The 115,343-nt window shown below is 71.6% G+C and carries 83 protein-coding genes and 2 pseudogenes (1 of these 85 running past the window's edge); 58 read left to right on the top strand and 27 right to left on the bottom strand.

Translation table 11 applies throughout. The features are described 5' to 3' along the window. A protein-coding gene (locus AB0D53_RS29425) for a nucleobase:cation symporter-2 family protein (protein WP_362452019.1) crosses the window boundary here: on the top strand, positions 1-207 show its 3' portion. 1,236 nt of this gene lie to the left of the window's left edge; 207 of the gene's 1,443 nt are visible here — the last part of the coding sequence; the start codon falls outside the window, past its left edge; it ends in the stop codon at positions 205-207. A 103-nt stretch (positions 208-310) separates the two neighbouring features. Here AB0D53_RS29425 and AB0D53_RS29420 read toward each other — a convergent pair whose 3' ends face one another. Continuing rightward, entirely contained in the window at positions 311-1,189 is an 879-nt protein-coding gene (locus tag AB0D53_RS29420; protein ID WP_362452018.1) for a chitosanase, read from the bottom strand. Between the two features lie 210 nt (positions 1,190-1,399). Further along, positions 1,400-1,708, bottom strand: a complete 309-nt coding sequence (locus tag AB0D53_RS29415) for an SH3 domain-containing protein (RefSeq protein WP_362452016.1) — start codon at positions 1,706-1,708, stop codon at positions 1,400-1,402. 259 nt (positions 1,709-1,967) lie between these two features. On the opposite strand from AB0D53_RS29415, the gene AB0D53_RS29410 reads away from it, so the two are divergent. Beyond that, entirely contained in the window at positions 1,968-2,651 is a 684-nt protein-coding gene (locus AB0D53_RS29410; RefSeq protein WP_362452014.1) for an alpha/beta hydrolase, read from the top strand. Positions 2,652-2,736: 85 nt separating this feature from the next. Then, complete coding sequence (locus tag AB0D53_RS29405; protein WP_362452012.1) at positions 2,737-3,270, top strand: hypothetical protein; 534 nt, start codon at positions 2,737-2,739, stop codon at positions 3,268-3,270. 258 nt (positions 3,271-3,528) lie between these two features. Here AB0D53_RS29405 and AB0D53_RS29400 read toward each other — a convergent pair whose 3' ends face one another. Both AB0D53_RS29400 and AB0D53_RS29395 read right to left on the bottom strand, forming a co-directional pair. Further along, complete coding sequence (locus AB0D53_RS29400; protein ID WP_362452010.1) at positions 3,529-4,134, bottom strand: TIGR03086 family metal-binding protein; 606 nt, start codon at positions 4,132-4,134, stop codon at positions 3,529-3,531. Positions 4,135-4,235: 101 nt separating this feature from the next. Further along, positions 4,236-5,297 carry an amidohydrolase family protein gene (locus AB0D53_RS29395; RefSeq protein ID WP_362452007.1) on the bottom strand — a complete coding sequence of 354 codons (1,062 nt, stop codon included), beginning with the start codon at positions 5,295-5,297 and terminating at the stop codon, positions 4,236-4,238. A 135-nt stretch (positions 5,298-5,432) separates the two neighbouring features. Here AB0D53_RS29395 and AB0D53_RS29390 point away from each other — a divergent pair, with 135 nt between their 5' ends. Further along, a complete protein-coding gene (locus AB0D53_RS29390) occupies positions 5,433-6,425 on the top strand; it encodes a fibronectin type III domain-containing protein (protein WP_362452005.1) in 993 nt (330 codons plus the stop codon). A 191-nt stretch (positions 6,426-6,616) separates the two neighbouring features. Next, positions 6,617-8,905, top strand: coding sequence for a glycosyl hydrolase family 18 protein (locus tag AB0D53_RS29385; protein ID WP_362452003.1), 2,289 nt, complete (start codon positions 6,617-6,619; stop codon positions 8,903-8,905). Positions 8,906-8,966: 61 nt separating this feature from the next. Here AB0D53_RS29385 and AB0D53_RS29380 read toward each other — a convergent pair whose 3' ends face one another. After that, complete coding sequence (locus AB0D53_RS29380; RefSeq protein ID WP_362452001.1) at positions 8,967-9,596, bottom strand: TetR family transcriptional regulator; 630 nt, start codon at positions 9,594-9,596, stop codon at positions 8,967-8,969. Between the two features lie 109 nt (positions 9,597-9,705). Between AB0D53_RS29380 and AB0D53_RS29375 the strand changes: the two genes are divergently transcribed. Then, the gene (locus AB0D53_RS29375) at positions 9,706-10,974 is read left to right on the top strand and encodes an extracellular solute-binding protein (protein ID WP_362451999.1); all 1,269 of its coding nucleotides are present in this window, start codon (positions 9,706-9,708) and stop codon (positions 10,972-10,974) included. Positions 10,975-11,047: 73 nt separating this feature from the next. On the opposite strand, the gene aceB is transcribed toward AB0D53_RS29375, so the two are convergent. Beyond that, complete coding sequence (aceB, locus tag AB0D53_RS29370) at positions 11,048-12,667, bottom strand: malate synthase A (RefSeq protein WP_362451997.1); 1,620 nt, start codon at positions 12,665-12,667, stop codon at positions 11,048-11,050. Positions 12,668-12,902: 235 nt separating this feature from the next. Next, positions 12,903-13,508: a nucleotidyltransferase family protein gene (locus AB0D53_RS29365; protein ID WP_362451995.1), complete on the bottom strand. Its 606-nt coding sequence runs from the start codon at positions 13,506-13,508 to the stop codon at positions 12,903-12,905. Positions 13,509-13,763: 255 nt separating this feature from the next. On the opposite strand from AB0D53_RS29365, the gene AB0D53_RS29360 reads away from it, so the two are divergent. Beyond that, positions 13,764-14,066 carry a DUF5955 family protein gene (locus tag AB0D53_RS29360; RefSeq protein ID WP_362451993.1) on the top strand — a complete coding sequence of 101 codons (303 nt, stop codon included), beginning with the start codon at positions 13,764-13,766 and terminating at the stop codon, positions 14,064-14,066. A 21-nt stretch (positions 14,067-14,087) separates the two neighbouring features. Here AB0D53_RS29360 and AB0D53_RS29355 read toward each other — a convergent pair whose 3' ends face one another. After that, entirely contained in the window at positions 14,088-14,732 is a 645-nt protein-coding gene (locus AB0D53_RS29355; RefSeq protein ID WP_362451991.1) for a response regulator transcription factor, read from the bottom strand. Then, complete coding sequence (locus tag AB0D53_RS29350) at positions 14,729-15,937, bottom strand: sensor histidine kinase (protein ID WP_362451989.1); 1,209 nt, start codon at positions 15,935-15,937, stop codon at positions 14,729-14,731. The genes AB0D53_RS29355 and AB0D53_RS29350 overlap by 4 nt, the downstream gene beginning before the upstream one ends. A gap of 110 nt (positions 15,938-16,047) precedes the next feature. Here AB0D53_RS29350 and AB0D53_RS29345 point away from each other — a divergent pair, with 110 nt between their 5' ends. Both AB0D53_RS29345 and AB0D53_RS29340 read left to right on the top strand, forming a co-directional pair. Then, on the top strand, positions 16,048-17,142 hold the full coding sequence (locus AB0D53_RS29345; RefSeq protein WP_362451987.1) for an ABC transporter permease: 1,095 nt from the start codon (positions 16,048-16,050) through the stop codon (positions 17,140-17,142). After that, a complete protein-coding gene (locus AB0D53_RS29340; protein WP_362451985.1) occupies positions 17,139-17,819 on the top strand; it encodes an ABC transporter ATP-binding protein in 681 nt (226 codons plus the stop codon). The genes AB0D53_RS29345 and AB0D53_RS29340 overlap by 4 nt, the downstream gene beginning before the upstream one ends. Before the next feature lie 67 nt (positions 17,820-17,886). On the opposite strand, the gene AB0D53_RS29335 is transcribed toward AB0D53_RS29340, so the two are convergent. After that, a complete protein-coding gene (locus AB0D53_RS29335) occupies positions 17,887-18,687 on the bottom strand; it encodes an IclR family transcriptional regulator (protein WP_329819834.1) in 801 nt (266 codons plus the stop codon). A 362-nt stretch (positions 18,688-19,049) separates the two neighbouring features. On the opposite strand from AB0D53_RS29335, the gene allB reads away from it, so the two are divergent. The 3 genes from allB (at position 19,050) to AB0D53_RS29320 (ending at position 21,950) form a co-directional block, all read left to right on the top strand. After that, the gene (gene allB / locus AB0D53_RS29330; RefSeq protein WP_362451982.1) at positions 19,050-20,393 is read left to right on the top strand and encodes an allantoinase AllB; all 1,344 of its coding nucleotides are present in this window, start codon (positions 19,050-19,052) and stop codon (positions 20,391-20,393) included. Between the two features lie 2 nt (positions 20,394-20,395). Continuing rightward, a complete protein-coding gene (gene alc / locus AB0D53_RS29325) occupies positions 20,396-21,511 on the top strand; it encodes an allantoicase (protein WP_362451980.1) in 1,116 nt (371 codons plus the stop codon). 109 nt (positions 21,512-21,620) lie between these two features. After that, positions 21,621-21,950, top strand: coding sequence for a putative quinol monooxygenase (locus tag AB0D53_RS29320; protein WP_329819837.1), 330 nt, complete (start codon positions 21,621-21,623; stop codon positions 21,948-21,950). Positions 21,951-21,983: 33 nt separating this feature from the next. Here AB0D53_RS29320 and AB0D53_RS29315 read toward each other — a convergent pair whose 3' ends face one another. After that, on the bottom strand, positions 21,984-22,733 hold the full coding sequence (locus AB0D53_RS29315) for an SDR family oxidoreductase (RefSeq protein ID WP_362451978.1): 750 nt from the start codon (positions 22,731-22,733) through the stop codon (positions 21,984-21,986). A gap of 475 nt (positions 22,734-23,208) precedes the next feature. On the opposite strand from AB0D53_RS29315, the gene AB0D53_RS29310 reads away from it, so the two are divergent. From AB0D53_RS29310 to AB0D53_RS29295, 4 genes are all read left to right on the top strand, one after another. After that, entirely contained in the window at positions 23,209-24,132 is a 924-nt protein-coding gene (locus AB0D53_RS29310) for a DMT family transporter (protein ID WP_362452098.1), read from the top strand. 113 nt (positions 24,133-24,245) lie between these two features. Then, on the top strand, positions 24,246-25,463 hold the full coding sequence (locus tag AB0D53_RS29305) for a histidine kinase (RefSeq protein ID WP_362451976.1): 1,218 nt from the start codon (positions 24,246-24,248) through the stop codon (positions 25,461-25,463). Between the two features lie 69 nt (positions 25,464-25,532). Further along, positions 25,533-26,258 (top strand): response regulator transcription factor, encoded by a 726-nt coding sequence (locus AB0D53_RS29300; protein WP_362451975.1) that lies wholly within the window; start codon positions 25,533-25,535, stop codon positions 26,256-26,258. A gap of 63 nt (positions 26,259-26,321) precedes the next feature. Continuing rightward, positions 26,322-27,518 carry a cytochrome P450 gene (locus AB0D53_RS29295; protein ID WP_362451974.1) on the top strand — a complete coding sequence of 399 codons (1,197 nt, stop codon included), beginning with the start codon at positions 26,322-26,324 and terminating at the stop codon, positions 27,516-27,518. A 93-nt stretch (positions 27,519-27,611) separates the two neighbouring features. On the opposite strand, the gene AB0D53_RS29290 is transcribed toward AB0D53_RS29295, so the two are convergent. Next, on the bottom strand, positions 27,612-28,634 hold the full coding sequence (locus AB0D53_RS29290) for a Gfo/Idh/MocA family oxidoreductase (RefSeq protein ID WP_362451973.1): 1,023 nt from the start codon (positions 28,632-28,634) through the stop codon (positions 27,612-27,614). A 138-nt stretch (positions 28,635-28,772) separates the two neighbouring features. Between AB0D53_RS29290 and AB0D53_RS29285 the strand changes: the two genes are divergently transcribed. The 6 genes from AB0D53_RS29285 (at position 28,773) to AB0D53_RS29260 (ending at position 34,518) form a co-directional block, all read left to right on the top strand. Next, positions 28,773-29,531 carry a GntR family transcriptional regulator gene (locus tag AB0D53_RS29285; RefSeq protein WP_362451972.1) on the top strand — a complete coding sequence of 253 codons (759 nt, stop codon included), beginning with the start codon at positions 28,773-28,775 and terminating at the stop codon, positions 29,529-29,531. 196 nt (positions 29,532-29,727) lie between these two features. Further along, complete coding sequence (locus AB0D53_RS29280; RefSeq protein WP_362451971.1) at positions 29,728-30,711, top strand: sugar ABC transporter substrate-binding protein; 984 nt, start codon at positions 29,728-29,730, stop codon at positions 30,709-30,711. Next, positions 30,708-31,760 (top strand): ABC transporter permease, encoded by a 1,053-nt coding sequence (locus AB0D53_RS29275; protein ID WP_362451970.1) that lies wholly within the window; start codon positions 30,708-30,710, stop codon positions 31,758-31,760. The genes AB0D53_RS29280 and AB0D53_RS29275 overlap by 4 nt, the downstream gene beginning before the upstream one ends. Beyond that, on the top strand, positions 31,757-32,617 hold the full coding sequence (locus AB0D53_RS29270) for an ATP-binding cassette domain-containing protein (protein ID WP_362451969.1): 861 nt from the start codon (positions 31,757-31,759) through the stop codon (positions 32,615-32,617). Before AB0D53_RS29275 ends, AB0D53_RS29270 begins: the two co-directional genes overlap by 4 nt. A gap of 133 nt (positions 32,618-32,750) precedes the next feature. Continuing rightward, a complete protein-coding gene (locus AB0D53_RS29265; protein ID WP_093898348.1) occupies positions 32,751-33,914 on the top strand; it encodes an ROK family glucokinase in 1,164 nt (387 codons plus the stop codon). A 13-nt stretch (positions 33,915-33,927) separates the two neighbouring features. Beyond that, entirely contained in the window at positions 33,928-34,518 is a 591-nt protein-coding gene (locus tag AB0D53_RS29260) for a hypothetical protein (RefSeq protein ID WP_362451967.1), read from the top strand. 57 nt (positions 34,519-34,575) lie between these two features. Here the strand turns inward: AB0D53_RS29260 and AB0D53_RS29255 are convergent, their stop codons facing one another. Continuing rightward, positions 34,576-35,523, bottom strand: a complete 948-nt coding sequence (locus AB0D53_RS29255; RefSeq protein WP_362451966.1) for a methionyl-tRNA formyltransferase — start codon at positions 35,521-35,523, stop codon at positions 34,576-34,578. A 245-nt stretch (positions 35,524-35,768) separates the two neighbouring features. On the opposite strand from AB0D53_RS29255, the gene AB0D53_RS29250 reads away from it, so the two are divergent. The 8 genes from AB0D53_RS29250 (at position 35,769) to AB0D53_RS29215 (ending at position 55,804) form a co-directional block, all read left to right on the top strand. Then, positions 35,769-37,121 (top strand): lysine N(6)-hydroxylase/L-ornithine N(5)-oxygenase family protein, encoded by a 1,353-nt coding sequence (locus tag AB0D53_RS29250; RefSeq protein ID WP_362451964.1) that lies wholly within the window; start codon positions 35,769-35,771, stop codon positions 37,119-37,121. Positions 37,122-37,132: 11 nt separating this feature from the next. After that, positions 37,133-38,191 (top strand): iron ABC transporter permease, encoded by a 1,059-nt coding sequence (locus AB0D53_RS29245; RefSeq protein ID WP_362451963.1) that lies wholly within the window; start codon positions 37,133-37,135, stop codon positions 38,189-38,191. Then, positions 38,188-39,249: an iron ABC transporter permease gene (locus AB0D53_RS29240; protein WP_362451962.1), complete on the top strand. Its 1,062-nt coding sequence runs from the start codon at positions 38,188-38,190 to the stop codon at positions 39,247-39,249. The genes AB0D53_RS29245 and AB0D53_RS29240 overlap by 4 nt, the downstream gene beginning before the upstream one ends. Before the next feature lie 39 nt (positions 39,250-39,288). After that, on the top strand, positions 39,289-40,137 hold the full coding sequence (locus AB0D53_RS29235) for an ABC transporter ATP-binding protein (RefSeq protein ID WP_362451961.1): 849 nt from the start codon (positions 39,289-39,291) through the stop codon (positions 40,135-40,137). 153 nt (positions 40,138-40,290) lie between these two features. Continuing rightward, positions 40,291-41,340 (top strand): iron-siderophore ABC transporter substrate-binding protein, encoded by a 1,050-nt coding sequence (locus AB0D53_RS29230; RefSeq protein WP_362451960.1) that lies wholly within the window; start codon positions 40,291-40,293, stop codon positions 41,338-41,340. Between the two features lie 46 nt (positions 41,341-41,386). Next, positions 41,387-43,174, top strand: a complete 1,788-nt coding sequence (locus tag AB0D53_RS29225) for an ABC transporter ATP-binding protein (RefSeq protein ID WP_362451959.1) — start codon at positions 41,387-41,389, stop codon at positions 43,172-43,174. A 56-nt stretch (positions 43,175-43,230) separates the two neighbouring features. Beyond that, positions 43,231-54,117 (top strand): amino acid adenylation domain-containing protein, encoded by a 10,887-nt coding sequence (locus AB0D53_RS29220; protein WP_362451957.1) that lies wholly within the window; start codon positions 43,231-43,233, stop codon positions 54,115-54,117. Continuing rightward, positions 54,104-55,804 (top strand): ABC transporter ATP-binding protein, encoded by a 1,701-nt coding sequence (locus AB0D53_RS29215; protein ID WP_362451956.1) that lies wholly within the window; start codon positions 54,104-54,106, stop codon positions 55,802-55,804. Before AB0D53_RS29220 ends, AB0D53_RS29215 begins: the two co-directional genes overlap by 14 nt. A gap of 48 nt (positions 55,805-55,852) precedes the next feature. Here AB0D53_RS29215 and AB0D53_RS29210 read toward each other — a convergent pair whose 3' ends face one another. Beyond that, positions 55,853-56,965 carry an alpha/beta hydrolase-fold protein gene (locus AB0D53_RS29210; protein WP_362451954.1) on the bottom strand — a complete coding sequence of 371 codons (1,113 nt, stop codon included), beginning with the start codon at positions 56,963-56,965 and terminating at the stop codon, positions 55,853-55,855. A 263-nt stretch (positions 56,966-57,228) separates the two neighbouring features. Between AB0D53_RS29210 and AB0D53_RS29205 the strand changes: the two genes are divergently transcribed. Together AB0D53_RS29205 and AB0D53_RS29200 are read left to right on the top strand one after the other, a co-directional pair. Next, on the top strand, positions 57,229-57,438 hold the full coding sequence (locus AB0D53_RS29205; protein ID WP_362451952.1) for an MbtH family protein: 210 nt from the start codon (positions 57,229-57,231) through the stop codon (positions 57,436-57,438). Positions 57,439-57,455: 17 nt separating this feature from the next. Then, positions 57,456-57,977 carry a GNAT family N-acetyltransferase gene (locus tag AB0D53_RS29200; protein ID WP_362451951.1) on the top strand — a complete coding sequence of 174 codons (522 nt, stop codon included), beginning with the start codon at positions 57,456-57,458 and terminating at the stop codon, positions 57,975-57,977. Between the two features lie 34 nt (positions 57,978-58,011). Here the strand turns inward: AB0D53_RS29200 and argB are convergent, their stop codons facing one another. Beyond that, the gene (argB, locus tag AB0D53_RS29195; RefSeq protein ID WP_362451950.1) at positions 58,012-58,878 is read right to left on the bottom strand and encodes an acetylglutamate kinase; all 867 of its coding nucleotides are present in this window, start codon (positions 58,876-58,878) and stop codon (positions 58,012-58,014) included. 183 nt (positions 58,879-59,061) lie between these two features. Between argB and AB0D53_RS29190 the strand changes: the two genes are divergently transcribed. Together AB0D53_RS29190 and AB0D53_RS29185 are read left to right on the top strand one after the other, a co-directional pair. Next, positions 59,062-59,541: a hypothetical protein gene (locus AB0D53_RS29190; protein ID WP_362452097.1), complete on the top strand. Its 480-nt coding sequence runs from the start codon at positions 59,062-59,064 to the stop codon at positions 59,539-59,541. Then, a complete protein-coding gene (locus tag AB0D53_RS29185) occupies positions 59,538-60,218 on the top strand; it encodes a vitamin K epoxide reductase family protein (RefSeq protein ID WP_362451948.1) in 681 nt (226 codons plus the stop codon). The genes AB0D53_RS29190 and AB0D53_RS29185 overlap by 4 nt, the downstream gene beginning before the upstream one ends. Here AB0D53_RS29185 and AB0D53_RS29180 read toward each other — a convergent pair. After that, the gene (locus tag AB0D53_RS29180; RefSeq protein ID WP_362451947.1) at positions 60,169-61,500 is read right to left on the bottom strand and encodes a globin domain-containing protein; all 1,332 of its coding nucleotides are present in this window, start codon (positions 61,498-61,500) and stop codon (positions 60,169-60,171) included. The genes AB0D53_RS29185 and AB0D53_RS29180 overlap by 50 nt on opposite strands. Before the next feature lie 241 nt (positions 61,501-61,741). On the opposite strand from AB0D53_RS29180, the gene AB0D53_RS29175 reads away from it, so the two are divergent. Further along, positions 61,742-62,503: a response regulator transcription factor gene (locus tag AB0D53_RS29175; RefSeq protein WP_362451946.1), complete on the top strand. Its 762-nt coding sequence runs from the start codon at positions 61,742-61,744 to the stop codon at positions 62,501-62,503. 27 nt (positions 62,504-62,530) lie between these two features. Here the strand turns inward: AB0D53_RS29175 and AB0D53_RS29170 are convergent, their stop codons facing one another. Then, a complete protein-coding gene (locus tag AB0D53_RS29170) occupies positions 62,531-64,210 on the bottom strand; it encodes a GAF domain-containing protein (protein WP_362452096.1) in 1,680 nt (559 codons plus the stop codon). 443 nt (positions 64,211-64,653) lie between these two features. Between AB0D53_RS29170 and ctaD the strand changes: the two genes are divergently transcribed. From ctaD to AB0D53_RS29145, 5 genes are all read left to right on the top strand, one after another. Next, complete coding sequence (gene ctaD, locus AB0D53_RS29165) at positions 64,654-66,384, top strand: cytochrome c oxidase subunit I (protein ID WP_362451944.1); 1,731 nt, start codon at positions 64,654-64,656, stop codon at positions 66,382-66,384. A 57-nt stretch (positions 66,385-66,441) separates the two neighbouring features. After that, positions 66,442-66,801, top strand: a complete 360-nt coding sequence (locus tag AB0D53_RS29160) for a hypothetical protein (protein ID WP_362451943.1) — start codon at positions 66,442-66,444, stop codon at positions 66,799-66,801. Positions 66,802-66,954: 153 nt separating this feature from the next. After that, the gene (pcaC, locus tag AB0D53_RS29155; RefSeq protein ID WP_362451942.1) at positions 66,955-68,232 is read left to right on the top strand and encodes a 4-carboxymuconolactone decarboxylase; all 1,278 of its coding nucleotides are present in this window, start codon (positions 66,955-66,957) and stop codon (positions 68,230-68,232) included. Between the two features lie 13 nt (positions 68,233-68,245). After that, on the top strand, positions 68,246-68,902 hold the full coding sequence (locus AB0D53_RS29150) for an MBL fold metallo-hydrolase (RefSeq protein ID WP_362451941.1): 657 nt from the start codon (positions 68,246-68,248) through the stop codon (positions 68,900-68,902). A gap of 48 nt (positions 68,903-68,950) precedes the next feature. Next, the gene (locus AB0D53_RS29145; RefSeq protein WP_362451940.1) at positions 68,951-69,730 is read left to right on the top strand and encodes an exodeoxyribonuclease III; all 780 of its coding nucleotides are present in this window, start codon (positions 68,951-68,953) and stop codon (positions 69,728-69,730) included. 123 nt (positions 69,731-69,853) lie between these two features. On the opposite strand, the gene AB0D53_RS29140 is transcribed toward AB0D53_RS29145, so the two are convergent. After that, positions 69,854-71,032 (bottom strand): Cmx/CmrA family chloramphenicol efflux MFS transporter, encoded by a 1,179-nt coding sequence (locus tag AB0D53_RS29140; protein WP_362451939.1) that lies wholly within the window; start codon positions 71,030-71,032, stop codon positions 69,854-69,856. Between the two features lie 788 nt (positions 71,033-71,820). Between AB0D53_RS29140 and AB0D53_RS29135 the strand changes: the two genes are divergently transcribed. The 6 genes from AB0D53_RS29135 to AB0D53_RS29110 all read left to right on the top strand — a co-directional run bounded on the left by AB0D53_RS29135 (position 71,821) and on the right by AB0D53_RS29110 (position 76,553). Further along, positions 71,821-72,423, top strand: a complete 603-nt coding sequence (locus tag AB0D53_RS29135; protein WP_362451938.1) for a fasciclin domain-containing protein — start codon at positions 71,821-71,823, stop codon at positions 72,421-72,423. 365 nt (positions 72,424-72,788) lie between these two features. After that, a complete protein-coding gene (locus AB0D53_RS29130) occupies positions 72,789-73,229 on the top strand; it encodes a DUF6278 family protein (protein ID WP_329819888.1) in 441 nt (146 codons plus the stop codon). A gap of 123 nt (positions 73,230-73,352) precedes the next feature. Next, the gene (locus AB0D53_RS29125; RefSeq protein ID WP_329819889.1) at positions 73,353-74,096 is read left to right on the top strand and encodes an amino acid ABC transporter ATP-binding protein; all 744 of its coding nucleotides are present in this window, start codon (positions 73,353-73,355) and stop codon (positions 74,094-74,096) included. 14 nt (positions 74,097-74,110) lie between these two features. Continuing rightward, positions 74,111-75,022 carry a glutamate ABC transporter substrate-binding protein gene (locus AB0D53_RS29120; RefSeq protein ID WP_362452094.1) on the top strand — a complete coding sequence of 304 codons (912 nt, stop codon included), beginning with the start codon at positions 74,111-74,113 and terminating at the stop codon, positions 75,020-75,022. A gap of 17 nt (positions 75,023-75,039) precedes the next feature. Continuing rightward, positions 75,040-75,684, top strand: a complete 645-nt coding sequence (locus tag AB0D53_RS29115; RefSeq protein ID WP_329819890.1) for an amino acid ABC transporter permease — start codon at positions 75,040-75,042, stop codon at positions 75,682-75,684. Continuing rightward, a complete protein-coding gene (locus tag AB0D53_RS29110) occupies positions 75,681-76,553 on the top strand; it encodes an amino acid ABC transporter permease (protein ID WP_362451937.1) in 873 nt (290 codons plus the stop codon). Before AB0D53_RS29115 ends, AB0D53_RS29110 begins: the two co-directional genes overlap by 4 nt. A gap of 59 nt (positions 76,554-76,612) precedes the next feature. Here AB0D53_RS29110 and AB0D53_RS29105 read toward each other — a convergent pair. Together AB0D53_RS29105 and AB0D53_RS29100 are read right to left on the bottom strand one after the other, a co-directional pair. After that, positions 76,613-76,959 (bottom strand): annotated as a pseudogene (locus AB0D53_RS29105) (CocE/NonD family hydrolase C-terminal non-catalytic domain-containing protein); the annotation flags it as partial. A gap of 62 nt (positions 76,960-77,021) precedes the next feature. Continuing rightward, complete coding sequence (locus AB0D53_RS29100; protein ID WP_362451936.1) at positions 77,022-78,227, bottom strand: Ig-like domain-containing protein; 1,206 nt, start codon at positions 78,225-78,227, stop codon at positions 77,022-77,024. Positions 78,228-78,572: 345 nt separating this feature from the next. Here AB0D53_RS29100 and murJ point away from each other — a divergent pair, with 345 nt between their 5' ends. After that, the gene (gene murJ / locus AB0D53_RS29095) at positions 78,573-80,234 is read left to right on the top strand and encodes a murein biosynthesis integral membrane protein MurJ (protein WP_362451935.1); all 1,662 of its coding nucleotides are present in this window, start codon (positions 78,573-78,575) and stop codon (positions 80,232-80,234) included. A 204-nt stretch (positions 80,235-80,438) separates the two neighbouring features. Here the strand turns inward: murJ and AB0D53_RS29090 are convergent, their stop codons facing one another. Continuing rightward, the gene (locus tag AB0D53_RS29090) at positions 80,439-81,515 is read right to left on the bottom strand and encodes a LuxR C-terminal-related transcriptional regulator (protein ID WP_362451934.1); all 1,077 of its coding nucleotides are present in this window, start codon (positions 81,513-81,515) and stop codon (positions 80,439-80,441) included. 563 nt (positions 81,516-82,078) lie between these two features. Then, entirely contained in the window at positions 82,079-84,766 is a 2,688-nt protein-coding gene (locus tag AB0D53_RS29085) for an AAA family ATPase (RefSeq protein ID WP_362451933.1), read from the bottom strand. A gap of 364 nt (positions 84,767-85,130) precedes the next feature. On the opposite strand from AB0D53_RS29085, the gene AB0D53_RS29080 reads away from it, so the two are divergent. Then, the gene (locus AB0D53_RS29080; RefSeq protein WP_362451932.1) at positions 85,131-85,745 is read left to right on the top strand and encodes a TetR/AcrR family transcriptional regulator; all 615 of its coding nucleotides are present in this window, start codon (positions 85,131-85,133) and stop codon (positions 85,743-85,745) included. 17 nt (positions 85,746-85,762) lie between these two features. Here AB0D53_RS29080 and AB0D53_RS29075 read toward each other — a convergent pair whose 3' ends face one another. The 5 genes and pseudogenes from AB0D53_RS29075 to AB0D53_RS29055 all read right to left on the bottom strand — a co-directional run. Continuing rightward, complete coding sequence (locus AB0D53_RS29075) at positions 85,763-86,032, bottom strand: PqqD family protein (RefSeq protein ID WP_362451930.1); 270 nt, start codon at positions 86,030-86,032, stop codon at positions 85,763-85,765. 389 nt (positions 86,033-86,421) lie between these two features. Continuing rightward, positions 86,422-87,189 (bottom strand): alpha/beta fold hydrolase, encoded by a 768-nt coding sequence (locus AB0D53_RS29070; RefSeq protein ID WP_362451929.1) that lies wholly within the window; start codon positions 87,187-87,189, stop codon positions 86,422-86,424. An 82-nt stretch (positions 87,190-87,271) separates the two neighbouring features. After that, positions 87,272-87,487, bottom strand: coding sequence for an acyl-CoA carboxylase epsilon subunit (locus tag AB0D53_RS29065; protein ID WP_329819932.1), 216 nt, complete (start codon positions 87,485-87,487; stop codon positions 87,272-87,274). 113 nt (positions 87,488-87,600) lie between these two features. Further along, a complete protein-coding gene (locus AB0D53_RS29060; protein WP_362451928.1) occupies positions 87,601-89,211 on the bottom strand; it encodes an acyl-CoA carboxylase subunit beta in 1,611 nt (536 codons plus the stop codon). A 239-nt stretch (positions 89,212-89,450) separates the two neighbouring features. After that, positions 89,451-89,555, bottom strand: a pseudogene (locus tag AB0D53_RS29055) (IS5/IS1182 family transposase); the annotation flags it as partial. A gap of 891 nt (positions 89,556-90,446) precedes the next feature. On the opposite strand from AB0D53_RS29055, the gene AB0D53_RS29050 reads away from it, so the two are divergent. From AB0D53_RS29050 to AB0D53_RS29005, 10 genes are all read left to right on the top strand, one after another. Further along, complete coding sequence (locus AB0D53_RS29050; protein WP_362452093.1) at positions 90,447-91,313, top strand: ACP S-malonyltransferase; 867 nt, start codon at positions 90,447-90,449, stop codon at positions 91,311-91,313. 118 nt (positions 91,314-91,431) lie between these two features. Beyond that, positions 91,432-92,295, top strand: coding sequence for a TIM barrel protein (locus AB0D53_RS29045; RefSeq protein WP_362451927.1), 864 nt, complete (start codon positions 91,432-91,434; stop codon positions 92,293-92,295). 57 nt (positions 92,296-92,352) lie between these two features. Further along, positions 92,353-93,582 carry a cytochrome P450 gene (locus AB0D53_RS29040; protein ID WP_362451926.1) on the top strand — a complete coding sequence of 410 codons (1,230 nt, stop codon included), beginning with the start codon at positions 92,353-92,355 and terminating at the stop codon, positions 93,580-93,582. Between the two features lie 11 nt (positions 93,583-93,593). After that, positions 93,594-93,788 (top strand): ferredoxin, encoded by a 195-nt coding sequence (locus tag AB0D53_RS29035; protein ID WP_266354939.1) that lies wholly within the window; start codon positions 93,594-93,596, stop codon positions 93,786-93,788. Positions 93,789-93,983: 195 nt separating this feature from the next. Then, a complete protein-coding gene (locus tag AB0D53_RS29030) occupies positions 93,984-95,519 on the top strand; it encodes an AMP-binding protein (RefSeq protein WP_362451925.1) in 1,536 nt (511 codons plus the stop codon). Beyond that, the gene (locus tag AB0D53_RS29025) at positions 95,516-96,778 is read left to right on the top strand and encodes a type III PLP-dependent enzyme (RefSeq protein WP_362451923.1); all 1,263 of its coding nucleotides are present in this window, start codon (positions 95,516-95,518) and stop codon (positions 96,776-96,778) included. The genes AB0D53_RS29030 and AB0D53_RS29025 overlap by 4 nt, the downstream gene beginning before the upstream one ends. Then, positions 96,775-97,278 carry a cobalamin-dependent protein gene (locus tag AB0D53_RS29020; protein ID WP_362451922.1) on the top strand — a complete coding sequence of 168 codons (504 nt, stop codon included), beginning with the start codon at positions 96,775-96,777 and terminating at the stop codon, positions 97,276-97,278. Before AB0D53_RS29025 ends, AB0D53_RS29020 begins: the two co-directional genes overlap by 4 nt. Beyond that, positions 97,275-98,663, top strand: coding sequence for a methylaspartate mutase (locus tag AB0D53_RS29015; protein WP_362451921.1), 1,389 nt, complete (start codon positions 97,275-97,277; stop codon positions 98,661-98,663). Before AB0D53_RS29020 ends, AB0D53_RS29015 begins: the two co-directional genes overlap by 4 nt. Positions 98,664-98,774: 111 nt before the next feature. Next, on the top strand, positions 98,775-115,139 hold the full coding sequence (locus AB0D53_RS29010; protein ID WP_362451920.1) for a type I polyketide synthase: 16,365 nt from the start codon (positions 98,775-98,777) through the stop codon (positions 115,137-115,139). Positions 115,140-115,146: 7 nt separating this feature from the next. Continuing rightward, on the top strand, positions 115,147-115,343 hold a 197-nt coding region (locus AB0D53_RS29005; protein ID WP_362451919.1), incomplete at its 3' end, for a polyketide synthase docking domain-containing protein.

Genomic DNA, 115,343 nt, shown 5'->3' with positions numbered 1-115,343 from the left:
GTCGGCCTGATCCCGATCGCCGCGCCGGAGTTCTACCACGCGTTCCCGAAGGACCTGCTGGTGGTGCTCGACTCCGGTATCTCGACCGGCTGCGTGGTGGCGATCGTGCTCAACCTGGCCTTCAACCACCTGGGGAGGAAGCCGGATCCGGAACCGTCGGAGCGGGAGCAGAGCCCGGCGGTCGCGGACCCGGTGGCCGCGCACTGACCCGATCCGGTCCGGAGCGGCACAGGGCCGCAACGGAGCTGTGGCGCGTACGGCGACCCTCGCGGGTGCTGCCGTACGCGCCACGGCCGTGCCATCGGGTGCGTCAGCCGATGTGGTAGCTGTCGCCGTACACCTTCCAGTCGAGCGGCGGGTCCAGGTTCAGGTTGCCCTTCTTCAGGAAGACCCGCTGGGCGGTGTCCACCCGGCTGGTGTCCTCGTGGGCCTCCTCCTGCTTCATCGCCCAGACGCGGGCGTCCAGGAAGGCGTTGAGGTACGTGACCTCGTTGCCGCCCTGGGACGGCGGCTTCGCCTTGCTCAGGGCCCGCTTGCGGATGGCGCTGAAGCCGGTGCTGTCGCCGCCGTCGCCGTGCATGACGATGGCGTCGTAGTACGCGAACTGGCCCAGCGTGCCGATGCCGTCGGCCTTGCCCTGCTTGACGGCCGGGTTGAAGTACACCCGGTCCCGCTCGTCGTTCTGCGCCTGCTGGAACGCCGAGTCGGACGCGGCCTTCACCCAGTCCTTGGTGAAGTTCGGGTCGAGACCGCTGTGCGAAGGGGTGCCGTTGACCTTCCGCAGCGCGGGGAGGTACTTCGCGAGGACGTTGCCGGGCTTGCGCTCGGTGTACAGCTCGACGAGGTCGAGCATGTCGCCGGTGCCGGAACAGAACCCGATGATGCCCGCGGTGTAGCCGCGGTCGTCGTCGATGTCCTCGATGTACTTGTACTGGGACTTCCAGTCGAGGGAGGAGTTCTCGGCGCTGGAGACCAGTTTCATGGCGATCTCCTTCTTCGCCGGATCGTCCAGCCCGGTCGCGGCGACGGCCTTCGGGGCCGCTGCCGCCGGCTGCTGCGCCGGCTGGTGCGTGGGGCTACCGGCGTAGGCGGCGACGGGAATCGCCGTGAGGGCCAGTCCGACCGCGATGACCGTGATGCGCACGGGGCGGGTACTGCGACGTGCGGCGCGCTTATGGGGAGCGTGCACCAGTCCTCCAAGGGGAGTTCTTCGTTCCATCGGTCTGTTAGGAAGCTTTCCTATCAGAGTGGGAGGGGGCCGTACACCCCTCCGGCACGGGGGAGTTGAGAAGTTCTCCCGGAACGCGGCGGCCCCGCACCGCGCCGAAAGCGCGATGCGGGGCCGGTACGGGACGGGTGCGGGTCCGCGACGAGAGGCGGGGAACGGGCCGGGCCGGCCTCAGCAGTTGAGGTAGGCCACGTGGATCCAGACGCCGGTGGGGCCGCCCCACAGGTCGCCCATGACCCAGTTGCCCTGCTGGCCGCGGGCGTCGAGGTTCTGACCGCGGTTCACCTGACCCAGGACCGGGTATTCGGTGCCCGGTCCGCCGCGGAAGTTCACCCCGTTGTCGTTGACGGTGCAGACCGCCGCGGGCGCCTTCGCGGCCTGTGCGGCGACGGGGCTCTGCGCGGCCTGGGCGGCGGGGCTCACGGCCAGTCCGAGACCGGCGGTCAGCACCATCGCGGCCAGCATCATCTTCTTCATCATGCGCGTTTCTCCTCCGTGATCCGGCCCACGTCGGCGTGAGCCGTCCGCCAGCCCCAACGGGGTCGCCGACGAGCGGGTCACGGGTCCGGGCCGGTCTTCGAGCAGCAGTGAAGGCGCAGGCCGTATGACGTGTGCACCGGCGTGCGCGGCAGCGGGGCGGACGCTTCCCGCGCCCGCCGGTCACGGGTTTGACCGGCCCGGAAGCGGTTGGCACCGGCGGGTGCGCGCCGGGCGCCCATGCGCCTGTAGCGTCATGGGCATGGAAGATCAGTCAGTAGTGGATGTCGGTGACGTACGGCTGTCGTACCGGACCTGGGGCGACCCCTTCGGCTCGCCCGTGGTCCTGCTGCACGGCCTCGGCGGCTCCGCCGCGAGCTGGGAGGCGGCCGCCGCCCTGCTCGGTGAGGAGTGGCGGGTGTACGCCCTCGACCTGCGCGGTCACGGCGAGAGCGACTGGCCGGACGAGTACTCCTGCGAGCTGATGCGCGACGACGTACTCGGCTTCCTGGACGAGTGCGAGCTCGACCGGGTCGGTCTGGTCGGCCACTCCATGGGCGGCGTCGTCGCCCATCTGCTCGCCCAGGAACACGCGGACCGGGTCGAGCGGCTGGTGCTGGTGGAGACCCCGCCGCCGTTCCCGAGCGAGGTGAAGCCCGCCGCCGCACCGGAGGGGCCGGTGGATTACGACCCCGCCGTCGTCGCGCCGATCCGGGCCGAGATCGCCGACCCCGACCCCGCGTGGGCGGCCGGGCTCGGTGAGATCGTCGCGCCGACGCTGATCATCTCGGGCGGCCCGGAATCCACCATGCCGCAGGGACGGTTGCAGGACATGGCCTCGCTCGTCCCGGACTGCCGGCTGATCACCATCGGGGGCGGCCACCGGGTGCACGAGATCCACCCCGACCAGGTCGCCCACCAGATCACGGAGTTCTTCACCGGCTGAGGGGCGGCCGAAGCCCGTCCGGGGCCGGCCGGAGCACCGGGAGGCGACCGCGGAGATCCTCACCGCCGCGGCCCGCACCGGCCCGGTGGACGGCCGGCTCGCCGTGGCGGTGCGCGAGCTGACCGGGGACACGGGCCCGCTGTCGGCGGCCGTCGCCGACCGGCTCGCCCCCGGCGATGCGGCGGTGCGGGAGGCCGCACGTCCCGCCGGGCAGCTGGGCCCGGAGACGGCCCGCCCGGTGCCCGCGCCGCGGTCCGCGCTCGGCGGTGCCGAGGGAGGGCGCAACTTCCCGCAGCTGGACGCCGACGTGGAGATCGCCGGGGCCCTGTGCCGGATCACCGGTGACCCGGAGGAAGCGGCGCCGGTGCCGGCCGGAGTGCTCGCGGAGGCGGAGCCGACGTGGACGCGCCGGACGCCGGGCCGTGCCGCGCCGACGGCGGCCCGCATCGGCGGGGCGGCCCGGCCGTCGGTTCCCGCGCCGGAGGGGCTGCTCGACGACCGGGTGCACGTTCCGTCGGTGGTGCTGGCCCTCCGCGCGCGATCGCGCCCGAGTGCCTCGACGGCCCCCGCACGGCCGCGCTGCTCCTGGACGCCGCGGAGCGGGACGACGACGCGGTGACCGCGCTGGAGGTCCTCGTCGCACCCGGTCCCGCCGCCCTCGGCCCGGACCGTCACCGCCGCAGGACGCCCTGGCCGAACAGGACCTGCGGGTGCGGGCCTCGGGCCCGGGGACGGGGACGGCCCCGGGCCGACGAACGGCTGCGGGAGCAGGCCCGCGAGGGCGCCCGAGAACTGACCTGACCTGCGCCTGATCCGGCCCGGCCGCCACCACGCGGAGGCGCGCCGCCGCGCCGCCCTCCCGTGCGCGTGGCCCGGCTCAGTCCCCGGGCTTCCAGTCCGGGCGGCGGCCGCTCATCGCAATGGCCCGGTCGACGAGGGGCGCGTCGTCCGGCACCGGAACCGGCGGGCCGAAGACGGTCTCCGCCCGGGGCTTGCCGTCACCGGGGGTCAGCATGTCCAGCGCGATGCGCAGGCCCGCCTCGTCCGCCTCGTACCTCTGACCGGTCGACCGGGCCAGGTCCCAGCCGTGGATCACCAGCTCGTCCAGCACGACCAGCAGCGCCACCTCACCCGGCAGATCCACGCCGCCCGCCCTGGTCATCCCCTGCCGGGCGGCAGGATCGCGCCAGGCCGCCACCAGCTCTTCCAGCAGCGGCGGCAGCGCTTCGCGCCAGTTGCCGGGAAGGACCGGAAGCTTTGCGTCCGGAGCGGTGTCGGTCGTCGGGCCGAAGTTCTTGCGTGCCGCGTCACGGAATGCCGTGCTCAGCCCGACCACGTGGGCGAGCAGTTCGCGTACCGCATAGTCGGGACAGGGCGTCGGACCGTCCAGCTGCTGCTCGTCGATGCCGTCGAGCAGGCCGGCGATCTGCCGCGCCGCGGGTTCGAGATCGATCGTGGGAGTGGTCTCCGTGTGCGTGTTCATGCAGTGCTGACTCCTTCCGCACCCCGAACTCATCGCTCACCGAACTCATCGTTTCATCGCGCGCCTCGGTCATCGCGCGCCTCGGTCATCGCGCGCTTCGGTCACCGCACGACGCGTCCCCGGAGCATGATCCGGCTCGGGTGATTCAGCACGCCCGGGTCCAGGGCCGGGTCGGTGGCGTACGCGACGACATCGGCGGGTGCTCCGTCCACGAGGCCCGGCAGTCCGAGCCAGGCCCGTGCCGTCCAGGACGCGGCACCGAGTGCGGAGTGGACCGGCAGGCCTGCCCGTAGCAGCCATTCCATCTCGCCCGCGACCGTCCCGCAAGGGAAGGAGTCCGTCCCCGCCAGCACTGTCACCCCCGCCTCGTGGGCCGCGCGCACACTGTCGAGCATGGTGTCCCAGCCGGCCAGCCACAGATCACGGCGCGCGCTCGGCTCCCGTGCCCGCATCGCGTCCTCCTTCGCGCCGAACACGCTCAGCGTCGGCACGAACGCCGTGCCCTGCGCGGCCATCCGGTCCAGCAGGGCCGGGTCGAGGTGCATCCCGTGCTCCAGGCTGTCGGCGCCCGCCAGTACGGCATGGCGGGTGCCCTCGGCGGTCTGGCAGTGCACCGCCACCTTCCCGCCCGCCGCGTGCACCGCCTCCACCACCGAGGTCAACAGCGGCAACGGCACGGCCGGTTCGTCGGCGGCCCAGTCACCGATGACCTTGCACCACCCGGACGATGCGGCCGCCTCCTCCACGGCCGCCCGTACCAACTCGGCCTCGCTCACATCGCGTCCGAAGCCGGGGAAGAACCGTCCGGGCGTGGCCAGCCACCGCCCCGCCGACGTCACATGCGGCAGCTCGGGGTCCTTGGCCACCCACGCGGGCATCCGCTGCGAGGTGCCCGGGGTGCGCACCGCGAGCACCCCGGCGTCCCGGTGCTCGCCCAACTGTCTGCGCAGCAGCTCCTCGTCGAACGGCGAGCCCGGCTCCAGGGCGCCCGGATGCGTATGCACATCGACGAGCCCGGGCAGCAGCCAGCCGCCGTCGACGACCGTCTCCACGTCCCGCCCGGCGAGGCCGCCGGGCGGCGGACCCGAGCGGAGCACGCCTCCGTCGATCCAGAACGTGCGTTCCTCGCGCTCGGGCAGCACCACACCTCGTATGCACAACATCAGCCGACCGTACGGCACATCGGGCACCCGCCGGCGAACGGCCGACACACATCGGCACATTGCGGAAGCTTCCGCTCCACCCCCTTGTCGGATGCCCCCGCACCATGCGATACAGGTCTGGACCATTGCTGCCGGATGGAAGGCACGCCCGTGCAACGCCCCCACGCAACAGCCGCGTTGGCCTGTTCCGCCGCCCTGCTCGCCGCCGTGCTCTGTGCCTGTGATTCCGCCCCCGAGGCCGACACCGACAAGCCGACGGTCCCGGGCCATGTGACGGCGCAGGCGAGCAGCGCCACCTCCGTGCACGTCATGTGGGAGCGGGCCACCGACGACAGGGCGGTCACCGGGTACGAGGTCTACCGCGAGGGAAAGCGGGTCCGGTCGGTCCCGGCGGCCAAGGTGATGATCGACGTCGACGGGCTGACCGCGTCGACCGCCTACACCTTCACCGTCCGCGCCCGCGACGCCGCAGGGAACCTCTCCGCGCCGAGCGCCGCGGTGAGCGTGACCACCCCCGCGCCGACCCCCGCCGACCACGAGGCGCCGACCCGCCCCGTGCGGCTGCGCGGCACGGTGGACGGCAGCCGGGCGGTGAACCTCTCCTGGGGCGGCTCGACGGACGACATCGGCGTCACCTCGTACGACATCTACCAGGAGGACTCCCGGATCCACAGCGTGCCCGGCACGCGGACCACGGCGCATCTGACCGGACTGCGCCCCGGCACCGTCTACACCTTCACCGTTCGCGCCCGCGACGCCTCGGACACCTCCTCGCCGGACAGCAACGCCATCGACCTCACCACCGCCTCCGCCCCGGGCGCACCGGCGGGCACCGCCCCCACAGACCTGCGGATCACCAACCGCGTCCAGGGCAAGGAGTACGCCATCGACCTGGACTGGAAGCAGCCGGAGACGGGCGGCGAGATCCCCGCGTACCAGCTCTTCATCGGCGGCCGGCTGACCACCACGATCGTGTGGGGAGCCACCCCGCCCGCGGGCCGGGCGAGCTACCGCCTCACCGTCGACGACCCGCGCGGCACCCGCTACTCGATGAAGATCCGCGCCAAGCTGCCCGACGGGAAATGGGGCGACTTCTCCGCCCAGCGCACGGTCGTCCTCGGCGGCTGACGGGCCGCCCGGCGAGAGGAAGGGCGGGGGTGGGGCGGTCCGGGGTCGCGCGGACAGACTTTACGCAGGATTGGTCTGTACCTATTGACGAGTTGGTCCAGACCTTTTAGTTTCCCCTGTGCTCCATGGCACCAAGGAATCCCGCTCCCCCCAGGACCGCCTCACCGGTCCCTGCCCCAAGGGAGAAATCCATGTTCGAGCACATGACACTCAGACGGAGATCGGCGACCGCCCTCGTCGCCGTTCTCGGGCTGCTCCTCGCGCTGCTCTCCTTGCAGGCCGCACCCGCGCACGCGGCGGGCAAACTGACGGCCACCTTCACCTCGGCCGACAACGGGTCGTGGTGGAAAGGGACTTACATCCTGCACAACGACACCGACACCGCGGTGACCGGCTGGAGCCTCGAATTCGACCTGCCGGCCGGGGTCGCGATCGACACCTCGTACAACGGCACCGTCACCACTCAGGGCAGCCACATCACCGCGGTCAACGCCCACTACAACGGTACGGTCGCCGCGCACAGCACGACCGAGCCGTACAGCTTCTGGTTCGTCGCGACCGGGCCGATCAAGCCGCCGACCGGCTGCCGGATCAACGGCGACAAGTGCGACGGCTCCGCGGACGTGCCCCCGGGCGCGCCCGGGGGGCTGAAGCAGACCGATGTCACCGCCCGCACCGCGTCGCTGTCCTGGACGGCTGCCACGGCCGGCGACTTCCCCGTGGCCTCGTACGACATCCTGGCCGGCGGCAAGGTGGTGGGCTCGGCCACCGCGACGACCTCCGCCACCGTCACCGGCCTCACCCCGGCCACCGCCTACTCCTTCACGGTCCGGGCCAAGGACACCCGGGGCAACACCTCCGCCGAGAGCGCACCGCTGGCCGTCACCACCGTCGACCCGGCCACCGACACCTCCCCGCCCACCGCGCCGGGCTCGCTGCACGCCACCGCGACCGACTCCTCGTCCGTCACCCTGGCCTGGACCGCCGCGACGGACAACCAGCGCGTCGCCGCGTACGACATCTACCGGGACGGGGCGCCGGCCACCACCGTCTCCGGGACCACCACCACCGCCACCGTCGGCGGGCTCTCGCCGTCGACCTCGTACACCTTCACCGTCAAGGCACGTGACGCGGCGGACAACGCCTCCCCGGCCGGCAACGCCCTCACGGTGAAGACCGACGACATCGTCGGCGCGGGCAACTACGCCAAGGTCGGCTACTTCGTCCAGTGGGGCATCTACGGCCGCCAGTACTTCGTCAAGAACCTCCATGACTCGGGCGCCGCCGGCAAGCTCGACATCATCAACTACGCCTTCGCCAACATCGACCCCAACAACCTCACCTGCCTGAACGGGGTCACCAAGGGCACCACCGCCGACCCGCAGGACCCCGAGCAGGGCACCGGGGCCGGTGACGCCGACGCCGACTACGCGCGCCCGTTCAGCGCGGCCCAGTCCGTCGACGGTGTCGCGGACGACGGCTGGGCCAAACTGCGCGGAAACTTCAACCAGTTGAAGAAGCTGAAGAAGCTCCACCCGAACCTGAAGATCGTGGTCTCGCTCGGCGGCTGGACGTACTCCAAGTACTTCTCCGACGTGGCGGCCACCGACGCCTCCCGCAAGAAGTTCGTCTCCTCCTGCATCGACATGTACATCAAGGGCAACCTGCCCGAGTACAACGGCGCGGGCGGCCCCGGCACCGCAGCCGGGATCTTCGACGGCTTCGACGTCGACTGGGAATGGCCGGGTACCGGCACCGGGCACCCCGGCAACCACTACTCGCCCGACGACAAGGGCAACCTGACGCTGCTGCTCGCCGAGTTCCGCAAGCAGATGGACGCCCTCGGCGGCGGTCACCGCCTGCTCACCGCCTTCACCCCCGCCGACCCGCAGAAGATCGGCGACGGCTGGGACCTGGCCAAGGTCTTCGACTCCCTCGACGTGGCGAACGTCCAGGGCTACGACTTCCACGGCTCCGGCAGCGACAACTCCTGGGAGCCGAACCGCACCGGCCACCAGGCCAACCTCTACACGGACGAGCAGGACCCCTACGACTTCCACTTCAGCGCCGACATCGCCGTCAAGGCGTACACCGACGCGGGCGTCGAGCCCCGCAAGCTGACCCTCGGCATTCCGTTCTACGGCCGGGGCTGGCAGAACGTCGCCGACGGCGGGGCCGCCGGTGAATGGCAGAGCGCGGGCGGCGCCGCGCCGGGCCAGTTCGCCGAGGAGGCCGGCACCCGCGGTTACGCCAATCTCATCGGCGCCTATCCGACGATGACCATCCATCACGACGAACAGTCGGTGTCGACGTACGGCTACACCGGCAATCAGTGGTGGTCCTTCGACGACACCTGGTCCATCGGCAAGAAGACCGACTACGTGAAGTCCAAGGGACTGCTGGGCGTGATGGTCTGGGAGATGTCCGGTGACACGTCACAGGGCACCTTGATGAACGCGCTGGACACCGGCCTGAAGTAGCGGGCCCGGGACGGCCGGCCGGTCCGCGGAGCCCCGCGGACCGGCCGTACGGCGTCCGGGATCAGGCGCCCCGCAGCGCGCCCTCCGCCGAGGCCAGGCAGCGGTCCGCCAGCGCCGCCGGTCCCTGAGGTCCCGTCGCCGGGGCATCGCCGGCCGCCCAGGTCTCCACCGCGGCCCGCACCGCCGCCCCGGCGACGCCGGCCGTCAGCCGGATCTCCAGCGAGCCCGCCGTGTCCGGGCGGCCGGCGCGCGCCGCGAGCACCCCTGCCAGGGTGGCGTCCGCGTCGTGGCAGGCGTCGTTCCACACAGACTGGAGCGCCGGGCTGTCCGCCGCCATCCTCAGCAGCGACCGCACCCACTCCAGGGACTCCGAGGCCGCACGGTCACCGGGCGCCGGGGTCAGCGCGCACGCCGCCGCGTGCCGCAGTGCGTCGGCCACCGGCAGGGCGCCCGGGGCGTCCCGTACCGCCTCCACCCACTGTCGGGCGCCGACGGCGAGCAGCGGGGTGATGGCCTCCTCCTTGGTGGCGAAATAGCGGTAGAAGGTGCGCGGGGCGACACCCGCGGCCCGCGCGATGTCCTCGGCGCGCGTGCTCCGCAGGCCGTGCTCCACGAAGAGCGCCGCCGCCGTACGGGCGATATCCAGTCGGGTCGCGGCCTTGCGCCGCTCCGTCAACGAGCCACCTTGCATGCGGATCAGGTTATGCCCTGGAGTCACCGCGTCCGACAGGCAGTTAATGCCCATGTGGCAGAATCTGCCACAAGTGCATGTGTGGGACGAGCAAGAGGTGGCAAGAGCGGTGCGTCGGCGGCAGTTCCTTCTTCAGACGGCCGGCCTCGCCGGCACCACGGCCGCGCTCGGGCTCACCGGCTGCTCGACGGGCAAGGACGTGAAGCTCCACCTGCTCGTGGCCAGTTACGACAAGAGCATCGGCGCTTCGCTCGGCGACCAGTGGGACGATGTCGTCGCCGCTTTCGAGAAGCAGCACGCCGGGATCACGATCGAGCTGGAGCGGGTTTCCTACACCAGGATCGACAAGACGCTCGCGCAGCGGGTCGAGGAGGGCCGGGCGCCCGACATCGCTCAGTCGAACGTCTTCGCGCCGTACGCCGAGGACGGCCGTCTCTACGACATGACCCAGCTGTTCGACATCGCCACCCAGGCCGACTTCATCCGGTCCTTCACCGACGCGGGCACGGTCGACGACGCCACCTACGGCATTCCGTTCCTGGCCAGCACGCCCCGGCTCTTCTACAACAAGGAACTCTTCCGGCGGGCCCGCGTCGGCGGTGCCCCCACGTCGTGGGACGAGTTGCGGGCGGCCGCCCAGGCACTGAAGGCGATCGGCGTGAAGACGCCGTACGGGCTCCAGTTCGGCCCCGAGGCGGCCGAGGACGAGGCCCTGTCCTGGCTGCTCGCGGCCGGTGGCGGCTATACGGGGGAGCTCGCCGAGTACGACTTCGTGAAGCCGGAGAACGCCGAGGCGCTGACCTGGCTGCGGGACGAGCTGGTCGCCGGGGGGCTGGCCGGTACCGACCCCGTGAAGCTCAACCGGACCGACGCGTACGCCCAGTTCCTGCGGGGCGAGATCGGCATGATGATCGCCCACCCCATGCTGATGGGCGCGGCGGACCAGGCCAAACTCCCCTATGCGCATGCCGCGTTCCCCAAGAAGGGCGGCGGGGCCGCCCCTCCGGTGGGGATCAGCGACTGGCTGATGGCGTTCCGGCGCAACGACCACCGCAAGGAGTGCGGCACCTTCCTCTCGTTCCTCTACAGCGGGAAGTCCGCCCTGACCTACGGCGGCAGCCAGTCCGCGCTGCCCGTGACGTACTCGGCCTCCGACGCGGCGACCGGGAAGCCCGCCGAGCAGCCGCTCTCGCCGTTCATCGAGCAGCTGTCCAACGCCCAGTTCGCACCGGTCAACATGCGTTCCTGGCCCTCCGTCCGGGGCACGATCCGCACCGATGTGGGCCAGGCGGTGATGAAGGGCGGCGATCCCCAGTCGGTGCTCACCGCGCTCGACCAGTCGGCCGTCAAGGCGGACGTGGAGGCGGCGACCGGCTGACGACCGCGCGCCCGGGCCCCCGGCGCTGTGCGGTGCCGGGGGCCCGGGCGTTTCGGTCCGGGCGGTGCGGGGGTCAGCCCAGCTGCTCGTACGCGGGCAGCGTCAGGAAGTCCGCGTAGTCCTGGTCCAGGGAGACCTGGAGCAGGAGGTCGTGGGCCTGCTGCCACTTGCCGGCGGTGAACGCCTCTTCGCCGATCTCGGCCCGGATCGCGGCGAGTTCCTCGGCGGCGACCGCGCGGGCCAGCTCGGCCGTGGCGTGCTCGCCGTTCTCGAAGACCACGTCCGCGTTGATCCACTGCCAGATCTGCGAGCGGGAGATCTCCGCGGTGGCCGCGTCCTCCATCAGGTTGAAGATGGCGACCGCGCCCATGCCGCGCAGCCAGGCCTCGATGTAGCGGATGCCGACCGCGACGGCGTTGCGCAGGCCCTCGTAGGTGGGCCTGGCGTCCAGGGTGTCGATGGCGATCAGGTCACCGGCGGCCACCGCGACGTCCTCGCGCAGGCGCTCCTTCTGGTTCGGCTTCTCGCCGAGGACCGCGTCGAAGGAGGCCATGGCGATCGGCACCAGGTCCGGGTGGGCGACCCAGGAGCCGTCGAAGCCGTCGTGGGCCTCGCGGTCCTTGTCGGCCTTGACCTTCTCGAAGGCGACCTTGTTGACCTCGGCGTCGCGGCGGGACGGGATGAAGGCGGCCATCCCGCCGATGGCGTGCGCGCCGCGCTTGTGGCAGGTGCGGACGAGGAGTTCGGTGTACGCCCGCATGAACGGAGCGGTCATCGTCACCGCGTTGCGGTCCGGCAGGACGAACTTGGAGCCGCCGTCACGGAAGTTCTTGACGATGGAGAAGAGGTAGTCCCAGCGTCCCGCGTTCAGCCCGGAGGCGTGGTCGCGGAGCTCGTAGAGGATCTCCTCCATCTCGTACGCGGCGGTGATCGTCTCGATCAGGACGGTCGCGCGGACCGTGCCCCGGGGGATGCCGACGTAGTCCTGGGCGAAGACGAAGATGTCGTTCCAGAGGCGGGCCTCCAGGTGCGACTCCGTCTTCGGGAGGTAGAAGTACGGGCCCTTGCCGAGATCGATGAGGCGCTGGGCGTTGTGGAAGAAGTAGAGGCCGAAGTCGACCAGCGCGCCGGGCACCGGGGTGCCGTCGAGCTGGAGATGACGCTCGTTCAGGTGCCAGCCGCGGGGGCGGGTGACGACCGTGGCGAGTTCCTCGGCGGGCTTCAGGGCGTACGACTTGCCGGACCCGGGGTCGGTGAAGTCGATGCTGCGGGTGTACGCGTCGATCAGGTTGAGCTGGCCGAGGACGACGTTCTCCCACGTGGGGGCGGACGCGTCCTCGAAGTCGGCGAGCCAGACCTTCGCGCCCGAGTTCAGGGCGTTGATGGTCATCTTGCGGTCGGTCGGACCGGTGATCTCCACCCGGCGGTCGTTCAGCGCGGCCGGGGCCGGGGCGACCTTCCAGGAGTCGTCCGCGCGGATCGCCGCCGTCTCGGGCAGGAAGTCCAGCGTGGACGTACGGGCGATCTCGGCGCGGCGCTCGCCGCGGCGGGCGAGCAGCTCGTCACGGCGGGGCGTGAACTGCCGGTGCAGCTCGGCCACGAACGCGAGGGCCGCGTCGGTCAGGACCTCCTCCTGCCGGGGCAGGGGCTCGGCATCGACGATGGCCAGCGGGGACGGCGCTGGTGCGGACATGAGCTGTCACTCCTTCAGCGGGCGGTGCGGGGCGGCGTCCCACGGCCGCCGGGTCGCCTGAAATGGCACGGCGTGCCAGGGCTCCGGGATACGGGTGTGGACGCCGTCTGGGGTGCAGAGGGCTTCTGACCAGTGGATAGTAGTTTCCTCATGGTGGAAGTTCAATGGTTTGTTGATATCGAGATTCTCCGGGTCGACAGAAGTGGCGCGTTGCTGGCGCAGCGTGCCAGTGCGGTTACCCGAGGTGTTTCAGGTCCTCCACGGTGTCGATGTCGTACGCCTGAGCCACATCGGAACACTCGACGAGCGTGATCGCATCGTGGTGCGCCCGCAGATAGGCGCGGGCACCCTGGTCGCCCACCGCCCCCGCCGCGATCTCCGCCCACAGATCCGCCCCGAACAGCACCGGATGGCCGCGTTCCCCGCCGTACGCGGCGGCCGCGACGCCGGTCCGGGAGCGGTACGCCGAACGCACCCGCGCCACCGCCTCCGCGCCGATGCCGGGCTGGTCGACCAGGAGGACGAGCGCCGCGTCCGCCCCCGTGCCGGCCAGCGCCCCGAGCCCGGCCCGCAGCGACGAGCCCATGCCCTCGGTCCAGTCCGGGTTGACGGTCACCGCGCAGCCGCCGAGGTCGGCGCGGGCCCGGACCTCGTCCGCGGCGGCGCCCAGGACCACATGGACGGGGCCGCAGCCGCCGTCCCGCAGGACGCGCAGCGCGTGTTCGACCAGTGGGCGGCCGCGGTGTTCGAGCAGCGCCTTGGGGCGGCCGCCGAGCCGCCGTCCGCCGCCCGCGGCGAGCAGCAGTCCGGCGACCTCGGGGGTGGGTGTTGTCGGAGTCATGCGGCCTGGATACCCCAGCAGCCACCGGAAACGCACCCTTCGCTCAAGCAAGCGGAGGGGGGAGAGGGGCAGCGGCGTCCACCGGGCTACAGGCACATCACCCTTACGGGAGACCCCGAATCCTGTCCGCGGAGTGGCGCTCGGCACCTGTCATGGCGTTAACTTGCGCGCACGCCCGGACACTTGACCACGGTGTGGGGACCGGTCGGAACACTGGCACAAGGATGTGCGAGGGGGAGTGCTTTGTTGCGAAGCGTGGGGCAGACGCGAGTAACCAACAGCGGTGAGGACCCGAGGGTGACCGAGCTGCGCACAGCCGTCTCCCGGCTCCGCCGTGAGCTGGCCGGGCATCCGGGCGAATTCCCGGACCGGGGGATCGCCGAGGACGAACTGGCCGCACTGAACGCGATGGCGGTGGGCGGTGTGCCCGAGATCCCGCGCCTGCGCCGTTCGCTGCTGCTGATCGCGGGGGCGATCGGCTCGGTGAGCGCCCTGGCCGCAGCGCTCAGGGACGTACGGGTCGCCGTCGATCTCTTCGGTGAGCCGCCGCGCGGCTGAACGGCGGGGAGGAGGCCGGGGTCAGCGGCGGATCAGCCTGCGGGCCGTCGCCGCCGCGACCGCCGAGGTGCGGGAGTCCACGCCCAGCTTGGCGTAGATGTGCACCAGGTGGGACTTCACGGTCGCCTGGCTGAGGAAGAGCCGCTTGCTGATCTGGAGGTTCGACAGCCCCTCGCCGACCAGTTGCAGGACCTCCAGCTCGCGCTTGGTCAGGGCTTCCGCGGGAGTGCGCATGCGGTCCATCAGCCGGTGGGCGACGGCCGGTGCGAGCGCCGAGCGGCCGGCCGCGGCCGTGCGTACCGCCGCCGCCAGCTCCTCCGGCGGGGCGTCCTTCAGCAGATAGCCGGCGGCACCCGCCTCGACCGCGGCCAGGATGTCGGCGTCCGAGTCGTACGTGGTGAGGATCAGGACCCGGGGCGCGTCCGGCCGGGCCGTGATGGCGGCGGTGGCCTGCGAGCCGTGCATGCCCGCGCCGAACTGCAGGTCCATCAGGACGACGTCGAAGCCGCCGGCCGCGGCGAGCGCGACGGCCTCCTCGGCGGTGGCCGCCTCGGCGACCACCCGGAAGCCGGGTTCGGAGTCGAGCACGGCCCGCAGCCCCGCCCGCACCACCGGATGGTCGTCGGCGAGCAGCAGCCTGATGGGGGTGTCGGCGGGGGTGGTCATGCGGCGTCCTGTCCTGGCCGGCCGTCGGGGATCGGGAGGGGAAGGGTCAGGGCGACGGCGGCGCCCTGACCCGGGGCCGACTCGACACTCAGGGTGCCGCCCAGCGAACGGGCCCGCGCACGCATCGCGGGCAGTCCGAAGCCCCCGGTCTCCCGGTCCGTGACGACCGGCCCGGGGCCCGGGGCGAACCCCCGGCCGTCGTCGACGACGTCCAGCGACACCGAGGTGCCCATGAAGCTGAGGGTGATCTCCGCGCGCCGGGCCCCGGCGTGCCGCACCGTGTTGGCCAGTGCCGACTGGGCGGTGCGCAACAGCGCCACCTCGTAGGGGGTGGGCAGTTCCACCGGCGTGCCGCTCACCGCGAACTGCACGGTGAGGCCGGGGCCGGTCGTGCGGGACGAGAGGCGCTCCAGGGCTCCCGCGAGGGAGCCGTTCTCCAGGTCCGGCGGTGACAGGGCGCGTACGAAGCGGCGGGCCTCGGCGAGATTGTCCTGGGCGGCCTCGCGGGCCCGGCGGACGTGCGCGGTGGCGGGGGCGTCGGCCTCCAGGGTCCGCTCGGCGGCACGCAGCAGCAGCTGGATGCTGGACAGGCCCTGGGCGAGGGTGTCGTGGATCTCGCGGGCCAGCCGCTCGCGTTCGGCCAGGGTGCCCGCGGTGCGTTCCGCCTCGGCCAGCTCCGCCCGCGTCGACATCAGCTCCTCGATGAGCTCCCGGCGCCGTTCGCTCTCCCGGAACAGCGCCTCGTACCCGAGGACCGTCGCGACCGCGACCGCCGCCCCGAGCAGCGGTCCGATGAAGGTGCCCGGGTTGACGGCCTGGCCGTGCAGCACGAAGCCCGCGATGGCGGCGAGGGCGGTGGCGGCGACGACCGGCAGCGCCCAGCGCGTCGGCAGCAGATGCAGTTGCAGGAAGTAGAGCGGGAAGGCCACCCACAGGCTGTCCGGCGACAGGACGAGCAGCGCCAGCCACACGGCGCCGAGCGCCGCCAGCCACAGGGCGGCGGCGCGGGTGCGCGGCTGTACGACGGGGGCGAGCGCACCCGCCGCGTACAGGGCGGCCATCACACCGCTGACCACGACGACGGCCCTGGGATGCGTGCCGTCGGCGACGGCCCGTACCGCCGCGAGGGCGAGCAGCCCCATCAGCAGCGCGTGCAGACACAGCCGCAGCGCGGCGGTGACCGGGGGGTGGGCGCGGGTATCCATGATTCGTCCAGCGTAGACGCGGGCCGGCGGGGGCCGGTCAATCGAAAGGTTGATGTCGGGCCCCACCGCCGAGCGATGTTTCCGGCGGCCCCGACGGCGAGGCTGGGAGCATGTTCGTCGCATGGAGAGATCTCCGGTTCGCCAAGGGCCGGTTCGCGCTCATGGGCACGGTCGTGGTGCTGATCACGCTGCTCGTGGGCCTGTTGTCCGGACTCACCGCCGGTCTGGCCCGGGAGAACACCTCGGCCGTCACCGGGCTCAACGCCGACCACCTGGCGTTCGCCGCCCCGCCCGACGGCAGGTCGGTGTCCTTCACCGACTCGTCCGTCGAGGAGAGCGCCTGGCGGAGCTGGGCGGAGCGGCCCGGTGTGCGCGGTGCGGAACCGCTCGGCATCCGTACGCTCAACGCCGCCGCCGTACGGGGCGGGCACACCGCCGCGGTGTCCGCGTTCGGGGTCGAGCCCGGCGGGGGCCTGGCGCCCGCCGGCGGTGCGGGGGTCGGACCGGGGAAGGTGGTGCTGTCCGGGCAGGCCGCCGAGGACCTGGCGATCGGGGCAGGTGACCGGCTGCGGCTGGGCTCCACCGAGGTCACCGTCGCGGCCGTCGCGGGGGACGCCTCGTACAGCCACACGCCCGTCGTGTGGACCTCGCTCGACGACTGGCAGCGGTTCGGCGGCGACGGGCAGAGCCGGGCCCGGCACGCCACGGTGGTCGCCCTGACCACCACCGACGGCGCCGATCTCGGCGCGGGCGACAAGGCCGCCGGCACCAGCACGCTCTCCCTCGCCGACTCGCTCACCGCCATCGGCTCCTACCAGGCCGAGAACGGCTCGCTCCAGCTGATGCGCGGCTTCCTGTTCGCCATCTCCGCCCTGGTCATCGGCGCCTTCTTCACCGTCTGGACGATCCAGCGCAGCGGCGACGTCGCCGTGCTCAAGGCGCTCGGCGCCTCCACCCCGTACCTGCTGCGCGACGCACTCGGGCAGGCCGTCGTGATGCTCGCCATCGGTACCGGCGTGGGCACCGCGCTCGCCTCCGGGCTCGGCGCCCTGATCAGCGGCGGGGCCGTGCCGTTCGTCCTCGACGCGGCGACCGTCCTGGTCCCGGCCGCCGTGATGATCGTCCTCGGTGCGCTCGGGGCGGCCCTGTCCATCCGGCGGATCACCGCCGTCGACCCGCTCACCGCACTCGGGAGTGCCCGATGACCCTCACCCTCGCCGACGTCACCCTCACCTACCCGGACGGCGACGGCCGGCTCACCGCCCTCGACCGGATCTCGCTGGACGTGCCCGCGGGGACGCTCACCGCGGTCGTGGGCCCCTCCGGCTCCGGCAAGTCCAGCCTGCTCGCGGTGGCCGCGACCCTGGTCGCCCCGGACGAGGGCCGGGTGGTCGTCGCCGGCCGGGACACCACGGGCCTGGGCCGCGCGCAGCAGGCACAGCTGCGCCGGGAGCAGATCGGCATCGTCTTCCAGCAGCCCAATCTGCTGCCCTCGCTCACGGCGGCCGAACAGCTCCAGGTGATGACGCACCTCTCGGGCGGCGCGGTACGCGGAGCCCGCGGCCGGGCGCTGGAACTGCTGGACGCGGTCGGCCTCGCGGACCACGCCGGACGCAGACCGCACCAGCTGTCGGGAGGACAGCGGCAGCGGATCAACATCGCGCGCGCCCTGATGAACGACCCGGCGGTGCTGCTGGTCGACGAACCGACCAGTGCGCTCGATCACGAACGCGGCGCGGCGGTGCTGGACCTGCTGGTCGCGCTGACCCGGGAGCGGTCCACGGCGACGGTGCTGGTCACCCATGACCTGGCCCATCTGGACCGGGCGGACTGCACGGTCCGGATGGACGACGGCCGGCTGACGGCGCCCGAACCGGTCTGAGCAGGGAAGAGTCCGGGCAGGGGAGAGGGGGTGGGTGGCACCGGCCGCCCACCCCCTCTCCGTGGTCTCAGCCGGTGGAGCCGCTGCTCGCCAGCGCGTCGGAGAGTTCCTTCGCGGCCTGCTGGAGGATCGGCACGATCCGCTCGGTCGCCGCGTCCGTCACCCGGCCCGCCGGACCGGAGATCGAGATCGCCGCAGAGGTGGGGGAGTCCGGGACGGAGACCGCCAGGCAGCGGACGCCGATCTCCTGCTCGTTGTCGTCGACCGCGTAACCGACCCGGCGTACCTGCTCCAGCGCTTCGAGGAAGCCCTCGGGAGTGGTGATCGTCTTCTCGGTGGCGGCCGGCATTCCGGTACGGGCGAGCAGGGCGCGCACCTCCTCCGGGGGCGTGTGCGCCAGCAGTGCCTTGCCGACCCCGGTGGAGTGCGGGAGCACCCGGCGGCCCACCTCGGTGAACATGCGCATCGAGTGCTTGGACGGCACCTGTGCCACGTACACGATCTCGTCGCCGTCGAGCAGCGCCATGTTCGCGGTCTCGCCGGTCTCCTCGACCAGGCGGGCGAGGTAGGGGCGGGCCCAGGTGCCCAGGAGCCGGGACGCGGACTCGCCGAGCCGGATCAGCCGAGGGCCCAGCGCGTAGCGCCGGTTGGGCTGCTGGCGCACATATCCGCAGAGCACCAGGGTGCGCATCAGGCGGTGAATGGTCGGCAGCGGGAGCCCGCTGCTCGCGGAGAGTTCGCTCAGCCCGACCTCACCCCCCGCGTCCGCCATCCGCTCCAGCAGATCGAAGGCACGCTCAAGGGACTGCACACCACCGCTGGACGCGGCGGGCTTGGAGTCGGATGTGCTGGCGTGGGACGGCGGCACGTCAACGGTCCTTTCGAGGCGGAAGAGCTGGTGCCCCGCCCGGCGAGGCACCCAGCAGCCTACCGGGCGGTTCCCGGTCGGCGCACTGCTCCGGGTGCGGCGTCCTGGCCGGTCAGAGCCCGTTTGTCCCGGTGTCGGCAGTCGGCGGGGCAGTTCTGCGGGGCCGCACTGGTCCCATGTTACGTTCCGCTCTCCGAAATAGGTCTTTTACTTTGTGGAAATCTCCAGTTGTGGGTGCGGGGTGGCCCGCAGGCCGTCCGGCGAGGAGAGTGGGGTCTTGACGGGCCCGAATCCCGAGTGAAGACTCCTTCAACAGTTCGTTGAATTCGTCAGCGTTCGAAGGTCCGAAGTGAGGAGCACGGGTGTCCGGTGCGGACGTGGAACTGGTACTGCGCTCGACGCGTGTGGTCACCCCGGACGGGACGCGCCCTGCAGCGGTCGCCGTCGCCGGCGGGAGAATCGACGCCGTCCTGCCCTACGACACCGAGGTGCCGGACGGCGCCCGGCTGGAGGACTTCGGTGACGACGTCCTGCTGCCCGGACTGGTCGACACACATGTCCATGTGAACGACCCGGGCCGCACGGAGTGGGAAGGCTTCTTCACCGCCACCCGGGCGGCGGCGGCGGGTGGCATCACCACCCTGCTCGACATGCCGCTCAACTCCCTCCCGCCGACCACCACCGTCGGCCACCTGCGCACCAAGCAGCAGGTGGCCGCCCCCAAGGCGCACATCGACACCGGCTTCTGGGGCGGTGCGATCCCGTCCAACGTCAAGGACCTGCGGCCGCTGTACGAGGCCGGGGTGTTCGGCTTCAAGTGCTTCCTCTCGCCCTCCGGTGTGGAGGAGTTCCCGGAACTCGACCAGGAGCAGCTGGCCCGCACCATGGCGGAGATCGCCGGATTCGGCGGGCTGCTGATCGTGCACGCCGAGGACCCGCGCCACCTGGCCTCCGCCCCGCAGCGCAGCGGCCCCGCGTACGCCGACTTCCTCGCCTCCCGGCCGCGCGACGCCGAGAACACCGCGATCGAGGGCCTGATCGCGCACGCCAGGCGGCTGAACGCGCGCGTCCACGTCCTGCATCTGTCCTCCAGCGACGCCCTGCCGATGATCGCGGCCGCCAAGCGTGAGGGCGTACGGATCTCGGTGGAGTCCTGCCCGCACTTCCTCACCCTCACCGCCGAGGAGGTCCCGGACGGCGCCACGGAGTTCAAGTGCTGCCCGCCGATCCGCGAGGCCGCCAACCAGGACACGCTGTGGGAGGGGCTGGCCGACGGGACGATCGACTGCATCGTCTCCGACCACTCGCCGTGCACCACCGACCTCAAGACGCCGGACTTCGCCTCCGCCTGGGGCGGGATCTCCTCCCTCCAGCTGGGGCTGCCCGCCATCTGGACCGAGGCCAGGAAGCGCGGGCACTCGCTCGACGACGTCGTCCGCTGGATGTCCGCCGCACCCGCCGAACTGGCCGGGCTGACCCGGAAGGGCGCCATCGAGGCCGGCCGCGACGCGGACTTCGCGGTGCTCGCACCCGACGACACGTTCACCGTCGACCCCGCCGAACTCTTCCACCGCAACCAGGTCACCGCGTACGCCGGAAAGACCCTGTACGGCGTCGTGAAGTCGACCTGGCTGCGCGGCGAACGGATAGCGGCCGACGGCGCGGTCGCCGGACCCACCGGCCGACTCCTCGAAAGGAACCAGTGACCATGACGGCGACCGAGCGCTTCACCGGTGACGCGAGCCCGTACGGCGGCGGCGACCCGTACGCCGACTACCGCACCGCCGACTTCCCCTTCACCGGCCTCGTCGACCTCGCCGACCGGCGGCTCGGCGCGGGGGTGATCGCCGCCAACGACGAGTTCTTCGCCGAGCGCGAGAACCTGCTCAAGCCGGAGCCCGCCGAGTTCGACCCCGAGCGCTTCGGGCACAAGGGCAAGATCATGGACGGCTGGGAGACCCGCCGCCGCCGCGGTGCGAGTGCGGACGTGCCGCACCCGGCGGACGAGGACCACGACTGGGCGCTGGTACGGCTCGGCGCGCCCGGCATCGTCCGCGGCATCGTCGTGGACACCGCCCACTTCCGCGGCAACTACCCGCAGGCGGTCTCCGTCGAGGCGGCCTGCGTGCCCGGCTCGCCGTCGCCCGAGGAGCTCCTCGCCCCCGAGGTCAAGTGGACAACGCTCGTGCCCCGTACGGCCGTCGGCGGACACGCGGCCAACGGCTTCGTGGTCGCGGCCGAGCAGCTCGTCACCCATCTGCGGGTCAATCAGCACCCCGACGGCGGAATAGCCCGCCTCCGGGTGTACGGCGAGGTCGCCCCCGACCCCGCCTGGCTGGCCGCCCTGGGCACCTTCGACCTGGTCGCGCTGGAGAACGGCGGCACGGTGGAGGACGCTTCCGACCGCTTCTACTCCCCGGCCACCAACACCATCCAGCCGGGCAGGTCCCGCAAGATGGACGACGGCTGGGAGACCCGCCGCCGGCGCGACCGGGGCAACGACTGGATCCGCTACCGGCTCGTCGAGCAGGCGGAGATCCGCGCCGTCGGGATCGACACCGCGTATCTGAAGGGCAACGCCGCGGGCTGGGCGAGCCTGTCCGCCCGTGACGGCGAGAGCGGCGACTGGACCGAAGTGCTGCCCCGGACCCGGCTGCAGCCCGATACCGACCACCGCTTCGTCCTGCCGGAGGCGGTCCGGGCCACGCACATCCGGATCGACATCTTCCCGGACGGCGGAATCTCCCGGCTGCGGCTGTTCGGCTCACCGACCGAGGAGGGCGCCGCGCGGCTGACGGCCCGCCACCGCGAGCTGGGAGGCTAGCCTCCCAGCCGCATCGGACCCGGTCCGGACGAGGAGTCCGGGGCCGGGTCCGACACCGTCCGGGTGCGCCCGATGAGTCCGCCTCCAGGGCATATGCAACCCTTGACGCATGATCTTCATCGCCGTCAAGTTCACCGTCCGCAGCGAAGAGCGCGACAACTGGCTCCCGGCCGTCGAGCCCTTCACCCTCGCCACCCGGCAGGAGCCGGGCAACGTCTTCTTCGAGTGGTCGTACAGCGTCGAGAACCCCGACCAGTTCGTCCTCCTCGAAGCCTTCGCCTCCGCCGAGGCCGGTGAGGCCCATGTGAAGTCCGAGCACTTCGCCTCGGCCATGGACCTCATGGCGGACCTCGTCGCCGAGACCCCGGAGATCATCAACGTCGAGGTGCCGGGCGAGGGTTGGTCCCGGATGGCGGAGGTCACCCCGCGCTCGCGGTGACGCCGCACGCCGCCGGGACCGCGAAAGGACCGGTCAGGCCGCGTGGCCGCCGTCCACCGTCACCTCCGTACCGGTGATGTACGCCGCCTCGTCACCGGCCAGGTAGGCGATGAGCGAGGCCACTTCGTCCGTGGTGCCGAACCGGTCCAGGGCGGTCGCCGAGCGCTGGCCGTCGGCGAACGGCCCGTCGGCCGGGTTGAGATCCGTGTCGACCGGGCCGGGCTGCACCAGGTTGACCGTGATGCCGCGCGGGCCGAGCTCACGGGCGAGCGGCTTGGTGAGACCGGCCAGCGCCGACTTGCTCATCGCGTAGAGGGTGGAGCCGGGACCGCCCGCGTGCCGGCTCAGGGCCGTACCGACGGAGACGATGCGGCCGCCGCGTTCCATCAGCCCCGCCGCCGCGCGGCAGGCCAGGAAAACCGCCCGCACGTTGACCGCGAGCACCCGGTCCACGTCGGCGGGGGTGAGGGTGTCGATGGGCCCGAGGACGCCGATGCCCGCGTTGTTGACCAGGATGTCCAGCCGGCCGAGCGCGTCCGCGGCACCGGCCACGGCCGCCGGGACCGCCTCCGGGTCGGCCGAGTCCACCCGCAGGGCGATGCCGCGCCGGCCGTACGAGCGGATCTTCTCGACGACCGCCAGAGCGGCCGCCTCGTCCTGTACGTACGTCAGTGCCACATCGACGCCGTCCCGGGCGAGCCGCAGGGCGGTCGCGGCGCCGATGCCCCGGCTGCCCCCGGTGACGAGTGCGGTCCGGACCGTGCCGGTGATGGTGCTGCTCATGAAGACGTCCTCGCAGGTCGGTGATGTTTCCCCGGGCGCTTCGACACGCGCTGTGCGCCTCGGTACGGACAAGGAAAGTCCTTCCGCCCGGCCGTCACCGGCGGGAATCGGACGCCGAGGAGAGCGCCCGACCCGGGGAGGCCCGCGGCAGCGGCGCGCTCGCCCGGTCCCGGCCGGCGCACGACCTGATCGACGAGTACCACCACCTCGTGCACCCGGTGGTGCAGGACCGGGGCGGCGGCCCCCTCCCGGAGGGCGGGCCGCCGACCGCCTTCGGGCGGACCGGGGCGCGGGGACCCCGAGCAGGGTGTCGATCCACACCTGCCGGCCCGCGGGCCCGGCGCGGTCCGGGGGCTTCCTCCTCGACGAATGAGAGGGCTGTTCCGGACGGGGCGACGCCGGTACGGTGATCATTCACCGTGCGAGCCGTCGAGGTCTCCACATCGTCCTTGTGGAGAACCAGGAGAACCGCCAGGTGTCCTCGATCGCCGCGCCCGCCCTCGCCCCGCCCCGCCGCGCCTGGCTCACCGATCTGCCCGTGCTGCTCGTCGCGGTCGTGTGGGGTTCGAGCTATCTGGCGGCCAAGGGCATCACCACCGCCCAGACCGTCCTCGCCGTCCTCGTGCTGCGGTTCGCCGTCGTGCTGCCCGTGCTGGTGGTGGTCGGCCGGCGCAGGCTGCGGGCGCTCGGTGCGGCGCAGTGGCGGGGCGCCGGACTGCTGGGGCTCGTCCTCGGCGCGATCTTCCTCGTGGAGACCTACGGCGTCGTGCACACCTCGGCGACCAACGCCGGGCTCATCATCAGCCTCACCATGATCTTCACCCCGCTCGCCGAGGCCGCCGTGACCCGCGTCCGGCCGCCCAGGGCCTTCCTCGCCGCCGCTGGGCTCTCCGTCGCCGGTGTGGTGCTGCTGACCCAGGGCGGCGGATTCACCACCCCGTCCGTCGGCGACCTGTTGATGCTGGTGGCCGCCCTCGCCCGTACCGTCCATGTGCTGCTGATGGCCCGCATCGAGTCGGTGCGGGGGGCCGACTCGCTGTCGCTGACCACGGTCCAGCTCGGCGGCTCGGTCGCCGTCTTCGCCGTGCTCGCGGCCCTGCCCGGCACGGGGGAGGCGCCGTGGACCGTGGCCGCGGGATTCGGCGTCCGGGAGTGGGGCGGACTGCTCTTCCTCTCCGTCTTCTGCACGCTCTTCGCCTTCTTCGTGCAGATGTGGTCGGTACGCCGCACCTCGGCGTCCCGGGTCAGCCTGCTGCTCGGCACGGAGCCGCTGTGGGCCGCCGCCGCGGGCATCGCGATCGGCGGCGAACGGCTCGGCGTGCTCGGCGCGGCCGGTGCGGTGCTCGTCCTGGCCGGTACCGCCTGGGGCCGCCGCGCGGTGACTGAGGCCGCCCCCTGAGCCGGCGGCGGGCCCCGGCCCCGCCCGTCCGAAAGTCTCGTGTTCCGAGACTTTGGTCGCCGGACGCGTCCGGGCGGCCTGGGTCATCCGCCCGCCCTGGGTAGTTTTGTGGCATGACGCGTACGGAGTACCGCTGGCTGCTGCCCTCGGCGATGGCCGACCCCGAGCTGCCCGGCGACCGGCGCGGCCGCTCCCGGCGCACCGTGCGGGACTGGGCCGTCGACCTCACCGCCTTCCTCTGCGCGGCCCTGATCGGCATGCTCACGGCGGCCGCGATCGAGGCCGACCCCACCACCCCCGACGGTGTCCTGGTCGCCGATGTCGTGATTGGCGCGGTGGCCTGCTGCGCCCTGTGGGTGCGGCGGCGGTGGCCGGTGGGCGTCGCGGTGAGCCTGGTCCTGGTCGCCGCGGTCGAGCCGGTCTCGGCGGGGGCCATGCTCGTCGCACTGTTCGGCGTGGCGGTGCACCGCCCCTTCCGGCCCGTGGCGGTCATCGGGGCGCTCGCCCTGGTCCTCGCCCCCGTACAGCCGTATCTGCGCCCCGATCCGGACACCTCGTTCACCGGGGCCACGGTCGTCGGAGTGCTGCTGCCCCTGCTGGTGATCAGCTGGGGGATGGTCGTACGGTCCAGGCGCCAGCTCGTCGTCACCCTGCGCGAGCGGGCCCGCCGGGCCGAGACCGAGGCGGAGCTCCGCGCCGAACAGGCGCAGCGGCTCGCCCGCGAGGCCATCGCCCGTGAGATGCACGACGTCCTCGCCCACCGGCTGACCCTGCTCAGCGTCCACGCCGGCGCCCTCGAATTCCGCCCCGACGCACCCACCGCCGAGGTGGCCCGCGCGGCCGGGGTCATCCGGGACAGCGCGCACGAGGCGCTCCAGGACCTCCGCGAGATCATCGGAGTCCTGCGCAGCCCCGGCGAGAGCGACGGCGACCGGCCGCAGCCCACCCTCGCCACCCTGGAGTCGCTGATCTCCGAGTCCCGGACGGCCGGCATGAAGGTCGTCCTCGACAACCGCGTCGTCGTTCCCGCCGCGGTCCCCGCCGCCACCGGCCGCACCGTCTACCGGATCGCCCAGGAGGGCCTGACCAACGCCCGCAAGCACGCACCCGGCGCCGAGGTCACCGTCACGGTCACCGGCGCCCGGGGCGAGGGGCTCACCGTCGAGGTGTGCAATCCGGCGCCCACCGAACCCTTCGAGCAGGTCCCCGGTTCCGGCCAGGGGCTCATCGGCCTCACGGAACGCGCCACCCTGGCCGGGGGCAGCCTCGACCACGGCCCTCGGCCGGACGGCGGCTTCCGCGTCCGGGCCTCGCTGCCGTGGCCGGCCTGACCCCGGCACCGGCCCCCGGAACGACGATCCCGGCGCGTGCGGCGTCCGGGGCTGGCTACGGTTGTCGTCATGACCGCCCCCACCCCGATGGACCCCGCGGCCCGGCCCGTCCGGCTGCTCGTCGTCGATGACGACCCGCTCGTACGGGCCGGCCTGGCCCTGATGCTCGGCGGCGCCGACGACATCGACATCGTGGGGGAGGGGGCGGACGGCACGGAGGTCGCGGGGCTCGTCGACCGGCTGCGCCCCGACGTGGTGCTGATGGACATCCGGATGCCGGGCATGGACGGGCTGACCGCGACCGAGTCCCTGCGCGCCCGCCCCGACGCCCCGGAGGTCGTCGTCCTGACGACGTTCCACGCCGACGAACAGGTGCTGCGGGCCATCCGTGCCGGGGCGGCCGGATTCGTACTGAAGGACACCCCGCCCGCGCAGATCGTCGACTCGGTCCGACGGGTCGCGGCCGGCGATCCGGTGCTCTCGCCGGCGGTGACACGTCAGCTGATGGCCCGCGCGGCCGGGACCGGCCTCCGCGACGACCGGGCGGACCGCGCCGGCCGGGCGCGGCAGCGGATCGCCGCGCTCGCCGAGCGGGAACGCGAGGTCGCGGTCGCCGTCGCGCACGGCCGTTCCAACGCCGAGATCGCCGCGACGCTCTACCTCAGCGTGGCGACCGTGAAGACGCAGGTCTCCCGGATCCTGGCCAAGTTCGGCTTCAACAACCGTGTCCAGATCGCGCTGTTGGTCCACGACGCGGGCCTGCTCGACGACGACGGCGCGGAGCCGGCGACATAGGCTGAACCGGCCGGGTCCGGAGCGACCGGGCCGAGCAGCAGCCAGACCGGGAGGGGCGATCCCATGTCCGACGCCAGTGGCCGTGCCGAGGTCGATGTCGATCTGACCGCGTTCGCGGACTTCACCGCGAACCCGTATCCGTACTACGAGAAGCTGCGCGCCGCGGGCCCGGTGCACACCGTGCGCACCGAGGAGTTCGAGCGGGTCTGGCTGGTGGTGGGATACGACGAGGCCCGCGCGACCCTCGCCGACCCGCGGTTCGCCAAGGACTGGCGTGGCCTGCCGGGCGCACCCGTCGAGAGCGACCCCATCTTCCTCAACATGCTGGAGCTGGACGCACCCCACCACACCCGGCTGCGCAAGCTCGTCGCCCGGGAGTTCACCGCCCGCCGGGTCGAGGCCCTGCGACCGCGCGTCCAGCAGATCACCGACGAGCTCCTGGACGCGATGGTGCCCGCCGGGCGCGCCGATCTCGTCGACGCGCTCGCCTTCCCGCTGCCGATGACCGTCATCTGCGAGCTGATCGGTGTCCCGGACCTGGACCGCGATGCCTTCCGCCGGCTGTCGCACGGCGTCATCACCCCCGCCTCGCCGGAGCAGGAGTTCGAGGCGGTGCGCGCCATGAGCGAGTACCTCCGCGAACTCATCGAGGACAAGCGCCGCTCGCCCGGCGACGACCTGATGGGCGCTCTGGTCCGGACGCGCGACGAGGAGGGCGACGGTCTCTCGCCCGACGAACTGGTGGGCATGGCCTTCCTGCTGCTGGTCGCCGGACACGAGACCACGGTCAACCTGATCGCCAACGGGGTACGGGCGCTGCTCGACCACCCCGGCCAGCTGGCGGCCCTGCGGGACGACCCGGAACTGATCGGCGGCGCGGTCGAGGAGATGCTGCGCTACGACGGCCCGGTGGAGAACGCCACGTTCCGCTATCCCCGGGAGCAGGTCGAGATCGGGCAGCGGGTCATTCCGGCGGGTGCCCCGGTCCTGGTGTCCCTGGCCGGCGCCGACCGGGACCGCGGCCGCTACCCGGAACCGGACACCTTCGACATCCGCCGCGACGCCCAGGGGCACCTGGCCTTCGGCCACGGCGTCCACTTCTGCGTGGGCGCGCCGCTGGCCCGCATGGAGGGACGGATCGCGATCCGTACCCTGCTGGAGCGGTGCCCCTCCCTCACGCCGGACGCGGCGGCCGGGGAGCTGGACTGGATTCCCGGGATGCTGATGCGGGGGGTGCGCGGGCTGCCCGTCCGCTGGTGAGCCGACGGGCTCCGCCACGACCGGACGCGACCTGCGGACGGCGCCGTCCTCCCGAACCGGACGCCCTGAACCGGACGCCCGGCCCGTCGCCGGTCAGGCGGCGGGCTGCGCCGCGCCCTCGGCGATCTCCGCGACCGCGACGGGGCGGCGCTCCCGGCGGGAGACCTCGCACGCCTCCGCGACCAGCAGCGCGAACCACGCCTCCCGGCCGTCGCACGGATTGGGCAGCTCGCCCCGCACCACCCGTACGAACGCGTCCAGTTCGGCCTCGTACGCCGGGGCGAACCGCTCCAGGAAGCCGGGCCAGGGGCTGGCAGGGGCCGGCGGGCCCTGGGGCTCGGCCGAGGTGACCGGTGTGCGGCCGTCCAGGCCGACCGTGATCTGGTCCAGCTCGCCCGCGAGCTCCATCCGTACGTCGTAACCGGCACCGTTGCAGCGGGTGGCCGCCGCGGTGGCCAGGGTGCCGTCGTCGAGGGTCAGCAGGACCGCCGCCGTGTCGACGTCGCCCGCCGCCCGGAACATCCCGGGCCCGGCGTCCGACCCGGCGGCGTACACCTCCGTCACCTCGCGGCCCGTCACCCATCGCAGCATGTCGAAGTCATGGACCAGGCAGTCCCGGTACAGCCCCCCGGAGAGCGGGAGGTACGCGGCGGGCGGCGGGGCGGGGTCCATCGTCACCGCCCGCACGGTGTGCAGCCTGCCCAGCGCACCCGCCCGCACGGCGGCACGGGCCGCCCGGTAGCCCGCGTCGAACCGGCGCATGAAGCCCAGCTGGAGCACGCTCCCGGCCCGGTCGACCTCGCGCAGCGCGCCCAGGGTCCCCGGCAGGTCCAGGGCGATCGGCTTCTCGCAGAACGCCGGGACACCCGCCCGCGCCGCCCGGGCGATCAGCTCCGCGTGCGCCGAGGTGGCCGAGGCGATCACCACCGCGTCAACCCCCGCGCCGAACACCTCGGCGATGCCCGGCACGGCCGTCGCGCCGGTGCGGTGGGCCACCTCGGCGGCCCGCGCCGCGTCGGTGTCCGTCACCACCAGGGTGTCCACCTCGGGATGGCGGGCCAGCACGCCCGCGTGGAAGGAACCGATCCGGCCGGTGCCGATGAGTCCGATACGCATGGACCCCAACGTGCCGCCCGGCGCCTGCGCTGTCAACCATATGTCCGGACAATGTGTGGCTTGTTCATTGGTCCTGCTGTCCGGACAACAGGACGACCGGACTACCGGAGGTTCTGACGCGAGGGTTACCCTCCACGCGTGTCCAAACCCACCACCGACCCCGCCGCACTTGAACTCGGCGTGGACCGCACCAGCCCGATCCCGCTGTACTTCCAGCTGGCCCAGCAGCTGGAAGCGGCTGTCGAGGAGGGCCGGCTCGCCCCCGGCAGCCTCCTCGGCAACGAGATCGAGCTCGCGGCCCGGCTCGGACTGTCCCGGCCCACGGTCCGCCAGGCCATCCAGTCGCTGGTCGACAAGGGGCTGATGGTCCGCCGCCGCGGCGTCGGCACCCAGGTCGTGCACAGCACGGTCCGGCGCCCGCTCGAACTGAGCAGCCTCTACGACGACCTGGAGGCCGCGGGCGGGCACCCCACGACCCGCGTCCTGCGCAACACCGTCGAGCCCGCCGGCCCGGAGGTGGCCGAAGCCCTGGCGGTCGCCGAAGGCACCGGCGTACATCTCGTCGAGCGGCTGCGGTACGCCCACGGCGAGCCGCTGGCCCTGCTGCGCAACCACCTGCCGCCCGGGATCCTCGATCTGGACACCGCACGGCTGGAGGCCACCGGCCTGTACCGGCTGCTGCGCGGCGCCGGGATCACCCTGCACAGCGCCCGCCAGACCGTCGGGGCCCGGCTCGCCACCGCCGACGAGGCGGCCGGGCTCGCCGAGACGGAGGGTGCCGCCCTGCTGACGATGGAGCGCACCACCTTCGACGACACCGGACGGGCCGTCGAGTTCGGCTCCCACGTCTACCGGGCCTCGCGCTACAGCTTCGACTTCCAGCTGCTCGTACGGTGACGACGCCCGCACGGCCCCGTCGGCGTCCTGTACGCCGGTACGCGGACACACGCGTCCCGCCCCTGCCGGGCGGCGCCGCCGACGACTCGGGGATACTTGGCCAGCCGGGCCGGGTGTGCACCGTCGCCGGCCACTCCAAGCAGCAGCACAAGAAGGGCACGGCGTCGTGGCAAGGGTTCGGACAGGGGTACGTGCGATGGGCGCCGTGCTTGCGGCGGTGCTCGGGGTCTCCCTCGTGGGATGCAGCAGCACCGGTGGCAAGCGGGCGGAGGAACGCGCGGCCCGGGCCGCGGCCGAGGGCCGGGCCGCGGTGGACACGCCCCGCTGGACCTTCGCCATGGTCACCCACTCGGGCGACGGGGACACCTTCTGGGACATCGTCCAGCGAGGTGCCGAGCAGGCTGCCGTCAAGGACAACATCAAGTTCCTGTACTCGCACAACGACGAGGCGCAGCAGCAGGCCCAGCTCGTGCAGGCCGCCATCGACCAGAAGGTCGACGGGCTGATCGTCACCCTCGCCAAGCCCGACGCCATGAAGGACGTCGTGACCAAGGCCGTCAAGGCCGGAATCCCGGTGATCACGGTGAACTCGGGCTCCGCGGAGTCCAAGCGGTTCGGCGCGCTGACCCACATCGGCCAGGACGAGTCCATCGCGGGCGAGGCGGTCGGCGAGGAGCTCAACGCGCGGGGCCGCAAGAAGGCGCTCTGCATCCTGCACGAACAGGGCAATGTCGGCCACGAGCAGCGCTGCGCCGGAGCGAAGAAGACCTTCCACGGACAGCTGCAGAACCTGTACGTCGAGGGCACCAACATGCCCGACGTCCAGGCGTCCATCGAGGCCAAGCTCCAGGCCGACAGGAACATCGACGCGGTCGTCACCCTCGGCGCCCCGTTCGCGGACGCCGCCGTCAAGGCGAAGAAGACCGCGGGCAGCGAGGCCGAGATCGACACCTTCGACCTGAACGCCAAGGTCGCCACGGCCCTGACGGACAAGACCCTCGGCTTCGCGGTCGACCAGCAGCCCTACCTCCAGGGGTACGAGGCGGTGGACCTGCTCTGGCTGTACCGCTACAACGGCAATGTGCTCGGTGGCGGCCGCCCGGTCCTCACCGGACCGCAGATCATCACCTCGAAGGACGCCGCCGAACTCGCCCAGTACACGAAGCGGGGGACCCGATGAGCACGGTCGCCGGACCGTCCGCCCCGGCCGGGGCGGACGAGCGGCTGATGCGCACCTCACCGCTGCGCAGGCTGCTCGGCCGCCCCGAACTCGGCTCGGTGGTCGGTGCCGCGGCCGTCTTCATCTTCTTCTCGATCGTCGCCGACAGCTTCCTGCGCGCCTCCAGCCTCGGCACGGTGCTGTACGCGGCCTCGACGATCGGGATCATGGCCGCACCGGTGGCGCTGCTGATGATCGGCGGCGAGTTCGACCTCTCCGCCGGTGTGCTGGTGACCAGCTCCGCGCTGATCTCGTCGATGTTCAGCTATCAGATGACGGCCAACGTCTGGGTCGGCGTCTTCGTGTCACTGCTGGTCACCCTGGCCGTCGGGGCGTTCAACGGCTTCATGCTGACCCGCACCAAACTGCCGAGCTTCATCATCACGCTCGGTACGTTCCTGATGCTGACCGGCCTCAATCTGGGCTTCACCAAGCTGATCAGCGGAACCGTGTCCACCAAGTCCATCGGGGACATGGAGGGCTTCGACTCGGCCCGCAAGGTCTTCGCCTCCCAGTGGACCGTCGGCGGCGTCGAGTTCAAGGTCACCATCCTGTGGTGGGCCGTACTCGTTGCGATCGCCACCTGGATCCTGCTCCGCACCCGCTTCGGCAACTGGATCTTCGCCGTGGGCGGCGAGGCCGACGCGGCCCGCGCGGTCGGCGTCCCCGTGATCCGCACCAAGATCGGGCTCTACCTCGGGGTCGCCTTCGCCGCCTGGGTCTCCGGCCAGCACCTGCTGTTCTCGTTCGACGTGGTGCAGTCCGGCGAGGGCGTCGGCAACGAACTGATCTACATCATCGCGGCCGTCATCGGCGGCTGTCTGATCACCGGCGGCTACGGCTCCGCGATCGGCTCCGCGGTCGGTGCCTTCATCTTCGGCATGACCAGCAAGGGCATCGTGTACGCGGAGTGGAACCCGGACTGGTTCAAGTTCTTCCTCGGAGCCATGCTGCTCCTGGCCACCCTGCTCAACGCATGGGTACGCAAGCGCGCGGAGGCGACGAAATGACGGCCCCCAAGGCACCGGCCGGCCAGGAGGCGCCCCACCGGGCACTCGTCGAGCTGGACCACGTCAGCAAGTACTACGGCAACATCAAGGCCCTGACGGACGTCTCGCTGGAGGTGCACGCGGGCGAGATCTCCTGCGTGCTCGGCGACAACGGCGCCGGCAAGTCCACCCTGATCAAGATCATCGCGGGGCTGCACCGGCACGACGCCGGGACCTTCCTCATCGACGGCGAGGAGACCACCCTCGTCAATCCGCGCGACGCCCTGGACCGCGGCATCGCCACGGTCTACCAGGACCTGGCCGTCGTCCCCCTGATGCCGGTCTGGCGCAACTTCTTCCTCGGCTCCGAGCCGACCACCGGCTCCGGCCCCTTCAAGCGCCTCGACGTACAGCTGATGCGCGAGACCACCCGCTCCGAGCTGCTGCGCATGGGCATCGACCTGCGCGACGTCGACCAGCCGATCGGCACCCTCTCCGGCGGCGAGCGCCAGTGCGTCGCCATCGCCCGGGCCGTCTACTTCGGGGCCAAGGTCCTCGTCCTGGACGAGCCCACCGCCGCGCTCGGCGTCAAGCAGTCCGGGGTCGTGCTGAAGTACGTCGCGGCCGCCCGCGACGCGGGTCTCGGCGTGGTCCTCATCACGCACAACCCGCACCACGCGTATCTGGTCGGTGACCGTTTCGTGCTGCTGAAGCGCGGCGCGATGTCCGGCAGCCACACCAGGGCGAGCGTCACGCTGGACGAGCTGACCCGCCAGATGGCGGGCGGCAGCGAGCTGGAGGAGCTCAGCCACGAGCTGGAACGAGCCCCCGCACCGACCCGTCTCGGCGGCCACCCGGCCCCCGGCAGTCCCGAGTAGCCACCGGCCGGCAGCCACCCCGTACCCACCGGTCCGCCAGCCCCGGTGCCCGGGCAGTGGCAGAATCGAGGCCGACGGGCGCAGTCCGCCGCCGGGAGCACCGCCCCCGGCTCCCCCAGACCCCGCAGGGACGATGAGCACGTACCGCGACTTCACACACCGCGGCTCCGCCCGCGCCACCGTCCTGCGGACCGTGGGCACCCGGGAGCGGCGCTCGCACCTCACGGCGCCGCGGGTACCCACCGTCGGCATCGACATCGGCGGTACGAAGGTGATGGCGGGCGTCGTCGACGCGGACGGCAACATCCTGGAGCAGCTGCGCACCGAGACGCCGGACAAGTCCAAGAGCCCCAAGGTCGTCGAGGACACCATCGTCGAGCTGGTCCTGGACCTCTCCGACCGGCACGATGTGCACGCCGTCGGGATCGGCGCGGCCGGCTGGGTCGACGCGGACCGCTCCAAGGTGCTCTTCGCCCCGCACCTCGCCTGGCGCGACGAACCCCTGCGCGACGCCCTCGCCTCCCGCCTCGTCGTCCCCGTCATGGTCGACAACGACGCCAACACCGCCGCCTGGGCCGAGTGGCGCTTCGGGGCCGGCCGCGGCGAGGACCATCTCGTCATGATCACGCTCGGCACCGGCATCGGCGGCGCGATCCTGGAGGACGGCCAGGTCAAGCGCGGCAAGTACGGCGTCGCCGGTGAGTTCGGCCACATGCAGGTGGTGCCCGGCGGCCACCGCTGCCCGTGCGGGAACCGCGGCTGCTGGGAGCAGTACAGCTCCGGCAACGCGCTCGTCCGGGAGGCCAAGGAGCTGGCCGCCGCGGACTCCCCGGTGGCCCACGGAATCATCGAGCGGGTCAAGGGCAACATCCCCGACATCACCGGGCCGCTCATCACCGAACTGGCCCGCGAGGGCGACGCGATGTGCGTCGAGCTCCTCCAGGACATCGGCCAGTGGCTCGGCGTGGGCATCGCCAACCTGGCCGCCGCGCTCGACCCCTCCTGCTTCGTCATCGGGGGCGGTGTCAGCGCCGCCGACGACCTGCTCATCGGCCCCGCCAGGGACGCCTTCAAACGCCATCTCACCGGCCGCGGCTACCGGCCCGAGGCCCGGATCGCCAAGGCACAGCTCGGCCCGGAGGCGGGTATGGTCGGCGCCGCGGACCTGGCCCGGCTGGTGGCCCGCAGATTCCGCCGTACCAACCGCCGCCGCGTCGAGCGGTACGAGCGGTACGCCCAGATCTACGACCAGGCCGCGAGCACCATCCGTAATACGCGCAGCACCCGCACCTCCTAGGGATCCCAGACACATGACCGCCGCCGAGCACCCCGTCCTGCCGCGTCAGTCCTCGCCGCCCGACGACGGCCGGCCGCCGCAGGACCGGCGCCGGATGATCCGCCGCCGGCTGATCACGGCGACCATCATCGTGCTGCTCATCGGCATCCCGGCCGGCTATCTGCTGATCTCCGCCGGACAGAGCCGCCGCGCCGGTCAGAACAAGGAGGCCGAGGCCTCCGCGCAGGGGCTCCGGGAGGGCTGGCCGTCCCGGATGCAGCGCCGGATCTTCGAGCTGCCGATGCCCGGCAACTCCCTGGACGTGCAGTACTACGAGACCAACAACTGGAAGGCCAGCCGGCTGTACGTGGAGTTCCGCACCACCTCCGCCGGGCTGGACCGCTTCCTCGGCCGGATGGGCAGCGGGCGCTCCGACCTGGAGACCGGCAAGGTGACCATCGGCGACCGCGACCAGAAGATCTCGGGCTGGACCTTCGGCCCCGGGGTCGAATGGGCGGGTGCCCGGCACACCAACAAGAACCCCAGGCCCACCCAGGACATCATGGTGAACATGACCGATCCGATGAACCCCGTCGTCTACGTCGTGTCCGCCGCGACCCCCTGACCCGACCGGTCCCGGCAGGGTCAGGGGGTCGCCCGGGACCACGGGGCCGACGGTGCGTCAGGGGCGGCCGGTCAGATAGCCGCCCATGGAGGTGAAGTACTCCGTCGCGGGCATCTCCCGGCCGTCCTCGGTGCGTACGCGCGTGACGGCCAGGCCGTGGTTGCGGCCGGTGCGGGCGTCGGCTCCGGCGACGATCACCACGCCTTCGCCCTCGCGGTAGAAGATGCGGCCGGGCGTGCCGCCGTAGCGGTTCTGGGACACCACCGCGGCGAGGACCTCCAGGCGCCTGCCCCTGTGGTACGTGAAGGCGCTGGGGTACGGCTCGGACTGGGCGCGGACCAGACGTTCGAGGTCCTGGGCCGGCCAGTTCCAGTCGATGCGGATGTCCTCGGCGGACCGCTTGTGGAAGAAGCTCGCCAGGGAGCGGTCCTGCTCGGTGAACTCCGTCTGCCCGCCGGCGATCAGGTCGAGTGCGCCGATGGTGACCGGGGCGATGAGGCCGACGGTCTTGTGGAAGAGGTCGGTGGCGGTGTCCGCCGGACCGACCGGGACCGCCTCCTGACGGACGATGTCGCCGGCGTCGAGCTCGTCGTCCATCATGTGCGCGGTGACGCCCACTTCGGACTCGCCGTTGATCAGGGCCCAGATGAGCGGGGAGAAGCCGGCGTACTTCGGCAGCAGTGAATCGTGCACGTTCAGTGTGCCGTGGCGCGGGAGGCCGAAGATCCGCGGCGGGATCCACGTCCGCCAGTTGTTGGCCACGATGATGTCCGGGTCGGCCGCCTTGAGGCGCTCGAACAGCTCTTCGTCGTCGGGGCGGTTGCGGATCAGCACCGGGACGCCGTGCTCCTCGGCGAGATCGGCGACGGAGTCGCTCCAGATCTTCTCGTACGCGTGCTCGCTCTTGGGGTGCGTCACGACCAGAACCACCTGGTGCTCGGAGTCCAGGAGGGCTTGCAGGGTGCGGTGGCCCCAGGTCTGGTAACCGAACATGACGACCCGCATGGGGTTCCTCCTCAGGGCAGGGATAGACCGGCAGCAAGTAAAGCAAGGCTTACCTTAGTTTGCAACAGGGGGATTTCGGGCCTCGATTGACGGTCCGTCAGTGCTTCGGTGCCGGATTGCCCTATCGACAACCCCGCATGATTAGCTTAGGCTCACCTAAGTTTGGTGGGCGGCTCCGTCGGCGTGCCCGCCTCTCGTACCTTCCCTACGCCTGACAGGCGACTTTCCCGCACGATGGGAGTGACATGTCACAGGTTCTTCCTGGCGACGCACCACTGGTCCACGACCTGATCGGGATCGGCTTCGGCCCCTCCAATGTGGCCATGGCGATCGCGCTGAGCGAGCACAACTCAGGCGTCGGCAGGCAGGAGCCGGTCACCGCTCACTTCTTCGAGCAGCAGCCCGGATTCGGCTGGCACCGCGGCATGCTGATCGACGACGCGACCATGCAGGTCTCCTTCCTCAAGGACCTGGTGACGCTCCGGAACCCGGCCAGCGAGTTCAGCTTCCTCTGCTATCTGCAGAGCAGGGGCCGGCTGATCGACTTCATCAACCACAAGAACCTCTTCCCGCTGCGGGTGGAGTTCCACGACTACTTCGAGTGGGCCGCGGCCAAGGTCGACGACATGGTCTCCTACGGCCACGAGGTCGTCTCCGTCACGCCCTTCGTCCACGACGGTGTTGTGGAGTACCTGGACGTGACCGTCCGCTCGGAGGAGGGGCTGGAGGTCCACCGGGCCCGCAACCTCGTCATCGGCACCGGGCTGCGCCCCCTCATGCCCGCGGGCGTCGAGCGCGGTGACCGCGTCTGGCACAACTCCGATCTGCTGCACAAGGTCGACGGGATCGAGGGCGCCTCGCCCCAGCGGTTCGTGGTCGTGGGCGCCGGACAGAGCGCCGCGGAGAACGTCGCGTACCTGCACCGCCGCTTCCCCGGGGCCGAGGTCTGCGCGGTCTTCTCCCGCTACGGCTACAGCCCCGCCGACGACAGCAGCTTCGCCAACCGGATCTTCGACCCCGGGGCGGTCGACGACTACTTCAGCGCGCCCGACAGCGTCAAGAGCCGGCTGATGGCCTACCACGGCAACACCAACTACTCCGTGGTGGACATCGACCTGATCGACGACCTGTACCGGCAGATGTACCAGGAGAAGGTCCTGGGCACCGAACGGCTGCGCTTCCTCAACGTGTCCCGGCTCAGTGGTGTGGCGGAGACGCCCGACGGCGTACGCGCCACCGTGAAGTCCCTGGTGACGGGTGAGGAGGCACAACTGGACGCCGATGTCGTGGTGTTCGCCACCGGTTACAGCCCCGCCGATCCCCTCGGCCTGCTCGGCGAGGTCGCCGACCGCTGCCTGCGCGACGACGAGGGCCGCGTCCGCGTCGAGCGCGACTACCGCGTGTCGACCGACCCCTCGCTGCGCTGCGGCATCTATCTCCAGGGCGGCACGGAGCACACGCACGGCATCACGACCTCCCTGCTGTCCAACACCGCGATACGGGTCGGCGAGATCCTGGACTCGCTGCTCGACCGGGGCGTCAAGTCCGCCTCCGACGCGGCCCGGCCGGTCGCCGACGGTACCGGGACAAAGGGATAACGACCGCCGCCATGCGCACGACTGCAGTTGAGCGTCCCGCCCCCGGGGGGACGACAGGGGCCCGCCGGAGGCGGCTTGTGGGTCTGCTCGCCCTCGTCGCGGTCCTCGTGGTCGCCGCCGCGGTGTCCCTGGCCGTCGGCGCCCGCGCGCTGAGTCCCGCCGAGGTCTGGCACGCACTGTTCGCGGCCCCCGAGTCCGACCGGCGGCTCACCGAGATCCGGCTCATCGTGCAGACCGTGCGGGTGCCCCGGACGGTGCTCGCGATCGTCGCGGGCATCGCCCTGGGGGTCGCCGGTTCACTGATCCAGGGCTACACCCGCAACCCGATAGCCGACGCGGGCCTGTTGGGGGTGAACGCCGGCGCCTCGTTCGCCGTGGTGTCGGTGATCGCCGTGTTCGGCCTCACCGACCCGTTCCAGTACGTCTGGTTCGCCTTCGTGGGAGCGGCGATCGCCGGCGTCGTCGTCTTCGGCCTCGCGAGCATCGGCCGGGGAGCGGGCAATCCACTGACGCTCGCTCTGGCCGGGCAGGGGATCACGGTGTTCCTCGCGGCGATGACCACGGCGGTCGCGCTCTCCGACCAGAAGTCGCTGAACGCGCTGCGGTTCTGGAACGCGGGTTCCGTGGCCGGTGCCGGATTCGACGTCATCGGGCCGGTGACCGTGTTCGTCGCGGCCGGTCTGCTGCTGGCGCTGATCACCCTGCCGGCCCTCAATCTGCTCAACCTGGGCGAGGACGTGGCGCGGGGGCTGGGCGTGAACATCGCGCTGAGCCGGACGATCGGCATCTGCGCCATCACCCTGCTGGCGGGCGCGGCCACGGCCGCCTGCGGCCCCATCGCCTTCCTCGGGCTGATGGTGGCCCACGTGGCCCGGTATCTGACCGGCCCGGACTACCGCTGGCTGGTGCCGTACGCGGGTCTGCTCGGCGCCGTCGTCCTGCTGGTCTGCGACATCGCGGGACGTCTGGTGGTGCGGCCGGGCGAGTTGGACGCGGGAGTCGTGGTCGCCCTTCTCGGCGCCCCGTTCTTCGCGATTCTGGTGTGGCGCGGAAAGTTCAGGAACGCATGAACGGGACAGATGTGAAGCCGTCGGTGGCGCCGGGCGCACGGTTCGGCCCCGTGTCGTTCGTATGGCGGCCCTGGCCCGTCCTGGTCACGCTGCTGCTGGCGGCGGCGGCCTTCCTGGTGTTCTGCCTCTCCATCGGTGTCGGGGACTTCCCCATCGGCCTGTCCCGGGTGATCGCCACGATCCTCGGCCGGGGCGAACAGGTCGACGAGTTCGTGGTCATGGACCTGCGGATGCCGCGCGCCCTGGCCGGCCTCGTCGTGGGGGCCGCGCTGGGGATGTCCGGGGCGATCACACAGTCCGTGGCCCGCAATCCGCTCGCCAGCCCGGACATCCTGGGCATCACCGGGGGAGCCAGTGCGGTCGCGGTCTCCCTGGTGACGGTGTCGGGCGGGACCGCCGCGGCGGTCGTCGGCTCGGTGGGTCTGCCCGCGGCGGCGCTCGCGGGCGGCCTCGGCACGGGGCTGCTGGTGTACTTCCTGGCCTGGCGGCGCGGGATCGACGGCTTCCGGCTCATCCTCATCGGCATCTCGGTGAGCGCCGTGATGGAGGCGATCACGACCTGGCTGCTGGTCCAGGCAGACATCAGGGACGTGGCCAGGGCCCAGGCGTGGCTGGTCGGTTCGCTGGCCGACCGGTCGTGGGACCAGGTCGAGGTGGCGTTCTGGTGCATGCTCGTGCTCCTCGTCGTCATGGCCGCCGCCGCGTTCCAGTTCAAGCCGATGCACCTCGGCGACGAGGTCGCCGCAGGTCTGGGCGTCCGGTACACGCGGGTGCGGGCGGTCCTGCTGCTGTGCGCGGTCCTGCTGGCCGCGGTGGCTGTCAGTGCGGCGGGCCCCGTTCCGTTCGTCGCCCTGGTGGCGCCGCAGGTGGCGATGCGGCTGGCGAGGTTCCCGACACCGCCGATGGTGGCCTCCGGCCTGGTGGGGGCGGTGCTGCTGATCGGCTCGGACCTGGTCGCGCGCACGGCGCTGCCGATCACTCTTCCGGTCGGCGTGGTCACCGCCGCGATCGGCGGCCCGTTCCTCGTCTATCTGCTGGTACGGGCGAACCTGAGGTAGACGGTGAATCAGCGAGGCGAATCCAGACAAGGGGGGCCTGTGGCCACTCAGTTCATCACCGAGGCGGAGACCGGGAGCGGGACCGGGGAGGTCCCGCGGCTGGCGGCCAGGGGCGTCACGGTCGGGTACGGCGGCCGGAAGGTCATCGACGGGCTCGACGTGACGATCCCGCCGGGGGTGATCACCACGATCATCGGCCCCAACGGCTGCGGCAAATCAACCCTGTTGCGCACCCTGACCCGGCTGCTCAAGCCGGACCACGGGACGGTCGTGCTGGACGGCGAGGACATCGGCCGGCTCAGGACCCGGGACGTGGCGAAGAAGCTCGGACTGCTGCCGCAGGCGCCGGTGGCGCCGGAGGGGCTGACCGTGGCCGACCTGGTCGCCAGGGGGCGCCATCCGCACCAGAGCTGGCTGCGGCAGTGGTCCTCGGACGACGTCGGGGTGGTGGAGCGCGCCCTGGCCATGACCGGGGTGTCCGAGCTGGCCGACCGTCCCGTCGACTCGCTCTCCGGCGGGCAGCGCCAACGCGTCTGGATCTCCATGACCCTGGCCCAGGGCACCGATCTGCTGCTGCTGGACGAGCCGACCACCTATCTGGACCTGGCGCACGCGATCGACGTACTCGATCTGGTGGACGATCTGCACGAGTCCGGGCGCACCGTGGTCATGGTGCTGCACGACCTCAATCTGGCCGCGCGCTACAGCGACAACCTCATTGTGATGCGGGCGGGATCCGTCCTGGCGCAGGGGCATCCGCGTGATGTGATCACTGCCGAGTTGCTGGACGAGGCGTTCGGGCTGCGCGCCACGGTGATCGACGATCCGGTGGGGGACCGGCCGCTCATCGTGCCGATCGGCCGTACGCACGTGCGCCTCGATCCGTAGGTTCTGCCAGGCACGGGAGCGGTCGAGGGCCCAACTCGTGGCCGACGGGGGAAGTTTGTCTGGTTAGGCTAGGCTGCCCTCACTTATTCAAGGTAAGGTTTGGCTGCCCTTATACAGAGGTGCAGTGGACAGTGTGAAAGCAAGGGATTCCGGATGTCTCTCCATCGAACGACGCTTGTGAAGCCCTGGCGGCGGGTGGCGGCGATGCTGTCCGCCACGGCCCTCGGTGTCGGTCTTCTCGCGGGATGCGGTTCCGACTCGGCGGACGGGAAGAGCGACGACGCCCCGGCCGCGGCCTCCGGCGCGTTCCCGGTCACCGTGGAGCACGCGTTCGGATCCACGGAGATCACCAAGGCTCCCCGACGCGTCGTCTCGGTGGGCTACACGGACGACCAGGCCATCCTGGCGCTCGGCATCAAGCCGGTCGGCATGGTCGACCAGTACCCGAACCCCGCGGGCAAGTCCCCCGACATCAACACCCAGTGGCCCTGGGTGAAGGACAAGTGGGGCGACACCCGCCCCGAGGTCATCATGAACAACGGTGACTCGGGCCCCAATTACGAGAAGATCGCCTCCCTGCGGCCGGACCTGATCATCGCGGTCTACTCCGAGATCGACCAGGCCGCCTACGACAAGCTCTCCAGGATCGCCCCGACGGTGGGCCGTACCAAGGGCGAGAAGGAGCCCTTCAGTGCGCCGTGGCAGGACAACGCGGTGCACATCGCCAAGGCGCTCGGCAAGGAGAAGGAGGGCACCCGGCTGGTCGAGGGCATCCAGGGCAAGCTCGACGCGGCCAAGAAGGCGCACCCCGAGTTCGCGAACCGGACCGCCGTGGCGCTGTCCTGGTACAAGGACTCCGTCGGGCCGTTCACCTCGACCGATGTGCGCGGGCGACTGGTGACGGGTACCGGCTTCAAGTACCAGACCAAGATCGACGAGATCGCGGACGGCAAGTTCTTCACCACGCTGTCCCCCGAACGCATCGACCTGATCGATGTCGACCGTATCTTCGTCATCAACGACAAGGCGGACACGGACGCGCTGAAGAAGTCCGAGCTGTTCGCCAACCTGCCCGCCGTCAAGAACGGCAAGGTGTCCTACCTGCTGGACAGTGAGGGTCCGGCGGTCGGTGCGGCCATGTCCCAGGGCACCCTGCTGTCGTTGCCCTACGCGATCGACGAACTCGTCAAGTCGGTCGACTAGGCATGCCGATCGGACGGCCCCGTCCCCGGAGAGATTCGGTCTTCGCGTGAGCACCACCGACACCCGCGTCGCCCCGGCGACCCTGCGCACGGCGACCGGGGGCGAGGCCGCCGGATGGGTCGCGGCGCACTGCCGCCGGGCCCCGTGGCTGACGGCCTCCACCCTGCTCACCACCGTGGCCGGGGCAGCGCTCCAGGTGCTCCCCGTGCTCCTGCTGAGCCGGGTCGTCGACGGGGTGACCGGGGGCGGATCGCGCTCGGTGCTCGTCACGGTCGGGGCACTGATGGTGGCCGCCGCGCTGCTCGGCGCGGTCGCCACCGCGGTCTCGACGTACCTGATCGGGCGGCTGGGGGCGGATCTGCTCGCCCGGCTGCGGGAAGGCGCCGTCCGCGCCGTGCTGGGGATGCCGAGCGCACGCGTCGAGCAGGTCGGCCGGGGCGATGTGCTGTCCCGGGTCGGCGACGACGTGGCCGTGCTGTCCAAGGGCATCCGGTCCGCCGTCCCCACGGTGTTCTCCGCGGGCGTGCTGGTCGTCATCGCCACGGCCGGCATGTTCGGACTGGACTGGCGGCTCGGCCTGGCGGGCGCCGGCGCGCTGCCCGCGTACGGGCTGGCGCTGCGGTGGTACCTGCCCCGGTCCGCACCGCTCTACCGGAAACAGCGGGCCGCCCAGGCCGACCGTGCCCAGGCACTGATCAGCGGTCTGAACGGGATCGACACGGTCCGGGCGTACCGGCTGGAGGAATCCGTACGCGAGAAGGTCACCCGCGAGTCGTGGCGGGTGCGCGATCTGGGCGTCGACGTGTTCCGCTTCTTCGGGCGGTTCGTCGGCAGGGAGAACCGCGCCGAGTTCATCGGGCTGGTCCTGATCGTGGTGGTGGGGTACGTCCTGCTGGAGGCCGACGCCGCCAGCCTGGGCGAGGTCTCGGCGGCCCCGCTGATGTTCCACCGGCTGTTCACCCCGCTGGGCGCCATCATGTTCACCTTCGACGAGGCGCAGAAGTCGGGCGCGAGCCTCACCCGTCTGGTCGGAGTGCTGGGGGAGCCCGCGGAGGACCGGCTGGTGGGCGATGTGTCCGTCGCGCCGGCCGGTGCCGGGCCGTATCCGGTGACGGTGGAGGGGCTGACCTTCAGTTACCCCGACACCGAGGAACCGGTCCTGCGGGACGTGAACCTGTCCATTCCGGCCGGTGGTTCGCTGGCCCTGGTGGGGGCGACGGGCGCCGGCAAGTCGACCCTGGCCGCGCTGATCGCCGGCATCGGGACCCCGCAGTCCGGTGCGGTACGCGTCGGGCCGCACGACCTCGCCGCTCTGGACGAGGCCGGGGCGCGGGCCCTGGTGAGCATCCTGACGCAGGAGACCCATGTGTTCTCGGGGCCGCTCGCCGACGATCTGCGGCTCGCCGCACCCGGGGCGGGCGATGCCGAGCTGATGGAGGCGTTGCGCACGGTCGGCGCGGGCGACTGGGTCGAGCTGCTGCCCGACGGGCTGAACACCACGGTCGGCGAGGGTGGCGAGCGCCTGGACGTCACCAAGGTCGCCCAGATCGCCCTGGCCCGGCTGGTACTGGGCCGTGCGCCGGTGGTGGTGCTCGACGAGTCGACCGCGGAGGCCGGCAGCGAGGGCGCCGCCGAGCTGGAGCGGGCCGTGCTGGCCGCGTGCTCGGGCCGGACGACGCTGTTCGTGGCGCACCGGCTGACCCAGGCGATGGCGGCGGACCGGATCGCCGTGCTGTCCGAGGGGCGCGTGGTCGAGGAGGGAACGCACGGGGAGCTGGTGGCTCTGGGCGGCCAGTACGCGCGTCTGTGGCGCGCCTGGCGCGAGGGTAGTTAGGTAAACCTAAGTGGGTTGGGTCAACTCGCCCGCCTTGGAAGGATGCTGAGTCTTCGATGACGGAACCGAGTGTTCCCCGTGTACTGCTTTCGCCCGCCCGCCTGGCCGGTGTGCGCCGGCGAACCGGCGACTACGGTGACCGGGCCATCGTCGAGGCCTGTGCCATCGGGCTGTCGTACTGGGCGACCGGCCTCGGCCCGGACGGCATGGACCTGAACCCCGGCACACCGTTCACCGACGTCCTCGGACGGGTCGACGACGCCGGTGCCGGGAGCGGCGGCTGGGAGCCCGTCCCGGACGGCTGGAGCATCACCGTCCCCGACGGTGTCGGCCCGGCCGACGCGCAGCTCGCACTGGACGACCTGGCCGACTTCCCGGACCGTCCCCTCGGCACCATCGGCCCGTCCGGCGTGGCGGCGAGGCTGGAAGCCCTGGCCGGGTGGAACGACAACCGGGCCGACCGGGTCCGCCCGACCATCATGGAGATGTTCCTCGAACAGGCACGCGCCAGGCCGGACGCCGTCGCGATCACCGACGAGCACCGGTCATTGACCTACCGTCAAGCAGCGACGTACTCGGCCCAGTTGGCACACCATCTGATCGAACGCGGCCTCGGCGCCGAGCAGGTCGTCGGGATCTCGCTCGGCCGCTGCGCGGAGATGGTCATCGGGCTCCTCGCCGTGCTCCGGGCCGGCTGCGCGTTCGTGCCGCTCGATCCGCAGTGGCCCGCCGCGCGCCGCGCCGTCGTCGTCGAGGACGCCCGGGTCGTGCTCCAGCTCGACGGCTCCGGCGAGCCCGGTCCGGGCGAACCGGACGCCGTGGCCGTCGACCTCGACGACTGGCGGTTCGGCGGCAACCCCGCCGAGGGGCCGGAGACGGCCGTCCCCGGCACGGCCCTGGCGTACGTGATCTTCACGTCCGGATCGACCGGGCGGCCCAAGGGCGCCATGATCCGGCACGAGGCGATCAGCGAGCGCCTGCTGTGGCAGGTCGAGGAGATCCTGCGCTTCGGCCACGACGACGCCTCGCTGTTCAAGGCACCGCTGTCCTTCGACATCTCCATCAACGAGATCTTCCTGCCACTGGTCTCCGGCGGCAGACTGGTGATCCTGCGGCCCGGCGGCGAACGCGATCCGCACCACCTGCTGAGCGTGATCGCCGAGCAGCGCGTCACCTTCACCTACCTGGTCTCCTCCATGCTGGACGTGCTGCTGGAGATCGCGGGCGACTCCGGCCGCCTGGACAGCCTGCGGCACGTCTGGTGCGGCGGCGAGGTGCTGACCCCGGAGCTGTACGAGCGGTTCCGCACCCGGCTCGACATCCCCCTGTACCACGGCTACGGCCCGGCCGAGACGACCATCGGTGTCTCCCACGTCATCTACCGGGGCGCGGCCGAACGCCTGTCGACGTCGATCGGCAGGGCCAACCCCAACACCCAGCTGTACGTGCTGGACGACGAGCTGCGCCCGGTTCCGGTCGGGGTCGGCGGTGAACTGTACGCGGGAGGACTCCTGTTGGGGCGCGGGTACGTCAACGCGCCGGGCCTGACCGCCTCCCGGTTCGTGGCGAACCCCTTCGCCGACGACGGGTCCCGGCTGTACCGGACCGGTGACCTGGCGCGATTCGCCCCGGACGGGTCGCTGGACTTCCTCGGCCGCGCCGACAACCAGATCAAGATCCGCGGCATGCGGCTGGAGATCGAGGACGTCGAGGCCGGCCTCGCCGAACACCCCGGCGTACGGCACAGCTGCGTCGTCGCGAAGAAGAACACGGCGGGCGGCACCTATCTGGTGGGGTACGTGATCCCGGCCGCCGGCCACGAGGAGCTGCGGGCGGACGAGGTCAGGGAGTGGGCCGCCCGGCACATGGTGGAGTACATGGTGCCCGCCCACCTCGTCGTGATGAAGGAGTTCCCGCTCACCGCGAACGGCAAGCTCGACCGGGGCGCCCTGCCGGAACCCGAGACCGGCACGGGCTCCGCCGTGGCACCCGCCACCGACAACGAGCGGGTGGTGTGCGCGGCCGTCGCGGCGGTGCTGCGGCTGGAGACCGCCGGGGTCGACCAGGACTTCTTCCGGCTCGGCGGAGACAGCATTCTGGCGATCTCACTGCTGAGCGCGCTGCGGGAGGCCGGTCTCCACGTCACCGCGCGGCAGATCTTCGCCCACAGCGTCCTCGGGGCACTGGCCGCGGTGGCGAGCCGCGAGGACGTCCTCGCCGTGGACCACGGCGACGTCGCGACCGGCCCCGTCGTGGGATCGCCCATCGTGCAGTGGCTCGGCCGTACCACCGACGCGATCGACGGCTTCGTGCAGTCCGTCGTACTGAACACACCGGCGGAGCTGACCGCCGGCGCGCTCGACGAGATCCTCGCCGCGCTGCTGGGGCGGCACGACATGCTGCGTGCCCGGCTGGTGCGCGGCGAACGCTGGAGCTTCGACATCCCCGGGGCCGGGCGGGCCGTCGTCGGGTGGCAGGAGAGCGACCGGCCGCTGTCGGAGTGCGTGGAGCTCGCCACCGACGGGCTCGACCCGGACAACGGTGTGATGCTGCGCGCCGTGTGGCGCCGCGAGGCGCGGCAACTGGTCCTGGTCGCCCACCACGTCGTCGTCGACGGTGTGTCCTGGCGGATCCTGATGGACGACCTGGCCACCGCCTGGCGCCAGTCCGTCTCCGGCGTGCCGGTCGAACTTCCCCCCGTGGGAACGTCGTTCAGGCGCTGGACGCAGCTGCTGGGCAGTGCGGCCTTCGGCAGTGACCGCGCTTGCTTCCAGCGCCCCCTGCCGGGAGCCGACGCACCGCTGGGCCGACGCGCACCGTCCGGGACCGACACCGTCGCCCGGGAGCGGACGCGGACCGTCACCGTGGGCCCCGAGGACACCGCCGCGCTGCTCGGCACGATTCCCGCGCAGTTCCACGCGGGCGTCAACGACGTACTGCTGACCGCGCTCGCCGTCGCCCTCGCCCGGTGGCGCCGCGACCGCGGGCAGGACCAGACCTTCGCCCACATCGAACTGGAGGGACACGGCCGCGAGGGACGCCACGTGGCGGACGCGACCGGCTTCGAGCCGGAACTCTCCCGCACCGTGGGCTGGTTCACCACCCTGTTCCCGGTGACCGTCGACCCCGGCGCGGCAGCCGACTTCACCGCCCCCGCGTACCTGGCCGCCGCACTCAAGGCGGTCAAGGAGGACCTCGCCGCCGTACCCGGCAACGGCGTCTCCTACGGCGCCCTGCGCTACCTGAGCGAAGCCGGGCTGACCGCCCCCGCACCGCAGGTGCTGTTCAACTACCTCGGCCGCTTCGACGCGGGCGCGTCCGGCGACTGGCAACTCAGCGGCACCACGGGTCAGCTGGGTGAGAAGCGTGACCCCAGGATGCGGCTGCCGCGCGCCCTGGAGTTCAACGCCATCGCCGAACCCGACGCGAGCGGAGCGTACGAGCTGGTCACCACCGTCTCCTGGCCCGAGGGGATGTTCACCGACGAGGACATCACCACCCTCGGCGAGTACTTCCGGACCACCCTGTCCGCCCTGGCCGCTCTCGAAGAAGGCGGCCACACCCCAGCCGACTTCGCCCTGGTGCGGCTCACCCAGTCCGACGTCGACGGCCTGGACGGCCCGGCGCTGCGCGACATCCTGCCGCTGACCCCCCTCCAGGAGGGCCTGTACTTCCACTCGGTCTTCGACGACGACGCGACCGGCAGCTACGTCGAGCAGCAACTCCTGACCCTGGACGGCGAGGTGGACGCGGACCGGCTCGCGGCGGCGGCCACCCGGCTGCTCACGCTGTACCCCAACCTGGCCGCCCGGTTCACCGCCCTCGCCGACGGCCGGGTCGTCTCCGTCGTGGAGAGCGGCGTACAGGCACCCTTCACCACGCTGGACCGCCCCGGCCTCACCGACGAGGAGATCCGCGACCACGCCGAACGGGACCGCCGCGCCGGATTCGACCTGGCCACCGGGCCGTTGATGCGCTACACCCTCATCCGCGCCGGCTCCGGCCGCAACGTCCTGGTGCAGACCGTGCACCACATCGTCGCCGACGGCTGGTCGGTGCCGCCGATGCTCCGCGCACTGCTCGCCGAGTACCACGCGCCGGGGAGCGTGTACCCGCTCGGCGGCTACCGCGACTACGTGGCCTGGCTCGCCGGACGCGACCAGGACGAGAGCGACCGGGTGTGGCACGACGAGCTCGCCGGTCTGCCCGGCCCCTCGCTGGTGGCCGAGGGGCACACCCCCTCCGACCGGTTCGCCGACACCGCCGCCGAGCCCGCCCTCGACATCGACGCCGCCGCCCGCTCGGCCGGTGTGCCGCTGAGCGTGGCCGTGCACAGCGCGTGGGCGGTGACGCTGGGCGCAGTCCTGCACGGCCGGGACGTCGTGTTCGGCTCCACGGTCTCCGGGCGCGACGCGGAGGTGCCCGGCATCGGGAACATGGTCGGTCTGTTCATCAACACCGTCCCCGTGCGAGCCCGTTGGTCCGCGACCAGCACGGCGGGCGAGCTGCTCGCCGCGGTGAAGGAACACCAGAGCACGGTGCTGGCGCACCAGCACGTCTCGCTGGCCAGGATCGGCCGCCGGGCCGGCACCGGCCCGCTCTTCGACACCCTGGTGGTGTTCGACGTCGCGACCGACGTGGACGCACTGCGCGGCCCCGGCGACGAACTGGTCATCACCGACATCGTCAACGAGGGCGCCCCGCACTACCCGTTGACGCTGGTCGTGGAGCGCTCCGCCGACGGCCGTCCGCGCTTCAACCTGATCCACGACGGGGAGCTGCTGCGCCGGGAGAGCGCCGAGGCGATCCTGGACACCTTCACCCGGACCCTCGCCGCCCTGCTCGAACGGCCCGACACCCCGGTCGGCGAACTCCTGGCCCCCGGTGCGGGCCGGAGCCCGGCACCGGTCTCCCGGGCGACCCTGGGCGAGCTGTTCGACGCCGCCGCGGACCGCGACCCGGCAGCCACCGCCGCCACCCAGTGCGCCCTCGACGGGGCCACCCGGTCACTGACGTACGGCGAACTGGCCGACGCCAAGAACGAGTTGGCCTCGGTCCTGCGCGCCGCCGGGGCCGGGCCGGGCACCCGGGTCGCCGTCGCCGTACCGCGCTCCCTGGAACAGGTCGTCGCCCTGGTCGCGGTCGTCACCGCGGGCGGCGCGTACGTACCGCTGGACCTGGCGTACCCGGACGAGCGGCTGGAGTACATCCTCGCCGACGCCGCCCCGCAGGTCGTGCTCGTCGACCGCGAACAGCGGGGCCGCTTCACCCGCCTGCTGGCCCGGGCGGGCGTGGCGGCCCGGGTGCTCGTCCAGGGCGACGAGCCGGCACCGGCCGCCACCACGGGGCCCGGGGCCGGTCGGCACGACCCCGCGTACGTGATCTACACCTCCGGCTCCACCGGCCGCCCCAAGGGCGTCGTCGTCCCGCACTCCGCCGTGGTGGCGCTCCTCGCGAACACCCGGCCCGGGATGGACTTCGGCCCGCACGACGTCTGGGTCCAGTTCCACTCCTTCTCCTTCGACTTCGCGGTCTGGGAGCTGTGGGGCGCCCTGGTGCACGGCGGTGAACTGCTGGTGCCGGAGTACGCGCTGACCCGCTCCCCGGTCGACTTCCACCGGCTGGTCCGCGAGCGCGGGGTGACCGTGCTCAACCAGACCCCCTCGGCGTTCCACCAGTTCACCGAGGCCGACCGGCTCGCGGCCGAACCGGTCACGGCGCTGCGCCGGATCGTCTTCGGGGGCGAGGCCCTGGACCCGGGCCGGCTGCGCGGATGGGTCGAGCGGCACGGCACCGCCGCGCCCGAGCTGGTCAACATGTACGGCATCACCGAGACCACCGTCCACGTCACCCAACGGGTGCTGACCGACGAGGACTTCGGCCCCGGCGACGACGTCAGCCCGATCGGCGGCCCGGTCCCCGGCCTGGTCGTCCATCTGCTCGACGACCGGCTGCGGCCGGTGCCGCCGGGCCGGGTGGGCGCCATTTATGTCGCCGGGGACCAGCTGTCGCTCGGCTACCTGGGCCGGCCGGGGCTCACCGCGGGCCGCTTCGTGGCGAACCCGTTCGCTGCCGACGGCTCCCGCATGTACCACACGGGCGACCTCGCCCGCCGCACCCTCGACGGCGAGCTGGAGTTCGCCGGCCGGGCCGACGACCAGGTGCAGCTCAAGGGCTTCCGCATCGAGCTCGGCGAAGTGGAGTCCGCCGTGCGGGAACTCGACGGTGTCGTCGACGCGGCCGTCACCGTGGCGGACAGCGGCGACCACCTCGTCGCACACGTCGTGGGCCGGGTCCCCGGCGACCTCACCGCCCTGCTCTCCGCCAAGCTGCCCGCACACATGGTCCCGGGCCGGGTGCTGCCCGTCGACGTCCTGCCGCTGACGGTCAACGGCAAACTGGACCGCAAGGCCCTGACCGCGCGCGCCGCCCGGGACGACACCCCGGCGGCCACGAGCGACTCCGCGCTCACGGCACTGGTCGGCATCTTCGCCGAGACGCTGCCCGGCGTGGCCGTGGACGCCGACACCGACTTCTTCGGCGCCGGGGGCGACAGCATCGTCGCCATCACCGTGATCAACCGGGCCAGGGCGCTCGGCCTGCGGATCCTCCCCCGGGACGTGTTCCTGCTGAAGACCCCGCGCGCGCTCGCCGGGCAGCTGGCCACGCACACCCCGCGGCCCGTCGCGTCCGCACCGGCCCGCCGCGAGGACGGCCCGCTGCCGGCCACCCCGATCATCCTGCGCCAACGCGAACTGGGCGGTTCACTCGCCCGGTTCGCCCAGGCCAGGGCGGTGGTGGTGGCCGAGGGCACCGGCCTCGCCGATGTCCGGCGCGCCGCGAACGCCGTCGTGGCCGCCCACCCGGTCCTGCGGCTGCGGCTGCGCGTCGAGCACGGTGTGTGGACCCTGTGCACCGAACCCGCCCGTGAGGCCGCCGTCACACCGACGGACGTCCCCGACGCCACCGCCGCGGCGAACGAGGCCGCCGGACGGCTCGACCCCGAGTCCGGGGACGTCATCGCGTTCTCCTGGCTGGCGGCGAGCCGCACCCTGGTGGTCACCGTCCACCACCTCGCCGTCGACGCGGTGTCCTGGCTGATCCTCCTCGACGACCTGGCCACCGCCCTCGGCGGCGCGGCCCTGCCACCGCCGACCACGCCGTACGCCGAGTACGCCGAGGCACTGGCGGTGCGGTCCGGCCCGGCGGCCGGTGCTCTCGGCCACTGGATCACCACCCTGGAGGCGCCCGCCCTGCTGCCCGAGGTCGGGGACCTGCGCGAGACCACCGTCGTGCTCGCCCCCGAGGTGAGCGACCGCGTCACCCGCAGCGCCCCCGCCGCTCTCGGCGTGGACCTCACCGAGCTGCTGTGCGGCGCGCTGCGCACCGCGCTGACACACATCCAGCCCGCACCCACCGATCTCGCGATCGAACTGGAGCGGCACGGCCGGGTCCCGGCCCTGGAGCACCACGACTACTCCCGTACCGTCGGCTGGTTCACCGCCGTCGCACCGGTGCGGCTCACGGCGCACACCGACCCCGTCGCGGCGGCGCGCGAGGCCGCGGAACGCCGGCCGGACGAGCACGAACACGTCGCCTACGGCCGGCTCAGGTACCTCGACGCGCAGACGGCCCCGCTGCTGGACGCCCGTCCGCAGGTGCTCTTCAACTACCTGGGCCGGGGCAGCGAGTCCCACGCCCTCCGCGTCACCGGCGGCGACCAGGGCAGCCCCTACGCCGTCGAGGTCAACGCCTGGACCGACGACACCACAGGAAGCCTGCACGCGGCCTTCACCCTCGCCGGGGGCGTACCCGACGGGATCACCGAGCACTGGCGCAGCGCACTGGAGCAGATCGCGGAGGCCTCGGCCACGGCCGAGCGCACCGCACCGGTCACCCCTCTCCAGCGGGGCCTGTTCTTCCAGGCCCAGATGGCGGGCGCGGCCGGACACTACGTCGCGCAGAGCTGGTTCACCTTCGACCGGCGCCTGGACCCCGACGCGCTGGCCGAGGCGATGGCGTACGTGATCGCGCGCCACCCGGTCGTGGGTGCCGGTTTCACCACCGACGACGACGGGAACCCGGTCCAGGTCCTCAAGGCGGGCCGGCGGGCCGGCGTCCGTACGATCGCCGTGACGAGCGACGCGGAGGCCGAAGAACTGCGCACCCGGGACCGCGAGTCGGGATTCGACCCGGGCGAACCGCCGCTGATCCGGCTGACCGTGGTGCGGCTGCCCGACGGCCGGGACGGCCTGCTGCTCAGCTACCACCTGCTGCTCTGGGACGGCTGGTCCCGCGAGATCGTGCTGCGCGACCTGTTCGAGGCGTACGAGGCCGTCGTGGCGGGCGAGCCGCCGGTCGCGGTCCCCGCCGCACCGGGCTTCGAGGAGTACGCCCGGGCACTCGACGCCAGGGACCCCGAGGCGTCGAACCGCTTCTGGGCGCAGCACCTCGCCGGCCTGCCGGGCCCGACGCTGCTCGCCGGACCGGCCCCGTCCCTCCCGGACGGACTGCCGCACGCACTCACGCACACCTTCTCCGCCGAACTGTCCGAACTGCTGCGGGACGCGGCCAGGGTGCACGGCGTCACCCTGAACACGGTGCTGACCGGCGCGTTCGGCCTGCTCCTCGGCGCCCGCACCGGCCGCGGCGACGCCGTGTTCGGTGTGACCGTCTCGGGCCGGGAGGGCGAGGGCCACTCCGGCATCGTCGGTGTGCTGCTCAACACGGTGCCCATGTGGACGCGGGCCCGGCCCGGCGACACGGCCGGCGCGTACCTGTCGGCCGTACAGGCGGCCCGGGTCGAGGCGATGGAGCACGAGCACCTGGGGCTCGGCGAGATCCAGCGGGCCAGCGGGCACGACACCCTCTTCGACAACCTGTTCGTGCTCCAGAACTTCCTGGACCCGGACGCGTTCGCCGACATGAACGCCCGGCACGGCATCACCTCGGTGCGGGCCGACGACTCCACGCACTACCCGTTCACCTGGGTCGTCACGCCCGGCGAGCGGCTCACGGTCAAGCTGGAGCACCGCGACGGCGACCCCGCGGGCGCGCGTCGTCTCCTCGACGACTACCTCCGCGTACTGGAGGACCTCGCCCGGTCGACGGGGCGGCTGGGCGCACTGCCGGGGCTCGCCCCGGCCCCCGGGCCCGCCGCACGTACCGACATCGGCACGGAAACCGTCGTCGACCGCTTCGACCGGGCGGCCGGCCGTGACCCCGGGCGGGTCGCGCTCGTGGCCCACGGCTCGGCCATGACCTTCGGCCAACTCCAGCGCCGCAGCCAGGTGCTGGCCGGGGTGCTCGCCCGCCGGGGCATCGGACCCGGGACGACCGTGGGGCTGGCGATCCCGCGCTCCCTCGACTCGATCGTGGCGCTGTTCGCCGTGCTGCGCGTCGGCGCCGCGTACGTACCGCTGGAACTGGACCACCCGGACGAGCGGATCGCGGCCATCGTCGCGGACGCCCGGCCCGAGGTGATCCTCACCGTGAGCGCCGTCTCGCCCCGGCTCGGCGGCGAGCTGATCGAGCTGGACCGGCCCCTGCCCGAGGCCGAACCGTACGTGACGTTCGCGCCCGGCGACCCGGACCGCCTGCGGCACCCCGCGTACATCATCTACACCTCCGGCTCGACCGGGAGACCCAAGGGCGTGGTGACCGAATACGCGGGACTCACCAACATGCTGATCAACCATCAGCGACGCATCTTCGAACCGGTCCTCGCCGAGCACGGCGACCGGGTCTTCCGGATCGCGCACACCGTGTCGTTCGCCTTCGACATGTCGTGGGAGGAACTGCTCTGGCTCGCCGACGGCCACGAGGTCCACATCTGCGACGAGGAACTGCGCCGCGACGCCCCCCGCCTGGTCGAGTACTGCCGCGAGCACGCCATCGACGTCATCAATGTGACGCCGACCTACGCACAGCAACTGGTGGCCGAGGGACTGCTGGACAACCCGGCACGGCGGCCGGCGCTGGTGCTGCTGGGCGGCGAGGCCGTCACCCCGACGCTCTGGCAGCGGCTCGCCGGGACCGAGGGCACGGTCGGCTACAACCTGTACGGGCCCACCGAGTACACCATCAACACCCTCGGCGTCGGGACCTTCGAGTGTCAGGACCCGGTGGTGGGCGTGGCGATCGACAACACCGAGGTGTACGTGCTGGACCCGTGGCTGCGCCCGCTGCCCGACGGGGTCCCCGGCGAGCTGTACGTATCGGGCATCGGCATCGCGCGCGGCTACCTCGGGCAGAGCGCCCAGACCGCGCACCGCTTCGTCGCCTGCCCGTTCGCCGGACCCGGCGAGCGGATGTACCGCACCGGCGACCTGGTGATCCGCCGGCCCGACGGGAACCTGACGTACCTGGGCCGCACCGACCAGCAGGTCAAGATCCGCGGGCACCGGGTCGAACTCGGCGAGGTCGAGGCCGTGTTCGCGGCGCACCCGGCGGTGCGGTTCGTCGCCGCGGTCGCCCAGCCCGACCCCCAGGTCGACGGAGCGTACCGGCTGGCCGCCCATCTCGTACTGGACGGCGCCGGCCTGGCGCAGGTTGCCGCCGAAGTGGGCGCCGGGCTCCCGGACTTCCTGCGCCCGACTCACTACGCCCAGGTCGACAGCATCCCGCTCACCGTGAACGGGAAGGCCGACACCAGGGCGCTGCCGGAGGCCAGGCCGCTCGGCGCGCTGACCACGGCGGGAGAACGCGGCCCGCGAACCGCGACCGAGACCCTGGTGTGCGAGTTCTTCGCCGAAGCACTGGACCTGGACGAGGACGAGGTGAGCGCCGTGGGCGACTTCGTGTCCCTCGGAGGACACTCCATGCTGGCGGTGCGGCTGACCGGGCTGCTCCGCCGCGAGTACGGTCCCGTGATCACCATCCGTGATCTGTTCACCCTGCGAACCCCGGAAGCGATTGCCCGCCACCTCGATGAGAACTCCTGACACGCAGCGCCCCCGGCCGGGGGCGGACATCCTGCGCACCGCGCTGCGCCGCAACATCGGCGCCATGGTCCGGGGCACCGTCCTCATGGGCCTGTACCAGGCGGGGGAGACCGCCTTCCCCATCGCGCTCGGCCTGATCGTCGAGCACGCGCTGCAGGACCGCAGCCCGGCCGCACTCGGCCTGTCGGTCGGCGCGCTGGCCGTGATCATCACGACGGTGTCGCTGTCGTGGCGGTTCGGGATGCGGGTCCTGCAGAAGGCCAACACGACCGAGGCGCACCGCTGGCGGGTGCGGGTGGCCGCCTGCGGGCTCCAGCCGGTGGCAAGGGACGTCGAACTGAAGTCCGGCGAGATCCTGACCATCGCCACCGAGGACGCCGACCAGACCGCCGACATCGTCGAGGTGGTGCCGCTGCTGGTCAGCTCGCTGGTCGCGGTGGTGGTCGCGGCCGTCGCGCTGGGCCTGGCCGACATCCGGCTCGGCCTGCTGGTCATCGTGGGGACCGTCGCGATCCTGTCCGTCCTGGCCGTGATGTCCAGACGGATCGGAGCCAGTACCCGCGAACAGCAGGCCCGGGTGGCGCGGGCGGGCGCGAAGGTCGCCGACCTCATCATCGGCCTGCGCCCGCTGCACGGCTTCGGCGGCAACCACGCCGCGTTCGGGTCGTACCGGAAGGTCAGCACGGACGCGAAACGCCAGGCGGTCACCGTGGCCCGGGTCAACGGCGCGTACGCGGGCACCGCGCTGGCCCTCAACGCGGTCCTCGCCGCCGCCGTCTCCCTGACGGCGGGCTGGCTGGCCTTCGACGGCCGGATCACCATCGGGGAACTGGTCATGGCCGTGGGCCTGGCGCAGTTCATCATCGAGCCGCTCAAGATGTTCTCGGAGATGCCCAAGTACGTGATGACGGCACGCGCCTCGGCCGAGCGGATGGCCCTGGTGCTCTCCGCGCCCCCGGTGACGACCCCGGGATCGCAGCGCCCGGCACCGGGCGGAGGACTCGTGGTGGACGGCGTCCGGCACGGGTCGCTGCGCGGGCTGAAGTTCCGGGTGGCGGCAGGTGAGTTCGTGGCGATCGCCGTCTACCAGCCGCGCGCGGCGGCCGACCTCGCGGCGGTCCTCGCGGTGAACGTCGCGCCGGACGCGTACGAGGGAGTGGTACGGCTCGGCGAGCAGCCGATCGCGGAGCTGTCGGTCGAGGCGGTCCGCGAACACATGCTGGTGAATCCGTACGACGGGGAGATCTTCGCGGGCACCCTCCGCACGAACATCGACCCCTCGGGCACCAGCCGGACGATTCCCGAGGCCGTGGAGGCGTCGATGCTGACGGATGTCGTCGCCCTGCACCGCGACGGCCTGGACCACGTGGTCCGCGACCGCGGGGCGAACCTCTCCGGCGGGCAGCGCCAGCGGCTGTCCCTGGCCCGCGCCCTGGCCGCCGACACCGACGTACTGGTGCTGCACAACCCGACGACGGCGGTCGACGCGGTCACCGAGCAGCTCATCGCGCGCAACGTCGCGAAGTCGCGCCGCGGCCGCACCACCGTCGTGATCACCAGCAGCCCGGCCCTGCTCGACGCCGCCGACCGCGTTCTCGTCCTGGACGAGGGCGTCGTCACCGCCGAGGACACCCACCGCAACCTGCTGGCCCGCGACGCCGACTACTGTCTGGCCGTGGCCCGGTGAGGCGCCGGGCGGCTCCGGGGACGTGGCCGGACACGTCCCCGGGACCGCTCAGCCGAGGGCCCAGGAGACATCCCTGAGCAGGGCGTGCCGCCAGCCCGCCCGGTCGTGGTCCGAGGGCGAGCGGGAGACCCGCACCGTCGCACCGGCCCGTGCGGTCAGGGTCTCGGCCATCTCGCAGTGGGGCAGCATCCGCGTCTCGTGTTCCCCCACGTCGAACGCGCACCGCAGACCGGACAGATCGGGACCCCGGCGCAGCCGCGCGGCGACGGCGCCGCCGACCGGGCCGCCCAGGGGGTCCGCCAGGTCCATGGCGCCGGGGGCCCACCAGAAGGACGCCGACTGTACAGCGACCCGCGAGACCAGGTCCGGGAACTCCAGCGCCGCGTACAGCGCGCTCAGTCCGCCCAGGCTCTGCCCGGCCACCACCAGCCGGTCCGGGTCGGCCGGTACGCCGGATTCCGCGACCAGCGGCAGGAGTTCGTCCCGGACCGCCTCCCACAGCCCGGGCGCGCACCCGAACTCGGCCGCCCGGTCCTTGGCCGGAACGAAGACGAGCGTCACCGGGGGCATCGCGCCACCGGCAACCGCCGAGTCGAACGCGGCCATGGCCGGGTGCAGATACAGCCAGTCGTCCCCGTCGAGCAGCAGGACCACCGGCCCGCCGCCGCCCGCCGGGTGGACGCGCACGGTGCGCCGCCCGCCCAGCCGCGCGCTGTTCCAGCGGAGCCGGGCGGAGGGCAGGGGCAGGACGTCGTCGGGGCCGACGACGGGCCAGTGCGGCTGCGCCGGGGCGTCCGGGGTCGCGGCGATGGACCGGTCCGCGCCGGCACCGACCGGGTTGAACGGATCCGCGTGGACCGTGTCGCCCTCGACGATCCGGTAGGTCACCCGCAGCCGTGCGGGCATGCGTACTTCGGCGTACCAGCAGTCCGTGTCCGCCCACCGGCGCAGCGAAACCGGCTGCGACCAGCTCTCGAAATCGATGCAGGCCCCGGACCCGCGCCACAGGAACAGGGTCCGCCAGCCGCCGTCGCCGTCGGGCACCGGCGCCGGGGTCCGTGCCGCCGCCCAGAACGCCTCGGTGCCGGGCCTGCCGGGCAGCCCGAACGAGGCGAAGGGGCTTTCCCCGTCGGCCGTGGGGCCGGGGCCGGGGGAGGTCATGACCGGCCGGTGCGGCGGTCGTCGGCGGTCCGGCGGTGTGTGCCCGGGGGCGTGTCCATGCGGTCCCGCGTGCGGACCCGTGCGATCACCCGGCGCATGAACGTCTCCTTGTGAGAGGGGAGGGGAGGGGTTAGGCTCATCCTGCATTAGGTGAGCCTAACCTAACGTGATTTGCTCCCTCCATCCCCGATCCGCCTCCGGATCCGACGCACAGTCACGACGCGGCCGTCACCGGCCCGTCGGGCCCGAGGAGACACCGACACATGAGCACCAACCCTTTCGACGACCCCGAAGGCCGCTTCCTGGTCCTGGCGAACGACGAGGGACAGCACTCGCTCTGGCCTTCCTTCGCCGAGGTTCCCGGAGGATGGACGGTCGTTCTCGCCGAGACCACCCGGGAGGCGTGCCTGGAGTACGTCGAGGCCAACTGGACCGACCTGCGCCCCCGGTCCCTCGCCGCGTCCACCGACTGAACCGAGTGGGGAACGTCTTGATCACGGCTTCGCCGCGCCCCGCCCCGCTGTCGTCCGCACTCCCCGTGCCGGCGTACCGCGTACGCTCGGCATGTGAGGAGGACGCCGCCGAACTCGCCGAACTGTCCCGGCCGTTCGTGCGCTCGGGCGCGCTGCGGGAGCGGTCCGTCCCTCTCTATGCCGCCCGCGCCGGCGACTTCCTCGTGGCGCAGGCCCCTTCCGGGCCCGTCGAGGGCTGCGTCGGCCTGCGCGTGCATCCGGCCGGCCCCGGGGAGGGGCGCGGCCCCGTGGGTGTTCTGTACAACTTCTGCGTGGCCGGTCACCGGCAGGGGAGCGGAGTGGGGGCCGGGCTCCTGCGGGCCGCGCTGGCCATGGCGCACGCCCAGTCGCTCGGCGCGCTGTTCACGGCGACGACCGGCGGTGGCGGCCTGTTCCTCCGGTACGGCTTCGCGCCCACGACCGCACGCCGGGCGCCCGCGTCCTGGGCGCGGTCCCTGGACCCCCGGCGCAACGCGCGGATCCTCACGAAGACCCTGTGACGGCCGGCCCGCCCGTGCGGGCCGGCCGTCGCGGTCATACGGTGCTGCCGCAGTGGTCCGCGCTGCTGCCGGGAGTCACGGTGGTGCCGGGTACCACGGTCGTGCCGGGGCCGGCCTCGCCGAGGACGCCGCGCAGCACCGCATGCGGTACGCGCCCGTCGAGCACCTGGGCCTTGCCCACGCCGCCGCGGACGGCCCGCAGGCAGCCCTCCATCTTCGGCAGCATCCCGCTCGCCAGTCCGGGCAGCATTCCGTCCAGCGCATCGGCCGTCAGGTGCTCGATCACCTCGGTGCTGTGCGGCCAGTCGGCGTACAGCCCGGCCACATCGGTGAGCATCACCAGTCGCTCGGCCCCGAGGGCCACGGCCAGGGCCGACGCGGCGAGATCGGCGTTGACGTTGTAGACCTGCCCGTCCTCGCCGCGTGCCACGGGGGAGACCACCGGTATGTGCCCCTCCGCCAGGAGCGTGCGCACCATGCCCGGGTTCACGTCCACGACATCGCCGACGAGACCGATGTCCACCGGCCGCCCGTCCACCCAGGCCGGCCGCCGCACCGCCGTCATCGTGTGCGCGTCCTCGCCGGTCATCCCCACGGCAAAGGGTCCGTGCTCATTGATGTGGCCGACCAGCTCCCGCTGGACCCGGCCGCTCAGCACCATGCGCACCACGTCCATGGCCTCCGGGGTGGTCACCCGCAGCCCCGCCTCGAAGCGGGACTCCAGGCCGAGGAGATCCAGCATCGCGCTGATCTGCGGCCCGCCCCCGTGCACGACGACCGGGCGCAGTCCCGTCCGCCACAGCTCCACGACGTCCCGGGCGAACGACCGCTTCAGGCTCGCGTCCACCATGGCGTTCCCGCCGAACTTGACGACGACCGCGCCGCCTCGCACCCTGTCCACAGACTTAGCTTAGCCTAACCTAAATTGTCGTGATTCCGTGTGAATGAAGGGAGTTGCCGTTCGCTCCGGGGCCGCTGCCGCCGGGTTCCGGCCAGGAGGGCCGATCGGCCCTAGCGGCGCCCGGCCTGCGATGGGTTCACTGCGATGCATCGCACGCCGCGGGTGCGCGAGGAGGGAATCATGGTGATCGCAGTCGTCGGGCACAGGGACCTCGGCAACAGGACCCTGGAGCTGGTGGAAGCCGAACTGAGAGCGCGGCTGGACCGCTTGGCGGAAGGTGCCGCCGCCCTGGTACGGGTCGGGGCGGGGCTGCCGTTGGTGTTCGGGCGGGCCGCCCGGGAGGCCGGGCGGAAGCTGACCGTGCTGTTGCCGGCTCAGGGCGCGGTCCCCGCCGTGCTGCCCGAGCGGGACCGGTCGGCCGCGGGCGAACTGCTGGTCCTGGCCGAGCACGTACGGCTGTTGCCCTTCGACCCGGCCGACCGCGACGCGTGCGTCGGCGCCGACGAACGGCTGGTGGAGACCTGCCGGACCGTGCTCGCCGTGTGGGACGGATCGCCGTCCGACGGACGGGACGCCACGGCGCATCTGGTCGCCTTCGCGCGTGCGCGAGGAATCCGGGTGGAGGTCGTCTGGCCGGACGGTTCCGTACGGGGGCGGGCATGAAACCGTCGGAGCACGGCAGGGGGAGGGCGGCGGACGGCGCCGAGGCCGGGGAGCGGGAATGCGCCGGCGCGTCCGGGGCGGGCGACGAACGGGAGTGCGCCGGGGCGAGGCGGGGGTTCGGCTGGCTGCTGGTCGTCACCGCCGCGCTCGGGCTGCTCGGCTCGTTCGTCATCACGATCGACAAGTTCGAACTGCTCGCCGACCCCGGCTTCGTGCCCGCCTGCTCGCTGAGCCCCGTGGTGTCCTGCACCAGTGTGATGCGCAGCGAGCAGGCCTCGGCGTTCGGCTTTCCCAACCCGCTCATCGGGCTGGTCGCCTTCGGGACGGTGCTGGGGACCGGCGCGGGCCTGCTCGCGGGTGCGCGCTACCGCCGCTGGTACTGGTGCGGGCTGAACCTCGGCACGCTGTTCGGCGCCGGCTTCTGCATGTGGCTGATGTCCCAGGCGCTGTTCGAGATCGGCGCACTCTGCCTGTGGTGTGTGCTCGTGTGGGTGGCCACCATCTTCATGTTCTGGCACACCACGGTGCACAATCTGCGCCACGGCGTCCTGCCCGCGCCGCGCGCCCTGGTCGCGGCGGTGCTGGAGTTCCCCCTCGTGGTGCCGGTGACCTGGTGTCTGGCCATCGTCATGCTGATAGCAATCCGGTTCTGGTCGTACTGGCAGACATTTCTGTGACCGCGACCACGCCGGTGGCGTCATGACGGATCTGCTCGGCCGGTACTCCGGCGGCGGCCAGCCGTGCGGCGACGGCCTGCACCGCCCCGGTCGTGGCCGCCTCGGGGGCCAGGGCCAGAAAGGCGTGCTGCCGGGCGGCGGCCCCGGGCTGCGGGGGCAGTATTCCGTTCAGGGCCCGCAGCCCGGCACCCGCGAAGCGAGTGTTCGCCGTGTCGGCCGCGATGACGGTCAGCCAGGGGCGCTTGCGCCGGAACGCCTCCAGACACGCCGCGTCGTACATCTCCCCGGCCGCCGCCGTCTCCCCTGCGGGACCCAGCAGCAGCCGGACCCGGTGCGCGCGGGAGCGCTCGGCGTCGATCCGCTGGAGCAGCGCCTTCATCGGAGCCCAGCCCGTACCGGAGGCGATGAGCAGAAGGTCCGCGGCCGGCAGATGATCCGGCAGGGCCAGTGCGCCGCGCGGGGCGCTGAGCCGGACCGCGCCGCCCTCCCGCGTCCCGTGCACCAGCGCATCGCTCACCCCGTCGGCGCCCCGGGCCCGTACGTGGAACTCCAGTTCACCGTCCGGGTGCGGGGCGCGGGCCAGGTAGTACGGACGCCAGGCCTGCTCCAGCAGCGGCGACTCCAGGGACGCGTACTGCCCGGCCTCGAAGGCATAGGGCTGATGGGGCCGTACCCGCAGCACCGCGAGATCGGGGGTGCGCAGTTCGTGCGAGATCACCGTCGCCTCCCAGCTGGGCGGTTCGGCGATCGCCTCGTCCGCGCCCCTGACCATCGCCGAGACGGCCAGCCGCAGCATCCGCAGCCAGGCCTGCTCCAGCGCGTGGGTCCACCGGGCGCCCGCGCGCACGCGCAGCGCCTCGATCAGAGCCGCCTCGAAGGCCTCGAAGTGCGCGGGGCGCACACCGAGCTTGCGGTGGTCGCGCCCCAACTGCCCGAAGACGGCGATCATTTCGTCCGTACGGTGCAGATTGCCGATCAGATGGCGGAAGATCCCGGCGAGATGGGCCTGCTGGAAGGCCATCGACTCGGGGAACAGCGACCGCAGATACGGGTGCCGCTCGAACAGGATCCGGTACAGCTCGGCGATCAGCTCCTCCAGCGGGTTCACCAGCGGCAGCGAGTCACCGATCAGCCGCTGGTCGGCCGTTCCGTCGTACGCCTGCGGCGCCTCGGCGCTCCACTCCCCGGCACGGCTGCCGGCCGGGGCCAGGATGCGTCGCCGCAGCCGCATCGCGTCATGCCGTGCGAGCAGTGCGTGGTAGTCCTCGCTCGGTGTGTTCATGGGCCGGTTGCTCCTCGTTGCAGCACAGTGGGGTGGCCGGGAAGGGAGATGTCCGTGGCGCCCGGACGATCTTGGCGGCGTCAGTATGGCACCGCGCCCCACCCGCTGACCGGCCCCTGGCCACAGGGCCTTTCGGCCCTGTTCAGGCGCTGTTTTCCATGCTGTTGCCCCCCGGCGGGGACTGTCCCGCGGGCGGGCACATACTGTTTTCGCCCCTCTCCCCGAACCGATCGAGCATGTGGTGAATGAGTTCGCGAACACCCCGCCGAGCACGACCCCGCCGAGCACGGATCCGCCCCGGTCCGCGCCCCCCGTACGCGTCTTCATCCTCGACGACCACGAGGTCGTCCGGCGCGGCGTACGCGATCTGCTGGAGGCCGAGGACGACATCGAGGTCGTCGGCGAGGCATCCGACGCCCGGGAGGCGCTGGCCCGGGTACCGGCCAGCAGACCGCAGGTCGCCGTGCTGGACGTACGCCTCGGAGACGACCGGGGTGGTGATCACGCCGGCATCGAGGTGTGCCGGGAGCTGCGCGCGCTGATGCCCGAACTCGCCTGCCTGATGCTGACGTCGTTCGACGACGACGAGGCGCTGTTCGACGCCATCATGGCGGGCGCCGCGGGGTATGTGCTCAAGCAGATCAACGGTGCGGATCTGATCACCGCCGTACGCAGGGTCGCGTCGGGCACCTCGATGCTCGATCCGCGGACCACCGCGCGCGTGATGGAGCGGCTGCGGGGCACCGAGAGGCCGCCCGCCGAGGCGTCGGCGGGATCGGAACTGGACGGACTCACGCCCAGGGAGCGGCAGATCCTCGATCTCATCGGCGAGGGACTCACCAACCGTGAGATCGCGGAACGCCTCTTCCTGGCCGAGAAGACCGTCAAGAACCGCATCTCCTCGATCCTCGCCAAGCTGGGCGTGGGCCGCCGGATCCAGGCCGCGATGCTCGTCGGCCGGGTCAAGGACCGCCAGGGGTGGCCTCAGGTCCCGAGAGGCTGACGGGCACTCAGGGGGCGGCCCCGGGCGTCAGTCGTGGAGCGGCGCGCTCCAGATGATCCGGGTGCCGCCGTCCGCCGGCTGTTCGACGGCCAGGGTGCCGCCGCACAGTTCCGCCCGCGTACGCATGTTGGCCAGCCCTCCGGGGCGCCCGGCCGAGGCTCCTGACCCGGGCGGGGCCGTGACACCGTCCCGGACGCCGATTCCGATGCCGTTGTCGGTGACCGTCAGGGTCACCGCGTCGTCGGCCGACAGCACGATGCCGATACGTGTGGCACGGGCATGGCGGGAGGCGTTGGACACCGCCTCGGCGGCGACCGCCACCACGTGTTCGGCCAGCTCGTCCGGGACCGTGGTGTCCACCGGCCCGTCGATCCGCACGGAGGGCCGGAAACCGAGGGCGTGGGCCGCCGTGCGGGCGGTCTCCGCCATCCGGTGCCGCAGCCCGCCGCGGCCCGGACCGTCCGCCGTCCGCAGGTCGAAGATGGTGGACCGGATGATCCGGATCGTGGTGTCCAGATCGTCCACCGCCCGGCTGACACGCTCGGCCGCACCCGGCCGGTCCGCGATGGCACGCGTGGTGCTCTGCAGGGTCATCCCGGTCGCGAAGAGACGCTGGATCGCCAGATCGTGCAGATCGCGGGCGATCCGGTCCCGGTCGTGCATGACGGCGAGTTCCTCGGACTCGGCCCGCCTGCGGGCCAGTTCCAGGGCGATGGCCGCCTGGTCGGCGAAGCCCGAGACGAGCGCGACCTCGCCGTCGTCGAACGGAGGCCGGTCCACCGGCCGTCCCAGGCGCAGGGCGCCCCTGGTCTCCGCGTCGACCCGCAGGGGAACCGTCACCACCGGCCCCAGACCGTCCTCGGCACCGTCACCGAACGGGTGGGCCCGGGGATCGGTACGCACATCGGCGCAGTGCACCGGGGTCCCGGTACGGGCGGCGAGGCCGGCCAGTGAACCCTGTGCGGGTACGGACAGCCCCGTGACGCGTTCGGAGTCCCTGCCGTGGGCGACGGCAACGGTCAGACGTGCCTCGGCCCCGGAGGTCTCCGGAGCCCCGGAGCGCGGCCCGGGGGGTGTCGGCAGCAGGATCGCGGCCCGGTCGGCCCCCGCCACCTCCATCGCCCGCTCGGCGATCAGATGCAGCACCTCGTCGGCGTCCGTCCCCGAGAGCAGGGTGCGGGTGATTTCGCCCAGCGCCTCCAGCCGCCGCTCCCGGCGACGGCTCTCGTCGTACATGCGGGCGTTGTCGATGGCGACCCCGGCCGCGATCGACAGGGTGGTCAGCACCGCCTCGTCGTCGGCGTCGAAGCTCACCCCGCCCCGCTTCTCGGTGAGGTAGAGGTTGCCGAACACCTCGTCGCGCACCCGCACCGGTACCCCGAGGAAGGTGCGCATCGGGGGGTGGTGGGGCGGAAACCCGAAGCTGCGCGGATGGCTGCTGAGATCGGTGAGCCGCAGCGGTTCCGGATGCCGGATCAGCTCACCGAGGATGCCGCGCCCGCACGGCGTCTGGCCGATCACGGCGGCGAGCGGCTCCGATATGCCGACCGGCAGGAACTCCAGCAGCTTCTGTCCGTCCCCGACGATGCCGAGCGCCCCGTACTCCGCGTCGGTCAGGGTCACCGCGGCCTCCACGATCCCGCGGAGCACCTCGGGCAGTTCCAGGCCCCGCCCCAGGCTCATCACGGCATCCAGCAGACCGCGCATCCGGTCCGGCCGGCTGGGCTGGGGCCAGGCCGCCGGGCCGGCACAGGGGGAGTCGGGCAAGGCCCTGGGGGCTGTCTCTGTCATCGGGCGCCGCTCTCAGGATCCGTGTGCCGTATGCCGGGAAATCGCTCACCGGATCACCGCAGGGCTGGGACCGGTCCACGGACGGTCAGCCTACGGCAGCCGCAGGGCGGGTCCGGCCGTGCGCCGCCGCCCCGGTGAGGCCGGTCGGCTCCCCGACGCCCCGGCAAGTAGGGCCGGTCGGCCCGGCGGAACGTACCCCGTCGGTCCCTGGAGGGCTTCGAGGCGCGCGGCCAGCATGGTGCGGCCGGGAAGGTCCGGTCCCGTCCCCCCGTGATTCGCCGGACCTTTCCGACCGCTCCCCGCCGCCCGTGCGGCCGGGGAGCGCTCGAAGAACCGCAAGAGCTGGAGGACACGGTCCGGTGGACGCAATGGAAAAGCAGGGCAATCGAGCCGCCCCCGCACAGGGGCCCAGGCCCCCCGGCCCCGGAGCCGCCACCGCCGACACGCCCCCCGCCGGGAAAGGCCGTCCCTCCCGCGGGCGGATCGTCGTCTCGTGGCTCACCACGACCGACCACAAGCAGATCGGCACGCTCTACCTCGTCACCGCGTTCGTCTTCTTCATCATCGGCGGCGCGATGGCTCTCGTGATGCGCGCGGAACTCGCCCGCCCCGGGACACAGATCATTTCCAACGAGCAGTTCAACCAGGCATTCACCATGCACGGTTCGGTGATGCTGCTGTTGTTCGCGATGCCGCTGTTCACCGGATTCGCCAACTGGCTCATGCCGCTTCAGATAGGCGCGCCCGATGTGGCGTTCCCGCGGCTGAACATGCTGGCGTACTGGCTGTTCCTCTTCGGCTCACTGATCGCCGCCGCGGGGTTCCTCACTCCGCAGGGCGCCGCCGACTTCGGGTGGTTCGCCTATGCCCCGCTGTCCGACGCCACGCACTCACCGGGAATCGGCGCCGACATGTGGATCATGGGCGTGGCGCTCTCCGGCTTCGGTTCCATTCTCGGAGCGGTCAACTTCATCACCACCATCATCTGCATGCGTGCCCCGGGAATGACCATGTTCCGGATGTCGATCTTCACCTGGAACGTACTGCTGACCGCCGTACTCATCCTCCTGGTCTTCCCGGTGCTGGCCGCGGCTCTCTTCGCGCTGGAGATGGACCGAAAATTCGGCTCGCACATCTTCGACCCCGCCAACGGGGGCGCGCTGCTGTGGCAGCACCTCTTCTGGTTCTTCGGTCATCCCGAGGTCTACGTACTGGCCCTGCCGTTCTTCGGAATCGTCTCCGAGATCGTCCCGGTCTTCTCCCGGAAGCCGATGTTCGGCTACATCGGTCTCGTCGCCGCCACGATCGCCATCGCCGGACTGTCCGTCACCGTCTGGGCACACCACATGTATGCGACCGGTGGTGTGCTGCTGCCCTTCTTCTCCTTCATGACCTTCCTGATCGCCGTACCGACCGGGGTGAAGTTCTTCAACTGGATCGGCACGATGTGGAAGGGGTCGCTCTCCTTCGAGACACCGATGCTGTGGACCACCGGATTCCTGATCACCTTCGTATTCGGCGGACTCACCGGAGTCATCCTGGCCTCACCGCCGCTCGACTTCCATGTCACCGACTCGTACTTCGTCGTCGCGCACTTCCACTACACGCTCTTCGGTACGGTCGTGTACGCGATGTTCGCCGGATTCCATTTCTGGTGGCCGAAGTTCACCGGCAAGATGCTCGACGAACGCCTGGGAAAGATCACTTTCTGGGTGCTGACGATCGGTTTCCACCTCACGTTCCTCGTCCAGCACTGGCTCGGAGCCGAGGGAATGCCGCGCCGGTACGCGGACTATCTCGCCGCCGACGGTTTCACCGCTCTCAACACCCTCTCCACCATCGGGTCGTTCCTGCTGGGACTGTCCTTCCTGCCCTTCTTCTACAACGTCTGGAAGACCAGCCAGTACGGCAGGCAGGTCACCGTCGACGACCCCTGGGGGTACGGCCGCTCCCTGGAATGGGCCACGTCCTGCCCTCCGCCCCGGCACAACTTCACCTCCCTGCCCCGTATCCGCAGCGAGTCCCCGGCCCTGGATCTGCACCACCCGGAGATCGCCGCACTCGAACCGGAACCCGCCGTACCGCACTGACCCTCCCGCCCCACCGCCCCCGTCCCCGCAAACCCCGCCCACAGGAGAGTGCTGCCGATGTCCCACGGTGTTCTGGCGGCCGGTGTCGTCGTGCTCCTCGCAGCCGGCAATGTCTGGTACCTGCCCGCCTATGTCGACCTGCGGGCGGGCCAGGACCGGCCCCGCTCACGGCGGCCGGCCGCCGCCGCCGTGCTGACCGGGTGGGGCGCGGCGGCCCTCACGATGTTTCTGCTGCTCATGCCGGTCACCCCGGTCCTGGCCGCGCTGACGGCGGTCGCGGGCACCACCACCGTGGTGTGCCTGGCCGTCCGGGCGAGGCTGCGACGGGGGCAGGAGCAGCGCGAGGAGGAAGTGCGCTGGTCCACGCTCCTTCCGGTACGGACCTCCGGCCGGGGCGGGAGCACCGGGGACCGGTAGCGAGCGGTCCGGACCGGGACCAGGACCACGGCGCGCCGGTAGGCGACGCCGGATGTGGAGGATCTTCGCCCGTCGGTGCACGCATGCGGAGGTCCGGCGAGCGTCCCGACCCCCTCTCCCGCCGGAAAGTGTGCGATATGGGAGCGTGGGCGGGTGAGTGAGACGACGACTGAAACCCTGCAGTACCGCTTTGACGGGCCCGAGGACGCACCGATCCTGGTCCTGGGCCCCTCCCTCGGCACCTCGTGGCACATGTGGGACCGGCAGATACCGGAGCTCACCCCGCACTGGAGGGTCTTCCGTTACGACCTCCCGGGGCACGGCGGCGCCCCCGCCCACCCCGCCACCGCCATCGGTGACCTCGCCGACCGGCTGCTCGCCACCCTCGACGGACTCGGCGTCCAGCGCTTCGGATACGCGGGCTGCTCCATCGGCGGTGCGATCGGCGCCGATCTGGCGCTGCGCCACCCGCACCGGGTCGCCTCGCTGGCCCTGGTCGCCGCCTCGCCCCGGTTCGGCAGTGCCGACGAATTCCGTCAGCGCGGGGTGGTGGTGCGTACCAACGGGCTGGAGCCGATGGCACGCACCGCACCCGAGCGCTGGTTCACCCCCGGGTTCTCCGCCGCCCAGCCGGCCATCGTCGACTGGGCCGTCCAGATGGTCCGCACCACCGACCCCGGCTGCTACATCGCCGCCTGCGAGGCCCTCGCCGCCTTCGACGTACGCGGCGAACTCGGCCGTATCACCGCCCCGACCCTCGTCCTGGTCGGCGCCGAGGACCGGGTCACCGGACCGGGTGACGCCCGCGTCCTGGTCGCGGGCATACCGGACGCCCGGCTCGCCCTCGTCCCCGGCGCCTCCCACCTCGCCCCGGTCGAGCAGCCCGGAGCCGTCACCGATCTGCTGCTCACCCACTTCTCGACGGCCTGGCAGGACACCCTCGCCGCCATCCCCGTCCCGCCGTCCACCCCGCAGCTCTCCGCACCCGTGCTGCCCGTCGCGGAGATCACCGCCGCCACCCCGCAGCCCCGGCCCGGGACCGGTGGGCGCCCCGACCCGTACGAGCCGGGCCTGAAGGTGCGCCGCGAGGTGCTGGGCGACGCCCATGTGGACGGGGCCCTGGCCGCCGCCGACGACTTCACCGAGGACTTCCAGGAGCTGGTCACCCGCTACGCATGGGGCGAGGTGTGGACCCGGGAGGGCCTGGACCGCCGCACCCGCAGCTGCGTCACGCTCACCGCACTGGTCGCCTCCGGCCGTCTGGAGAGCCTGGCCGCACATGTCAGGGCCGCCCTGCGCAACGGCCTCACCCCCACCGAGATCAAGGAGGTGCTGATGCAGACCGCCGTGTACTGCGGCGTGCCCGCCGCCGGTGCCGCCTTCTCCGTCGCCCGGACCGTGATCGAGGAGGAAACACGGCCCCGCCCGTAGCAGTATGGGAGTCATGGACGCCGTGAACCCCATGCACCTGACACTGACCAAGAAGACGCACTCCTGCGTCCGTCTGGAGAAGGACGGGCGGACGCTCGTCATCGACCCGGGCGGCTTCTCCGAGCAGGACGCCGCCGTCGGTGCCGACGCGATGCTGGTGACGCACGAGCACCCCGACCACTTCGACGAGGGACGGCTGCGCGCGGGCATGGAGGCCAACCCGGCCGCCGAGATCTGGACGCTGCGCAGCGTCGCCGACCGGCTCACGGCAGCCTTCCCCGGCCGGGTCCACACCGTCGGCCACGGCGACACCTTCACCGCGGCGGGCTTCGACGTACAGGTCCACGGGGAGCTGCATGCCGTCATCCACCCGGACATCCCGAGGATCACCAACATCGGCTTCCTGGTGGACGGCTCGCTCTTCCACCCGGGCGACGCGCTCACCGTCCCCGACCGGCCGGTCGACACCCTGCTGCTTCCGGTGATGGCCCCCTGGAACAAGATCTCCGAGGTCATCGACTACGTACGCGAGGTCGGGCCGCGGCGCGCCATCGACATCCACGACGCACTGCTCACCGATCTCGCCCGCCCGATCTACGACAGCCAGATCGGCAGCCTCGGCGGCACCGACCACGGCCGGCTGGTCCCGGGGGACTCGACCGCCCTGTGACCGGTGCCCGTCCGGCGGCTGTCAGTGCCAGCCGCTAGGTTTACGTACATGCGCATCGCCACCTGGAACGTCAATTCGATCACCGCCCGGCTCCCGAGGCTGCTGGCCTGGCTGGAGAGCAGCGGCACGGATGTGCTGTGCATCCAGGAGACCAAGTGCACCGCCGAACAGTTCCCGGCGGACGCGCTCCGCGAGCTCGGCTACGAGTCCGCGGTCAACGCCACCGGCCGGTGGAACGGCGTGGCGCTGGTCTCCCGGGCCGGCCTGTCCGACGTGGTCGAGGGGCTGCCCGACGGCCCGGACTACGACGGGGTGCAGGAGCCGCGGGCGATCTCCGCGACCTGCGGCCCGGTCCGGGTCTGGTCGGTCTACGTGCCCAACGGCCGCGAGGTCGAGCACGCGCACTACGCGTACAAGCTGCGCTGGTTCGAGGCACTGCGGAAGGCCGTCGCGGCGGACGCCGCCGGCCCGCGGCCGTTCGCGGTCCTGGGCGACTTCAACGTGGCCCCGACCGACGAGGACGTCTGGGACCCGGCGGTGTTCGAGGGGGCCACGCATGTCACCCCCGCCGAGCGTGCCGCCCTCGCGGCACTGCGCGAGGAAGGGCTGTCGGACGTGATGCCGCGCCCGCTCAAGTACGACCGCCCGTACACCTTCTGGGACTACCGGGAGCTGCGCTTCCCGAAGAACAAGGGCATGCGGATCGACCTGGTCTATGGCAACGCGCCGTTCGTCGCGGCGGTGGGGGACAGCTACGTGGACCGCGAGGAGCGCAAGGGCAAGGGCGCGTCCGACCACGCCCCGGTGGTCGTGGACCTCGACATCTGAGGCCCGTTGTCAGTGGCGGCCGATAGCGTGTTTCCCGTCCCTGTTCCGCTTGCTGGCTGCTTGCCGTGACCAGGACGGCCCCGCCCGTTCAGCGCCGGGCGGGGCCTCATCCACCGCAGTCCGTCAGACCGCGGCGATGCCGTCCCGGCCGCGATCGGCGGCACGGCTCATCCCGAATGCCGCCCCGGCGGTGCCCAGGGCCAGGACCATCAGCAGGGCGCTCACCCACAGCGGCGACCGGAATCCGTAGCCCGCGCCGATCGCCAGGCCGCCCAGCCAGGGGCCGAGCGCGGCGCCCACATTGAACGCGGCCGTGGCGAACGAGCCCGACATGGTCGGTGCGTCGGCCGCCAGCCGGAACACCCAGGAGATCAGCGCCGTACCGGTGCCGAACGCGAGCATTCCCTGGACGAGGACGAGCACCACCGTCGCCGACGGGCTGCCCGCGGTCATGGCCAGCCCGGTCCAGCCGATGACCAGCGCCACCAGACCGGTCGCGGTGAAGGTGACCGGCCTGGTGTCGACGAGCCGGCCGGCGACCGTGACGCCGATGAACGAGCCCAGTCCGAAGAGTGCCAGCAGCCCGGGGACCCAGCCCGTGGTGAGCCCGGTGACATGGGTGGCGAGCGGTTCCACGTAGGAGAACGCGCAGAACGTCGCCCCCTGCACGAGGGCGCTGGTCAGCAGGGTCAGCAGCAGCCGCGGACCGGCCAGGGTGCGCAACTCGACGCTCGCGGGGGCGGGGGCGGATTCGGGCCGCCCCGCCGGAACGGTCCTGGCGATCACGAGCATGGCCGGTACGGAGACCAGGGCCACGGCCCAGAACGCCGACCGCCACCCCCAGTGCCCGCCCAGCGCCGCACCGGCGGGCACCCCGGCCACACAGGCGACGGTGACGCCCCCGACCACCACCGAGGTGGCGCGTGCCCGGGCCTCGGGCCCGACCATGGAGACCGCGGTCACCAGGGCCACCGCCCAGAAGCCCGCATTGGCCAGCGCCCCGACGACCCGGGTCGCGAGGAGCAGCCCGTAGCCGGGAGTGAGCGCGCCGACGACATGGACGGCGGCGAAGACACACAGGAAGAACAGGAGGGCACGGCGGCGCGGCCAGTTCCGGCTGAAGAGCGCCGTCAACGGCGCCCCGACGATCATTCCGATCGCGAAGGCCGAGGTCAGCAGCCCTGCGGCGGGGATGGACACGTTCAGGTCGGCGGCGATGTCCGAGAGCAGACCGGAGAGCATGAACTCGGAGGTGCCCTGAGCGAAGACGGCGAGCCCGAGCGCGTAGACGGCGAATGGCATGAAGGAACCCCATGGACGGCAGATGGATGGACCAGACAGGGGGTGTGGGCCCACGCCCGCCCGTCACGACGGGCGGCAACGCGGAAGAACGTCCGGGGAGTTCATGGACGTGAGCCGACGACGGCAGGCGCCGGAGCCGGAGGGTCCGTGCACGGCCGCATCGAGAGCGATCCGTGAGCGCGGACGGGAAGAGCGCAGCCCACACAGCGGTGGTCCTGCGGCAGCAGCCGGTGGGAATCGGCTCCGGCCGGTACTCGGCGTGAGAGGAGCGATTCCGCGGGGGATCGGCCACCGGCGGACCGGTGGCTAGCCTCTGTCGGACTCGGGGCTGGACATGATCGTGAAGCTACCAGCCCGGATCGGCTCGCCTCCACCGCTTTTCGGCCGGAACCGCGCATCGGAGCGCATGGCGCGCGGTTTCGCCACGGAGAAGCGCTGACTGGTCACTGAGGGTGACCGACCGGTGGCCGGCGGGGGAAGGGCGGTGAACGCCCGTCGGGGCCTTCGTCTCTCCGGGGTGTGCCCGCTTCTCCAGGGCGTGCCCGCACGGCTGATCCGCCCGCCGTGGAGCACCCGTCTTCGCAAGCCGCGGGCGAGCGGCGCAACCGGCCGAGTGTCTTCCGGGTGCGCTTCCCGCTGCGTGGTGTCTAGGCTTGATGCGGTGGTCCACGAGGTATGCCGGAGCGGTGCAGACGATACCCCGGCCGGGTCGGCCACAGTCCTCGTCCCATGAGGGTCGCCATCGACACCCACGGATTTCCGCTCAGACAGAGGAAAGAGGGACCGGTATGAGGTCACATCGCATCCGCACGAGCGCCGCAGCGGTCACCGCTGTGGTGGCCCTTCCGTTCTCGCTCGGTGCGTTCGCCCCGCAGGCGTTCGCCGGTGATGCGGCGTCCAGCCCGTCCAGCACGCCGAGCCCCTTCGGGCCGGGATGTTCCCAGCTGCCGCACGGCGGCAAGGGCAGCGCCACCGGCATGTCCAAGGAACGCGTGGCCACGGCAGCGGCCAACAACCCGAAACTGACCAAGCTGGCACTCGCGTTGAAGGATGCCGGGCTCACCACCAAGCTCAACGACGCGAAGCACATCACGGTCTTCGCCCCCACGAACGCGGCCTTCGACAAGATCTCCAAGATGCAGCTCGCCGGCCTCCTCAAGGACAAGGGGAAGCTGAAGAAGGTCCTGACCTACCACGTCGTGGACAAGACCATCACCCCGAACGACCTTCCCAACGGCAGCTTCAAGACGCTGGAGGGCTCCATGCTCAAGACCTCCGGGTCGGGCACGTCGTTCAAGGTCAACGACACCGCGAAGATCGTTTGTGGAGACATCAAGACGGCCAACGCCACGGTCTACCTCGTCGACACGGTCCTCATGCCTCCGTCCTAGGAGCACTCCTTCTCCACGGCTTCGCGGTCGACCGTGCGGTACGACGCACGGGTGACTCAAACATGTGTCCGATCGGACGAGTGATCACCCTGCGGTCGTCTCCGTCGTCGGCCGGCTCGCCGGTCCCGGGTCGCAGCACACCCCCGAGGTGCGGCGACCCGGGGCCGGTTCTGTGTCATGGTGACCTGATGGTCGCACTTCGCCGTGCCGGCCTGGTGGGGTCCGGTGGGAGTCGAGTGGGAGATGAGCATGGTGGGCGTGAGTCGACTGACACCAACAGGAGCCGGCTGCCGGCCGTCGCTCGCGCCGGGCGCTCCCCTGGTGCGGGCCGGATCGGGCGGCAATGGCCCTGTGGGGATCTGGTCATGAACATCCCTTTCCTGGACAACTGGCGCAAGCGTCACGACGGTGTGCGGGGGGCCGGGCTCGCCGCCGCCGTGGCGGCCGATCCCGATGGCGTGGCCGAGCTCCTCGCCGAGTGCGAGCTGTTGCGGGTCCGGGCGGGGCAGCGCGGGCTCGAACTCGACGACAGCCCGGCCTCGTTGGCGGCGCTCGACCAGTTGCCGCCACGCTGGCGCGACGACCCCGAGGAGTTGCCCTGGCTGGGCAACGACGCGGGTCTGTACCTCGGGACGGTCCTGGTGCGCAATGTCCCCGGCGCGGTCTGGGGCATCCGGCCCGGTGGGCAGCCCGTGGTGCGGCTCGCCTCGGGGCGGGAGATCGACGTGGTCGAGGCCGGGCTGGACTGGGCGATGGCGGGCAGCCCCGAACTCTCCCAGGTGTATTCGGAGTCGGCCGAGAGGTAGGAATTTCACTACAACCGAACAAGAAGCCTTATGCCCCATTTGTGCGTGTCGATGATGAAGTCCCTTTGACGGCTGGATAGTTTGCGCTGACCTCGACACAGCGAAAAGTGGGTAGGGCAGCGTATGGCCGTCGATCCGTTGATCGAGCTGCGGGACGTCAACAAGTACTACGGACAGTTGCACGTACTGCGGGACATCAATCTCACCGTCGGCCGCGGGGAGGTGGTGGTGGTCATCGGCCCCTCCGGCTCCGGCAAATCGACGCTCTGCCGGACCATCAACCGGCTGGAGACGATCGAGTCCGGCCATATCGCGATCGACGGCAGACCCCTCCCCGAGGAGGGGAAGGGCCTCGCCCAGCTCCGGGCCGAAGTGGGCATGGTCTTCCAGTCGTTCAACCTGTTCGCGCACCGGACCGTGCTGGCCAATGTCTCGCTCGCCCAGCTCAAGGTCCGCAAGCGCAAGAAGGACGACGCGGACCGGCGCTCCCGCGAACTGCTGGAGCGGGTCGGACTGGCCTCGCAGGCCGACAAGTTCCCCGCCCAGCTCTCCGGCGGCCAGCAGCAGCGCGTCGCCATCGCCCGCGCCCTCGCCATGGACCCCAAGGCGCTGCTCTTCGACGAGCCGACCTCGGCGCTCGACCCGGAGATGATCAACGAGGTGCTGGAGGTCATGCAGCAACTCGCCCGGGACGGCATGACCATGGTCGTCGTCACCCACGAGATGGGCTTCGCCCGCTCCGCCGCCAACCGCGTGGTGTTCATGGCCGACGGACGCATCATCGAGGACCGCACTCCCGAGGCGTTCTTCACCGCTCCGGAGAGCGACCGCGCCAAGGACTTCCTGTCCAAGATCCTCAAGCACTGACGGGGGGTTCCGTGTTGCGTACGAGAAGAGTTCTGGCCGCCTGCGCCGGTCTGCTGCTGGCCGTGCTCGCCACCGGGTGCGGCAAGGAGGGCAGCCCGCCGGTGAAGGGCCCCAAGCCCGAGCAACTGCCGGTGTACAAGGTCGACACCGCCTTCCGCCTGCCCGCCTCGCCGACCTGGACGAAGGCGAAGAAGCGCGGCTACCTCCGGGTCGGGGCCAAGGAGGACCAGCCCTACCTGGGCGAGAAGGACCCGGCCACCGGCATCTACTCCGGCTTCGACATCGAGATCGCCAAGATGATGTCGGCCTCGCTCGGCTTCGACCCGAAGACGATCCGCTTCAGGACCATCGCCTCCGCCAACCGCGAGACGGCGCTGCAGAACGGGCAGATCGACTACTACGTCGGCACCTACACCATCAACGCGATGCGCAAGAAGCTCGTCGGCTTCGCCGGTCCCTACTTCATGGCCGGACAGAGTCTCCTCGTCCGCACCGACGAGCACGACATCAACGGCCCGCAGGACCTGGCCGGCAAGACGGTCTGCTCGGCCGCCGGGTCGACCCCGTACCAGCGCATCGCCGCCGACTATCCGAAGGCGATCCTGGTCGCCTACGACACGTACTCCATCTGCGTCGACAACCTGCTGACCTACCAGGTCGACGCCGTCACCACCGACGATGCCATCCTGCTGGGCTTCGCGGCCAAGGCGCCCAAGGAGATGAAGGTCGTGGGCAAGCCGTTCTCCCAGGAGCCGTACGGCATCGGAGTCCCGCGCAGCGACAACGCGCTGAGGTTCGCCCTCAACGACGCCCTGGAGGCGAACGAGAAGAACGGCAACTGGAAGAAGGCGTTCGAGGCGACGCTCGGTCTGTCCGGGGTGCCCGCGCCGACGCCGCCGCCCATCGACCGCTACCCGGCCACCTGAGAGGGCGGGCATCGACCATGGACGTACTCACCGAGAATTTCTCGCTCTACGGCAAGGGTTTCCTGGGCACGGTCGAACTGACCGTCTACTCCTCGATCCTCGCCCTGCTCCTCGGTTTCATCATGGCCTCCTTCCGGGTGGCCCCCGTCGGTTCGTTGCGGGTACTCGGCACGGTCTGGGTGATGGTGCTGCGCAACACCCCGCTGACCCTGCTCTTCTTCGCGGTCCTGCTCGGACTGCCGCGCTTCGGACTGGTCCTTCCCTTCAAGGTCTTCGCGGTCCTGGCACTCGGCTGCTACACCTCCGCGTTCATCTGCGAGGTGCTGCGCTCGGGCATCAACACCGTGCCGACGGGGCAGGGCGAGGCGGCCCGCAGTCTCGGCATGACCTTCGGCCAGACGCTGAACACCGTGGTGCTGCCCCAGGCGTTCCGCTCGGTGATCCCGCCGGTCGGCTCCACGCTCATCGCCCTCGCCAAGAACTCGGCGATCGCCGGGGCGTTCAGCGTCACCGAGCTGCTGGGCACCTACAAGACCCTCAACGAGCTCGGCTACAGCATCATCTGGACCTTCGTCTGGATCGCCGTCGGCTACCTGATCATCACCCTGTCCATCAGTGCGCTCTTCAACGTGATGGAGAAGCGCTGGGGAGTCGCCCGATGACCACCCGCACCGCGCCGCCCGCCACGGCGCTCTACGACATTCCGGGCCCGGCGACCCGCAAGCGCCACCTGCTGTACGGGATCGTCTCGACGGCTCTGATCCTCGCCCTGGTCGGCTGGGTCGTCTATCTGCTCTTCGACACCGAACAGTTCACCAGCGCCAAGTGGACCCCCTTCACGTACAAGGGAATCCAGGAACTGCTGCTGCGAGGACTGGGCAACACCCTCAAGGCGTTCGCCTACGCCGCGGTGCTCTCCCTCCTGCTCGGCGCGGTCCTCGCCGTGGGCCGGCTCTCCGATCACCGGCCGGTGCGCTGGATCGCCACCTTGTTCGTGGAGTTCTTCCGGGCCATGCCCGTACTGGTGATGATCTTCTTCATCTTCGTGGCGCTGAAGGTGCAGCCGCTGCCCGCCCTGGTCACCGGTCTGACCCTGTACAACGGCTCGGTGCTCGCCGAGGTGTTCCGTACCGGGATCGTCTCGGTGGAGCGCGGCCAGTCCGAGGCGGCGTACGCACTGGGCCTGCGCAAGACGCAGGTCACCACCTTCGTACTGGCCCCGCAGGCGGTGCGGGCCATGCTGCCCACGATCATCAGCCAGTTGGTCGTGGCGCTGAAGGACACCTCGCTCGGCTATCTGATCACCTACGAGGAATTCCTCCACGCGGGCAAGCTCATCGCGTCCAACCTCGACTACGATCTTCCCTTCATCCCCGTGGTGATGGTGATCTCGCCGATCTACATCGGGATGTGCATGCTGCTCTCCTGGTTCGCGACCTGGGTGGCCAAGCGGGAACGGCGCAATCCGAAGATGAAGGCCGTGGAGATCGCACCGGCCGAACCAGGAACGCTGCTGCCGGGAGTGCAGTAGCCGGGGTCCGCCGCGAGGCGGAGCCAGCAGAGCGCTGCCCGCCCGGCAGCAGCCGGTGATCACTTCTCGCACAACGGAACGGACACGTACGACGGGTCCGCCGGGGACGAGGAGAAGGTCAGCTGTGATCCGGTCGGGCCGTGCTCGATGTACAGCGGGTCGACGGTGTCGATCACCAGGGTGAGACGGTGACCGGCCGGAACGCCGTAGGCGGCGGAGAAAAGCTCCGGGTCCACGGGGAACGGCCGGCCCTGCGTCCGCCCGTGGAAGGTATAGGGGGCGTTGCTGACCAGCTTGCCGAGGCCGAGCGGCCCTTCGTCGTGGAGATGCGCGACGAAAGGCCGCTTTCCTTGTCCGCGGTCACCGTGGTGCGGAGCTCCGCGATGCTCCGGGTGCGCCGCGGTGCTGTGCGCTTCGGGGTGACGGCGCCGGCCCCGCCGCCGGAGGCCCGTCGCGGCTCCGGGACCGCTACAGCGCGCTCTTGGCCTGCCAGTCGGACCACGACACGTTCCACGCCCCGTATCCGTTGCCCTCCGCGACCGTGCCCTTGGCGTCCGCGCCGGTGATCTCGAACGGGTCGCCGACCCGCACCTGCTGGTAGAGCGCGCCGGCGTTGGCGTCGCTCATCCCGACACAGCCCGAACTGTGGTTGGCCACCCCGAAGTAGGCCGCGTTCCACGGCGCCGCGTGGGCGTACATCCCCGACCAGGTAAGACGCATCGAGGAGTCGACCATCTTGTCGTAGGCGTCGCCGAGGCCGACCGTCTCGGAGCGCATGTTGATCGTGCCCTCCTTGGCCATCAGCACGGCGGTGCCGCGCCAGGACGCCTTCTCGCCGCCGGGGGTGCCGGCCGACATGGGCACGTCCATGACGGTCTTCCCGTCCCGCTTCAGCGCCAGCCGGTGACGGTCGAGGTCGACCTTGACCACCTGGTCGGCGCCGATAGTGAAGGTGGTCCGGTAGTCGCGTACGAACCAGCCGCCGGACGGGCCCGAGTCGATGCCGTTGAGACCGGCGTCGAGCGTGACCTTCGTACCGGACTTCCAGTACTCCTTGGGCCGCCAGTCGACGCGGTCCTTGCCGGAGTAGTCCTGCAGCCAGCCCCAGGAGCCCTCGGTGTTGTTCGAGGTGGAGACCTTCAGGGCCTTCTCGACCGCCGCCTTGTCCTTGACCGGGTTGTCGAAGACGATCGAGAGCGGCTGGGCGATGCCGACCGTGGTGTTCTTGCCGGGGGCCAGCGTCAGCTTGTTGACCTTGTCCGCGGCGGCGGTGGTGAAGGCGGCCTCGGCGCCGGCGCCCTCGGTGTTCTTCGCCTCCACGCCGTACGCGGTGCCGGGCGCGGCCGGCCGGTCGGAGGTCCACGTCCTGCCGTCGGCGGATATCCGGCCGGTCAGCGCCTCGCCCCCCTTCGCGCTCACCGTGACCGTCTTCAGCTTTCCGTCGGCGAGCGTCACCTTCACCGGCGTCCCCGGGGCGGCCTGGCCGCCCCGCAGGTTGACCGAGATCCTGGCCTCGGAGGACGCGGCCGCGCCGCCCTTGCCCGAGTCCGACGCGGCGGCACCGGAACAGGCGGTGAGCGCGGTGCCGAGCACCGCGGTACCGGCGATCAGGGTGAGCCGGACCGGGCGGCCGAGCGGAGCGGAGCGGCGTACGGGCCGACGTGCAGCGATCAACGGAAAAACCTCCATGGCAGTGCTTCTCGCCGAGAAAGAGAGCGGCATCCGCCGCCTGGTTCCGCATATCACCCGAAAATCGGGAAATGCCCTGTGTGAGATGCACCTCAGCACAGCGGACACCGATCGGCCTCACGCGTCGCCCGGCGCTGCCACGGACCGTCGTCCTGTGCCGTACACGGCGCGGGGTACCCTCCCTGCTGACCCCGACGACCGCCGTTCGCTCCGCGGGGGCCGGCACCGTCGGCCGGATCGTCGAGACGCTCGAGGAGTGGGGAGACATCGGTGGGCGGGAACCGTGAGCAGCATGTTGTACCGGGTGTTCCGGGCGCATCCGGCCCGCCGGTGACCACCGCCGAAGCGACCACCACGACGGTCGCGGACCATGGATCCCGCTCGGTGCTGCGCAACGGCGCCGTGATGGCGGCCGGCTCCGTGGTGTCCCGGGCGACCGGCTTCATACGCTCAGCAGTCGTGGTCGCCGCACTCGGCACCGGGCTCCAGGCCGACGGGTACAACGTCGCCAACACCGTGCCCAACATCCTCTACACCCTGCTCATCGGGGGTGCGCTCAACGCAGTCTTCGTCCCCGAACTGGTGCGCGCGGCGAAGGACCACGCCGACGGCGGGGCCGCGTACACCGACCGGCTGCTCACCGTCTGTGCCATCGGTCTCCTGGCCCTCGCCGGGCTCACGGTCCTCGCCGCCCCGTGGATCGTCTCGGTATACGCCCCCGGCTATCACGGCGCACAGGCGGAACTGACCGTCGCCCTGGCCCGGTACTGCCTGCCGCAGATCCTCTTCTACGGACTGTTCACCCTCCTCGGGCAAGTGCTGAACGCCCGGGGCCGGTTCGGCGCGATGATGTGGACTCCGGTCCTCAACAACGTGGTGGTCATCGGTGTGTTTGGGCTCCATCTGTACATCGCGGCGGGCTCCGAAGGCACGCTGACCACGGATCAGGCCCGGCTGCTCGGCTGGGGCACGACGGCCGGCATCGTCATCCAGACGCTCGCCCTGTTGCCCGCGCTGCGCACTGCGGAATTCCGCTGGCGGCCCCGGTTCGACTGGCGGGGCAGCGGCCTCACCCGGCCGCTGCGCGCGGCCGGGTGGCTGGTCGCGCTCGTGCTGACCAACCAGTTCGCCTACTGGGTGGTGACCCGGCTCTCCACCACCGTCGGCCAGCGCGCCGATGACATGGGACTGGCGGGCGGCGCCGGCTACACCGCGTACAGCTACGCCAATCAGCTGTGGCTGGTCCCGCACGGCATCGTGACCGTCTCGCTCGTCACCGCGCTGATGCCCCGGATGAGCCGGATGGCGGCCGACAACGACCTCCCGGGCCTGCGGCGCGATGTCTCGTACGCCCTGCGCACCTCGGCTGCGGTCGTGTTGCCCGCGGTGGCCCTGCTGTTCGCGCTGGCACCGTGGGTGATGGGAGCGGTGTACGGGTACGGGCGCACGGACGACGCGGACATCGCCGTGATGGCGGGCATGATGATGGCGTTCGCGCCCGGGCTCGTCGCCTACTCGGGGCAGTACGTGCTCTCCCGGGCGTTCTACGCGATGAGCGACACCCGCACGCCGTTCTTCCTCAACCTCGTGATCGCGGCGCTCAACGCCGGTCTCTCGCTCGCCGCTTGTCTCCTGCTGCCGGTCCGCTGGGCCGTGACGGGGATGGCGGGTGCCTACTCCGTCGCGCTGTTCGCGGGCTTCGCCGCCACCGGGTACGTGCTGCACCGCAGGGTCGGTGGCAGCGGCGGCGCGGCCTCACCGCTGCGCTCGCCCACGCTGTGGGCGCAGTTCCGGCTGGCGGTGGCGGCCGTGCCTGCCGGTCTGCTCGGGTACCTGGCCGCCCGGGCCTGCTCGGGGTCCGGGGACTACGCGGCGGTCGGCGTGGGCACCCTCGTGCTGCTGCTCACGGTGGCGCTGCTGGCGCGACCGCTCCGGCTGCAGGAGATCAGCGCCGTGCTCACGGCGGGGCGAGCGCGGCTGCGGCGGACCTGAACCCAGCGACGGCGGGGACCGAGGCCGCACTCCGGTCGTGTGCGGCATCGGTCCGGACGGAGCTCCTGCGGGTGGCCGGTGGACCCTACGGCCGGTTTCGGGCAGGTGTACCTGCAGGGGAAGGGTATTCGTCTTTCACGGATATGTTTATCCGTATCGCGGCGATGTATCCCGGATCAGCTGTCTTTCTGTCCGGGCAACGGTTCAGGATTCCTCCGTACCGCTGTGAGCCGAGAGACTGGAAAAGGGGTCGCCGACAAGTCCGGCCCGCATGAGATTGACGCCTGCCTGAAATCTGCTGGTGGCTTTGATTTCATCCATTATTTCGGCGACATGGCGTCGACAGGTTCGGACCGATATCCCGAGCCGACGGGCGACCATTTCGTCCTTGTGGCCCAGGGCCATGAGCTGCACGATCGACATCTTGAGATCGTCGAACGAGTGGGAAAGGTCTTTGGTGCCGGGCCTGAACGGGGTTGCGGTGTTCCATAGATTCTCAAAAGCGCCGCAGGTGAACGCGACCATCACGGGATCGTCGATTGTCACTGCTTCGGTTATTCGGGCGGGTGGGGTCCAGAACGAGGAATCCGGCAGGATCATCGCCCTACGGTCGTAGGCGACGAGCGGGTCGATGAGTTCGGCGCTGGTACGGATCTCCGCGCCGTGGTCCGTCAGTTCGCGGACCAGTGACCGGGTGACCAGGTCGCCACGGGCCGCGTGCTGGTAGATCAGCCTGGCGTGCACACCGCGATCGAGCAGGCGCAGTATGGTCGTGCGGGCGGCGGGGAACGCGTGGCAGGGCCGGGTGCCACTGGGGAGCACGACCATCAGCTCCTGGTGACACCCGGTGCTCATGTCGGCGATCAGTGCCTGAAGGGCCGCCGCGCCGGGGTCGGGGCACTCGTGCGACGGCGGAGCATCCCGCCGGTGGGGCCGTGGCCCGGAGGAATCGGAGGGGTGCGGCTGCGGGCGGGGTTGCCTGCGGGAGTCGGGGGGGCGTCGGTCACCGATCCGGCCGCCGAGCGCCCGTGCCAGCAGGGCAACGGTCTCCTCGGAATCCGTCGGCGGGACGAGATCCGAGCCGGCGGGGGAGGGCTGCATCAGTCCGAGGAGGCGCAGGACCCGTTCGGCGCCCACGGACTCCTCGGGGCTGAGGCTCAGTACCTCGGCGACGTCCTCGCGTCGGACCTGACTTCTTTCCGCGGCGAATTCATGCGTCGATGTGCCGAGTTCCAGTGGTGAGTATTCCCCTGTGGATTTGGATTCTTCGGCTGCCGACATTCTTCATTGCCCCCTTGTGCCCGCGAGTCTTTGGGCGCCAACTCTAAAGCATCCGGATTTCGTGAGGCGATGCCGAGTGCATTCATTCACGAATGATGCGGTTCTGCGTCGAGTGAGGGGAAAGCGTGCGAAGAAATTACAGAAATGTTGATGAGGCGGCCGCCCCGCTGGTACCCGGCGGTCCGGTTGGATTGCCTCTCCGGTGCGAAAGACTCTTGTGGCAGTAATTAGCAATATTCAGCATCTGGTCGACCATGAGCGTAACCGGAGGCATCGCGTTGAGGTGAACGTTTACTCAATTTATACTCGCCACTTACTATTCCTTTACTCTGGTGGGTGTGCCTGCCATCCGGTCCGTTTTGGCTAGCCGGGGCGGGGTATGTTGTTTAATTCGCAAAAGCTTTTCTGCGTCCCGCTGCGGTCATGTGTGCGTCATGGAGCGGCGGAGCCCATGGGCTTTCCCGCTCATCCGTGGGCCCGGGCCCACGCACCACATCGACCGCGCCCGCCGGCGGTTGCTCGGCGGACGCGGTCGATGCGGAGTGGGTCCGGCCGCCCGGCGCTCAGACGGCCTCGGCTGTGGACACAGTGAGCTGGAGGTCCACCGGCAGGTCCTGGCGACGGGTGATACTGAGCTTGCGGTAGACGCGCGTGAGGTGCTGCTCGACGGTGCTCACGGTGATGTGCAGGCGCAGCGAGATCTCCCGGTTGCTGTAGCCGCTCGCGGCGAGCGTGGCCACCCGGCGTTCGGAGTCGCTGAGCTTCGTGTCGGTGTCCGAACGGAACTGCGGCTGCGAGGTGGGCGGCTGTCGCATCCGGTCGTCGGGCTCCATCGCGGGGGAGATCTCGGCACACAGCGCCTCGGCCCCGCATTCCCAGGCCAGATTCCAGGCCCTGTGGATCACCGCCTCCGCGCGGACCGGCTCGGCGGCGGCCCGTAGCGAGCGCCCGAGGTCGGCGAGGGAGCGTGCGAGTTCCACGCGGTCGCCGGAACGGCTCAGCTCGTCCACCGACTGGTTGAGCAGGGAGAGCTGCTGCCGGCGTTCGGCCGTGACCGCACGAAGCCGCAGGGTGATGCCGCGCACCCACGGTCTTCGGGCATCCGGATCCGCCAGCTGCTGCTCGACGAGTGTCTGCGCCCGATCGGTTTCACCGAGGCGGAAGAGCGCCTCGGCCGCGTCCGTCCGCCAGGGCAGCATCGAGGGGCTGTCCACGCCCCAGCTCTTGGCGAGACGGCCGGCTTCGAGGAAGTCGCCCAGGGCGGAGTCGAGCTGATGGGCCGCCATCAGGTAGAGCCCGCGGGCGCGCAGATAGGCCAGACCGTGAATGGTCTTGAACAGGGTGTCGGAAACCGGCTGATGGAGGTGCCGCGCCACGGCGGCGTGGTCGCCCATCAGGGTGCGTGCCCTGATCAACGTGGCCGTCGGAGCGCCGACGAACGCACTGCTGCTCTGTTCGGGAAGGCAGTCGAGCGCTCTGCGGGCGTACTCCTCGGCGGCGTGCAGATCGCTCAGGCGCAGCAGCACCGTCGCGAGCAGGGAGGAGAACTGGGACTGCCAGGCCGGGGCGTTCTGCCGTTCCGCCTCGGCGATCAGCTCGCGGCAGCACTGGGCGGCGCGCTCCGGATGCCCGGAATAGGTCAGGACCCGCAGCGCCCGTACGACCGGCTCCAGCGTCTCGTCCGTGAGGACCGTGGTCCGCAGGAACCGTTGAGCGGCCGTCTCCGCGTCCGCCCGGCTGTCGTCCCGGCCGCTCCGCTCCTCGGCGCGGGTGGATGCCGCTTTCGGTACTTCGTTCGAAGCGGTTCCGTATCCGGCCCTGCGGCGGTTGTCCTGGGCTCCGCCGGAGTCCCGGAGAATGATCGATCTGACCTCCGCGGCTTCGGCGATCCGCCCCTGACCGGCAAGGAGTTCTGCCAGCGGGGCCATGCGCTCGGACGCGAGTCGGCCGGAGCGCAGGACTTCCAGAGGTGCCGAAAGGTGCTTCTCCGCCCTGCCGGGATTGACCCGCCAGGTGATGGCCGCGAGCCGGGTCTTGATGTCGGCCCGCTGCTGTTCGTCCTGGCTGAACTCGTGGGCGAGCTCCAGTGCGTCGGTTGCGCGGGCGCCCTCGTTGTTTCGCAGCAGCTGCTCGGCGGCTTCGCGCAGGACGTCCACGGCCCACGGGGTGGTGGCGAGGGATCCGCCGCGTTGGGCTGTGGTGAGGAGGTGGCCGGCGACGGTGGTGAGGGATCCCCCTTCCTGGTGCAGCAGTCCGGCGGTACGCAGATGCAGGTCGGCCAGCACTTCGGTGGGGATCTGGTCCAGCACGGCGGATTCGGTGCAGGGGTGCGGGAAGCCGTGCCCGTCGAGGATGCCGGAGGCCTGGAGCGAGGCGACCGACTGCGCGGCCGTGAAGGCGGGAATGGACAGGAGCCGGCCGGCCCGCTCCGGCGTGTAGGAGTCGCCCAGCACGGTGAGCGCCGCACCGAGGTCCAGGGCGTGCTGCCCGCTGCGGCGCAGACAGGTGAGCACGGCCTGGCCGAAGAGGCCGCCGGGCTCGGGACGGAAGGGGCCGGCACCGCACGGCGCGGACCGGTGCTCCTCCAGCAGGGCGCGCAGCAGCAGGGGATTGCCGCCGCTGATCGCGTGCAGCTCGCCGGCGAGGCCCTCGCGCGGCGTGGGCGTGGCCGAACCGGCCGTGACCTGTCCGGATCCCTCGGGAGTCAGCCGGTGCAACCGGATGCGCCGCACATGACGGCTGCGCAGCAGCTCCGTGCTGAAAGCGGCGTCCCGGCCGTCCTGGTGCACCGGTGTGGTGAGTACCAGCAGCATCCTGGTGGAGCGTCCGTGCCGGACGATGTGCTGGAGATAGCACAGGGAGGCGCTGTCGGCGTGGTGCACATCGTCGACGGAGATGACGAGCGGGATCGAGGCGCTGAGCCGCTCCAGTGCCGTCTGGAATTCGCGGACGGCACTGACCTGTGGCTGACCGTCGGCCGCCGCGGAGACCTCGGGGAGGGATCCGGCGGGGGCGTCGCCGGCCAACTGCCGCATCACCCCGAGCGGAAGGTCCCGCTCGGCCAGGGATCCGAACGCCCGCAAGGTCAGGACGCCGTCGGAATCGGCCCACTCGTCGAGGGTGTCGACGAGCACGCTCTTGCCGCATCCTGCGGCCCCCTCGATCAGGACGATGCGAGCCGGTCCGGCCGTGCAGTCCGTGAGGGCGGCGCGCAGGGCCTCGACTTCCGTCTCGCGTTCGATCAATGTCACAGAAGTCTCCCCCATGCCTCACACTGCAACTTTTGTGTTCCTTTTGGGTAGAAACCCTGGTGGAACAGTGTGTGGCGTATGTAGAACGCGTGTGCGTACGCCACACGCCAATGAGTGTGGCGCACGCATGGCTGATTCTCTAGTGGTCACAAGCTGCACGGGCGGGGGTGCGGGAGGGGCCCGAGTGATGTCCCGTCATCCGCTCGGCAGGGTTCGCGGGGCAGCCCTTAGAGTGGGGCAACGCTCAGTCGCCGCGAGGGGTTTGCGGTCGACCCCGGCCATGGCCGCTCCGCCGGTGAAGTGGGACGGAGCCGGGCGGGCGGGAGTCTAAGATGCCCGGACGGCTTCGAGACGAGGGGGTGCTGTGGGTCACCGTGAGGATCTGCTGCAGGGTGCCAAGCGTTGCCTGCTGGAGAAAGGATTCGCGCGCACGAGCGCGCGGGACGTGGTGGCGGCGTCGGGGACCAACCTGGCGTCGATCGGTTACCACTACGGCTCCAAGGACGCCCTGTTGGTCGAGGCCTACGTCCAGGCGATGCAGGAGTGGGGCGAGGAGTTCGAGCCCGGCACGGCGATCGGTGCCGACCTGGAATCCGCCTCCTCGATGATCGAGCGCTTCGAGATGGTCTGGAACCGCATCATCGAGATCTTCCCCGCGCGCAAGTCCTTGTGGGCGCTGAGCGTGGAGGTCGCCGTGCATGCGGAAGACCTTCCGCAGATGCGTGAGGGGCTGTCCAGGGCGCAGCCGTTCGGCTGGTCGGCGCTGGTGGCCCTGTTCCACGGTGTGGACGAGAGCGAGGTCGACGAGCAGATGGCCGGCACGCTCGGCCGCTTCTACGCCGCATTGCTCAACGGTGTGATGTCCCTCTGGCTCTTCTCGCCCGACACCGCACCCTCCGGGCGGGACCTGGCCGAAGCGATGCGAGCCATTCTGGTGCTCCATGGGGGTGCCACGGCGGGCGCGGGCCCGGCTGTCTGAACCGGGGCGGTGGCGGGTCAGGGCTCCTCGCGCACCAGCCCGGCGTCCCGCAGTTCGCTCACCCAGATGTCCATGTCGGACCGGGTGTTCTCCGGATCCGTACACCACAGCTCGGCCAGCATCTCGGCCGCCGGGCCGAGCTGTCCGTCGTGCTGGCGCAGCGCGATCCACATGGCGGCCCCGACCGGGCTGCACCGGAAGCTGGCGCCCCCCGTCCCGGTGAGGAGTTCGAGCGACCCGTCCTCCGCCACGCGTGAGGTGACACCGTGCTCAGGCCGTACCGGCACTCTTGCCTCCGTACTCGACAGCCGCTCGCTGACGGCCAACCACGAGAGAAGGCGTGACCGCGTACGTGAGGCGGGTGGTGGCGTCGGTTCGCGCAACTCTGCGGGCGCCGGCCGGGACTGTCTGCGTGCCGGCGGCAGAGAGCGGGCGGGCCCGGTGCCGATTTAGACGTTAGTCTAGTACGGTCGTTTAGATTCTGGTGTGGGTATCGGGAACTCTGTCCGGAATCCATCGTCCTGTGGGCCAGGGCCGTGGCAGCGCGCCCCCGCGGCGAACTCCACGGCGCTGATACGCCCGTGCCGGACGGCTTCGCCCTCGGTGCGGGCAGGTATCACTCCGTGCGCTGCGGTCACCGGGTGCGCGAGAACGTGTGCCCGGTGACCGCAGTGGCTCAGGAGATGGTGGACCGTGCTCCGAGCCGGCCGCGGATGAGGTCTAGGATCGCCGGGACGTGTTGGTCCAGAAAGAAGTGCCCGCCCGGGAACACCCTCAGGTCGAACGGGCCGGTGGTGTGGTCGCGCCAGGAATCCGCCTCGTCCACGGTCACCTGCGGATCGTCGTCGCCGACGAGCGCGACGACCGGTGAGGCGAGCGGCGGACCCGGGCGGTAGCGGTAGGTCTCCGCCGCCTTGTAGTCGCTGCGGACCGCCGGGAGGATCATCCGCAGGATCTCCGGGTCGCCGAGCACCGCGGAATCCGTACCGCTCAACCGGCCGATGTCGGCGATGAGCTGGTCGTCGTTTGCCAGGTGCACCGTCTCGTCCCGGACCCGCGACGGTGCCCGCCGGCCGGAGGCGTAGACGCACTCGGGGCGTGTTCCTGCAGCCTCCAGCCTGCGGGCCACCTCGAAGGCGAGTGTGGCCCCCATGCTGTGCCCGAACAGTGTCAACGGCACATCGCCCCAGGGCGCCAGCTCCTCGACGGCCTTGTCGGCCAGCGTCTCTATGTCCTCGATGCATGGCTCGTTCCTGCGGTCCTGGCGGCCCGGGTACTGGATCGCCAGGACGTCCATCGCCGGTGACAGCGCTCGCGAGACCGAGAAGTAATAGGTGGCCGAACCACCGGCATGCGGGAAGCAGACCAGTCGGCTGCGGGCTTCCGGCGCCGGGTGGAACCGCCGGATCCAGGCCCCGGTCTCGCGGGAGTCGTCCGTCTTCACTGCTCTACATCCTTCTGTCGGGTGGCCGATGGGTGGGGGAACGGGCAGGGGGGCTTACTGGCGCCGGGCGTGGCCGGCCGTCTCACCTGGCGGCCCAACTGCCCGGCGGACGGTAGTGGACCGGCGCGGTCCAGCGCGGTGCGGCGGCAGTGGGCCGGTCCTCCGTACCCGCTGTCGAAGCCCGGCGCAGGCTCATCAGTGCGGCGGTCACGGCGGCTATCTCCGCCACGGAGGGTTCGCCGCTCACGAAACGCAGCGTCGGCCCGTCCGGTGCGGGCCTCCGGGCTGTCGGGGGCAGGTGGAGAGGTGCTGTCATCCGTTCCTCACTCCAGTCATGGCGGTCGGCACGATAGTGCGGGACGAACCCGGCCGGTGGCTTCCGCCCGGTGCGACGCGGGGCCCGTGGCCGGATCAGGTGGGGGGATTGCCGTGCTTGCGTTCCGGGACACGGGCGTCCTTGGTCCGCAGCATCGCCAGCGAACGCACCAGCACCGCACGGGTCTCCGCGGGATCGATCACGTCGTCGACCAGGCCGCGTTCCGCCGCGTAGTAGGGGTGCATCAGCTCCTGCTGGTACTCCTTGATCCGTTGCTCGCGGGCGGTCTCCGGGTCCGGTGCCGCGGCGATCTCCCGCCGGAAGACGATGTTGGCCGCGCCTTCCGCACCCATCACCGCGATCTCGTTCGTCGGCCAGGCGAAGGACAGATCGGCCCCGATGGAGCGGGAGTCCATCACGATGTACGCGCCGCCGTACGCCTTGCGCAGGATCACCTGGATCCGTGGCACGGTGGCGTCGCAGTAGGCGTACAGGAGCTTCGCTCCGTGCCGGATGATGCCGCGGTGTTCCTGATCCGTGCCGGGCAGGAAGCCCGGCACGTCGACCAGGGTGACCAGCGGAATGCTGAACGCGTCGCAGGTCTGTACGAACCGCGCCGCCTTCTCCGACGCATGGATGTCCAGGACACCTGCCTGCGAGGACGGCTGGTTCGCGACGATGCCCACGGTGTGGCCGTCCAGGCGCGCCAGCGCGCAGATGATGTTGGTGGCCCATTCCGCGTGCACCTCGAAGAAGTCCTCGTCGTCGACGATCTCGCGGATCACGGCCCGCATGTCGTACGAACGGTTCGGATGCTGCGGCACCAGGTCGAGCAGGCCCGTACAACGCCGGTCGGGCGGGTCGTCGGTCGCGACGGCCGGCGGCAGCTCCCGGTTGTTGGAGGGCAGCAGCGACAACAGGTGCCGGACTTCCTCCAGGCACTCCGCCTCGTCGTCGTGGATGAAGCCCGCCGCCCCCGAGACCGTCGCGTGCACCTCGGCTCCGCCGAGCTCGTCGTGGGTGACCCGCTCGTTGGTGACGGCCTGCACCACGTCGGGCCCGGTGATGTACATCTGGGAGATGTCCCGCACCATGAAGACGAAATCGGTCAGTGCCGGTGAGTAGGTGGCACCACCCGCACAGGGTCCGAGAATGACGCTGATCTGCGGGATCACCCCGGACGCCTGCACATTGCGCCGGAAGATACCGCCATATCCGGCCAGCGCGGTCACACCCTCCTGGATCCGCGCCCCGGCGCCGTCGCTGAGCCCCACCAGCGGCGCTCCCGCCGCGATGGCCAGGTCCATCACCTTGTGGATCTTCTGCGCGTGGGCCTCGCCCAACGAGCCGCCGAAGACCCGGAAGTCGTGCGCGTACGCGAAGACGGTCCTGCCGCCGACCTGCCCCCAGCCGGTGATCACCCCGTCCCCGGCGGGCCGCCGGCTCTCCAGACCGAAACCGGTGGAGCGATGCCTGCGCAGCGGCTCCGTCTCCTGGAACGTTCCCGCGTCGAAGAGCAGCTCCAGCCGCTCCGGTGCCGTCAGCTTTCCCCGGGCGTGCTGTTGTTGTGTCGATCGTGGTCCGAGCCCCTCACGTGCGGCGCGCTTGAGTTCCTGCGCCTGCGCCACCAGGGAACGGATGTCCGGCCGAGGTGACGCGGCGGGCCCCGCGTCGCCGTCCGACGAGGCGTCCTGAATCACGGTCATGGTTCCACCCATCCATGGGCCGGCGGTGCGCGATGACTTCGGCCACCAGCGCCGGAATACGGGAAACTGCGAAACTTCCCTCATTGAAGCCGCGAAAGGGTGCGTGCCGCCTCCCCTAAGTTGCGCGGGCCACCCCTAATGCGTGTGGCAGATGGCTGGGGCCGGGCAGGTGAGGCCGGGTCATGTGTTCTTGTGGAACACGCGGTCAGGGCGTGGTTGTGGAGTGTGGTGACGGCTTGGACCGCGTGGTTGAGGCCGTTGCCGGGCTGTCGGCAGTCGCGGAGGAACTTGTAGTGCTTCATGCGGGCGAAGGCCTGTTCCACGCGGGCCCGTACGCGTCGGTGCTATGCGTTGTCCGTTTCCCGGCCGGGGCAGGAGGGCGTCCGGGTAACCACGGCCGTCCAACGTTTCAAACCCAACGGCTCAGCCCGTAACACCCCACTGATACAGGAGAAATACCCACCCCGCAGGCTTCTGCGACCCGCTTGAAGGGCTGTCCCGCAATCCCCGGAGGGCGTGCGGCGAAACCCACTTCCCCGAGCTCTCTCGGCTGCGCTCGAACAGGGAGGCCCCACTCCTCGCCGCGTTGTCGGAACGCCCGAATACATCCAGTGGCCGGGAGCGGGACGGGCAGTGGCGGGACGCGGAACGACCGGCGTGTCCTCGACGTGATCGGGTGGAGAACAAGGACCGGAGCGGCCCGATGGGTGGTGCCCCGGGACGAGGCGGCCGGCCGTCGGCCCGGATCGCCGCGAACGGCACAAGGCCGTGGAGCGCCGATCCGGCCGCCCGAAGCGGTGGCGTGCCGTCGCGCCCCGTGACGACGGGGCCGAAGAGCCGTGCCGCCGTCCGCGGGCGGGCCGCAGCTCCGTCCGGGCCGCCTCCCCGCCTCCGCACCACGTGGCCGCAACCGTCCGGGCGAACCCTTAGGGGCTCTACGGGGGACTGCGAAGTGGATGCGAAGTCCCTTTCCGGAAAGGGCGCATGAGGGATCCGCACCACGGGCCGTGGCCACTGTCAACGGACTTGGAACCCGCAACCTTAGGGGTTTTGGCATTGCCGCGGCAGACCTCAGCCTGGGTGCCGAACAGGACGGACTCGGAGTACCGAAGGGTTTGCCGTTCCCGTACGACGCGCTGAAGGGCAGGAACACCATGACGAATGACATCCGTACCGCCGGAGCCCTCGTCCTTCCTGGCATGAGCCCCACGCGTTTCCAGGACTCGGCCAAATTCATGCTCGTCAACCCTGTGGCCCGCCGCCTGGTCGCCCAGGCCGACGACGTGCTCGGCTACCCGCTCCTGGACCGCTACCGGCGGGCCGAGGGCGACTACAGCGAATACGCGCAGGTCGCCTTCCTCGTCAACTGCCTGGCGCTCGCCGAGTGGGCCCGGGACCGGTTCGACCCGGAGCCCACGCTCTGTGTGGGCCCCAGTTTCGGCGGGAAGACAGCGGCGGCTTACACCGGCGTCCTGGACTTCGCCGAAGCGGTCCGGCTGACCGCCGGCTGGGCCCGGCTGCTGGAGGAATGGTTCGCCGAGCACCACCGCGACGTGGTCACCCACTCCTTCACCCGCGTCCCGCGTGCGGAACTGGACCAGGTGCTCGCCGAACTCGACGCACAGGACGAGTGGTACGAGATCTCGTGCCACGTCGACGACGACTTCTACATGGTCTCGCTCCGCTCCGCCGTGCTCGAAGGGCTCGACAAACGGCTGCGCTCCGTCGGGGGCCTTCCCCTCTACACGATGCATCCGCCCATGCACGCGAGCGTCTTCGGCCCGCTCCGGGAGCGGGCCGAAGCCGAACTGTTCGACGGACTGACCTTCCGCGACCCGCGGATCCCGGTCGTCGCCGACCAGGACGGCACCCTTCTGACCAAGGGCGACGAGGTGCGCACCATGCTTCTGGACGGCATCGTCCGCCCGGTCCGCTGGCCCGATGTCGTCGCGGCGCTTCGCCGGAACGGTGTGGGAAAGCTGTACGTCTCCGGATCCGACAGTCTCTTCGGCCGGGTCCCCGTCACGACCCGGAACTTCGAAGTCGTCGCCGTGGACCCGAGATCGGCACTCCAGCCCGTCCGCAGGAGCTTCGCCGCCTGACCGCGGCACCGACTTCCCGCACCACCAAGGGTTTCCGGTGGGACGCGCCTCAGGCCGGCGCCGCGTCCCGGTGACCGGCACACGGACCGGCCGCGGATTTCGGATCGAGAGGCATCCCATGACCCTTCTGAACAGGACCGACCTGAGTTTCAGCTACCTGCAGCTGACCGGCTCGGCCTGGCAGGAGCCGGTACGCCACACCCTGGAGGAGCGGTTCGCCGCGCTGGCCGAGCACGGCTGCACCTCGATGGGGATGAGCGTCGAGGAGCTGGAGAAGTACCTGGCCGAGCACTCCGCGGACAAGCTGCGCGGTCTGATGACCGAGTACGGGGTGCGCCTGCACGAGCTGGAGGTCCTCTTCGGCTGGAACGCCGGAGGGGAGGAGGCCGAAGCCGCCCGCGCCGGTGAGGCCCACGTCTTCGAGCTCGCCGAGGCGGCGGGCATCACGACGGTCAAGTCCTGCGCGGTCTACCCGCCCGGGGTCGAGATGCCGCCGACCGAGGTCCTCGTCGAGCGCTTCGCCGCCATGTGCGACCGCGCCGCTGAGCACGGGCTGACGATCTCCCTCGAAGCGATGGCCGTCATGCCCGGCTTCACCTACCAGGTCGCGTCCGATGTCATCGCCGGCGCCGGCCGCCCCAACTCCGGCCTGCTGATCGACATGTGGCACCTGTTCCGTGACCCGACCGGACTCGGTGCGATCGAGCAGCTCACCGCTGCGCAGATCGCGGCCGTGGAGTTCAGCGACGGCTGCGGCACCCCGTCCTCCGATGTGATGCACGAGGTGCTGAACGCCCGGCTGCTGCCCGGCGACGGCGACTTCGACATCACCGGACTACTGCGCACGCTCGACGCCAAGGGCGTCGACCTCACCCCTTCGGTGGAGGTTCTCTCGACCGATCTGCGCGCACTGCCGCTGAGCGAGAACGTCGGCCGCACCCTCGCCGCCGTCCGCCAGTCCCTGGAGAAGGCCCGCGGCTGACCGGGTCCTTCAGCCGACACCGAACCCCCGAGCGCAGCGACATCGAGAGAAGGAACCATGTCGGATCTCGTCGACACATGCCCCCATGCCCAGCCCCGTCCGTTCCCGCTGGAGCGCACCGGCTGCCCGCTGGACCCCGCCCCCGAGTACGCCGTCCTGCGGGAGACGGAGCCGGTCTCCCGGGTCAAGCTGAAGTTCAACGGCCGTGAGGCCTGGCTGCTCACCCGCTACGAGGACGTCCGACAGATGCTGGTCGACCCCCGCTTCAGCTCCAACATGGCCGACCCCGGCTACCCGCTCCAGTTCGCCTTCCCCATGGAGCTCCTCGGCAAGGTCAAGCCCGCCCTGCTGCACATGGACCCGCCGGACCACACCACGCACCGCATGATGCTGATGCCGGAGCTCAGCGTGAAGCGCGTCGAGGCCATGCGGCCGCGCACCCAGGAGATCGTCGACGAATGCATCGACGCGATGCTGGAGCACGGCGGGCCGGTGGACCTGGTGTCCATGCTGTCGATGCCGGTGCCGTCCATCGGGATGTGCGAACTCGTCGGTGTTCCACAGGAGTCGGCCGAGCTGTTCCACCGCTGGGTCACCCTGCTCGTCACCCAGGGCAGCGCCGAGGAGCACGCCTCGGCCAACGCCGAGGTCGAGATGCTGCTCTACCAGCTCATCGCCGAGCGCCAGGAGAACCCGGGCGACGACCTGATCAGCAGCCTGCTGGAGCGCAACGCCACCGAGAACGAACTGGAACCCGCAGACATCAGCGCCCTGGTCCGCGCCATGATCGCGGCCGGCCACGAGAGCACCGTCAACGGCATCTCCGTCGGTGCTCTGGTACTCCTCCAGCATCCGGAGCAGGCCGACTGGCTGCGCGCCCACCCCGAACTGTCCGGCCAGGCCGTGGACGAGCTGTCCCGTTACTCCAGCATCTCCGACCACGGCACCGTCCGGGTCGCCCTGGAGGACGTCGAGATCGGCGGCCAGCTCATCCGGGCCGGTGAAGGAGTCATCTGCTCGCTCTCCGCGTCCAACCACGACCCGGCGGTCTTCAAGGACCCCAACACCCTGGACCTGACACGCCGCGAGGCGCGCCACAACGTCGCCTTCGGCTTCGGACGGCACCAGTGCGCGGGACAGATGCTCGTCCGCATGCAGCTGGAGGTGGTCTTCACGACCCTGCTGCGCCGCATCCCCGGACTGCGTCTGGACGCGACCCTGGACGAACTTCCCTTCAAGGCCAACGCACTCATCGACGGCCTCCACGAGCTGCCGGTTACCTGGTAAAGGAGTTTCCCATGCGTGTGATCGTCGACCGAGAGCGCTGTGTCGCGGCAGGTTCCTGTGTGATCACCTCTCCCGCCGTGTTCGACCAGAACGACGAGGACGGCAAGGTGGTGCTGCTCATCGAGACCCCGGACGAGAAGCTCCGCGAGGAAGTCCTGGAGTCCGTCAACGTGTGCCCGGTCGCGGCGCTGAGCGTCGCCGACTGAGACCGGAAGGGCCCCGCCGGTCCGCCGGGGCAGGCGACCCACCCCTTCCTGGCCCTGAGGGGGCCGTCTTGCACTCGCCTGCGGGACGGCCCTGCCCCGGCTCCCCGGACGCCCCGTCATTCCCCGAAGAGCCCGGACCCGTCGGCCACGACGGCCGTCCCGCTACCGCCCTCACCCGAAAGCGACGTTGGAACCGTGGAGAATCCGAACACCACCTGCGCGCGGATGCCGCACGGGAACGGCGGGACGGTCCATTCCCTGCTCGACGAAGCAGCCGCCGAGACCCCCGGACGCCCCTGCCTGACCGACCCGTTCGGCCGGGTCACCTACGAACGGATGGCCGCCCTCAGCCACGGATTCGCCGCCTGGCTGACCCGGCGGGGCGCCCGCCGCGGCGACCGGCTGCTGGTCCAACTGCCCAGCCGCCGTGAGCTGGTCGCCATGGTCTACGGGGCCTCGCGCGCCGGCGTGATCCTGGTACCGCTCAACCCCGCGATGAAGGAGTACCACCTCCGTTCCGTCATCGAGGACGCACAGCCCGCCCTGGTCATCGGCGACGGTCCCGGCACCGCAGTGCTGGAAGGAATCGCCGAGGTACCCGTGGTCGACCTCGCCGCGGTCTGGCCCGAGATCGAGGCGGCGGCACAGCAGGACGCACCGCCGCCCGTCGACGTACGGCCCGACGAGACGGCCTTCCTCGTCTACACCTCCGGCAGCACCGCGGCACCCAAGGCCGTCATCTGCCCGCACCAGCAGGTCACCTTCGCCTCCCGTGCCATCCAGCAGGTACTGCGCTACGGTCCGGACGACGTCGTCTTCTGCCGCTTCCCGATCTCCTGGGACTACGGTCTGTACAAGGTGCTGCTCACCGCACTCGGCCGGTCCGAACTCGTCCTGGCCGGCGGCGAGTCCGACCTCGTCCTGCTGCGCAGGATGCGCGAGACCGGTGCCACCGTCGTGCCGATCGTCCCCTCACTGGCCGCGATGATCGGCACCCTGGCCCGGCGCGACCAGGAGGACCCTGCCCCGGTTCGCATGTTCACCAACACCGGTGCCGCGCTGCCCTCCCACGCCGTCACCGCGCTGCGGGACGCGTTCCCCGGCGCGCAGGTCGTCCGTCAGTTCGGCCAGACCGAGTGCAAGCGCATCACCGTCATGCCGCCCGACGAGGAACACCTCAGGCCGCTCTCCGTCGGCCTGCCCCTGCCCGGCACGTCCGTGCTCATCCTCGACGCCGACGGCGAGCCCGTCCCGGTGGGGGAGACCGGCGAGATCGTCGCCGTGGGTCCGCACGTCATGCCCGGCTACTGGCAGCGGCCCGAACTGACGGCCCGTACCTTCCGCCGCGACCCGGAGACCGGCGCCCTGCGTCTGCACACGGGGGACTACGGCCGGCTGGACGAGGACGGCTACCTCTACTTCGAGGGCCGCCGCGACGACATGTTCAAACGCAAGGGCATCCGGATGAGCACGGTGGAGATCGAGGCCGCCGCGATGGACATCCCCGGGGTGCGCACCGCCGCCGCACTGCCTCCCACCGACAGCCGCGACCTGATCATCTTCGCCGAGACCGAGCTGGCGCCGCACACCGTACTGAAGGAACTGGCCGAACGCCTGGAGTCCGCCAAGGTCCCCGCACAGTGCCGGGTCCTGGCCGAACTGCCGCTGAGCCTGCACGGGAAGAACGCCCGCCAGGCGCTGGTGGAGATGATCGACGGAGAAGGGCGATGAGCCGCTACCAGGCACTGGCCGAACGATTCGGCACACCGCTGTACGTGTACGACCTCGATGAGCTCGACGCGGCCCGGCAGGACCTCTTCGGTGCGCTGCCCGAGGAGTTCACCCTCTTCTACGCCCTCAAGGCCAACCCGCACCCCGGCGTGGTCCGGGCGCTGAGAGAGGGCGAGGGACGGTCCTGCCGGCCCGAGATCAGCTCGACCGGTGAGCTGGAGGCTGCCCTCGCCGCGGGGTTCCGGGCCGAGGACTGCCTCTACACCGGACCGGGCAAGACCCCGGGCGAACTGGACGAGGCGATCGGCCTCGGGGTGCGGCTCTTCTCCACCGACTCCGTCTCCGACGTACGCCATGTGGCCGAGGCCGCCCGGATGCACGGAGTGACGGCGGACTGCCTGCTCCGCGTCAACAGCGCCTCCGCGAGTGCCACCAGCAGTATCCGGATGACCGGCACCCCCTCGCAGTTCGGCTTCGACAGCGAGACCCTGGCCGAGGTACTGCCCCAGCTGAGGGAGATCGACGGAGCCTGCATCGCCGGCCTGCACTTCTTCCCGCTGAGCAACGCCAAGGACGAGTCCAGTCTGATCGGCGAGTTCCAGCACACCATCGAACTCGCCGCCCGCCTCCGGCGCGAGCTCGGTCTCCCGCTGCGCCTCCTGGACATCGGCGGCGGATTCACCGTCCCCTACGCCGTCCCCGGCGAGCGGGGCGCCTATCCCAAGCTGCGTGGCGAGCTGGAGGCCGCGCTCGACACCCACCTCCCGCAGTGGCGCACCGAAGGGCCGGAGATCGCCTGCGAATCCGGCCGCTACCTGGTCGGCGCGAGCGGCACCCTGGTCGCCCGTGTCAGCAACGTCAAGGTCAGCCGCGGCCGGAAGTTCGTCATCCTCGACGCCGGCATCAACACCTTCGGAGGCATGTCGGGTCTCGGCCGGCTGCTCCCCGTCGCCGTGGGTGTCGAGCCGGGGGAGACGGTCGAATCCGCCAGCCTGGTCGGCCCGTTGTGCACACCCGGCGACATCCTGGGGCGGGAGATAGACCTTCCGGCACTCACCCCCGGAGACCTGGTCACGATCCCCAACGCCGGGGCGTACGGCCCGACCGCCAGCCTCCTGATGTTCCTCGGCAGGCCGGCGCCCACCGAGGTGATCGTCCGCGGCGAGGAGGTGCTGTCCGTCTCCCGGATCGAGCACCGGCGCGCCTATCGGACCCTGGACGGCTCCGTCCCGACGAGCACCGAGGGAGCCACCCGGTGACCGGCGGCCCCACCCCCGACCGCGGGACCAGCTCGGTCACCGCGGCGCAGCGGCGCGGCACCGTCGTCGTGACCACCGTCGCCTCCGACTCCCACACCTGGAACCTGGTCTTCCTCCAGCTGCTCATCGAGGAACTGGGCTACGAGGTGGTCAACCTCGGCGCCTGCGTCCCGGACCGGGTCCTGGTGGACACCTGCCGGGAACTGGCCCCCGACCTCGTGGTGATCAGCACCGTCAACGGGCACGGACACCACGACGGACTGCGCGTCATCGACACCCTGCGCTCCTGCGGTGAACTCGCCGCCACCCCCGTAGTCATCGGGGGCAAGCTCGGCATCGCCGGGAAGCAGAGCACCGGGTCGATCCAGGAGCTGATCACCGCCGGATTCGACGCGGTCTTCGACGACGCCTCGACCAGCACACTGGAGTTCAGCCGGTTCGTCACCGCGCTTCCCGTGGCCTCGCCCCGGCGGGCGGCCCGTACCGAGGCCGTGGCGTGAGACCGGGCGCGCGTCCACCGGTGCGGACGGCCGAGGGAGCGCGCCCGGTCGACTTCGGAGCCTTCGTCCGGGCGAGAAGCGGCTCCGGAGCACTCGTGGTCCAGCCGCGCATGGGATTCAGCGACCCCGCCGCCATGCGCACGGGGCTCGCCGCGACTCGTGCGGCGGACGCCGTGACGGTGGGCACCGTCACCCTCGACAGCTACACCAGGGTCGGCGAACTGGCCTTCGTCGAGAGTGCCCTGCGGGCCGGGACCGACCTCAACGGCTACCCCATCGTCAGCTACGCCCCGGCCGTCACCGAGCAGGTCCTCGCCGGCATCCGGTCCGAGGAGTTCCCCGTCCAGGTCCGGCACGGATCGGCGGTGCCCGACGACATCTTCGCCGCGCTGCGCACCTCGCTGATCAACGCCACCGAGGGCGGGCCCGTCTCGTACTGCCTGCCCTACAGCCGAACCCCGCTCGGCGACTCCGTACGGAACTGGATCCGCTGCACCGGGGACTTCGCGCAACTGCGGGACTCGGGCGTGGAACCACATCTGGAGACGTTCGGGGGCTGCATGCTCGGGCAATTGTGCCCACCGAGCCAGCTGGTCGCACTCAGCGTCCTCGAAGCGCTCTTCTTCTGCCGGTACGGAATACGCAGCGTCTCCCTCAGTTACGCCCAGCAGACCCATGCCGGGCAGGACCTCGAAGCGATCGCCGCATTGCGGCGGCTGAGCCGCGAATTACTTCCCACGCAGAACTGGCACGTGGTCGTCTACGCCTACATGGGGATGTATCCGACCACGGCCCGGGGCGCCCGCCGGCTGCTGGAAGAAGCGGCCCGCCTCGCCGTGCGCTCCGGTTCGGAACGGCTCATCGTCAAGACGGTCGCCGAGTCGCGCCGCATCCCGACGATCGCGGAGAACGTGGCGGCGCTGGAGTCGGCGGCCCGGGTCGCCCGGGAGGAGAGCGCAAGGCCCAACGAGTTCGCCGCCGAGGCGGACTCGCAGACGTATGCCGAGGCCAGAGCCCTGATCGAAGGAGTCCTCGACCTGGCGCCGGACATCGGGCGCGCCCTGGAACTCGCCTTCAAACAGGGGTGCCTGGACATCCCCTACTGCCTCCACCCGGACAACCACGGCCGTGCCCGGAGCTACATCGACGGCGACGGGCGGCTGCAGTGGGCCAGTACCGGGCGGCTCCCACTCGGCGGGCTGGTGGGGCGCGGCAGCGCCCGGGAGGTCACCTCGTCCGGTCTGCTCGCCGATCTTTCCTACGTACAACGGACATTCGACCTGGCGGCGCTGGATTCCGGCGGACCCGAGCAGTGGACGGGTCCTGGGATTTCCCCCGTGCGTGCCGGACCCCCTTCCCGCCGTGAATTGCCGCGAAAAGCTTAGGGGGCCCTAGGGGCTGTGTCCGGCCCCCTCGCCTTCATAGCGTGACACGCAGTGGTGCGGTTCCTTGGTGATTTCCGTCCGGTGACGGGCGACGAATTGTGTGGAGTGCAGATGACCGAGTCCGGAAACTTCGTCTCTGGCACCGACGGTGTGCCCGGCGGGATCACGCTGCAGCAGGCCGCGCTCGTGCGCGAGCTGGAGTCCCTCCCCACCGCCGAGCAGACGCGGGTGCTGCTCGACCTGGTACAGGAGAACGCCCTCACCGCGCTGCGGCAGGCCCGTCCCGACGCGCCGGCGGTCGTGGAGGCCGACCGCGCATTCCGGGAACTGGGGCTCGACTCCGTCGCCCTCGTCGCGCTGCAGGCCCGTCTCACCGCGGCGACCGGCCTCACCCTTCCCCCTACCGTCGCTTTCGACCACCCCTCACCGGCCGCTCTGGCCGCGCATCTGCGCACGGAGGCGCTCGGTCTGCCCGACCGGCCGGAGCCCGTCGTCGCGCCGGCCGGCGCGACCGACGACCCGATCGCCGTCGTCGGCATCGGCTGCCGCTACCCCGGTGATGTCGCCTCGCCGGAGGACCTGTGGCGGCTGGTCGCGGAAGGCACCCATGTCCGGGACGAGTTCCCCACCGACCGCGGCTGGGACCTCGACCGGCTCTTCGACGACGACCCCACCACCCCCGGCACCACCTACGCCCGGCACGGCGGATTCCTGTCCGACGCCGCCGGGTTCGACGCCGACTTCTTCGGCATCAGCCCCCGCGAGGCGCTCGCGATGGACCCGCAGCAGCGGCTCGTGCTGGAAACCGTCTGGGAGGCCGTCGAGCGCGCCGGCATCGATGCGGGGACCCTTCACGGCAGCCGTACCGGAGTGTTCGTCGCCGCCGAGCCGCAGGAGTACGCCATGCGGCTGCACGAGGCACCGGACGGCCTGGACGGCTATCTGCTCAGCGGCAACGCCCCCAGCGTCGTCTCCGGGCGGGTCTCCTACACCCTCGGCCTCGAAGGACCGGCGCTGACCGTCGACACCGCCTGCTCCGGGTCGCTGGTCGGCCTGCATCTGGCCGTCCAGTCGCTGCGCCGCGGTGAGTGCGGCCTCGCGCTCGCGGGCGGCGTCGCGGTCATGGGCAGCCCCGGCACGTTCACCGCGTTCAGCAGACAGCGCGGTCTCGCACCCGACGGGACCGTCAAGGCCTTCGCCGCCGCCGCGGACGGCACCGCCTTCGCCGAAGGCGTCGGCGTCTTCGTGTTGGAGCGCCTGTCGGACGCACGGGCCAACGGCCACCCCGTGCTCGCCGTCATCCGAGGCACGGCCATCAACCAGGACGGCGCGTCCAACGGTCTCACCGCACCGAGCGGACGGGCCCAGCGCCAGGTGATCCGGCAGGCGCTCGCCGACGCCGGTCTCACCGCGGCAGACGTCGACGCCGTCGAGGCGCACGGCACCGGCACCACCCTCGGTGACCCGATCGAGGCTCAGGCGCTCCTGGCCACCTACGGCCGGGAGCGGACCGGCGGACCGGTCTGGCTGGGATCGGTGAAGTCCAACATCGGGCACACCCAGGCAGCGGCCGGGTCGGCCGGACTGATCAAGATGATCATGGCGATGCGCAACGGTCTCCTCCCGGCGACCCTGCACGTCGACGCACCCTCTCCGCACGTCGACTGGACGGCCGGCGAGGTCCGCCTGCTGACCGAAGCCGTGCCCTGGGCCCCGTCCGCCCGCCTGCGCCGGGCCGGCATCTCCTCCTTCGGCGTCAGCGGCACCAACGCGCACCTCATCGTCGAGGAACCGCCCGCCGCCGAGACCGGATCCGCTGCCGGCGAGGGTGACGGCACCCGGGCCGCGGCCGGACAGCCCCTGCCCGCGATGGTCTCCGCCAGGAGCGAGGAGGCCCTGCGCGACCAGGCCAGGCGCCTGATCGCCCGTGTCGAGGGCGATCCCGCCCTGCGCCCGCTGGACGTCGCCCACTCGCTCGCGACGACCCGCGCCGCCCTGCCCCACCGCGCCGTGGTGCTCGCCGACGACCGCGACGGCCTGCTCGCCGGACTGCGCGCGGTCGCCGACGGCCGGGACGCCCCGGGCGTGAGCGCATCCGTCACCGGCGGGACCACCGCCTTCCTCTTCACCGGACAGGGCAGCCAGCGGCTCGACATGGGCCGCCGGCTGTACGAGGCCTATCCCGTCTACGCCAAGGCCCTCGACAACGCCATCGGCTATCTCGACCTCCAGCTCGACCAGTCGCTGTGGGACGTCCTGTTCGCCGACGAGGGTTCCCCCGAGGCCGCGTTGCTGGACCGCACCATGTACGCGCAGGCGGCCCTCTTCGCCGTCGAGGTCGCCCTGTTCAGGCTCCTGGAGTCCTGGGGGATGCGCCCCGACTACGTGGCGGGGCACTCGATCGGCGAGCTGACCGCGGCCCACGTGGCCGGTGTGCTCTCGCTCGACGACGCCGCGACCCTCGTCGCCGCCCGCGGCCGGCTGATGCAGGCACTCCCCGAGGGCGGCGCGATGATCGCGGTGCAGGCGTCCGAGGAGACGGTGCAACCGCTGATCGCGCACTGCCGTGACACGGTCGGCATCGCCGCGGTCAACGGGCCTGAGTCCGTCGTGCTGTCCGGGGACGAGGACGCGGTGACCGCGCTGGCCGCGCAACTGGAAGGCGCCGGGCACCGGACCAAGCGGCTCAGGGTCAGCCACGCCTTCCACTCGCCACTGATGGCCCCCGTGCTCGACGAGTTCCGCCAGGTCGCGCAGATCCTCACCTACGCGCCGCCGAAGCTCCCCGTGGTCTCGGCCCTCACCGGCCGCATCGCCACCGCCGAGGACCTCGGCGACCCGGAGCACTGGGTCCGGCACATCCGTGAAGCCGTCCGCTTCCACGACGTCGTCCGCCTGCTGGACGACCGGGGCGTCACCACGTACCTCGAACTGGGGCCCGACCCGGTGCTCTGCGCGATGGGCCGCGAGAGTGCCGGTCCGGCGGCCGTGTTCACCTCCGTGCTGCGCAGCGGCCGGGACGAGCCACGGCAGCTGCTCTCCGCGCTGGCCGTCGCCCACACCCGCGGCGCCCGCGCCGACTGGCACGCGTTCTTCGCCGGGACCGGCGCGCACCTGGTCGAACTGCCCACCTACGCCTTCCAGCACAGCAGGTACTGGCTGAGCGCTCCGGTCGCCGCCCAGGACGCGACCGCGCTCGGCCAGGTCGCCGCCGGACACCCGTTGCTGGGTGCCGTCGTAGGCCTCGCCGACACCGGCGGCGCTGTCCTCACCGGCCGGGTCTCGCTCCGCTCGCACCCCTGGCTCGCCGACCACGTCATCGCCGGCCACGCCCTGCTGCCCGGTACCGCCTTCGTCGACCTCGCGGTCGGGGCGGGCGCACAGACAGGTGCCGAGCGTCTCGACGAACTCGTGATGGCGGCCCCGCTGCCGCTGCCCACCACCGGCGGTGTCGCCCTGCAGATCGTCGTCGACCCGGCCGACGCGGCCGGACACCGAGCCCTCGCCTTCTACTCCCGTGACGAGGATGCCGCCGACGACGCACCGTGGACCCGGCACGCGACGGGACAGCTGGTCCCGCAGGACGAACCCGGGCCCGGAACGGCGGACTTCGCCGCGGGCATCTGGCCGCCGCCCGGCGTCGAACCCGTCGACATCACCGGCCTCTACGACGACCTGGCCGCACAGGGCTACGGATACGGCCCCGCCTTCCACGGCCTGCGGGCGGTGTGGCGCGGGGCGCCCGGTGAGGTGTTCGCCGAGGTCCGGCTCCCCGAACCGGCCGGTGACCGGTCGGCCGCCTTCGGCCTGCACCCCGCGCTCCTGGACGCGGTCCTGCACGCCACCGACTTCGCCACCGGCACCCGGCAGACGGACGGGCGCGTCCTGCTCCCGTTCGCCTGGAGCGGCGTCACCCTCCACGCGAGCGGTGCCACCTCGCTGCGGGTGCGCATCACGGCGACCGGAACCGACGAGGTCGCCCTCGAACTCGCCGACACCACCGGCGCGTCCGTCGCCTCCGTCGACTCCTTCCTCGTCCGTCCGATGGCCGCCGACGGACTGGCGGCCGCCGCGCACCACGACGCCCTCTTCCACGTCCGGTGGATCCCCCTGCCCGTCCCCTCGGCGAGCCCCGGCACCGCCGACACGACGCTGCACACCGTGCCGGCTGCGACCGGGGACGACCTGCCCGCCGACGTCCGCGCCGCGCTCGACGACATCCTCACGGCCGTGCGGACCCGGCTCGACGACGAACAGCCCCGGCGTGGCCGGCTGGCCGTAGTGACCCGTGACGCCGTCGCCGTCGCACCGGGGGATCGGCCCGACCTGGCGCAGGCACCCGTCTGGGGACTGGTGCGCTCGGCCCAGGCCGAGCATCCGGGCCGCTTCGTCCTCGTCGACACCGACGGCTCCCTCGCCCCCGACGAACTGCTGGGCATCGCCGCACGTGCGACCGAGCCCGAACTGGCCGTGCGTGCGGGCCAGGTGTACGTACCCAGGCTGTCCAGGGTCCCCGACATCCCGCAGCCCGCCGCCACCCCCTGGCGGAGCGCCGGCACCGTCCTGATCACCGGTGGCACCGGCGGTGTCGGCGCCACGCTGGCCCGTCATCTGGTCACCGAACACGGCGTACGCGGACTACTTCTGACGAGCCGTCAAGGAATGGCGGCACCCGGAGCGGAGGAACTCCGGGCGGAGCTCACCTCACTGGGCGCCGAAGTCACGGTGGCCGCGTGCGACATCGCAGACCGCGAGGCGACGGCCGCCCTGCTCGGCGCCGTGCCGGACCGGCTGCCGCTGACCGCGGTGGTCCACGCGGCAGGCGTCCTGGACGACGGACTGGTCGACGCGCTCGACGCCGCACGGCTCGACACCGTTCTGCGGCCCAAGGCCGACGGAGCCTGGAACCTGCACGAACTCACCCGGGACCACGGCCTCTCGGCCTTTGTCCTGTTCTCCTCGACGGCGACATTCCTGGACGGCGCCGGACAGGGCAACTACGCCGCCGCCAACGTCTTCCTCGACGCCCTCGCCGCGCACCGCCGCGCCCTCGGCCTGCCGGCCACCTCGCTCGCCTGGGGCCTGTGGACCGGCACCGGCGGCATGGGCGGCTCCCTCGACGAGGCCGCGCTCCGGCGCATCGAACGCCTCGGTCTGCAGCCCCTGTCCGCCGCGGAGAACCTTGCCCTGCTCGACCGCGCGGTCACCACCGACGCCGTGCCGGCCGTCGTCCCCGTACGCCTGAACCTGCGCGCCCTGAACGCACGCGCCGCCGACATCCCGGCCGTCCTGCGCGGCCTGGTCCGCCCGCCGCGCCGCTCCGTGGACGCCGGCGGGGTCAGCGTCGAGCAGTCGCTCAGCCGCAGGCTCACCGGCCTGACCCGCGCCGAACGGGGCGACGTCCTCCTCGACCTCGTCCGCACCCAGGTCGCCGCCGTCCTCGGTCACGAGGGACCCGAACGCGTTGTCCCGACCCGGGCCTTCAACGAGACGGGCTTCGACTCCCTCGCCGCCGTCGAGCTCCGCAACCGGCTCGCCTCGGCGACCGGACTGACACTGTCGGCCACCCTCGTCTTCGACTACCCGTCCCCCGGCTCGCTCGCCGACCACCTCGCGGGACGGCTCGGCGGCGACACCGACCGCACCGGTCGCCCGCACGCCCCTGCGGTCACCACCGCGGCCGACGACGAGCCCATCGCCATCGTCGCGATGGCGTGCCGCTATCCCGGGGGCGTGACCTCGCCCGAGGAGCTGTGGCAGCTGGTCGACGAGGGGCGCGACGTCGTCTCCGCCTTCCCCACCGACCGCGGCTGGGACGCCGACGTCCATGACCCCGACCCCACCGCGCAGGGCAGAAGCCTGACCGACCAGGGCGGATTCCTCTACGACGCCGCGGACTTCGACGCCGAGTTCTTCGGCATCAGCCCCCGCGAGGCCCAGGCCATGGACCCCCAGCAGCGACTGCTGCTGGAGATCGCCTGGGAGACTGTCGAGCGCGCGGGCATCGATCCGCACACGCTGCGCGGCAGCGACACCGGCGTCTTCGCCGGCGTGATGTACCACGACTGGGGCCTGCGCCTGGGTCCCCTGCCCGAGCACGTGGCGGGTTACCACGGCAACGGCAGCCTCGCCAGCGTGGTGTCCGGGCGCGTCGCCTACACACTGGGCACCGAAGGCCCCGCCGTCACGGTCGACACCGCGTGCTCGTCCTCACTGGTCGCGATGCACTGGGCCGCCCAGGCCCTGCGCAGGGGCGACTGCGGGCTCGCCCTCGCGGGCGGCGTCACGGTCATGTCCACCCCCGACACCTTCGTCGACATGAGCCGGCAGCGCGGCCTCGCCGCCGACGGCCGCTGCAAGTCCTTCGGCAGCGGCGCCGACGGTACCGGCTGGGGCGAGGGTGTCGGCATGCTCCTGCTGGAGCGGCTGTCCGACGCCGAACGCAACGGGCACCGGGTGCTCGGCCTGGTCCGCGGCTCCGCGGTCAACTCCGACGGCGCGTCCAACGGTCTGACCGCCCCCAACGGTCCTGCCCAGCAGCGCGTCATCCGCCGGGCCCTCAGCGAGGCCGGTCTCACACCCGCCGACGTCGACGCCGTCGAGGGACACGGCACGGGCACCACCCTCGGCGATCCGATCGAGGCACAGGCCCTGCTCGACACCTACGGCCGCGAACGCCCCGAGGACGGCAGCCCGCTCCTGCTCGGCTCCATCAAGTCGAACATGGGCCACACCCAGGCCGCCGCCGGAGTCGCGGGCGTCATCAAGATGGTGCAGGCCATGAGGCACGGCATCCTTCCCGCGACTTTGCACGCCGAGGAGCCCTCGCCGCAGGTGGACTGGGCGTCGGGCGCCGTGGAACTCCTGACCGGCTCCACCCCCTGGCCCACGCACGGCCGCCCGCGCCGGGCCGGGGTGTCGTCGTTCGGCATCAGCGGCACCAACGCGCACGTCATCATCGAGGAGCCGCCCACCCGGCCGGCCGACGACGCACCAGCGGCCCCGCCCGTCGCCCCGGCCGGCCTGGTGTCGTGGCCGCTGTCGGCGAAGACCCCACAGGCCCTGGACGCACAGGCCACGCGCCTGATCAGCCACCTCGAAACCGTCTCCGACGACGCCCTCGCCGCCACCGGGCACGCGCTGGCGACCACGCGCGCCGCGCTCGACCACCGGGCCGTCGTCCTGGGCGCCGACCGTACAGAACTGGCAGCCGGCCTCCTGGCCGTCGCCTCCGGCACCGGGCCCGTACGGGACCAGGTCAGTGAGGGGAAGGCCGCCTTCCTGTTCACCGGCCAGGGCGCCCAACGCCTTGGTATGGGACAGGAGCTGTACCGGTCCTTCCCGGTGTTCGCGGAGGCTTTCGACGCGGTGCTGGCCGAACTGGACGCACAGCTGGGAAGTCCGCTGCGCGACGTGATGTGGGGCGAGGACGCCGACGCCCTGAACGGGACGATGCACGCACAGGCCGGCCTGTTCGCGGTGGAGACCGCGCTGTTCCGTCTGCTGGACTCGTGGGGCATACGCCCCGCCCTCCTGATCGGGCACTCGGTCGGTGAGATCACCGCCGCGCACGTGGCGGGGGCGCTGTCGCTGTCGGACGCGGCCCGGCTGGTCGTCGCGCGCGGCCGGCTGATGCAGGCGCTGCCCGTCGGCGGCGCGATGGCCGCCGTCGAGGCGACCGAGGCCGAGGTGCTGCCGCTGCTGACCGGCGCGATCGGCATCGCCGCGGTCAACGGGCCGCGCGCCGTGGTCGTCTCGGGTGCGGAGGACGCGGTCTCGGACCTCGCCGCCGCCTTCGGCGGCCAGGGCCGCAGAACCACCGCCCTGCGGGTGTCGCACGCCTTCCACTCGCCGCTCATGGAGCCGATGCTCGCCGAGTTCGGTGCGGTCGTGGCCGGCCTGGACCTCGGCCGCCCGTCGCTCCCGGTCGTGTCCGGCGTCACGGGCGACCTGGCGCAGGACTGGGGAAGCGCCGACTACTGGGTCCGGCACGTGCGGGACGCGGTCCGCTTCGCCGACTCCGTACGGTTCGCCGAGAGCCGCGGCATCACCACCTACGTCGAGCTCGGCCCGGACGCCGTGCTCAGCGGCATGGGCCAGGACTGCGTCGAGCACCCGGACGCCGCGGCGTTCGCCGCCACACTGCGCCGGGAACGGTCCGAGGCCCGCGAACTCCTCACCGCCGTCGGCCGGCTCCACACCCGGGGCGTTCCCGTCGACTGGGACGCCCTCTGCGGCCTCAGCGGCACCGGACAGGGCCCCGACCTGCCCACCTACGCCTTCCAGCACCAGCGGTACTGGCTCGACGCGGTCGCCGGAGCCGGCGATCTGGACGCGGCCGGTCTCGAACCGGTCGCCCACCCCCTGCTGAGTGCCGCCGTGGCGACCCCGGACACCGGTGGCGTCGTCCTGACCGGACGGCTCACCACCAGCGCCCAGCCCTGGCTCGCCGACCACGGAGTGCTGGGCAGCGTCCTGCTCCCGGGCACCGGTTTCGTCGAGCTGGCGATCCGGGCGGGCGACCACGTCGGCTGCGGCCGCGTCGAGGAACTGCTCCTCGAAGCACCCCTGACCCTCCCGGCCCGTGGCGGTGTCTCCCTGCGCGTCGTCGTCGGCGCGGCGGACGGATCCGGCGCCCGGCCGGTCAGCATCCACTCCCGCACCGGCAACGACCCGGACAGCCCCTGGACGCGCCACGCCTACGGCACGCTGACCCGCGAAGCCCCCGCGCCCGCCTTCGAACTGACCCAGTGGCCCCCGGCCGGGGCCGACCCGGTGGACGTCACCTCCGCCTACGAGCGGCTGTCCGCACGCGGCTACGCCTACGGGCCCGCCTTCCAGGGGCTGCGCGCGGCATGGCGACGCGGTGACGACGTGTTCGCCGAGGTGTCCCTCGACGGACCGGCCCGCGACGAGGCCCCCGCCTTCGGCCTGCACCCCGCGCTCCTCGACGCCGCCATGCACGCCGACCTGCTGAGCGACCCGGCCGCCGACGCGGCGACGCTGCTCCCGTTCTCCTGGAACGGTGTCACGCTGCACGCCGCCGGAACGCCCTCGCTCCGCGTGCACATCCAGCGCATCCGCGGCGACGAGGTGTCCGCCATCATGGTCGCCGACGACAGCGGCGCCCCGGTGGCCACCGTCGGGTCCCTGGTCTCCCGGGAGGTCTCGCCGGAGCAGATCGCCGCAGCCTCGGGCGCCCTGTCCGCCTCGCTCCACCGCATCGCATGGCAGCGGTCCGTACCCACCGCCCCGCAGCCCGCACCCGCCGACGACGCCTCCGCGTACACGGTCCTCCACTGCCCGGCCACGCCCGCCGACCCGGACGTCCCGGCGGCCGTGCGCGCGCTGACCCACCACGTCCTCGCCGAGCTCCAGGCGTGGCTCGCCGACCCCGCGTCGGCCACCCGCCGCCTGGTCGTCGTCACCCGGCGCGCGATGGCCGTGCACCCGGGCGAGGACCCCGACCCGGTCCAGGCCACCGTCTGGGGGCTGGTACGGGCCGCGCAGGCAGAGAATCCGGGCCGCTTCCACCTCGTCGACCTCGGCCCCGAGGACGACGGCGACGCACCCGCGACGGCCGCGGCGATCGCCGCGGCCGCCTCCAGCGCCGAGCCCGAAACCGCGGTCCGGCAGGCGGAGTCGTGGGTGCCCCGGCTGAGCCGGGCCACCCCGGCCGACCCGGCGCGCCCCGCCCCGTGGGACACGGACGGCACCGTCCTCATCACCGGAGGCACCAGCGGTCTCGGCGCACTCGTCGCCCGCCACCTGGTCACCGAGCACGGTGTCCGGCACCTGCTGCTCGCCGGCCGGCGCGGCATGGAAACGCCCGGTGCCGAACTCCTCGTCGCCGAACTCACCGGCCTCGGGGCCGAGGTCGCCGTCGCCGCGTGCGATGTCGCCGACCGAGACCGGCTCGCCGGACTCCTCGACGGCATCACGCCGGAACACCCGCTGCGCGGCGTCGTGCACGCCGCCGCGGTCGCCGACGGCGGACTGGTCGGCACTCTCACCCCCGAGGGATTCGACGCCGTTCTTCGCCCCAAGGCCCACGGGGCGTGGACCCTGCACGAGCTGACCAGGGACACCGACCTCACCGCCTTCGTGATGTTCTCCTCCGCGGGCGGCCTCGTCCTCGCCGCGGGACAGGCGGACTACGCCGCGGCGAACGTCTTCCTGGACGCGCTGGCCACCCACCGCGCAGCCGCCGGACTGCCCGCGACCTCCCTCGCGTTCGGCATGTGGGAGGTCAGCACCGGCCTCGGCGGTGACCTCACCGCGGCGGACCTGGAACGCATGAAGCGGCTCGGCCTGCCCGCGCTGCCCGCCGACCGGGGACTCGCCCTCTTCGACGCCGCCGTCACCACCGGCGACACCGTCGTCGTCCCCCTCACCGTCGACGCGAAGGCACTCGCCGCGCGCACCGACGAACTGCCCGCGCTGCTCCGCGGCCGCGTCCGCACACCCGTGCGCCGCACCGTGCAGCCAGGGGCGTCCGGCTCCGCACTGGAAGGACGCCTCGCCGGCGCGGCCCCCGAGGAGCGCGCCCGCATCCTGCTCGACGCGGTCCGCACCCAGGTGGCCGCTGTCCTGGGCCAGCCGTCGCCCGAGGCGGTCGGCCCCGACACCGCCTTCCGCGAGCAGGGCTTCGACTCCCTCGCCGCGGTGGAACTGCGCAACCTGCTGGCCGGAACCACCGGGCTGCGGCTGCCCGCCACCCTTGTCTTCGACTACCCCAGCTCCCGTGCCGTGGCCAGCTACCTCGACACCCTGTTCACCGGCACGGCACCCGCATCGCCGGCCGTCACCACCCCCTCGGCCCCGGTCGACGACGAACCCATCGCGGTCGTCGCCATCAGCTGCCGCTTCCCCGGCGGAGTCCGCTCGCCCGAGGACCTGTGGAACCTGGTCGCCGACGGCGTCGACGCCATCGGTGACTTCCCCGCCGACCGCGGCTGGGACGCGGACGCGCTCTACGACCCCGAGCCCGGCCTGCCCGGCCGCACCTACGTACGCGAAGGCGGATTCCTCTACGACGCCGCCGAGTTCGACCCCGAGTTCTTCGGCATCATGCCCCGTGAGGCCCTCGCCATGGACCCGCAGCAGAGGCTGCTGCTCCAGTCCGCGTGGGAGACCTTCGAGCGCGCCGGGATCGACCCGGAGACCCTGCGCGGCAGCCAGACCGGCGTCTACGCCGGTGTGATGTACCACGAGTACGGCAGTCGCGTCACCGACGTCCCCGACGACCTGGCCGGCTATCTCGGCAACGGCAGCGCGGGCAGCATCGCTTCCGGCCGCGTCGCCTACGCGCTCGGCCTCGAAGGGCCGGCCGTCACCGTCGACACCGCCTGCTCCTCCTCCCTCGTCAGCCTCCACATGGCCTGCCAGGCGCTGCGCACGGGCGAGATCGACCTCGCGCTGGCAGGCGGCGTCACGGTCATGCCGACCCCCGAGATCTTCGTCGACTTCAGCAGGCAGCGGGGCCTCGCCGCCGACGGCCGCTCCAAGGCGTTCGCCGGTGCCGCCGACGGCACCAGCTGGGCCGAGGGCGTCGGGCTCCTGCTCGTCGAGCGGCTCTCCGACGCCCGGCGCAACGGCCACCCGGTCCTCGCCCTGGTCCGGGGCAGCGCCATCAACCAGGACGGCGCGTCCAACGGCCTCACCGCGCCCAACGGCCCCTCCCAGCAGCGCGTCATCCGCAAGGCACTGGCCGCCGCCGGACTCGCACCGACCGATGTCGACGCGGTGGAGGGCCACGGCACCGGAACCCGGCTCGGCGACCCGATCGAGGCGCAGGCCCTGCTCGCCACCTACGGCCAGGACCGGCCCGCCGACCGTCCGCTGTGGCTCGGCTCGGTCAAGTCGAACATCGGGCACGCCCAGGCGGCAGCCGGTGTCAGCGGAGTCATCAAGATGGTGATGGCCCTGCACCACGGTCTGCTGCCCAGAACCCTGCACGTGGACGAGCCGTCGCCCCGGGTGGACTGGGAATCCGGCGACGTACGGCTGCTGACGGAACCGGTCACCTGGCAACCGCAGGACCGGCCGCGCCGCGCGGGCATCTCCTCCTTCGGGCTCAGCGGCACCAACGCCCACGTCATCATCGAGGAAGCGCCCCGGGCCGCCGCACCGGCCACCGGGGCCGGCACACCGGACGAGGCCGCCGGGCCCGTCCACCAGGAGCAACTGCCCGTCATCCCCCTGCTGCTGTCGGCCCGCAGTTCCAAGGCGCTCCGTGCACAGGCCGGCCGGCTCCTGACCCACCTGGAGACCGAGCCGGAGCAGTCGCTCATCGACATCGGCTTCTCCCTCGCCACCACCCGCGCCGCCCTGGACCACCGGGCCGTCCTCCTTCCGGCCGACCGCGAAGGGGCCGTACGCACCCTCACCGAACTGGCCGGGGGCGATGCGGGCAACGACGCCACCGATGTCATCACCGGCTCCGGAACCCTTCCGGAAGGCCTGACGGCGTTCCTGTTCACGGGTCAGGGTGCGCAGCGGCTGGGGATGGGGCAGGAGCTGTATCGGTCCTTCCCGGTGTTCGCTGAGGCTTTTGATGCGGTGGTGGGGGAGTTGGATGTCCGGTTGGGGTGTTCGTTGCGTGATGTGGTGTGGGGTGGGGATGCGGGTGTGTTGAGCGGGACGTTGTTTGCGCAGGCGGGGTTGTTCGCTGTGGAGACGGCGTTGTTCCGTTTGGTGGAGTCGTGGGGTGTGCGTGCGGATGTGGTGGCGGGTCATTCGGTCGGTGAGATCGTGGCGGCGCATGTGGCGGGGGTGTTGTCGCTGGGTGATGCGGCGGAGTTGGTGGTGGCGCGTGGTCGTTTGATGCAGGCGTTGCCGGTGGGTGGGGTGATGGTGGCGGTGGCCGCGTCGGAGGGCGAGGTGTTGCCGTTGCTGGGTGGGGGTGTGGGGTTGGCGGCGGTGAATGGTCCGTCGTCGGTGGTGGTGTCGGGTGTGGAGGAGGGGGTGCTGCGGGTGGCGGAGCATTTCGCGGGTCTGGGGCGCCGGACGAAGCGGCTCACGGTGTCGCACGCGTTCCACTCCCCGCTGATGGACCCCATGCTCGCTGAATTCCGCCAGGTCGCGGAGCGCATCTCGTACCACACACCGGCCCTCCGCGTGGTCTCCCACGTGACCGGCACCGCCGCGACCGCCGAACAGCTCACCTCCCCCGAGTACTGGGTGACCCATGTGCGCGAAGCCGTCCGCTTCGCCGACGGCATCCGTCACCTGGCCGCCGAAGGCGTCAACCGGTTCCTGGAACTGGGCCCCGACGCCGTGCTCACCGCGCTCGCCGAGTCCTCCTCCCACCTGCCCGCACAAGCGCTCGCCGTACCGGCCCTGCGCAAGGGCCGCCCGGAGGCCGCATCGCTGCTCGCCGCCGTCGCCCGGCTGCACGTCGCCGGCTCGGCCCCCCGCTGGGGCGACATCTTCGACGGCCGCGGCGGACAACGCGTCCAACTGCCCACATACGCCTTCGACCGCACCACGTACTGGCTCGACGCACCCCCCGCCGACACCGGCGACGTGACGAGTCTCGGCCAGACCGCCGCCGCGCACCCGCTCCTCAGCGCGGTCGTCGCCTCCCCGGAGGCGGGCGGCGTGGTGCTCACCGGACGCCTCTCGATCCGCAGCCACCCCTGGCTCGCCGACCACGACGTCCTCGGCACCGTCCTCCTCCCCGGCACCGGGTACGTGGAACTGGCGATCAGGGCCGGTGAGGAGGTCGGCTGCGACGTGGTCGAGGAACTCACCATCGAGGCCCTGATGCCGCTCCCGCCGCACGGCGGACTCGCCGTCCAGGTCGTCGTCGACGCACCGGACGCCGACGGCCGCTGCTCGCTCAACGTGTACTCCCGGCCCGACGACGCCGCCGTCGACGCACCCTGGAGCAAGCACGCCAGCGGCGTACTCGCCCCCGGCACAACGGAGTTGGCGAGCGCCGCCCCGTTCGGACTCGACACCACCGTCTGGCCGCCCGAGGGAGCCACCGCCGTCGACATCGACGGGGTCTACGACTACCTCACCGGCCAGGGCTACGGATACGGGCCCATGTTCCGCGGCCTGCGCGGCATCTGGTCCCGCGGCAAGGAGACGTTCGCCGAGGTCTCCCTGCCCGAGGACTCCCTCGCCGTCGGCGCCGATTTCCGGCTCCACCCCTCCATTCTCGACGCGGCCCTCAGCGCGACCGACTTCATGGACGGCCGACGGCCGCAGGACGTCGGAGGTACCCAGCTGCCCTTCGCCTGGTCCGGAGTGACCCTGCACGCCGCGGGCTCCTCCCAGCTGCGCGTCCGCATCACCGCCGTCGAGTCCCACCGCTCCCAGGGATCCGACGCGGTACGGCTCGAACTCGCCGACCCGCAGGGCACACCGGTCGCCACCGTCGAATCCCTCGTGGTGCGCCCCGTCACCGCGGCGAAGGTCAACGCCGCCGCGGCCGCCGGAGGCGGCGAACGCGAAGCCATGTTCCACCTGGTCTCCCAGCAACTTCCGCTCGGTGCCGCGGCCGCCGCGTCCACCGACCGCTGGGCCGTCGTCGGCAGCGACCCGCACGGCACCCTCACCGCCGGGGCCGACAACGCGTTCACCACCTACCCGGACCTTTCGGCGCTCGGCGCGGCCGTCACGGACGGAGCACCCGTCCCCGAAGTGGTCCTGCTTCCCGTCCTGTCCGCCGACGGAGCCGACCTCCCGGCCGCCGTCCGTGCCGTGACCGGACACGTCCTGGAGACGCTGCAGACCTGGCTGGCCGACGCACGGTACGCGACCGCCCGCCTCCTCGTCGTGACCCGCAAGGCAGTCACCGTCACCGACGACGACGCCGCAGCCGTGGACCTCGCCCAGGCACCGGTGTGGGGGCTGCTGCGAGCGGTCCAGGAGGAATACCCCGGCAGATTCGTCCTCGTCGACTCCGACGGATCCACGACGGCTCGCGAATCCCTGCCCGCCGTGGCCGCCGCCGGAGAATCCGAAGTCGTCCTGCGCGGAGCCGAAGTACGCGTACTCCGGCTCGCCCGCATGGCCGCCGCAGCGCCCACGCGCCCCCTGCCCTGGGACCCGACCGGTACCGTGCTGATCACCGGCGGCACCAGCGGGCTCGGCGCCGTCGTCGCCCGCCACCTGGTCGAACAGCACGGCGTACGCCACCTGCTGCTGGCCGGCCGACGAGGTCCGGATGCCCCCGGCGCCACCGAGCTCCGGGACGAACTGAACGCGCTCGGCGCCCAGGTCACCGTCGCCGCCTGCGACGTGGCCGACCGGACAGCCGTGGACGAGCTGCTCGGCACGGTGCCCGCCGACCACCCACTGACCGCCGTGGTCCATGCGGCAGCCACCATGGACAACGCCCTGGTGGGCTCACTCACCCCCGCACAGTTCGACACCGTGCTGCGCCCCAAGGCCGACGCGGCCTGGCACCTGCACCGAGCCACCCGTGACCTGGACCTGAAGGCGTTCATCCTGTTCTCCTCCTGCGCCGGCCTCGTGGTCGGGATCGGACAGGGCAACTACGCCGCGGCCAACCGGTTCCTCGACGCCCTCGCCGCCCACCGCCGCGCAGCCGGACTGCCCGCCACCTCCCTGGCCTTCGGACTGTGGGAGACCCGGACCGGACTCGGCGGCGGCGTCACCCACGCCGACCTGCGACGGATGCGCACCCTGGGCATGCCCGCCCTGCCCACCGCCGACGGGCTCGCCCTGCTCGACGAGGCACTCACCCTCGACGAAGCGGTCCTCGTACCGATCCGGGTGGAGCCGGCCGAGCACACGACCGGCGAACCGCCGCTGCTTCTCAAGGACGTCCTCGGTGCACCGTCCCGGCCGGCCCCCCGCAAGGAGGTACGCGCACCCGCCGTCACCGCGGTGGCGGCCCCCGCAGCCGAACTCCCCCTGGAACAGCGGCTGTCCGGGATGAAGGAGGCCGAACGCAAGCGCACCGTCCTCGACATCGTCCGCGCCGAGGTCGCCGGAGTCAGCCACAGCGTCCCGGCCACGATCGACGTGTCCAAGGGCTTCACCGAGCTGGGCCTCGACTCGCTCGCCGCGATCGACCTGCGCAACCGCCTGCAGAAGGCCACCGGCCTCCGGCTGCCGGCCACGCTCATGTTCGACTACCCCAGCCCGCAGGTGCTGGCGGACTTCCTCCTCGACGAACTGCCCCACGGCATCGACGAGACCACCCCCGACACGACCGGCGCCGCGCAGAAGCACCCGGGGACACCCCAGGGACCGGACGACACGGAGATCCGGCGGGCACTGGCAGCCATTCCCGTCACCGCGCTCCGCGAGGCCGGGCTGCTGGACGCGCTGCTGAAGCTCGCCGGCCCGTCGGACGCCGCACAATCCGGCGGTTCCGGAACACCGGCGCCCCAGGGCGAGGCCGCCCAGGCCGGCGAAGCGATCAGGACCATGGACGTCGACGACCTGGTGCGCGCCGCGCTCGCGTCCGCCGACCCGAACCGTAGCGAGGGCTGAGGACATCATGGAAGCATCAGTTGAGCAGTTGGTTGCGGCACTCCGCGCATCCATGCTGGAGAACGAACGGCTCCGCTCCCGCAACGAGCAGCTGGTCGGCGACGCCACCGAACCGATCGCGGTGGTGGGGATGGCGTGTCGTTATCCGGGTGGGGTGGGTTCTCCGGATGATCTGTGGGATCTGTTGGTGGAGGGTCGGGACGG

It is taken from the genome of Streptomyces sp. NPDC048295 (assembly GCF_040652135.1).
GTDB lineage: Bacteria > Actinomycetota > Actinomycetes > Streptomycetales > Streptomycetaceae > Streptomyces.
The sequence above is the reverse complement of the archived record's forward strand: the minus strand, read 5'-3'. Positions and strand labels throughout refer to the sequence as shown.

Coding starts and splice junctions, on each gene's coding strand:
- AB0D53_RS29255 (WP_362451966.1), bottom strand. CDS start 35,523: ATGCGGGTCGTCATGTTCGGTTACCAGACCTGGGGCCACCGCACCCTG.
- AB0D53_RS29240 (WP_362451962.1), top strand. CDS start 38,188: ATGAACGGGACAGATGTGAAGCCGTCGGTGGCGCCGGGCGCACGGTTC.
- AB0D53_RS29185 (WP_362451948.1), top strand. CDS start 59,538: ATGAAACCGTCGGAGCACGGCAGGGGGAGGGCGGCGGACGGCGCCGAG.
- AB0D53_RS29035 (WP_266354939.1), top strand. CDS start 93,594: ATGCGTGTGATCGTCGACCGAGAGCGCTGTGTCGCGGCAGGTTCCTGT.
- AB0D53_RS29220 (WP_362451957.1), top strand. CDS start 43,231: ATGACGGAACCGAGTGTTCCCCGTGTACTGCTTTCGCCCGCCCGCCTG.
- AB0D53_RS29210 (WP_362451954.1), bottom strand. CDS start 56,965: ATGACCTCCCCCGGCCCCGGCCCCACGGCCGACGGGGAAAGCCCCTTC.
- AB0D53_RS29135 (WP_362451938.1), top strand. CDS start 71,821: ATGAGGTCACATCGCATCCGCACGAGCGCCGCAGCGGTCACCGCTGTG.
- AB0D53_RS29295 (WP_362451974.1), top strand. CDS start 26,322: ATGTCCGACGCCAGTGGCCGTGCCGAGGTCGATGTCGATCTGACCGCG.
- AB0D53_RS29150 (WP_362451941.1), top strand. CDS start 68,246: ATGGACGCCGTGAACCCCATGCACCTGACACTGACCAAGAAGACGCAC.
- AB0D53_RS29025 (WP_362451923.1), top strand. CDS start 95,516: ATGAGCCGCTACCAGGCACTGGCCGAACGATTCGGCACACCGCTGTAC.
- AB0D53_RS29400 (WP_362452010.1), bottom strand. CDS start 4,134: ATGAACACGCACACGGAGACCACTCCCACGATCGATCTCGAACCCGCG.
- AB0D53_RS29040 (WP_362451926.1), top strand. CDS start 92,353: ATGTCGGATCTCGTCGACACATGCCCCCATGCCCAGCCCCGTCCGTTC.
- AB0D53_RS29125 (WP_329819889.1), top strand. CDS start 73,353: ATGGCCGTCGATCCGTTGATCGAGCTGCGGGACGTCAACAAGTACTAC.
- AB0D53_RS29090 (WP_362451934.1), bottom strand. CDS start 81,515: ATGTCGGCAGCCGAAGAATCCAAATCCACAGGGGAATACTCACCACTG.
- AB0D53_RS29365 (WP_362451995.1), bottom strand. CDS start 13,508: ATGACTCCGACAACACCCACCCCCGAGGTCGCCGGACTGCTGCTCGCC.
- AB0D53_RS29130 (WP_329819888.1), top strand. CDS start 72,789: ATGAACATCCCTTTCCTGGACAACTGGCGCAAGCGTCACGACGGTGTG.
- AB0D53_RS29340 (WP_362451985.1), top strand. CDS start 17,139: ATGACCCTCACCCTCGCCGACGTCACCCTCACCTACCCGGACGGCGAC.
- AB0D53_RS29265 (WP_093898348.1), top strand. CDS start 32,751: ATGAGCACGTACCGCGACTTCACACACCGCGGCTCCGCCCGCGCCACC.
- aceB (WP_362451997.1), bottom strand. CDS start 12,667: ATGTCCGCACCAGCGCCGTCCCCGCTGGCCATCGTCGATGCCGAGCCC.
- AB0D53_RS29110 (WP_362451937.1), top strand. CDS start 75,681: ATGACCACCCGCACCGCGCCGCCCGCCACGGCGCTCTACGACATTCCG.
- AB0D53_RS29170 (WP_362452096.1), bottom strand. CDS start 64,210: ATGCGCGGTCTGCTGGATGCCGTGATGAGCCTGGGGCGGGGCCTGGAA.
- AB0D53_RS29010 (WP_362451920.1), top strand. CDS start 98,775: ATGACCGAGTCCGGAAACTTCGTCTCTGGCACCGACGGTGTGCCCGGC.
- AB0D53_RS29140 (WP_362451939.1), bottom strand. CDS start 71,032: ATGCCATTCGCCGTCTACGCGCTCGGGCTCGCCGTCTTCGCTCAGGGC.
- AB0D53_RS29280 (WP_362451971.1), top strand. CDS start 29,728: ATGGGCGCCGTGCTTGCGGCGGTGCTCGGGGTCTCCCTCGTGGGATGC.
- AB0D53_RS29380 (WP_362452001.1), bottom strand. CDS start 9,596: ATGCAAGGTGGCTCGTTGACGGAGCGGCGCAAGGCCGCGACCCGACTG.
- AB0D53_RS29410 (WP_362452014.1), top strand. CDS start 1,968: ATGGAAGATCAGTCAGTAGTGGATGTCGGTGACGTACGGCTGTCGTAC.
- AB0D53_RS29350 (WP_362451989.1), bottom strand. CDS start 15,937: ATGGATACCCGCGCCCACCCCCCGGTCACCGCCGCGCTGCGGCTGTGT.
- AB0D53_RS29385 (WP_362452003.1), top strand. CDS start 6,617: ATGTTCGAGCACATGACACTCAGACGGAGATCGGCGACCGCCCTCGTC.
- AB0D53_RS29345 (WP_362451987.1), top strand. CDS start 16,048: ATGTTCGTCGCATGGAGAGATCTCCGGTTCGCCAAGGGCCGGTTCGCG.
- AB0D53_RS29355 (WP_362451991.1), bottom strand. CDS start 14,732: ATGACCACCCCCGCCGACACCCCCATCAGGCTGCTGCTCGCCGACGAC.
- AB0D53_RS29050 (WP_362452093.1), top strand. CDS start 90,447: ATGCTCGTCAACCCTGTGGCCCGCCGCCTGGTCGCCCAGGCCGACGAC.
- AB0D53_RS29045 (WP_362451927.1), top strand. CDS start 91,432: ATGACCCTTCTGAACAGGACCGACCTGAGTTTCAGCTACCTGCAGCTG.
- AB0D53_RS29315 (WP_362451978.1), bottom strand. CDS start 22,733: ATGAGCAGCACCATCACCGGCACGGTCCGGACCGCACTCGTCACCGGG.
- AB0D53_RS29270 (WP_362451969.1), top strand. CDS start 31,757: ATGACGGCCCCCAAGGCACCGGCCGGCCAGGAGGCGCCCCACCGGGCA.
- AB0D53_RS29320 (WP_329819837.1), top strand. CDS start 21,621: ATGATCTTCATCGCCGTCAAGTTCACCGTCCGCAGCGAAGAGCGCGAC.
- AB0D53_RS29145 (WP_362451940.1), top strand. CDS start 68,951: ATGCGCATCGCCACCTGGAACGTCAATTCGATCACCGCCCGGCTCCCG.
- alc (WP_362451980.1), top strand. CDS start 20,396: ATGACGGCGACCGAGCGCTTCACCGGTGACGCGAGCCCGTACGGCGGC.
- AB0D53_RS29300 (WP_362451975.1), top strand. CDS start 25,533: ATGACCGCCCCCACCCCGATGGACCCCGCGGCCCGGCCCGTCCGGCTG.
- AB0D53_RS29245 (WP_362451963.1), top strand. CDS start 37,133: ATGCGCACGACTGCAGTTGAGCGTCCCGCCCCCGGGGGGACGACAGGG.
- AB0D53_RS29205 (WP_362451952.1), top strand. CDS start 57,229: ATGAGCACCAACCCTTTCGACGACCCCGAAGGCCGCTTCCTGGTCCTG.
- AB0D53_RS29180 (WP_362451947.1), bottom strand. CDS start 61,500: ATGAACACACCGAGCGAGGACTACCACGCACTGCTCGCACGGCATGAC.
- AB0D53_RS29230 (WP_362451960.1), top strand. CDS start 40,291: ATGTCTCTCCATCGAACGACGCTTGTGAAGCCCTGGCGGCGGGTGGCG.
- AB0D53_RS29395 (WP_362452007.1), bottom strand. CDS start 5,297: ATGTTGTGCATACGAGGTGTGGTGCTGCCCGAGCGCGAGGAACGCACG.
- AB0D53_RS29290 (WP_362451973.1), bottom strand. CDS start 28,634: ATGCGTATCGGACTCATCGGCACCGGCCGGATCGGTTCCTTCCACGCG.
- AB0D53_RS29275 (WP_362451970.1), top strand. CDS start 30,708: ATGAGCACGGTCGCCGGACCGTCCGCCCCGGCCGGGGCGGACGAGCGG.
- AB0D53_RS29415 (WP_362452016.1), bottom strand. CDS start 1,708: ATGATGAAGAAGATGATGCTGGCCGCGATGGTGCTGACCGCCGGTCTC.
- AB0D53_RS29115 (WP_329819890.1), top strand. CDS start 75,040: ATGGACGTACTCACCGAGAATTTCTCGCTCTACGGCAAGGGTTTCCTG.
- AB0D53_RS29215 (WP_362451956.1), top strand. CDS start 54,104: ATGAGAACTCCTGACACGCAGCGCCCCCGGCCGGGGGCGGACATCCTG.
- AB0D53_RS29305 (WP_362451976.1), top strand. CDS start 24,246: ATGACGCGTACGGAGTACCGCTGGCTGCTGCCCTCGGCGATGGCCGAC.
- AB0D53_RS29250 (WP_362451964.1), top strand. CDS start 35,769: ATGTCACAGGTTCTTCCTGGCGACGCACCACTGGTCCACGACCTGATC.
- AB0D53_RS29390 (WP_362452005.1), top strand. CDS start 5,433: ATGGAAGGCACGCCCGTGCAACGCCCCCACGCAACAGCCGCGTTGGCC.
- AB0D53_RS29260 (WP_362451967.1), top strand. CDS start 33,928: ATGACCGCCGCCGAGCACCCCGTCCTGCCGCGTCAGTCCTCGCCGCCC.
- AB0D53_RS29160 (WP_362451943.1), top strand. CDS start 66,442: ATGTCCCACGGTGTTCTGGCGGCCGGTGTCGTCGTGCTCCTCGCAGCC.
- AB0D53_RS29060 (WP_362451928.1), bottom strand. CDS start 89,211: ATGACCGTGATTCAGGACGCCTCGTCGGACGGCGACGCGGGGCCCGCC.